Below are 114,803 nucleotides of genomic sequence, written 5' to 3'. Positions count from 1 at the left end.
CCACCGCTGCGGGCCCGGACGGACACCTCGCGCAGGGGCAGTGCCAGCACGGCGGTCTCGGCCAGCTCCCGTCGGCTGGGCGGGCGGGTGTCGGTGCTGCGTCCGGGGCCGACCTTCTCCACCAACGCGGTGAGCATGGCGAGCTTCTCCCGCTCGTCGGTGACCAGTCGGGCGGTGCCGTGCGCGACGACCGAGCGGTAGTTGGCGCTGTGGTGGAACTGGGAACGGGCGAAGACCAGCCCGTCCAGCACCGTCACCGCTACGCAGACCGGCAGCCCGTCGCCCCGAGCGGCCAGCAGCGGCCGGCTTCCGGTGGAGCCGTGCAGGTAGAGGGTGTCGCCGATGCGTACGTGCAGGGTGGGCAGCACCCGTGGCTGGCCGTCGACGGTGAACCCGAGCGCGCAGTCGTACGCCTCGTCGAGCACGGCGTGGGCGGCGGCCTCGTCGTAGCTCATCCTGTCGCGCGAGCGGTGGGGTGTGGTCCGGGCGGTGGGTGGATACATGCGCGCGCCCCTTTGTTCTAGTACAATCTCTTATTTGTGTCAGCACGCTATCAGCTCAGTGGTACGACGGCCGTCGAGATTTCGGCCGGCATCGAGTCGGGCATCCGTACCGGCGCGCTGTCTCCGGGGGCCGCGCTGCCACCGGTGCGGGCGCTCGCCGCCGACCTGGGTGTCAGCCCCGCCACCGTCGCCCGCGCCTACCAGGAGCTGCGCCAACGTGGCCTGCTCGTCACCGCCGGACGACACGGCACCCGGGTCCGCCCTCGCCCCCCGGTGGCCGCCCGCCGCTCCGCGCTACGCCCGCCACCACTGCCCGGGGCCCGGGATCTGTCCCGGGGCGAACCCGACCGTCGGCTGCTCCCGCCACTCGGCCCGCACCTGGCGGCGCTCGCCGCCGACACCGGCCCGTCGGTCAGCTACTCCGACGCCGGGGTGCTGCCCGAGTTGGCCGAGGCGGCCCGGGCCCGACTGGACGCCGACGGCGTGCCGGCCGGGGAGCTGACCATCACCGGCGGCGCGCTGGACGGCATCGAGCGGCTGCTCGGCGCCCACCTGCGCCCCGGCGACGCGGTCGCTGTGGAGGACCCGGGCTGGGCCAACCTGCTCGACCTGGTGGCCGCGCTGGGGCTGCGCCCGATCGGCGTACCGGTGGACGACGAGGGGCCGATGGTGGCCGGGGTGGCCGCCGCGCTCGCGGCCGGAGCGCGGGCGCTGGTGGTCACCAGCCGAGCCCAGAACCCGACCGGCTCGGCCGTCTCCGCGCAGCGCGCCGAGGCGCTGCGCGCGCTGCTCGCCGGCCGGCGGGACCTGCTGCTCATCGAGGACGACCACGCCGCCGAGCTGGCGCGCGTACCCCTGCATTCGCTGGCCGGGGCGACGGCGAGCTGGGCCTTCCTGCGGTCGGTGAGCAAACCCTTCGGCCCGGACCTTCGGCTCGCGGTGCTGGTCGGCGACGAGACGACGGTGGCCCGGGTGGCCGGTCGGACCCGGGTCGGCGCCGGCTGGGTCTCCACGGTGCTGCAACGGCTGGTCCTCGCCCTCTGGAGCGACCCGGCGGTCGACGAGTTGGTGCGGCGGGCGGCGCAGAGCTACGAGCAGCGACGCGACGGGCTGCTGACCGCGCTGGCCGAGCACGGTCTGCGGGCGCACGGCCGCAGCGGCATCAACGTCTGGTTGCCGGTCCCGGACGAGACGAGCGCGGTCACCGCGTTGCGCGACGCCGGCTGGGCGGTGGCCCCCGGCGCTCTCTACCGGATCGCCGCCGCGCCCGCCGTGCGCGTCACTGTCAGCTCGCTGCACGCCGACGACCTGGCTCCCCTGGCCGCCGCCCTGGCCCACGCCGCCAACCCCACCCCACCCCCGGGGTTCCCCACCTGACCGGCCGCGCTCCGCCGCCGTGCGCCCGGTGTCGGCGGGATCGACGGTTCGAGCAGAAAGTACGAGCTTGCGAGGATTCGCGGTGAACGGGACGGGTATGCGGGCCGCCGGAGGTGGGAACCATGGCTTCTCCCGGAGCACGCAAGGGAATCTGGATCGTGGTGGCGCTGGTGATCATCATCATCGTCATCGTGTTGATCGCTATCGCTTCCGGTGGTGACGGCGGCGGAAACGGTTACTGACGCGGTGCGACCGGCGGGCGTACCCGGCACCAGGCATCGAACGGGTATATAACAGTCGGCATGGCCGAGCAGACCGGGAACGCCCCGGGCGCCCAGCGGTTCATCCCGCCCGACGCCGACACCATCGACGCCCTGCGCACCGCCGCCAGCGGCTGTCGGGGCTGCGAGCTGTACCGGGACGCCTCGCAGACGGTCTTCGGCCGAGGCGACGAGAGCGCCCGGGTGGTGCTGGTCGGCGAACAGCCGGGCGACATGGAGGACCAGAAGGGGCTGCCCTTCGTCGGCCCCGCCGGTCGGCTGCTGCGTCGCGCCGTCGACGACGCCGGGCTGGACCCGCGTCACCTCTACCTGACGAACGCCGTGAAGCACTTCCGTTTCGAGCTGCGCGGCAAGCGGCGGATCCACCAGACCCCCGACCAGGTGCACATCACCGCCTGCCGACCCTGGTTGGTCGCCGAGTTCGCCCGGTTGCGCCCGGAGATCGTGGTGGTGCTCGGCGCGACCGCCGCCAAGGCGCTGCTCGGGCCGTCCTTCCGGGTCACCCGGCAGCGGGGCGAGCTGCTGCCCTGGCCCGCCTCGGCCAAGCACCCGGAGGACTTCCAACGCGTGCCGGTGGACAACGCCGGCAAGCGCGCAGACGCGCCGCAGGCTCGCCTGCTGGCCACCATCCACCCGTCCGCGGTGCTGCGCGCCGACGACCAGGACAAGGCGTACGAGGGCCTGGTCGCCGACCTCACCGTCGTCACCCGCGCCCTGCCCGAGTAGCCCGGCGGTCGCAGCCAACCAGATCGTGGACAGTTTCCGTCAGGCCCGAACGGAAACTGTCCACGATTGACGGTGCGCCCCGGGTCGCGGGGCTGGCGTGACTGGCGGCAAGGGTCGGCGCACGTCGACGCCGATGGGCGTCGCGCCGGTGCGCCTGCCGAGGCTGCGAGGGCTCAGCCGTCCGTTGTGATCTTGCTGAACACGTCCATCGCGGCGATCAGGCCGTCTCGGACCAGGTAGAGATCCAGCCCGCGCAGCACGGTGCCGTCGTCCGCCTGCGGCCAGCTCCACTCGCACAGGACCCGGTCGCCGGCCGATCGCACCGCCCCGAGGGTCGGGCCACCGCCGAGCTGGTCGGCGAAGGCGCGGCACACCGCGTCCCGCCCTCGGAGGGTGCGGGCCGGCCCGTCCCAGGCGCTCGGACGGTAGATCACGTCCTCGGCCAGGCACGCGGCCACCGTGGTCAGGTCGCCCCGATGCCAGGCGTCGTTGAAGCGCTCGACCACCCGCGTCTCGGCATCGCCCATTGCGGCACCATAGGCGCGGTCCACGCCGGAAGCGACCCCGTTCCCGCCGCCGGCGTGCCCGGCGGCGGACGAGCCGATACCTACCGGAAACGGCACCGCGCGATTCACGAAACAGCCTCTCTGCAGACTCATGCGAGTCGATCTTGTAGGGGAGGCGCGATGAGCGGTCAGACACAGTCGACGGTGAGCCGGCGTGGGTTCCTGCGGGCGGTGGGAGTCAGCGGTGGTGCCGGTGCGATGCTCGCCACGATGGGCGCGATGGGCCTCGCACCCAGCGCGGAAGCGGCGGTCACCCCGGCCTTCCGGCCGCCCGAGCGGTCCGACTTCACGCTGACCGGGCGGCCGGGTGCCAGCGTGGTCATCCTCGGGGGCGGCATCGCCGGTCTCACCGCCGCCTACGAGTTGGGCAAGGCGGGTTACCGCTGCACGATCCTCGAGGCGCGGCACCGCGTCGGCGGGCGGAACCTGACCATCCGCGGCGGCGACGTCGAAACCGACCTCGATGGACGGACGCAGCGTGCGGGCTTCTCCGACGGGGTCTACTTCAACGCCGGGCCGGGCCGGATCGCGCAGTGGATGGTGACCATGGACTACTGCCGGGAACTCGGAGTGCCCGTCGAGGTCTTCACCAACCAGAACGCCGACGCCTGGATCTACAACGAGTCCGCCGGCATGACCGAGCCGGTCCGGTACCGCACGGCCAAGGCCGACGTGTACGGCTACGTCTCGGAACTGCTGGCGAAGGCCACCGACCAGGGCGCGTTGGACGCCCAGCTCACCGCCGAGGACCGGACCCGGCTCCTGGCGTTCCTGCAGAGCTTCGGCGCGATCGGCGGACGCACCAACGGATGGGCGTACACCGGGACCAGCCGTCGGGGCTTCGCCGCCTATCCGGGCGCTGGCAACGACGTGGGCAGCCCTCTCGGTGCGCCCCCGGCGCTCTCCGACGTCTTCGCCAGCAACGTCGGCCGGTACTTCTCCTTCGAGTTCGGCTACGACCAGGCCATGCTGATGTTCCAGCCGGTCGGCGGCATGGACCAGATCCCCCGGGCCCTGGCGAAGGCGGTGGGCGCGCACCGGATCCGGCTCGACGCCGAGGTGACCGGGGTGACCGACCGGGGCGGCGCCGTCGAGGTGACCTATCGGCAGGGTTCCCGGCAGGCACAGCTCACCGCCGACTACTGCGTGGCCACGCTGCCACCGCACCTGATGGCCCGTGTACCGCACAATCTCGGCACGGCGGTGACCGCCGCCCTGGCCGACTTCCCGGTCACCGCCGCCGGCAAGATCGGTCTGGAGTACCGCAGCCGCTGGTGGGAGACCGACCAGCGGATCTACGGCGGCATCACCGAGACCGACCTGGACCTGTCGCACATCTGGTACCCGTCGCACGGCTTCCACGGCAAGCGCGGCCTGGTCGTCGGCTACTACAACACCGGTGCGAACGCCAGGACGTACAGCGGGCTCACCCCCGAGCAGCGCAGGGAGCGTGCGGTCGCCCAGGGTGTGAAGATCCACGGTGACAAGTACCGCAGCGAGCTGGTCACCTCGTACTCCCACGCCTGGGACCGGACGCCCTACATCGAGGGCGCCTGGACCTCACCTCGCTACGGCACGGCCGGCTACAACCTGTTGCTCCAGCCGGCCGGGCGGGTCTACTTCGCCGGGGACTGGCTGAGCCACGAGGTGGCCTGGCAGCACGGTGCGTTCGTGGCGGCCCGCTCGGCGGTGTCGTCGCTGCACCAGCGCGTGATGGCCGGCTGACCGACCAGGCCGACCGGGCGTATCCGTCCCGGTCAGCGCCCGGTTCAAGACCCGGCGCGACGGGGCGGGACGCGGTGGCGCGCGGTGCGGGGCGGCGGGCGGCGGGTTCGGTGCGCGAGGATGGGGCCACCCTCTTCGTAAGGAGCGTCGATGGCCACCGACCTGACCGCGCCGGGCACCGCCGCTCGCCCCGACATCGCGTCGATCCAACGCCGTACCCTGCGGCTGCTCTTCACCACCCAGATCGTCGGCGGTGTCGGCGTCACCATCGGCATCGCGGTGGGCGCGCTGCTCGCCGCGCGGATCGCCGGCACCGCGGTGGCCGGTGTGGCACAGAGCGCCGGGGTGGTCGGCGCGGCGTTGCTCGCCGTCCCGGTCACCCGGATCATGGCGCGGCACGGGCGCCGACCAGGGCTGGTGGTGGCGTACGCGATCGGTGCCGTCGGCGGCGTGCTCGTGGTGCTGTCCGCGATGACCCACTGGATCCCGCTGCTCTTCCTCGGCATGTTGCTCTTCGGTGGGGGCACCGCCGCGAACCTCCAGGCCCGCTACACGGCCGTGGACCTCGCCGAGCCGGCCCGACGGGGGCGGCAGCTCTCCCTGATCGTCTGGGCGACCACCATCGGTGCGGTGGCCGCGCCGAACTTCGCCGCCCTGGCCGACCGGGTCACCACCGGCTGGGGATTGCCCGCACTCGCCGGCCCGTTCGCGTTCAGCTCGGCAGCGTTCGTGCTGGCTGCCGTCGTACTCCTCGGGTTGCTCCGGCCCGACCCGCTGCTCACCGCGCGGCGGCTCGCGGCGGCCGACACGACCGTCGTGCCGCCGACCGACGCCGCACCGACGACCGCGGTGGTGAAGGCGCCGGCCGCCGCGCCGGTCGCGGTGCGTGCGCCGCGCGGCGCGGGGATGCGGGCGGCCTGGTCGGTGGTACGCGAACGGCCCGCCGCCCGGCTCGGCGTCGCCGCCGTGGCGGTCGGTCACCTGGTCATGGTGGCGGTGATGGCGATGACCCCGGTCCGGCTCGGCGAGTCGCACGCCGACGCCGACGTGCTGCGTCTGGTCGGCATCGTGCTGAGCCTGCACATCGCCGGCATGTACGCGTTCTCCCCGGTGGTGGGGTGGCTCACCGACCGGCTCGGCCGACGGGCCGTGATCCTCGGTGGGGTCGGGTTCCTACTGGCCGCCTGCGCGGTCGCCGGCACCGCCGGACACCACACCCCCCGGCTCTCGGTGGGCCTCGTCCTGCTCGGGCTGGGCTGGTCGGGGACCATGGTGGCCGGCTCGACGCTGCTGTCCGAGTCGGTGCCGGCCGGGGTGCGGCCGAGCGTCCAGGGGTTCTGCGACCTGGTCATGGGGTTGGCCGGGGCTGCCGCCGCCGTGGTCAGCGGGTTTGTCATGCAGTTCGCCGGTTATCCCGTGCTCACCCTGCTCGCGGCGGTCGCGGCGGCGCCCCTGGTGGCGCTAGCGTTGCGCCCGGTGCCGACCGGGGCACCGGACGAGGAGGGCTGATCACGTGCGGCTGACCGACTTCTGGGCGCGCCTGGAGGAGGCGTTCGGGCCCGGCTACGCGGCGAGCATCGCCCGCGACCAGGTGCTGTCCCAGCTCGACGGACGCACCATCGAGCAGGCGTTGGCGGCGGGGGAGCGGACGAACGTGGTGTGGCGGGCGGTCTGTGCCGCGTACCCCGACCGAGTGCCCGCCCGACTACGCTGAGCAGCCTTTTCGTCACTTCCGCGTGTCGCTTGTCGAGTCGTACACCTGTTCGGCTATTGTCCACAGCGGGGTGCTCGTCCACAGCTCGCGGCCCGTCGGCTGGTTTTCTGTCGGACCTAGCGCCTAGCGTGTCCGCGTGACGCGAAGCTCAGCAAAGACGCCGGCGAAGGCAGGGGTGGCAACCATGGCAGCAGGGCCTGACCGGGAGAAGGCACTCGACCTTGCTCTCGCTCAGATCGACAAGCAATTCGGCAAGGGCTCGGTGATGCGGCTGGGGGAGCGGCCCGTCGTCCAGACCGCCGTGATCCCGACCGGCTCCATCGCGCTCGACGTGGCGCTCGGTGTGGGTGGTCTGCCGCGGGGTCGGGTGATCGAGGTCTACGGCCCCGAGTCCAGCGGTAAGACCACGGTGGCCCTGCACGCGGTGGCCAACGCCCAGCGCAACGGCGGCATCGCCGCCTTCATCGACGCCGAGCACGCGCTCGACCCGGAGTACGCGAAGGCCCTCGGTGTCGACACCGACGCGATGCTGGTCTCCCAGCCGGACACCGGCGAGCAGGCGCTGGAGATCGCGGACATGCTGATCCGCTCCGGCGCGCTCGACATCATCGTGATCGACTCGGTGGCGGCCCTGGTGCCGCGCGCCGAGATCGAGGGCGAGATGGGCGACAGCCACGTGGGTCTCCAGGCCCGGCTGATGAGCCAGGCCCTCCGGAAGATCACGGGTGTGCTCAGCAACACCGGCACCACGGCGATCTTCATCAACCAGCTGCGGGAAAAGATCGGTGTCATGTTCGGCAGCCCGGAGACCACCACCGGTGGTCGGGCGCTGAAGTTCTACGCCTCGGTCCGGCTCGACGTGCGACGCATCGAGAGCCTCAAGGACGGCACCGACGTGGTCGGCAACCGCACCCGGGTCAAGGTCGTGAAGAACAAGGTCGCCGCGCCGTTCAAGCAGGCCGAGTTCGACATCATGTACGGCAAGGGCATCTCGCGTGAGGGCTCGCTGATCGACGTCGGCGTGGAGCAGGCGATCATCCGCAAGTCCGGAGCGTGGTACACGTACGACGGCGACCAGCTCGGTCAGGGCAAGGAGAAGGCCCGGGAGTTCCTGAAGGAAAACCCGGACGTGGCCGCCGAGATCGAGAAGAAGATCCTGGAGAAGCTCGGCGTCGGTGTCGGCGCGGGTGACGCCGCCGGTGGCCCGGAGCTGCCGCCGGTCGACTTCTGACCGGTCGCTGACCCATGGCAGGACGACGCGCCCGCACGGGGCGGGGCTGGGATGCCAGTCCGCCGCGTGCGGGCGACGCCGCTGACCCACCGCGTCCCCGTCGGGGACGTCGGGCCGAGTCGTCGGCGGACGAACCGGCGCCCCCACCGCGCGACGAGTCCGAGGTGGCGCGCGAGATCTGCCTGCGCCAGCTCGCCGTCCGGCCACGCACCCGGGCCGAGCTGGCCGGGGCGTTGGCCAAGCGGGGCATCTCCGAGCAGGTGTCGGCCGAGGTGCTCGACCGGTACGACGAGGTCGGCATCATCGACGACGCCGCGTTCGCCCGGGCGTGGGTGTCCAGTCGGCACACCGGTCGCGGGCTGGCTCGCCGTGCCCTCGCCAACGAGTTGCGCCGTAAGGGCGTCGACGGTGATGTGGCCACCGAGGCGTTGGGTGAGTTGGACGAGGAGACCGAGGCGGACACCGCCCGCGGTCTCGTGGAGCGCAAGCTGCGCACGGCCCGAGGCGAGCCCGATGCGGTCTTCCGCCGGCTGGTGGGCATGCTGGCCCGCAAGGGCTACCCGCCGGGGGTCGCGATCCGGGCGGTGAAGGATGCGCTGGCCGCGCAGAGCGCCGAGGCGGCCGAGTTCGCCGAGCAGATCGACGCCGACGCGCTGGCCGACGCCGAGGGTGATCTGGACCGCGACACCCGCGCGGTGGAGTGACCGGCCCGCGGGGCTGTCGGGCTCGACGGTGACGGCGGGCGGCGGCTCGGTGCCGACGTCATGGTTGTCACAAAGTCGGCTCTGCTCACCGGGTCGTCGTCCCTGAACAGGTACGACATGTCAATCGAGCCTGCCAGGTCGCCGTTTTTGTCACCCTGTGTCCGCAACGACATCAGCTTTGGGTGACGATTCAACTTCTCTCCGTTCGGGGGGTTTGATCATGAGTCCTTGACCAGAGCACCCCCGGAGACCTAGCCTCGCCATACAGGCTCACATTGCCCGACCATTGCAGGCTAAGCGCACAACATAGATCGCGTAACAAGACAGCATCACTTTGGCCGACTCCGCGGCCTTTGGCGGCAGCTCCGGACTGGCCGGTCCGGGACGCCGCGACAACTGCACCCGGTCGCCGACGTTGCCCGCGGGCACCGCCGGCGGAGAGAGCTACCCACGGCCAGCCGCTCCGGTCGGGCGTCCACAGCCGCAGGAGTGTGCCCCGGCACGGTCGCTGCGGTCTCGACGTTAGGGGAGGCGGCCATGGCGGGGCGGCGGCACAGGTTCACCGGTAGACCCGACGGGGCGCCGGCATGAACGCCTTCGATGTCGTGCTCCTCGCGGCCGTCCTCGTCCTCGCGGTGGTCGTGATCGGGGCCGTGCTGGTGGGCATCCGGACGATGCGCCGGATGGGTGCCGGGCCGGCTCCGGAGGATCCCGCCTTCATCGCCGAGAAGGATCGTCAGGAGCAGTCGCTCGCTGCCCTGCGAACGGCGGCCGACGAGGCGAACAGCACGATCGACGTGGCGAAGTCCGCCGCCGCGGCAGCCCGTACCGAGGCGGCGGCGGCGAAGGCGGAGGCGAAGGCGGCCCGCGCCGAGGCGCGTCGGGTGCTCGACGACGCCCGCGCCGAGGCGGACACCGTTCTGGAGCGCGCCCACAAGCAGGCCGAGGCGGACGCCGAGCAGCTGCGGACGGCAGCGCGGCGCAGCGGCGAGCGGGAGGTCGCGGTGCTGGCCGCCACCACCCGGGAGCAGGCCGCCGAGGTGGAACGCCGCGCTGCCCGGATGGACGAGCGGGAGCGGATGCACACCGAGGAGGTGGAGCGGTTCGCCGAGCGGGAGCGCCAGCTCACCGCCGCGAAGGCCGACCTCGCCGCCCGGGAGTCAGCGCTCGCCCAGCGGGAAGTCGAGCTGGCCGAGTCGGAGGAACTCCGGCGACGGGAGTTGGAGCGGGTCGCCGGGCTCACCGCCGAGTCGGCCCGACTGGAGCTGGTCGAGGCGATCGAGACGTCCGCCAAGCGGGAGGCGGCACTGCTCGTCCGGGACATCGAGTCCGACGCGCGCAACACCGCCGAGCAGCGGGCCCGACACATCGTGGTGGACGCGATCCAGCGGGTCGCCAGCGAGCAGACCGCGGAGAGCGTGGTCAGCGTCCTGCACCTCCCCGGTGACGAGATGAAGGGGCGGATCATCGGCCGGGAGGGGCGCAACATCCGCGCCTTCGAATCGGTGACCGGCGTCAACCTGATCATCGACGACACCCCCGAGGCGGTGTTGCTCTCCTGCTTCGACCCGGTCCGCCGGGAGGTGGGCCGGCTGACGTTGGAGAAGCTGGTGCTGGACGGGCGGATCCACCCGCACCGGATCGAGGAGGTCTACGACCTGGCCCGGCAGGAGGTGGAGGAGCTCTGTCTCCGCGCCGCCGAGGACGCCCTGGTCGAGGTCGGCATCACCGAGATCCACCCGGAGCTGGTGACCCTGCTCGGCCGCCTGCGCTACCGCACCTCGTACGGGCAGAACGTGCTCAAGCACCTGGTCGAGACCGCGCACATCGCCGGCATCATGGCCGCCGAGCTGCGGTTGGACGTGCCCATCATCAAGCGGTCGGCGTTCCTGCACGACATCGGCAAGGCGCTCACCCACGAGGTGGAGGGCAGTCACGCCATCATCGGCGCGGACCTGGCCCGCAAGTACGGCGAGCACGAGGACGTGGTGCACGCCATCGAGGCGCACCACAACGAGGTGCCCCCGCAGACCATCGAGGCCGTCCTCACCCAGGCGTCCGACGCCTGCTCCGGCGGTCGGCCGGGCGCGCGTCGGGAGAGCCTGGAGGCGTACGTCAAGCGCCTGGAGCGGATCGAGGAGATCGCGGCCGGCAAGCTCGGCGTGGACAAGGTCTTCGCCATGCAGGCCGGCCGGGAGATCCGGGTGATGGTCAAGCCGGACGACGTGGACGACATCGGGGCGGCTGTGCTGGCCCGCGACGTGGCCAAGCAGATCGAGGAGGAGCTGACCTACCCGGGTCAGATCCGGGTCACAGTGGTCCGCGAGTCCCGGGTCACCGAGATCGCCCGCTGAGGCCACTGCGGCCCCCGGTCGACCGACGTCGGCGGTCACGAGCCGAGCGAAACGAGAAGGGCCAGCCCGTAGCGCGGGCTGGCCCTTCTCGTACGAGCTGGTTCAGATGCCCGTACCGGAGCTTTCGGCCTGGGACATCAGCGCCGCGGGCGGTGGGTTCTGTGCCGGCGTGCCAGCGGTCTTGCGGCCCTTGGCGAGCCGGTGCTGGACGTACTGGGCGAGCTTCGACAGCGAGTAGTTCACCACGATGAAGAGCACGGCGATCACGACGTAGACCTGGATCGGGTTGCCCAGCACGCCGATGATCTGCTTGCCGATGTTCAGGGTCTCCTCGTAGCTGATGATGAATCCGAGCGACGTGTCCTTGAGCACCACGACCAGCTGGCTGATCAGTGCCGGCAGCATGATCCGGAAGGACTGCGGCAGCAGGATCATCCAGGTGGTCTGGATCGGGGAGAGCCCGATGGCGGAGGCGGCCTCCCGCTGACCGCCCGGCAGCCCTTCCATGCCGGAGCGGAGGATCTCGCCGATCACCACCGAGTTGTAGATGGTGAGGCCGATGACCAGATACCAGAGATTGTCGAAGTAGAGGCCGAACTCGGGGAAGCCGCGGGCCACGAAGAAGATGGTGATCACCACCGGCAGGCCGCGGAACACTTCGACGCAGACCCGGGTGAGGGCGGACAGCAGCGTGCTCAGCCCGCGCAGCAGGTACGCCAGCGGCGTGGCGAGGCCGGTGAACGTGCGACCGGTCAGGCTCTTGAGCTGGATCCGCAGCACCGCCAGGAGCGTGCCGACCACGAGCGACGCCACGATGGCCATCGCCGCCGCGATCAGGGTGTTCTTGAAGCCGAGGCCGATCCGTTCCCACACCAGGGAGAAGTTCTCGTTGGAGGGGTCGACGAGCGGACCCCACAACTCCATCGACAGCTGGCCCTTCTCGTCCAGCGGCCGGTAGATCAGGAGGTACGCCCCGACGAGCAGGACCACCCCGGCGACGATGCTGCTGATCAGCGTGATCCGCCGCTGCCGCGGCCCGGGAACGTCGTAGAGGACGCTGGTCTGCTGACTCATCGGGCCACCGCCTGTCGCTTCTCGATCCGGTCCAGCAGTGCGCCGAGCGGCACGGTCATGATCAGGTAGCCGATCGAGATGCCGATGGCGACCGGGATGAAGGCGTACCCCTCGGCGCCGGTGAGCTGATCGGCCGTGGCGGACAGGTCGCCGACGACTCCGAAGAAGCCGGCCAGCGCCGAATTCTTGATCATCGCGATGATCACCGACCCGAGTGGCACCACCGACGCCTGCCAGGACTGGGGCAGCACCACGTGGCGCAGGTTCTGGCCGAAGGTCAGGCCCAGTGAGCGCGCCGCCTCCGCCTGGCCGGCGGGCACCGCGTTGACGCCGGACCGCAGCGCCTCACAGACGAACGCGGCCGTGTAGAGCACGAGGGCGATCAGCGCGAACCGGAAGTATGGCAGGTCGGTGCCGAGCCGGGTGAACAGCGAGTCGAGCACCGGGATGCGGAGGAAGTCCGCGTTGGAACCGAGGGCCGGCAGGCCGAACGCGGCGAAGAACATCACCACGGTCAGCGGCATGTTGCGGAAGAGGTTCACGTACGTGGTGCCGAGCGCGCGCAGTGGTGGCACCGGTGAGATGCGGAGCACCGCCACGATGGCGCCCAGGATGAGGGCGCCGATCGCGGCGAGGACGCAGATCTGGAGGGTGAGCCAGAAACCACCCGCAAAGACGTCGAACTTGTCGATGAGCACGTTCACGGGTCGGTGTTCCTCCCCACCCTCCAGATCGAAGGATCAGATCAGTAGCGGTTGATGGTGGGCGCCGAGCCCAGTTCCGCGCCGAACTTGCCGGCGGTGTCGTCCCAGGCCTTCTTCCAGCTGCCGTCGGCGACCGCCTTGTCCAGCGTGTCGTTGATGAAGCTGCGGAAGTCCGCGTCCTCCTTCTTCACGCCGATGCCGTACGGCTCCTTGGTGAAGTTGCTGCCGGCCAGCTTGAAGGAGGCCTCGTCCTTGGCGATGTAGCCGAGCAGGATGACGTTGTCAGTGGTGACGGCGTTGACCTGGCCGCCCTTGAGGGCGTCCCGGCACTTGTCGTAGGTGTCGAAGAGCACCACCTGGGTGCCGACGTCCTTGACGTACTCCTTGATCTTCTCGGCCGGGGTGGAGCCGGTGACCGAGCAGACCTTCTTGGTGCCGTCCTTGAACGAGTCCGGGCCGGTGATGCTGGTGTCGTCCTTCTTGACCAGGATGTTCTGGCCGGCCTCGTAGTACGGGCCCGCGAAGGCGATCCGCTCCTTGCGCTTGTCGTTGATCGTGTAGGTCGCCGCGACGAGGTCGACGGTGCCGTTGACGATGACGTCCTCGCGGACCTTCGAGGGGGCCTCGACCCACTCGATCTTGTCCTCCGGGATGCCCAGCTCCTTGACGATGATCTTGGCGATCTCGACGTCGAAGCCCTCCGGCTTGCCGGTGAGGCCCTTCAGGCCGAAGCCGGGCTGGTCGAACTTGGTGCCGACCTTGATCTTCTGGGCCTTGTTCAGCTTCTCCATGGTGCTGCCGGCCGCGAAGGACTTGCTGCCAGCGCCGGTGCCCTCCCCGCCGTCGTCGCCACCGCAGGCGGTGAGGCCGAGCGCCAGAGCGGCGACCGCGGCGACTGCCGCAACGCGCGTGATACGCATACTCTTCTCCTTCTTCGACGGAGCCCACCGAGTGCGGCGCGCTCCACTACGGACGCCTAGTGCGTGAGGATCTTGGAGAGGAAGTCTCGGGCCCGCTCGCTGCGCGGGTTCGCGAAGAACTCCGTGGGCGGGGCGTCCTCGACCAGTTGCCCGTCGGCCATGAAGATGACCCGGTTGGCGGCGTGCCGCGCGAAGCCCATCTCGTGCGTGACCACGACCATCGTCATGCCGTCGCTGGCCAGTGAGGTCATCACGTCCAGCACCTCGCCGACCATCTCCGGGTCCAGGGCGCTGGTGGGCTCGTCGAAGAGCATCGCCTTGGGCTGCATGGCCAGCGCCCGGGCGATGGCCACCCGTTGCTGCTGCCCGCCGGAGAGTTGGGCCGGGAACTTGTCCGCCTGATTGGCGATGCCGACCCGGTCGAGCAGGGCCAGGCCGCGCTCGCGGGCGGCGGCCGGCTTCTCCTTGCGGACCTTGATCGGGCCGAGGGTGACGTTCTCCAGGATGGTCTTGTGCGCGAAGAGGTTGAAGGACTGGAAGACCATCCCCACCTCGCTGCGCAGCTTCGCGAGGGGCTTGCCCTCGGCCGGCAGCGGCTGGCCGTCGAAGGTGATGGTGCCGGAGTTGATCGGCTCCAGTCGGTTGATGGTGCGGCACAGCGTCGACTTGCCGGAGCCGGACGGGCCGATCACCACGACCACCTCGCCCCGACCCACCGACAGCGAGACGTCGTCCAGCACGTGCAGCGGCCCGAACCACTTGTTGACCGCGTCCAGCACGATGAGCGGTTCGCCCGTCGTCACGTCGTCCACCGTCCCCTGTCGTCTCCCGGATCGGGGTCGGTTGACCCCCGGTGCGGCCACTGTAGGCGGCCTGATGTGGCGGAACGCAACTCAGCGGGTCACGGAGCGGTAACACCGGTCACGATCGTCGTCGCGGGTCCGATTTCGGTCACCGTCTGGGCGTCAGCGGTAGCGATCGTGGCGCGTTGTCGAGATCATGAGGGAATGACCGAACCGGTACGGCTGACTCGTTACGCCCGCGGCGGCGGCTGCGCCTGCAAGATCCCTCCAGGCGAGCTGGAGATCATGGTGGCCGGCCTCGGTCCGGCGACCGGCACCGCCGAGTTGCTGGTCGGGCTGGACCACGGCGACGACGCGGCGGTGGTACGCCTCGACGAGCGGACCGGCCTGGTCAGCACCGCCGACTTCTTCACTCCGGTGGTCGACGACGCGTACGACTGGGGTCGGATCGCCGCGGCCAACGCGCTCTCCGACGTGTACGCGATGGGCGGCACCCCGTTGGTGGCGCTCAACCTGCTCTGCTGGCCGCGCGACGTGCTGCCGATGGAGTTGGCGGGCGAGGTTCTGCGCGGTGGGCAGGACGTGGCGCGGGAGGCCGGCTGCCACCTGGCGGGCGGGCACAGCGTGGACGACGACGGCCCGAAGTACGGGCTGGCGGTCACCGGGACGGTCCGGCCCGAAGAGATGATCACCCTGGACGCCGGGCGGGCCGGCCTGCCGTTGTCGCTGACGAAGCCGCTCGGGGTGGGTGTGTTGAACACCCGGCACAAGAACACCGGTGAGAGCTTCCCGCAGGCGGTCGCGTCGATGAGCGCGCTCAACCGGGACGCGGCCCGCGCGGCGGTAGCCGCCGGCATCCGGTGCGGCACCGACGTGACCGGGTTCGGTCTGCTCGGGCACGCCTCGAAGTTGGCGCGGGCCAGTCAGCTCACGGTGGCCATCGACACGGCGCGGGTGCCGTACCTGGAGGGCGCCCGGGAGGCGTTGCGCGACGGCTACGTCAGCGGCGGCAGCCAGCGCAACCTGGCGTGGGTGACGCCCTGGACGGATTTCGGCTCTGTCGGGGCGGACGAGCGGTTGCTGCTGGCCGACGCGCAGACCTCCGGCGGCCTGCTGGTAGCCGGTGAGGTGCCCGGCGCTCCGGTGGTGGGCGAGTTGCTGCCGCGTGGCGAGCACCTGGTCGTCCTGCGCTGACCGAGCCGTAACACCTGGCCGGAGCCCGCGAGGAACGTGAGGACACGCGGTGGCGGTGGTGCGGCTGGCGCACCGTACCCGATAAACTGTCACCTTCCCGCTACTCCGAGGAATGCCGCTCAGGGAAATTTTGCCCGGAATGGTCACAGACCGGTAACTTGCGCCCGGCTGGGGTCAAATGCCCTCCACCATCGTCAGTAAGGCCCGATCCGGAGGCCGGTGGGGACGAACGCAGCGAGGAGGCGAAATGACCGAGCTGTGGAACTGGAGAATCGACGGGGCTCAACCCGTCCAGGTCTACCCGGCGCTGGCCGAGGCCATTGGTCGGGTGGTGATGCCGTTGGCGGTGGCCGATCCGGCCCGGCTGCCGGCGTACGCGGTGGTGTGCGACGTCTGGGAGGCGCCGGGCGAGTTCGCGACGGTGGTGGACATCTACGGGGTGCCCGAGCGGCTCCCCGAGCACGCCAGCATCGCGGCGCTCGCTCGACTGCTGGGCCGCAACTGTCTGTTGCGCGACGACACTCTCGACGCGGGTCGGCACCTGCTGGTGGCCCCGGACGGCACGGTGCGCCCGGTGCACTTCGACGTGCGGGATACCGACGACGGTGAGGTGCTCACCCGGAAGCGGCTCTGCACGTTGGGCGACCCGGGTTGCCGGGGATGGTCGCAGTGTCACCGCTCGCGCTGGGCGCCCGACACGATCGCCCCGGCGCTCGCCGCGGCCTGACCTCGTAGAGAGGTCGGGCCGGGCGATCCGGCGGTCAGTGGGACGCGGCGGCCGGCCGGTCCGGGGTGCCCGAGCCGGCACCCCGCACCACCAGCTGGTCGAGCAGGGTGCGCGTCGCCTCGGCCACGGCGGCCACCGCGGCGTCGAACGCGGCGGCGTTGTGCGCGGCGGGCGCCCGGAAGCCAGAGATCTTCCGGACGTACTGCAACGCCGCCGCCTCGACGTCCGCGTCCGTCACCTGCGGGGTGAACGGCTCGCGCAGCGTCTTGATGCTCCGGCACATGTGCGCTCCTCCTCCGTCGGGCCCGGCGGTCTGCCACCCGTGGTGCCGACGACTGTACCGACGGTGACACTTGGTCGATATTTGTCTATCCTGGTCACGGACCAGAGCCTTTCGAGCCATTGTCGTCGCTCGCGCTTCCAGCGCCCCGGGCCCCCGGAGACTCATTGTGGACCACGCCCCCACCCGATCACCCCGTCCCGACCTGGATGACCTCACCCGCAGCCTGCACACTCCGCTGGAGCGGATCGCCGTCGAGCACGCCGATCTGGTCGAGGCGGTCCGCAGGCGCGTCGTCGCGGGCCAGTCCGCGGCATCCGGCAGTGTTGCCGTCGCCGCCTTCAACTCGTCCATCTGACAGATGACCTGCCGGTGCGGTGCACCCGGAGCGGATGGATCCTGCCGGCGGATCAGCCAGTTCGTGCTGAAGGTGCACAGCCGGTGCGACCTCAGCTGCGACCACTGCTACGTCTACCAGCACGCCGACCAGACCTGGCGGGACCGACCGGTGCGGATGTCTGCGGCCACGGCCCGTTCAGCCGCGGGGCGCATCGCCGACCACGCCCGCGAGCACGGGTTGCCGACCGTGCACGTGGTGCTGCACGGAGGTGAACCCCTGCTGCTCGGTGCCGCCGGGCTGCGGGAGGTGCTGGCCGAGCTGCGCACGGCGATCAGCCCGTGGACGCGACTCGACCTGCGCATGCAGACCAACGGCGTACTGCTCGACGAGGACCTGTGCCGGCTGTTCGTCGAGTACGGCGTACGGGTCGGCGTGTCGTTCGACGGTGATCGCACGGCGAACGACAGGCACCGGGTCTTCGCCCACGGCGGCAGCAGCCACGACCACGTTCGGCGGGCCCTGGCCCTGCTCCGGCAGCCGGAGTTCCGCGGCAGCTACGCCGGCATCCTGTGCACCGTCGACGTCCGCAACGACCCCGACCGGGTGTACGAGGCGTTGGTGGCCGAGAGCCCGCCCCGGGTCGACCTGTTGCTGCCACACGCCACCTGGGACGATCCGCCGCAGCGGCCCGGCCCGGGCGTCACCCCATACGCGGACTGGCTTCTCCGGATCCACAGCAGGTGGGTGGACGACGGGCGCCCCGGGTCCTTCCGGCTGTTCGAGGCGCTGCGGCCGGGCGGCGGGGGCACCGAGGCGTTCGGCCTCGCGCCGGCCGATGTGCTGGTGGTCGAGGCGGACGGCAGTTGGGAGCAGGTCGACTCGTTGAAGACGGCGTACCACGGCGCGGCCGACACCGGGTTCGACGTGTTCGCCCATTCGGTGGACGTGGCCGCTCGGCATCCCGGCGTCGCCGTCCGCCAGGAGGGCGTGCAGGGGCTCTGTGCGACGTGCCGAGCCTGTCCGGTGGTCGACCGGTGCGGTGGCGGTCTGTACGCCCACCGTTGGCGCACCGGCTCCGGCTTCGACAACCCCTCGGTCTACTGCGCCGACCTGCTCGGCCTGATTGAGGGCGTGGACGCGTACACGACGCCCGCCCACGAGTGGTCCGGTCCCTCACCGGTCGACGAGATGCTGGACGACCTGGCGACCGGGCACGGGTCGCCGCAGACCGTCAGGCGGCTCGCCGACGACCAGGTGGCCATCACCCGGATGTTGGTGACCGCCTGCCGGGAGATGTTCGGCCCCACGGCCGCCTGGGAGGTGCTCGCCGACCTCGAGGTGACGGCCCCGGCGGTGGTCCGAGCGGTCCTGGAACACCCGTTCATCCGTCCGCGGCTGGTGCGTCGTCTCGACCCGTCGACCCGATCCGATGTCCGCGAGGCCGTCGACCCGCTGCCGGCCATCGCGGTCGCCGCTGCCGTCCGGGCGGGCGTACCCGTCACAGTGGACGTTCCGGTACGGCCTGACGTGATCACGGTGCCCACGCTCGGCAGTCTGGTGCTGCCCGGTCTGGGGGAGAGCGCCGAGGTGACTGTCCAGCCCGGGGGTTTCCGGGTCCGGGGTGGTTCGGCGGACCGGACGGTCGACCTCGACTCGGGCGAGTCGTCGACCGGTTGGCGACCGACACGCGACGTGCTGGTGCCCGGTGGGCGGCTGCTCGTCGAGGACGACGACCCGTACCGGGACTGCTACGACCAGTCGGTCGCGCCCGGCCTCACGGCCGCGGCGGTGCGGGCGTTGGGGCGTACCCTCGCCGAGGCCTGGAAGGTCGTGCACCGCGACGTGCCGGCACACGGGGCGGTGCTCGACGGCGGCCTGCGGGCCGTCGTGCCGCTGATGCCCGATCCGGCGCGGCCCCTGCGGAGCGCGACCGCCCGGCACGCGTTCGGCGCGGTCGCCGTCACCCCCCACACCGACGCGGAGACGATGGCGGTGTTGCTCGTGCACGAGTGGCAGCACGCGAAGCTCGGCGCGGTGCTCGACCGGTACGACCTGGTCGCGCCGGGTCAGGGCGCAACGATCCGGGTGCCCTGGCGTCCCGATCCGCGGCCCCCCGAGGGCGTCCTCCAGGGGGTGTACGCCCACCTGGCCGTCACCCAGGTGTGGCGGTCCCGGACGGCGACCGAGGGCGGGGACGCGTCGGAGCACGCCGCCCGCTACCTCGCGTGGACCCGGGCCGGCGTCGACGCCCTGCTGGCCAGCCGATCGCTCACCGCCGCTGGCGAGCGGTTCGTCGAGCGGATGCGCCACGCGCTGGAGGAGACCCGTGTCGGGTCCCGATGAGCGGCACTGGCCCATTCTGGGGCGGCCCCGCCTGGCCGACGACCTGCGGGCGCTGGGGGTCCGACCGGGTGTGTGCCTGGTGGTGCACTGCGGCCTGCGCCGGGTGGGCCCGCTGGAGCACGGCCCGGCGACGCTCGCCGGGGCCCTGCGGGACGTCCTCGGCCCCGCCGGCACGCTGCTGGTGCCCACCCAGACCGACGGCAACTCGACGACCTCCCGGGCCCACCTGGCGGCCGTCGCCGGCATGGACGGGGCACAGCGTGACCGCTACGAGGCGGCGCTGCCGGGCTGGGACCGCCGAACCACCCCCTCGCAGCGGATGGGCGCGCTCGCCGAGTACGTCCGCTGCGCGCCGGGCGCGGTGCGCAGCGACCACCCGCAGACCTCGTTCGCCGCGCTCGGCCCTCGGGCCCGTCAGCTCACCGACGGCCACGACCTCACCTGCCACCTGGGAGAACGCTCACCGGTGGGCAACCTGTACGCGGCCGACGGGCAGATCCTGCTGCTCGGCGCGGGCTACGAGGCGTGCAGCGCCCTGCACCTGGCCGAATACCGGCTGCCGGTGCCGCCGCCCGAACGCGACTACCACTGCTTCCGGCTCGTCGACGGGCGTCGGGTCCGTCTCGACTTCCACGCGCTCGACCTGGACGACACCGACTTCCCCCAGGTCGGCGCCGCACTCGACGACACGCCCTTCGTCCAGCGCGGTCGGGTCGGCCGGGCCGAGGCTCGCCTACTGCCGGCACGAGCCGCTGTGGACTTCGCCGTCGGCTGGTTCGCCGCGAACCGCTTGGCGGTGCGGCGTTGACGCGGGGACTACGCTGATGGTCCGGCCGCGTGGGGAGGGCGGAGGGGCTGCGGTGAGCACAGTGGACGCACCCTCCAGGACGCGCGCCCCACTCTTCTTCATCAGCTACTCGCGGGCGCCCATCGGCCGGGCCACCGGCAAACCCGCCGAGTACGTCTCCCGCTTCTTCGAGGACGTCTCCGTCCACGTCAGTGAGCTGGTCGGCCCGGTGACCGGTGTGGACGCCGGCTTCCTGGACACCTCCATCGCCGGTGGCGAACGCTGGAGCCCCGAGCTGCTCCAGGCCGCCGGCACCTGCCAGGTCTTCGTCCCGCTGGTGTCCAGCGCGCTGCTCGGCAGTGAGTGGTGTGGTCGCGAGTGGGACGCGTTCTCCCGCCGACGGATCGTCCCCCGACACAGCTCCGCCTCGCCGCACGAGACGGCGATCGTGCCGGTCACCTGGTCACCGACGAACGGCACGGCACTGCCCCGGGTGCTGCGCGACATCCAACGATTCACCCCGACCGCCATGCCGGATCCCGACATCGCGGTGCACTACCAGCGGGATGGGGTCTACGGCTTGCTGACCATGCAGTGGGAGAACGCGTACCGGGCGGTGGTCTGGCGGCTCGCACAGCGGATCGTGGCCATCCACCGGTCGTACCTGGTGGAGCCCTGGGTGCCGACGAGCGTGGACGAGCTGTGCAACAGGTTCGCCGAGGAGCCGGGATGAGCCCGCCGGCGGACCGGCGTCGACAGGCGTCGCGAGGGACGTACTTCTTCCTGAGCTACGCGCACTCGGCGCCACCGCCGGGTGCCCGCGCCGACGCCGACGTCTGGGTCGGCAAGTTCTTCGCCGACCTGACCGCCGAGGTGCGTCGGCAGGCGCGACCGGTGGCGGGGATGCGCATTGGTTTCTTCGACCAGCAGATCCCGCTGGGTGCCGACTGGAAGGCAGCTCTCGCCGAGGCGCTCGGCGACGCCGAGGTCTTCGTCCCGCTCTACTCGCCCGGTTACTTCAGCCGCCCGTGGGCGTTGGGGGAGCAGGAGTCCTTCCGGGCCCGGCTGGCCGCCGCCGGGTCGACCCGGGTCAGCACCGGCCACCTCGTTCCGGTGCTGTGGATCCCGTTCCCCCCGTGGGAGGCGCATCCGGAGCTGGACGGCGCCCTGGACCTGGGTCGTGACGTCCCGGAGTACGCCGAGGACGGCCTGCGCGCGTTCTGCATGCTGGCCCCGTACCGGGAGCAGTACGAGCTTCTGCTGAGTCGGCTGGCCAGCCGGATCGTGCACACCGCCGAGCGGCGGCCGCTGGGCCCGTCCCGCGCCCCGGGTCTCGACGAGGTCGTCCGCCAGGGGACGACCGACCCGGACTTCGTCGTCGCCGTCCTGGCCCCGACCCGGGATCATCTGCCGTCCGACCGCGACCCCGCCGGCTACGCGGCCAGCGGCCGGCTCTGGCGGCCGTACGGGCGTCGCCAGGAGCTGCCCGCCGCCGAGTACGCGGCCAGCACCGCCGAGCGGCTCGGGCTGTCCGCCCGTACGGCCGACTTCGCGCAGGCCGCCGGGCTGCTCGGCCGCCGGCCCGCCGTGCTGCTGGTCGACCCGTGGATCGCGGCGGCGCCGGACGGGGCGGAGGTCCTCGCCCGCATGCTGCACGGTCTGCGCGAGTGGGTCGTTCCGTTGGTGGTCACTGACGACGACGACACCCAGGACGCCAGCCGGTGGGCGACCGAGGTCACCCAACTGCTGCACGACGCCGGTCTGCCCCAGGTCAAGCGCGCGTGCACAGTGCCGGAGTTCGTCGACCTGATGCCGGCGCTGGTCACCGAGGCCCGCCGTCAGTTCCTCAAGTACGGCCCGGTGGTCCCGTTCGAACCACCGCCGGAGCCGGTGCCCAGCCTGCGTGACGGCCTGTCCGCCACCGGCCCGGCCGCTCCCACCGACCCCGCGTCCCCGCCTGATGAACCGGCCCCATTGCGTCCCCACGGAGATAACCGATGAACAACGATCGCGAAGGCCAGGTCGTCACCTTCTACTCGTTCAAGGGTGGGACGGGCCGGACGATGGCGCTGGCCAACGTGGCCTGGATCCTGGCGGCCAGCGGCCGGCGGGTGCTGGTGGCCGACTGGGACCTGGAATCGCCCGGCCTGCACCGCTTCTTCCACCCGTTCCTCGACGCCGAGGCGATCCAGGGCACCAGCGGTGTGATCGACATGATCCGCGACTACGAGTGGGAGACCACCCGGGTCGACGACCGACCGGACCGCTGGATGGAGCAGTTCGCCCGGGTCGGTCGACACGCGTTCTCGCTGCGCTGGAACTTCCCGAACGGCGGTGGCCTCGACTTCCTCTCCGCGGGCCGGCAGAACAGCGACTACGCGGTCTCGGTGAGCGGGTTGGACTGGGACAACTTCTACAACCGGCTGGGCGGCGCGCAGTTCTTCGAGGCGTTGCGCGCGGACATGAAACGTCAGTACGACTTCACCCTGATCGACAGTCGGACGGGGTTGAGCGACGTCGCCGACATCTGCACCCTGCACCTGCCGGACACCCTGGTCGACTGCTTCACCCTCAGTGACCAGGGCATCGACGGCGCGGCGAGGGTGGCGCACTCGGTACGGGACCGGTATCGGCGGCGTGACATCCGGGTCCTGCCGGTCCCGATGCGGGTCGACCAGGCCGAGAAGGAGCGGGCCGAGGCGGGACGTCTGCTGGCCATGCGCCGGTTCGCCGGGTTGCCCGCCGGCATGACCGAGGCCGAACGGCGGCGGTACTGGGCGGCGGTCGAGGTCCCGTACCGGCCGTTCTACGCGTACGAGGAGACGCTTGCCACGTTCGGCGACCCGCCCGGCTCGCCGACGTCACTGCTGGCCGCGTTCGAGACGTTGACGGGGATCCTCACCGACGGCGCGGTGACCGCGCTGCCGGTGATGGACGAGTCGGTACGGGAGCGGGGCAAGGCCCGTTTCCGCCGGCGCACCGAGGCGATCGACGACCAGATCGTGCTCCGTTGCGCGCCGGAGGACGCCATCTGGGCCGAGTGGCTGGAACGGGTGCTCAGCTCGGCCGGGCTGCGGGTGGTGGACCCGACGACCGCCGTCGGGTCCGCCGGTACGCCGGCGCCGCGCACGCTGACGGTGGTCTCACCGGCCTACGTGGCGACGCCGTCCGGTGGTCTGCCCGATCGCGACACGAGCACCGGCTCCACGGCTCTCGCTGTGTACGTCGCCGACCTGCGTCCGCTGACGGAGTTCCCATCGCAGAGTTCCACCAACCTGGTCAACGTGAGTGCGGCGACCGCTGTGGAGCGGGTGTTGCGGCTGGTCGGCAGACCGGTGCCGTCGTCGGCGGACGGGCCGGCGGGCGGCAGCACCCGGTTCCCCGGGGCCGAGCCGCTGATCTTCAACGCGCCCAACCGGAACGCCCGGTTCACCGGCCGGGAGGACGACCTGGCCCGACTGCGCTCGCAACTGCAGAGCGGGGGGAGCGCTGTGGTGCTGCCGGTCGCCCTGCAGGGCATGGGCGGCGTCGGCAAGACACAGGTGGCGTTGGAGTACGTGCACCGGTTCAAGGCCGCGTACGACGTGGTGTGGTGGATCGTGGCGGACCCGCCGCAGTTCGTCGACACCGCCCTCGCCGACCTCGCCAGTCGCCTCGGGATCCTCGCCGGGCCCACCCTGCCGGACACGGTCCGGTCCGTGCTGCAGGTCCTCGGCCGGGGCGAGCCGTACGAGCGGTGGCTGGTCGTGCTCGACAACGCCGAGGAACTCGACCAGATCGAGCCCTTCCTGCCGCAGGGCCCCGGGCACGTCCTGCTGACCTCCCGCAACCGCGCCTGGGGTGACCGGGCGAACCCGATCCAGGTGGACGTCTTCGACCGCACCGAGAGCGTCGCGCACCTCGCCCAGCGGGTGCCCACGATCAGCGCCGAGGAGGCCGACCGGGTGGCCGAGGCGCTCGGCGACCTGCCGATCGCGGTGGCCGCGGCGGGCGCCTGGCTCGCCGACACGGGCACGTCGGTCGGCGACTACCTGCGGCAGATCGAGCGGCACGGCCCGAGCGCCCTCTCCGTCGAGGCCACCTGGGACCTGTCGCTGAACCGGCTGCTCGACCAGGCGCCCGCCGCGTACCGGCTGTTGCAGCTCTGCTCGGTGCTGGCCCCCGAAATCTCGCTGGAACTCATCTACAGCGACGAGATGGCGGCGGCCCTTGTGCCGTTCGACCCGTCGGTGTCGGAGCGGCTCGTGCGCGGTGCCCTGGTCCAGCAGATCAACCGGCTGGCGCTGCTCAAACTCGACGTCCAGGGTGGCCGGGTCCAGGTGCACCGGTTGTTGCAGGCGGTGGTCCGCGACCGGATGACCGAGGATGAGATCGACGCTGCCCGCCACCAGGTGCACCTGGTGCTTGCCGCGTCCCGGCCGCGCGGTGACGTGGACGACCCGACCACCTGGGCCCGGCTGCGCATGCTCTGGCCGCATCTGGAGGTGTCCGAGGCGCTGACCTGCCCGGACGAGTCGGTGTGCCAGCTGCTGATCGACCGGGTTCGTTATCTGTGGCAGCGCGGCGGTCTGGACCAGGCCGACGTGTTCAGCCAGGAGGTCGACGGCACCTGGGCGGCGCGGCTCGCCGACACGCCGGACGAGGCCGAGGCGTCGGCGTTGGGCCGGCAGTTGCTGCACCTGAGGTTCAACCGGGCGAACATCCTGCGCAGCCTGGGCCGGTTCGAGGAGGCCCGAGACCTGGACGAGGCGGTGCTGGCCGAGCAACGCCGGTTGCTGGGCGCTATGCACCCGCACAGTCTGATGACCGCCGGCAGCCTCGGCGGTGACCTGCGCGCGCTCGGCCGCTACGCCGAGGCGCTGGAACGGGACCGGTCCACCTACGCCTCCTGGCTCCAGGTGTTCGGCGAGGACCATCCGCGGACGTTGAGCGCCGCCAACAACCTGGCCGTCTCGTACCGCCTGGTCGGCGACTACCGGGCCGCCCGCCGGTGGGACGACGAGGTGCACCAGCGGCGGCGGCTGGTGCTCGGCCCCACCCACCCGTACACCCTCGTCTCCGCCGTGCGGTTGGGCAGCGACCTGCGGGAGGCCGGCGAGTACGAGAGGTCGGCGACCCTGCTGCGTACCGTCTACGAGACGTACTGCGAGGTGCTCGGGCCGGACGACGGCCAGAGTCTCGCCGCGCAGGTCAACCTGGCGGTGTCACTGCGCAGCGCGGGCCGGGGAGCGGAGGCCGCGCCGATGTTCGAGACGGCCTACCGGGAACTCGACGAACGGTTCGGCCCGGACAACCCGGACACCGTGGCGTGCCGTTCGAGCCGGGCGGCGAACCTGCTGGCCGTCGGCGACGGTGCCCGGGCGCTGACCGAGATGACAGCGGTCCGGCAGTCGTACGACGAGCAGCTGCACCTTGGTGCGGAGCACCCGCACACGTTGGCGACGTTGAGCAACATCTCCGCCGCCGAGCGTTCGGTCGGGCGCAGGTCGGACGCGCTCGCGTCGGCGGCCCTCGCGTCGGGTGAACTGCGCAAGGTGCTCGGCCCCGACCACCCGCACACCCTCGCGGCGGAGGTGAACCACGCGGTGTGCCTCGCCGAGGAGGGGGAGTGGGAGATGGCCCGCGACCGCCTGCGGGAGACCGCCGGTCGTCTGGCCGCGGTGATCGGCGCGGAGCACCCGGACACGCTGCGCTGCCTCGGTGATCTCGCCCTGGTGTCGAGGCGGGTCGGTGGCGAGGCGGCGGGCGAGGACGTCGGCGACGTGGCGGACCGGCTGGCGGAGGTGATCGGCCCGGAGCATCCGACCGTGCAGACCCTGCGGGAGCGGCGGTTCGTGGTCCGGGTGATCGACCCGCACACGATCTGACGGGCTGGTCGGCGGCCGGGCCGGGTTGTCGGCCCGGCCGGCCGATCAGAGTCGAGGGCTGGTCGCCAGGTCGGGTCGGGCCAGCCAGCTCAGGGTCTGCGGAAGGATCTCCACCGCCCCGAAGTGCGCGGCTCCGGGCTGCACCTGGACCTCGGCGCGGGAGATCCGCGAGGCGAGCCAGTGGGAGTGCTCCACCGGGGAGAAGCGGTCCTGCTCGCCGTGCCAGAGCCGGACCTCGGCACGGATGGCGCCCAGGTCGAACCCCCAGCCGCGGCGGATCGCCAGCACGTCGTCGATCCAGCCCTCGGGGCCGTGCCGCAGCGCCTCGGAGTACATGTCGGTCAGCAGCCGGCGGATCGCGACATCGTCGACGACCCGGATGTCCGCCTCCGGCAACTGGGGGCGGAGGAACTCCAGCAGTGTCATCGGGTCCCGTCGGGCCTCTTCGGCGCGCACCTTCAGGTTGAGGGTCAGCTCGGCCAGGTCCTCGTCGGCCTGCCCGTAGTCCTCCACGTTCGATTCCGCCATGCCGGCGTACCAGTCCAGGTCGGGTGCGCCGGCCGGGGCGAGCCCCACCAGCACGGCGGCCCGGGTGACCCGGTCGGGCAGCAGCGCCGCGCAGGCCAGGGCGTGTGGGCCGCCACCTGATCGACCTACCACCGCGAACCGTTCGATGCCGAGGTCGTCGGCGATCGCCGCCACGTCGGCCGCCGCGTCGGCCACCCGCCGGCCCTCGTGCCGGTCGGAGTCGCCGTAACCGGGCCGGTCGTAGCAGACGAGGTGCACGCCGAGGCGGTAGACGACGATGCCCCGCGGACGGGGGCCGCTGCGGCTGCCCGGTGTGCCGTGCAGCAGGAAGACCGCGGGCCCGTCCGGGGAGCCGGAGGTCTCCACCGCGAGGTGCCGCCCGTCCGGGGTGGTGACGGTGCGCTGTGCCGCATCTTGTCGCGTCACGGTTGGCCTCCCGCGGGTCGTCATGTGCTCCCCCGTGAACGGAGCCGCGCATCGTCGGCGCCGAGTGCAAAGCCCCCGAAATCGCCCAGAACACATTCTTGTTGTGCAGCGTACTGCCCGTCGTGGATGCCCGCTATGGGCCGCCGGGTCAATGCCGGTGGGTAGGGGCCGCCGAACGGGCCGCTACCCTGGTAGCCCGAGGGGAAGGGGCACCAAGAGGGTGGCTAGGACCTACAACGTCGTGACGTACGGCTGCCAGATGAACGTGCACGATTCTGAGCGCATCTCCGGGCTGCTTGAACAGGCCGGCTACGTGCGCGCGGTGCCCACCGACGACACCCCGGACATCGTCGTCTTCAACACCTGCGCGGTGCGGGAGAACGCGGACAACCGGCTCTACGGCAACCTTGGTCGCCTACGCCCGGTGAAGGACAAGCACCCCGGGATGCAGATCGCGGTCGGCGGCTGCCTGGCCCAGAAGGACCGGGGCGACATCGTCCGCAAGGCGCCCTGGGTCGACGTGGTCTTCGGCACCCACAACATTGGCGCGCTGCCGGTGCTGCTGGAGCGGGCCCGGCACAACGCCGCCGCCGAGGTGGAGATCCTCGAATCCCTCGACGTCTTCCCCTCCACGCTGCCCACCCGCCGCGAGTCCACGTACGCCGGTTGGGTGTCGATCTCGGTGGGGTGCAACAACACCTGTACCTTCTGCATCGTGCCGGCGCTGCGCGGCAAGGAGAAGGACCGGCGGCCCGGCGACATCCTCTCCGAGGTGCGCGCCCTGGTCGACGAGGGTGTGCTGGAGGTGACGCTGCTCGGCCAGAACGTCAACTCCTACGGCGTCGAGTTCGGTGACCGGTACGCGTTCGGCAAGTTGCTGCGTGCCTGCGGCGACATCGACGGGCTGGAGCGGGTGCGGTTCACCAGCCCCCACCCGAAGGACTTCACCGACGACGTGATCGCCGCGATGGCCGAGACGCCCAACGTCTGCCACTCGCTGCACATGCCGTTGCAGTCCGGCTCCGACGACGTGCTGAAGGCGATGCGCCGGTCCTACCGCTCCGAGCGCTACCTGGGGATCATCGAGAAGGTGCGGGCGGCGATGCCGGACGCGGCGATCACCACCGACATCATCGTCGGCTTCCCCGGCGAGACCGAGGCCGACTTCCAGCGCACGCTGGACGTGGTCCGCGAGGCGCGGTTCTCCTCGGCCTTCACCTTCCAGTACTCCAAGCGGCCCGGCACCCCGGCCGCGACGATGGACGACCAGTTGCCCAAGCAGGTCGTGCAGGAGCGCTACGAGCGGCTGGTCGCGACCGTCGAGGAGATCACCTGGGCGGAGAACAAGCGCCTGGTGGGCGAGACCGTCGAGGTGCTGGTCGCTGTCGGCGAGGGCCGCAAGGACGAGCGCACCGGCCGGATGTCCGGTCGGGCCCGCGACGGGCGGCTGGTGCACTTCGCGACCGAGGGCCCTGCCGGGGAGTCGCTCGCCGGCCAGATCCGCCCGGGCGACATCGTGCACACCACCGTCACGTACGCGGCACCGCACCATCTCAACGCCGACGGGGCGCTGGTGGCACACCGGCGTACCCGGGCCGGCGACGCGGCCGAGGCGGGGCGCTCTCCGCGTACCCCCGGTGTGTTGCTCGGTCTGCCGACGATCGGCGCGCCGCCGGTCGCGCCCGCGCCCACCGCGGGCTGCGCCGCGCACTGACCGCACGGAAGGGCCCCTCGTCGAGGGGCCCTTCCCCGGTCAGACGGTGATCTTGCCGGCGCCCGCGCCCGCCGTCACGATGGACTTGACGGTGCTCGCGGTGTCCAACTGGTACGAGTACGGGATGCTCGCCACGCTGCCGCCGGCCTGGCCGGTGGGCGAGTTGACGAAGTGGTTGTTGCGGGCAACCAGGCTGCCGGGCCCGGAGTCGCCCTCACCACGGTGGTACGGGTCGTCGACGTTCTCGAAGTAGTTGCCCTCGACCAGCACGCCGGCGTTCTCGGTGGACGCGACGCCGTAGCCGCCATTGGCCCGGTAGTAGTTGTTGTAGACGTGCACCGGGTTGCCGAAGCGCACCCGGGGGTTGCGCTGGTTGCTGCCGTCGAAGTAGTTGTGGTGGTAGCTCACCCGCAGGTGACCGACGTCCTGACCGGCGTTGTCGTCGCTGTGACCGAGCAGCATGGTCTTGTCGTGGCTGAAGACCCGGTTCCAGGAGACGGTGACGAAGTCCGAGCCGCGCTTGATGTCGACAGCGCCGTCGTACCCGTTGCTGAAGGTGTTGTGGTCGATCCAGATGTTGGTGGCCGACTCCTGCACGTTGATCGCGTCGTCGTCCCAGTTGCGGAACGTCAGGTTGCGGATGATCACGTTGCGGTCACCGTTGATGTTGAGACCGCAGCCGACGATCGTCGCCCCGTAGTTGCCGATGATGGTCTTGTTGGACCGGACCCGCAGCATGCCCGAGCAGGTGATGGTCCCGGTCACCCGGATCACCGCGGCGCCTGTCGCGTTCAGTGCGCTGGTCAGGCCCGAGGCGTTGCTGACGGTGGTGGTGCCGGCGTTGCCGCCGCCGGTGGTGCCGCCGTTCTGGGTGGCCCAGCCGACCAGGTTCGACGGCTGCTGGCCGGGCGGGGGAGTGCTCGACGGTGGCGGGGTGCTCGGCGGTGGGGTGCTGGGCGGCGGCGTGGTCGGCGTGGTGCTGCCGGTGCAGGCGACGTTGTTCAGGGTGAAGCTGGTCGGAGCCGGGTTGCTGGAGTTGTTCCAGCTCGCGTTGAAGCCGAACGAGGCGGTGCCGTTGGTCGCCAGGTTGCCGTTGTAGTCGACGTTCGTCGCGGAGACCTGGCTGCCGCTCTGTGTGACGGTGGCACCCCACGCCTGGCTGGTCTGCTGACCGGCCCCGTACGACCAGCGCAGCGTCCACCCGGAGACCGGGTCGCCGAGGTTGGTGACTGTGACGTTGCCGGTGAACCCGCCCGGCCACTGGCTGGCGACCGAGTAGGCCACCTGGCATCCGGCGGCGGCCTGCGCGGACACGGAGGTCAGCAGACCGGCGGTGACCAGGGTCGCGGTGGCTGCGGCGGTGGTGGCGATCAGCGTCGTTCGACGCCGTCCTGTGCGCATGCTGCTCCCTTTCGATGAGGCGGACGGACCGTCGCGTCGCCCATGCCCGTGGGCGGCGAGGTCGGCCGGGACCGGTGGTCCTCGGGCCCGCCAGTGCAGGTTCGTGAAGGAAAGCGGCTCCCGCGCTTACGCCCGCCGACAGTGCGAGGCAAGCGCTTTCCCGATGAAAGCATAGAAGTCCATGCATGTAAATGGTCGGGACGGCCGATGCGTCGCGCACCGGCCGTCCCGACAGCTCAGCAGCGTGCGCTGCCGAGCTCCACGGTGCCGGCTCGACTCAGCAGCTCGCGCCGCCGAGCTTCACGGCGCCCGGTGCGCTGGCGGTGCCGTTGGCGGTGAAGCCGACGGTGACCGACCCACCCGCCGGCAGGGACGGCGCGTGACTCGGAGCGGCGGCGGTGACCGTCGTGCCGGACTGCGTGACGGTGGCGTTCCAACCACTGCCCAGCGTCACCCCGGACGGCCACGTCCAGGTGACCGACCACGGGTTCACGGCGGCCGAGCCGGTGTTCTTCACCGTCAGCTCACCCTGGAAGCCACCCTGCCAGGCGTTCACCTGCCGGTAGGTGGCCGTGCAGGCACCGGGCGGCGGGTCCGTCGGCCCACCCGTCGTCGGTGGGGTGGTGCCGCCGCCGGTCGGCGGGATCAGGTACGGCTGGAGGATCGCCTGCTTGGTGGTGTTGACGTTCGTCCAGTCGTCAAGCGCGATGCCGCCGGTGTCACCCGAGTTGGGGTTCCACGACCAGTAGGTGAAGGACATGCCCGTCACCCCCGTGCCGGTGTACGCCATCAGCCTCTCCAACCACACCCGGTCCTTCGGGTCGGCCAGGGTGCTGCCGAACTCACCCATCATGATCGGCGCGATGTTCTGCTTGTACAGGTAACCCCAGTACTTGTCCCAGATGGCCGGCATGTTCGCCGGGTAGTCCGGGGCGTCGAACCAGCTCTGCCGGTACACCGACGTGGCGTACTCGTGCGGCGAGTAGACAAGCCGGTTCGGCACGCTCAGCCGTACCGGGAACTCGCCGGCCTTCGACAGGTTGCCACCCCACCAACCGCAGTCCTCGTCGTTGCTGGGGTCGTTGTCCCACACGTTGGAGAGGCCACCGCTGGGGCAGCTCACCCCCTCCACGAAGATCAACCAGTTGGGCTGGACACCGAGGATGGCGTTGCCGGCCCGCTCGGCGGCGAGCCGCCAGTCCCGGGTGGTGTCACCGCACCCCCAGCACGCGCCGGTGGCCGCCGGGTTGGTGCCCTCGGCGTGCGGCTCGTTGTGCAGGTCCGCGCCGATCACCGTGGGGTTGCCCGCGTACCGCTGGGCCAGCATCTTCCAGTCGTTGATCCAGGTCGCCTCGGAGACCGTCGACGTGTACCACAACGGTGACTGCCCGGCCGACGTCGGCCGGTGCCGGTCCAGGATGATCCGCATCCCCTTGCTGCCGGCGTAGTCGATCACCTTGTCCAGGATCTGCAACGGCGACAGCCCGACCAGATCCGGGTTGACGAAGTCGTTGACCCCGCTGGCGGTCGCACCCGCCTTCAGCGCGTCATTCGAGTACGGCACCCGCAACGTGTTGTAACCCAACCGCACCATCGTGTCGAGCTGCCCCCGCCACGGGTTGTTCGACCACAGCCCGTGGAAGGTCTTGTTGTCGGTCTCCATGCCGAACCAGTTGATGCCGGTCAACCGGACCGTGGCACCGGTGCTGTCCACGATCTGGTTGCCGTTGGTGTGCAGGTAACCCGTACCGGTGCCGGCGGCCACGGCCGGACTGCTACTGACGGCAGCGGCGAGGAACACGCCGGCCGCGACGGTGGCGAGCGCGGTGACCGCACCGCCGAAAGCTTTAGGACGGAACATTCGAGCTCCACTTCGGAGGCCAGGTGGCTGTCCGCACGTCACGCTCCCCAAGGGGTACGCGGACAGTGCGCGACGGCCCATGTCACGCGGACGTGTCACTCGCGAAAGCTCACCGGCGACCCACGACGGCGGTTGTTCCGCCTTCGTCGCCCTCGTCCGGTGGCCCTACCTGACTCCGTGGCTCATTCTGATCACCCCACGTCAATGCGTCAACCAGCACCGCCAGCCCAAGCCGACCACCGCCATCCCGGTAGCCATACCGCCGGGCCCCGCGTCACGCTTCTGGCCGCCTATCCGCATGCAAGTGCCTCAACCCCCTCTTGGCGGGTCCAGAACGCCTCGCCGTCGCCAAGATCCGCACAACATCAGGGATGTTGCTGCCTCCCGCGCCTCGGAGGCAGCAACATCCGGGAAGTTGCGCGGATCTTGGGGGCGGGGCGGGGCGGGCGGCGCTGGCGGCACGGCGCGGGGCGGGCGGTGCGGTGCGGGCGGGGCGGGCAGCGCGGGGCGGTGCGGGCGGTGCGGGGCGGGGGCGCGCGTCGCTGGGCGCGGCAGGGTGAACGCCGGGGTGCCGGGGCGCCTGGATACGCGGAGCCCCCGGTCCCCGTGAGGGGGCCGGGGGCTCCGGGAGACGTCAGCTCAGCCGGCCTGCTCGGCGAGCTGGAGGAACTGCCGCTTGGAGGCGAGCGCCTGCTCGGCCTCCTTGATCCGGCGTGCGTCCCCGGCGCTCTGCGCCCGGGCCAGCCGGTCCTCGGCTTCCGCCACCTGTGCCCGCATCTGGGCGAGCAGCGGGTTGTCCTCCTTGGTGGTGCGGCGCCACGCCGAGTCCATGACGTCGCGGACCTTGTCGTCGATGGCGCGCAGCCGGCGCTCCAGCCCAGCCGCCGCCTCGCGGGGGACCCGGCCGGCCTCGTGCCACTGCGCCTGGATCTCGCGCAACTTGGCCTGGGCGCCCTTCGGGTCGGCGTCGATGTCCAGCGCCTCGGCTTCGGCGAGCAGGGCCTGCTTGCGCTCCAGGTTGCCGCGCTGCTCGTTGTCCCGGGCGGAGAAGACCTCACTGCGCCGGCTGAAGAAGGCGTCCTGCGCACCCCGGAATCGTTCCCAGAGCTTCTGCTCGGCCTCCTTGGAGGCGCGCGGCGCGGCCTTCCACTGGGTCATCAGGTCCTTGAGCTGGTTGGCGGTGGCGGCCCAGTCGGTGGACTCCTGGAGCTTCTCCGCCTGGGCGACCAGCTCCTCCTTGGCGGTCTGCGCCTGCTTGCGCTGCGAGTCCAGGGAGGCGAAGTGGGCGCCACGACGTCGGGTGAAGCCGTCCCGGGCGGCGGCGAACCGCTTCCACAGCTCACCGTCGGCCTTCTTGTCGACCCCGCGGATGGTCTTCCACTCGTCGAGGATCTCCTTGAGCCGGTCGCCGGCGGTCTTCCAACCGGTGGACTCGGCGGCGAGCTTCTCGGCCTCCTCGACCAGTGCGGTCTTGCGGGCCAGGGCTTCGCCGCGAGCGGCGTCCCGGGCGGCCCGCGCCTCGCCGGCCTTCTCCTCGGCGAGGGTCGCCAGCTTGTCCAGACGAGCGGTCAGGGCGTCGATGTCGCCGACCACGTTGGCCTCGGGCAGCGTGGTGCGGATCCGCCGGATCGTGCTCAACGAGTGCCCGGCATCCGCCGCACCCGACTTGAGCCGAGCTTCGGTCAGGTCCACCTCGGTGACCAGATCGGCGAAGCGGCGCGCGAAGTGTGCCAGCCCTTCCTCCGGCGCACCCGCCTGCCAGGATCCGACCACCCGCTCGCCCTCGGTGGTCTTGACGTACACGGTGCCGTCCGCGTCCACCCGTCCGAAGGCAGTCCAGTCGCTCATGTGCCCATCCTCGTTCTCCCGGCGTCGAGGGAACGAACCCCCGTCGCCGCCACGGCGCAGCCAAGTTACTTCCGGCATTGTCACAGGTCTCACCCGGTCCGCGTCGAGCGCCTATCGCCGACCGTGACCATACGGTGTCCTAGGGGCCGAATGACCGGATCGGCGCGGAGACGCACCGGGGATTCCCGCTACGGTGAACGGGTGCCACTGGTCGCCGCCGCCGTCTGCCCGCATCCGCCCCTGCTCGTGCCGGAGGTGGCCGGCTCCGCGGCCCCGGAGTTGGACGACCTTCGGGCGGCCTGCGACACCGCCGTACGCCGATTGCTGGCCGTCGGTCCGGACAGCGTGGTGCTGCTCGGGACCGGCCCGGTGACCGGTCCGATCCGCACTCCGGCCACGGGCTCGCTACAGCCCTGGGGTGTGGACCTGGACGTGCCGCTGGTTCCGGGGCAGCCCGACCGGGGTGCGGTGCTGCCGTTGAGCCTGACCATCGGCGCGTGGCTGCTGACCCGTCACGAGACGCCGCCGCCGGCCAGCACGGTGCCGACCAGCACGCCGCCGGTCGGCACACCGTCGGCGAGCGCCACCTCGAGCAGCACGACCGTGAGCAGCGCACCGCCGACCGGCGCGACCTCGGCCGGCGCAACGCCGACGGGCGCGACCTCAGCCGGCGCGCCGACGGTCACCGCCATGCAGGTGGCCGCCGACGCGGGCCCGGCCGAGCTGTCGGTGCTCGCCGACGAGGTCGCCGCCACTGGTGACCGGGTGGCGTTGCTGGTCCTCGGGGACGGGTCGGCGTGCCGGGGAGTGACGTCACCCGGGTACGACGACCCGCGCGCCCTCGCGTACGACCAGAGGGTTGCGGCGGCGCTGGCCGACGCGGACCTGGACGTCCTGCTCGACCTGGACCCGGTGGTGTCGGCGGAGCTGAAGGCCGCTGGTCGTGCGCCCTGGCAGGTGCTGGCCGGCGCGGCCCGGAGGGCTGGCGGCGGGTGGCGCGGGGAGCTGTTGCACCATGCGGCCCCCTACGGTGTCGCCTACTTCGTGGCGTCCTGGGAGCGGGAGTGACCAGCGGTACGGTCGTCGCGGTGGTGGGCCCGACCGCAGCGGGTAAGTCGGCGCTGAGCATCGCGTTGGCGCACGCCCTGGGTGGGGAGGTGGTGAACGCCGACTCGATGCAGCTCTACCGGGGCATGGACGTCGGCACCGCCAAGCTGACCGTCGCCGAGCGGGACGGGGTGCCGCATCACCTGCTGGACATCTGGGATGTCACCGAGCCGGCGAGCGTCGCGGAGTACCAGCGGCTGGCCCGCGCGGCGGTGGACGACATCCTGTCCCGGGGGCGGGTGCCGCTGCTGGTCGGCGGGTCGGGGCTGTACGTGCGGGCGGTGTTGGAGCGCTTCGAGTTCCCGGGCACCGACGCGGCGCTGCGGGAGCGGCTGGAACGCGAGTTGGCGGAGGTCGGCCCGGCTCCGCTGTACGCGCGGCTGCGCGCCGCCGACCCGGTCGCCGCCGAGAGCATCCTGCCGGCCAACGGTCGGCGGATCGTCCGGGCCCTGGAGGTGATCGAGCTCACCGGATCGCCGTTCACGGCCTCGCTGCCGCAGCCCACCCCGTACTACCCGTCGGTGCAGCTCGGCGTCGACCTGGACACCGGCGTACTGGACGAGCGGATCGCGCTGCGGGTCGACCGGATGTGGGCCGACGGCCTGGTGGCCGAGACCCGCGAGTTGGTCGGGCGCGGGTTGCCGGAGGGGCGGACGGCGAGTCGGGCGCTCGGCTACCAGCAGGTGTTGCGGATGCTCGCCGGTGAGCTGACCGAGGCGCAGGCGCACGACGAGACGGTCCGGGCGACCCGCCGCTTCGTCCGCCGGCAGCGGTCCTGGTTCCGGCGGGACTCCCGGATCCACTGGCTGGACTCGGCGGAACCGGAGCTGATCGGGGCCGCCCTGCGTCTGGTGCCGGCCGAGACACGATAATGGGGGCGTGGAGTTCACCAAGGGCCACGGCACCGGCAACGACTTCGTCATCCTCCCCGACCCGGACGGTCAGCTCGACCTGACCCCGGAGCTGGTCGCGGCGCTCTGTGACCGGCGGAGGGGCATCGGCGCGGACGGCGTGCTGCGGGTGGTCCGCGCGGCCAAGCACCCGGACGGCGCGGGGTTGGCCGGCGAGGCCGAGTGGTTCATGGACTACTGGAACGCCGACGGTTCGTTCGCCGAGATGTGCGGCAACGGCGCCCGGGTCTTCGTGCGCTACCTGCTCGACACCGGCTTGGCGACGCCCGCTGGCGCGGCGTTGCCGGTGGCGACCCGGGCCGGCGTCGTGCGCGCGCTGGTCGAGGGCGACGCCGTGTCCGTCGAGATGCGCCGCCCCCGGGTGTACGACGAGTCGGCCGCCACCCTCGGCGACCTGACAGTGACAGGCGCGGCGGTGGACATCGGCAACCCGCACCTGGTCTGCGTCCTGCCCGCCGGTGTGGAGTTGTCCGCGCTGGATCTGACGAAGGCTCCCGGGTACGACCGGGAGGTCTTTCCGAGCGGGGTGAACGTCGAGTTCATCGTGGCCGGCGACCCGGTCGAGGGCACCGACGGGCACACCCTGATGCGGGTGTACGAGCGCGGCAGCGCCGAGACGCTGTCCTGCGGCACCGGCGCCTGCGCGGTGGGTGCGGTGGCCCTGCGCGACCTCGGCCGGGACACCGGTGTGGTGGCCGTGGACGTCCCTGGTGGTCGCCTGACGGTCACCGTGACGGCGGATTCGTGCTGGCTGTCCGGCCCGGCTGTCCTGGTGGCGACCGGCGAGGTCGACCCGGCTGCCCTGCTCCGCTGACGTGGGCCCGCCGCCCCACCCGTGATGATCAAGAGGTTCGCGTCAGGTTCCGCTGTCTTCCTGACGCGAACCTCTTGATCGACGAGGGCTTGGCGCGTTACGGGGTCGCGCTGGCGCTCGCCGCGATCTCGGGGAGGTCGGCCGGGCCGGGGTCGGCGGCCGGCCGCGGGCTCGGGTTGTGCGCGGCGGCGCGGACGGCGGCGGCGACGGCCGGTGCGACCCGGGAGTCGAAGACGCTCGGCACGATCACCGTAGGGTTGATCTTGTCTTCGCCCACCACGTCGGCGATGGCCTGAGCGGCCGCGATCGCCATCTCCTCGGTGAACTCCTCGGCGTGAGCGTCCAGCATGCCGCGGAACACCCCGGGGAAGGCGAGCACGTTGTTGATCTGGTTCGGCTGGTCCGAACGGCCGGTGGCGACCACCGCGGCGTGCTTGCGCGCCTCCCGCGGGTCGACCTCCGGGTCGGGGTTGGCGAGGGCGAAGACGATCGCGTCCTTCGCCATCTGGGCGATGTCGTCGCCGGTGAGCAGGTTCGGCGCGCTCACACCGATGAACACGTCGGCACCCCGGATCGCACCCGGCAGGTCACCCGAGTAGTTCTCCTTGTTGGTGTTCTCCGCCAGCCACTGCCACGCCGAGTTGAGCCCGGTCAGCCCGCGGTGCAGGGCGCCCTGCCGGTCGTACGCGATGATGTCGCCGACGCCCTGACGCAGCAGCAGCTTCATGATCGCGGTGCCGGCGGCGCCGGCGCCGGAGACGACCACCCGCACGTCCTTGAGTTCCTTGCCCACGACCCGCAGCGCGTTGGTCAGCGCGGCCAGCACGCAGATCGCGGTGCCGTGCTGGTCGTCGTGGAAGACCGGGATGTCCAGCGCCTCGCGCAGCCGGGCCTCGATCTCGAAGCAGCGCGGCGCGGCGATGTCCTCCAGGTTGATCCCGCCGTACGCGGGCGCGATCGCCTTGACGATCTGCACGATCTCGTCGGTGTCCTGGGTGTCCAGCACCACCGGCCAGGCGTCCACCCCGCCGAAGCGCTTGAACAGCGCCGCCTTGCCCTCCATCACCGGCAGCGACGCGGCCGGGCCCAGGTTGCCCAGCCCCAGCACCGCGGAACCGTCACTGACCACCGCGACGGTGTTCCGCTTGATGGTCAGCCGCCGGGCGTCCGCCGGGTTCTCGGCGATCGCCATGCAGACCCGGGCAACTCCCGGGGTGTACGCCCGGGACAGCTCGTCGCGGTTGCGCAGCGCGACCTTCGACGTCACCTCGATCTTGCCGCCCAGGTGCAGGAGGAACGTCCGGTCCGACACCTTGCGCACGTCCACGCCGTCCAGCGCGGTCAGCGCCTCGACGACCTGGTCGGCGTGACCGGCGTCGGCGGTGTCGCAGGTCAGGTCGACGATCACGTTGGTGGGGTCGGAGTCCACCACGTCCAGCGCCGTGACGATCGCCCCGGCCTCGCCGACGGAGGTGGTGAGCCGGCCGATCGAGGAGGCGTCCGCGGTTACCGCGATCCGGATGGTGATCGAAAATCCGGCGCTGGGCAGTCGGGTGATGGCCACGGGATCCCTCCGTAACGGCTGTGCGGCCGTTCGGCCGCCGCCCGCATTTCTACCGGGTTGTCGACCCCGACCAGCATTCGGCCCCACTTTTGGCGACCTTCACCATGGGCATATAGCAGGTGCGTTCGGCGTTGTGTCATGTCAGGATTACGTTCTACTTATCAAAACGGACAGGAGAACCGCTTGCGGAACCAGGAGAGCTTCGTCCCCGTCGAGGACGAGTTCGACGACGTCACCACCGGCGAGCTGGACCTGTCGGAGCGGCAGTCTCTCCGGCGCGTCCCAGGCCTCTCTACCGAGCTCAGCGACGTCACCGAGGTGGAATACCGCCAGCTGCGGCTGGAGCGGGTGGTCCTGGTGGGTGTCTGGACCGAGGGCACGGTGACCGACGCGGAAAACTCCCTGACCGAGCTTGCCGCGCTGGCCGAGACCGCCGGTTCGCAGGTGCTCGAAGGGCTCATCCAGCGCCGTACCCGACCCGACCCGGCCACCTACATCGGCCGCGGCAAGGTCGACGACCTCAGCTCGGTGGTGCTGGCCAGCGGTGCCGACACCGTCATCTGCGACGGTGAGCTGTCGCCGTCGCAGCTGCGCAACCTGGAGCAGCGCACCAAGGTCAAGGTTGTCGACCGGACGGCGCTGATCCTCGACATCTTCGCCCAGCACGCCAAGAGCAAGGAAGGTAAGGCGCAGGTCGAGCTGGCCCAGCTCGAATACCTGCTGCCCCGGCTGCGTGGTTGGGGTGAGACGCTCTCCCGGCAGACCGGTGGTTCCGGCCGGGGCGGCGGCGCCGGTGGCGGTGTGGGTGTTCGTGGTCCCGGTGAGACCAAGCTGGAGACCGACCGGCGGCGTATCCGCCACCGCATCTCCCGACTGCGGCGCGAGATCAAGAGCATGCGCACGGTACGCGTCACCAAGCGTGCCCGCCGCACACGCAACTCGGTCCCCGCCGTGGCCATCGCCGGTTACACCAACGCCGGCAAGTCCAGCCTGCTCAACCGGCTGACCGGTGCGGGTGTGCTGGTGGAGAACGCGCTGTTCGCGACGTTGGACCCGACCACCCGTAAGGCCACCGCCTCGGACGGGCGGCTCTACACCCTCTCCGACACCGTCGGCTTCGTCCGGCACCTGCCGCACCAGATCGTCGAGGCGTTCCGCTCGACGCTCGAGGAGGTCGCGGAGGCGGATCTGGTGGTGCACGTCGTCGACGGCACCCACCCGGATCCGGAGGAGCAGGTCCGGGCGGTCCACGCGGTGCTCGCCGAGGTCAGCGCCGACCGGCTCCCCGAGCTGTTGGTGGTCAACAAGACCGACGCGGCCGACGAGGACACCCTGCTGCGGCTCAAGCGGCTCTGGCCGGACGCGATCTTCGTGTCCGCGCACTCGGGTCGGGGCATCGACGGGCTGCGCGCGGCGATCGAGGAGCGGCTGCCGCGTCCGGCCGTGGAGGTCCGGGCCGTGCTTCCGTACGACCGGGGCGACCTGGTGGCACGGGTGCACCGCACGGGTGACGTGCTCAGCACGTCGCACCTGCCGGAGGGCACGCTGCTGCACGTCCGGGTCGGCGCGGAGCTGGCTGCGGAGCTGGCGCCCTTCGAGGTTCAGCGGGAGAGTCAGGTGGCCGGCGTCCGCTCCTGAGCGACCACGGCGTCATCCACCGGAAACGCGCGGCATGCGACACTGGCCGAATGCGCCGCGTTGTTTCCTCGGTCACGGTTGCCCTCGGCCTGCTCGGGGCAACCGTGGCGCTCTCCGGAGTCGCAGTGGCGGCTCCCGCCCCCGGGTTGTCCGCCGCCGCCCCCGGCCAGAAGCGGTGCACGATCACCGACGAGCGCCTGCGGGAGCTGTCCGGGCTGGTCGCGACCAAGAGCGGCTACATCGTCGTCAACGACGGCACCGAGAACGTGGCCCGTAAGCGGGTCTTCTTCCTCGACAGCAAATGCAAGATCTCGAAGGAGCCGGTCCGCTACTCGGGGCAGGGCCCGGCCGACACCGAGGACCTCGCTCTCTCCAAGGACGGCAACACCCTGTGGATCGCCGACATCGGCGACAACGCGGACTCGAAGACCCGCCGCACACGCGTCGCGCTGTGGTCGATGCCGGTCAGCGGCGGCAAGCAACCGACGCTGCACCGGCTCGCCTATCCCGAGGCGAAACCGCACGACGCCGAGGCCCTGCTCATCGACGACGACGGCAAGCCGCTGATCATCACGAAGGTGACCAGCGGCAAGGCCGAGATCTACACCCCCACGACGGCTCTGAAGAGCGGCGACACCGAGCCGGTGCCGATGCGCAAGGCCGGCGATATCGCCCTGCCGAAGACGCAGACGGAGAACCCGCTCAACACCTTCGGCCGGATCGCCATCACCGGCGCGGCCCGGTCGCCGGACGGTTCCCGGGTGGTTTTGCGCACGTACGCGGACGCGTTCGAGTTCGACGTGAGCGGCGGTGACATCGTCGGCGCGCTCACCACCGGCAAGCCCCGGGTGACGGCGTTGGCCGACCCGTTCGGCGAGGCCATCAGCTACACCCCGGACGGGAAGTCGTTCCTCACGGTCTCCGACGCCACCCGGTTCGGTGAGGACGAGCCCCTCGACATCCTCAGCTACACACCGTCCAGCTCGACCGCGGCGCCACAGGCAGCGGGGGGCGGGGCTGCTGCCAAGCCGGCCGCCTCGAAGTCGTGGACGGACGGGCTGAGCTTCGACGACATCACGTACCTGGTCGGCGCGGTCGGGCTGCTCGGTCTGCTGCTGGTCGCCGCCGGCATCGTCGGCATCGTCCGGGCCCGTAACCGGCCGCCGGCTGATGACTCCGACTCGTCGGATCCGGATGGTGAGCCGCTCGACCCGCGCGGCGGCCGTTCCGCCGATGATCCCCGAGCGTCCGCCGACCGTAAGGGCGGTGTCTACGGTGGCGGCGCAGCGGCGGGCGGTGCGGTCTATGGCGGTGCCCCTGGTCGCGGCGGTGCCCCTGGTCGCGGCGGTGCCCCGGGTCGTGGCGGCCCGGCGCCGGCAGGTGGTGCGCCGGGGCGCGGTGGCGTCGCCCCGGCAGGTGGTGCCGTGTACGGAGGTGCCCGCCCGGCAGCAACGGATGGCGGCTACGGCGGGCCACGGTCGGATGGCGGCAACGGCGTCTACGGGGGCGGACGGCCTCCGGCCGGTGGCGGCGGTCGACCACAGGGCACCGGTGGTCGCCCGCAGGGCGCTGGTGGCGGCGGTCGACCGCAGGGTGCCGGTGCAGGTGGTCGCCCGCAGGGCGCCGGTGGCGGTGGTCGACCCCAGGGTGCCGGCGGTCGTGCACAGGGTGGGAGCGGTCGCCCGCAGGGCGGTGGCGGTCGGCCTGGCGGCGGGGTGTACGGCGACGGTGGCGGGCAGCCTGGCACCGGCCGTGCGGAGCCGCCCCGGCGTGGCGGCCCGGAGTCCGACCAGCGGGGTCAGCGGCCCGGCCGTCGGCGGGACGACGACGCGCCTGTCGATCCGTACGGGCAGTATCCCGGGGGCGGTCGCGGCTATCGGGGCGACCGTTACTGAAGGCTCTGCTGGCGCCCGCCCGCCCCTGACGGACTGATGCGGGTGGGCACCAGGTGCGCCCACCCGCCGATCGGTCAGATCCGGCGGAGCACCGCCACGACCCGACCCATGATGGTGGCGTCGTCACCGGGGATGGGGTCGAAGGCCGGGTTCTGCGGCATCAGCCAGACATGCCCGTCGCGTCGACGGTACGTCTTCACTGTCGCCTCGCCGTCGAGCATGGCGGCCACGATCTCGCCGGAGTCGGCGGTCGGCTGTTGCCGGACGACGACCCAGTCGCCGTCGCAGATCGCCGCGTCGAGCATCGAGTCACCCTTGACCTGGAGCATGAAGACCTCGCCCTCGCCCACCAGCTCACGCGGGAGCGGGAAGATGTCCTCCACGGCCTGCTCGGCGAGGATGGGACCACCGGCGGCGATCCGGCCGAGCATCGGCACGTACGCCGGCGTCGGCCGCTGTGCCCGGGACAACTCGTCGTCGATGGCCTCGCTGGGAGCGCGAACGTCGACCGCGCGCGGCCGGTTGGGGTCGCGACGCAGGAAGCCCTTCTTCTCCAGCTCCTTGAGCTGGTAGGCGACGCTGGACGGCGACACCAGGCCGACGGCCTCGCCGATCTCACGGACGCTCGGCGGGTAGCCGTGCCGCTCGACCCAGGTGCGGATGAACTCCAGGATGCGACGCTGGCGGGCGGTCAGGTCGACAGTCGCCGGGTCGGGGAAGGCGCTGACCACCGGGGTGACCGGGCGCACGGCGGGCTGACCCGTCCGGCTGCGCGCGGCGCTGCGGCGTCGGGTGGCCGGCGGGCCCGCCTCGGTGATCTGCTGCGGGCTCTTCGGCCGGCTGGCCCGGTCCTCGGTCACGTCCGTCCTCCCTGGTCGGCGCTGGGTGCCTCGTCGGCTCGTGGTGCGTGCGGGGGTGCCACGTTGTTCATGACCGTATAGGTGAGATCAGTCATTTTCAAACATCTGTACGACCTCTCACCGGCGTGTCGGGGTGAAAAACCACTCCCGTCGTACGGATGTTCTGATAAATGGTACGTCAGGTAGCACTGGTGTTCGATCCTCGGCCGTTTTCCCGGTCGGTCCGGCCTGTCGGCCGGTAACTCGGGTGGGCGCTCGGCGTTGGGTCTTCGGGTGTGCTGATGGTCGCGGATGACCGGATGGTCCGTGACGCGCCGGACACGCGGGTCAACTTGACCCGGCCTCCCCAGCGGCATACGGTCGACCCCTAGATGTAGTAGTGACACGGGCGTAAGTTGCCCACAGGTTGGGTCCGACTACCGACCGCACTCCCGTAAGGTCGACCACGGCGGGCGTCGTCCGAGGGCGGCACCGTCGCGGTGAGTCGTGTCCGGGGGTGCCCGGTGTGGGCGCAGTTGATCATTTTTTGGAGGTAGGCGATGCGGTGTCCGTACTGCCGGCACGCTGACTCCCGAGTGGTCGACTCACGGGAGGCCGACGACGGCCAACTCATTCGGCGGCGGCGGTCCTGCCCGGAGTGCGGCAAGCGCTTCACCACCGTCGAGGAGGCGGTGCTCGCGGTCGTCAAGCGCAGCGGGGTGACCGAGCCGTTCAGCCGCACCAAGATCATCGGCGGGGTGCGCAAGGCGTGCCAGGGCCGGCCGGTCGACGACGACTCGCTCGCGTTGCTCGCGCAACGGGTGGAGGAGTCCGTCCGGGCCAAGGGGGCCGCCGAGATCCCCAGCCACGAGGTGGGCCTGGCGATCCTGGGCCCGTTGCGCGACCTGGACGAGATCGCCTACCTGCGGTTCGCCAGTGTCTACCGCTCCTTCGACTCGCTCGCCGACTTCGAGCGCGAGATCGAGACGTTGCGGGCCGCGGCGAGGGCCCGGGAGCAGGGCCGGGCCGACGCGGTCGAGGCCGCCGGCCGTACCAGCTGAATCTTCACTGTTTTTCGAGCGATTGGGACGCGCGGTGGGTGACCGCGCAGACGAGGGGGGCGACGGCGTGACAACTAGCCGTTCACGGAACAAGGCAGGCGCGGGGCTGAAGATCGAGCGGGTGTGGACGACCGAGGGGGTCCACCCGTACGACGAGGTCAGCTGGGAGCGCCGCGACGTCGTGATGACGAACTGGCGGGACGGCTCGATCAACTTCGAGCAGCGGGGGGTCGAGTTCCCCCAGGCGTGGAGCGTCAACGCGGCCAACATCGTGACCACCAAGTACTTCCGGGGTGCGGTGGGGACCCCGGAGCGGGAGTGGTCGCTCAAGCAGTTGATCGACCGGGTGGTCACCACCTACCGCACCGCGGGTGAGGAGTACGGCTACTTCGCCAGTCCGGCCGACGCCGAGATCTTCGCCCACGAGCTGACCTGGATGCTGCTGCACCAGGTGTTCAGCTTCAACTCGCCGGTCTGGTTCAACGTCGGTACGCCGTCGCCGCAGCAGGTCAGCGCCTGCTTCATCCTGAGCGTCGACGACTCGATGGACTCCATCCTCGACTGGTACAAGGAGGAGGGTCGGATCTTCCAGGGCGGCTCGGGGGCCGGGGTCAACCTGTCCCGGATCCGTTCGTCGAAGGAGCTGCTCTCCTCCGGCGGCACCGCCTCCGGCCCGGTCAGCTTCATGCGCGGCGCGGACGCCTCGGCCGGCACCATCAAGTCCGGCGGCGCGACCCGCCGGGCGGCCAAGATGGTCATCCTCGACGTGGACCACCCGGACATCGAGGAGTTCGTGGCGACCAAGGCGCGCGAGGAGGACAAGATCCGCGCGCTGCGGGACGCCGGCTTCGACATGGACCTCGGTGGCTCCGACATCGTCAGCGTGCAGTACCAGAACGCCAACAACTCGGTCCGGGTCTCCGACGAGTTCATGTCGGCGGTGGAGGACGGCGGCAGCTTCAACCTGCGCGGCCGGCTGGACGGCTCGGTGATCGACACCGTCGACGCCAAGAAGCTGTTCCGGACGATCTCGCAGGCCGCCTGGGAGTGCGCCGACCCGGGCCTGCAGTACGACGACACGATCAACGACTGGCACACCTGCCCGGAGACCGGCCGGATTACCGCGTCGAACCCGTGCTCGGAGTACCTGCACCTGGACAACTCCTCGTGCAACCTGGCCTCGCTCAACCTGATGAAGTTCATCCGCGCCGACGGTGGCTTCGAGGTGGAGAAGTTCGTCAAGTCCGTCGAGTTCGTCATCACCGCGATGGACATCTCGATCTGCTTCGCCGACTTCCCGACCGAGAAGATCGGCGACACCACCCGCGCCTTCCGGCAGCTCGGCATCGGCTACGCCAACCTGGGCGCCCTGCTGATGGCCTCCGGCCTGCCCTACGACTCGGAGCAGGGCCGCTCGGTCGCCGCGGCGATCACGTCCCTGATGACCGGCACCGCGTACCGCCGCTCGGCCGAGCTGGCCGGCGTCGTCGGCCCGTACGACGGCTACGCCCGTAACGCGGAGCCGCACAAGCGGGTCATGCGCAAGCACGCCGCCGCCAACGACGAGATCAAGCCGACCAGCCCGGTGGCCACCGCGATCGTCCGCGAGGCGACCAAGCAGTGGACGCAGGGCAACAAGATCGGTGACAAGTTCGGGTGGCGTAACGCGCAGGCGAGCGTCCTCGCGCCGACCGGCACCATCGGCTTCATGATGGACTGCGACACGACCGGCGTGGAGCCGGACCTGGCGCTGGTCAAGTTCAAGAAGCTGGTCGGCGGCGGCTCGATGCAGATCGTCAACCAGACTGTGCCGCGCGCCCTGCGCAGCCTCGGTTACCCCGAGGAGCAGGTCGAGGCGATCGTCGAGCACATCGCCGACCACGGTCACGTGGTGGACGCCCCGGGCCTCAAGCCGGAGCACTACGCGGTGTTCGACTGCGCGATGGGGGAGCGGACGATCGCCCCGATGGGTCACGTGCGGATGATGGCGGCCATCCAGCCGTTCGTCTCCGGCGCCATCTCCAAGACGGTCAACATGCCGGAGGCGGCCACCGTCGAGGACGTCGAGAAGATCTACTTCGAGGGCTGGAAGCTCGGCCTCAAGGCACTGGCGATCTACCGGGACAACTGCAAGGTCGGCCAGCCGCTCTCGGTGGCGAAGTCCAACAAGGCCACCGAGTCGGCCGCCGCCACCGTGGCCGCCGAGCCGGCCGCAGTGGAGAAGGTCATCGAGTACCGGCCGGTGCGTAAGCGCCTGCCGAAGAAGCGCCCGTCCGAGACGGTCAGCTTCTCCGTCGGCGGTGCCGAGGGCTACCTCACCGCGTCGTCCTACCCCGACGACGGCCTCGGCGAGGTCTTCCTGAAGATGTCCAAGCAGGGTTCGACCCTGGCCGGCGTGATGGACGCCTTCTCGGTGGCCATCAGCATCGGCCTCCAGTACGGCGTGCCGCTGGAGACGTTCGTCAGCAAGTTCACCAACATGCGCTTCGAGCCGGCCGGTATGACCGACGACCCGGACGTGCGGATGGCCGCCTCGGTGATGGACTACATCTTCCGTCGCCTGGCACTGGACTTCCTGCCGTACGAGCGCCGCGCCGAGCTGGGCATCTTCACCGCCGGTGAGCGGGCCGCCCAGCTGCGGGCCGAGGCCGACGCGGAGGCCGCCGCGGCGGTGGGCGCAGAGCTCACCGTGATGGCGTCCTCGGCGCCGGTGGAGACCCCGGCCAAGCCGGAGGCCGTCGCGCAGCCGGCGCAGGAGATGGCCGACGTGGCCGCCGCCAAGCCGGCACCGAGCGTGGGCTCCAGCACCGAGCTGCTGGAGGCCGTGATCGGCAAGGCCGCCGACGCACCGCTCTGCTTCACCTGCGGTACGAAGATGCGCCCCGCCGGTAGCTGCTACGTCTGCGAGGGCTGCGGCTCCACCAGCGGCTGCAGCTGACGTACGCGCAACACGGCGCTGCCCCGGCCTCCTTCGTGGAGGTCGGGGCAGCGCCATTTGTTAGAGCCCCGAGGCGGCTTGTCCGGCACGACCGGCCGGTCCCGGCGCCTGGGCAAGATCAAGTGATGAGAAGTAGCTCAGAGATGGCTCTGGGGCCTACTTCTCATCACTTGATCATGGAAGTTCGTCGGTTCCCGACTCAGGTATGCGACCACGGGAGCTCGCCGTAGGAGTAAAGCCGGGTCGGCGGGTGATCTGGAGTACCCGCTGGCGCGACACGTTGAACAGGGCAGCCAACTCGCCCGGCCCGTACAAGCGTTGTCGCTTCATCTGCTCGGCATCGGGTGAGAGCGGCGCATCCGGTTCCTATTGCCTCTACGAGTGCTCTGCGTCAGTGCGGGTCGATGGCGCTTTTGCTGCCCTGCGAGGCTGCGAGCTTGAGCTGGCGGACACTCCAAACGAATCCGATCCATGTGCCTCTCGTGAAGCGAAGAGTCGACCCGCGCGGATTCTTGCTGTCACGCACCGCGATGTCCTCGTCCATCTCAGCTACCTCGACGCAGGCTCCACCGTTGTTGTCGCTGTAGCTCGACTTGCGCCAGACCAGGCGATCCGAGGTCTCCATGATCACTCTCTCAGGTCTGTTGCCGCTCCACGTCGTCAGCCATCCTCAGGATGAGCTTGCGCGACTCTACCGGCCCGAGAGCGGCTGCCCGGAGTCGGTCCCATAGCCGAGTGTAGGCCCGTACGGCGTCTGACCGGTCCAGGTAGTCGGCGTCGGTGAAGGTCTCGACGTAGATCACGTCCGATGCCGCGTCATCCCCGAAGCGCAGGATGATGAAGCTGAACGACGCCGTCTCGTAGGTCTGCGCGTTGAACGGGAACACCTGAAGCGCGACGTTGGGCTGCTCGCTGACCTTCGCCAGGTGCAGGAGTTGGTTGCGCATCGTCGCTCCGTCGCCGATGCTGCGCCGCAGCGCCGACTCGCTGAGGATGAAGCTCAGGTCGGGCCCATCGTCCTGCCGCAGGATCGACTGCCGTTCCATGCGGACAGCAACCTGCCGGTCAACCTCATCGCTGGACGGCCGTGGTTGGGCGATCGCGTTCATGGCGCGGATGTACGGCTCGATCTGAAGGACTCCGGGGATGACCTCCGGCTGGTACCAGCGGATCTCGGACGCGTCACCTTCGAGGTCCAGGTACTGGCGGAACCAGTCCGGCACGGCGTTTCGGTAGGTGCTCCAGCGCCCGCGTTGTCGCCCTGCTCGTGCGAGGTCGCGTAGCGGCTCGGCTTCATCGCCTCGGACCTCGTAGAGATCGAGTAGCAGGTTCAGGTCGGTGAGCTTGATTCCCGACTGTCCAAGTTCGACTCTGCTGATCTTGCTCGCTGCCGCGTCGATGACGGCAGCCGCTTCGTCCTGCGTCTTGCCCGCACCCTCGCGAGCCCGTTTGAGAGCAAGGCCGAGGCGCCGTCGCTGGATCGTCGGGTTCACCACCGGCTGATTATGGCGCGACCGGAGCTGGTTGCCGCGACACGCCGCGAAGAGGTTCCCAAAATAGGAGTCCAACTTTAGCTTGATTGTACTTCCAAAATAGGAGTCCAAGCTTGGGGACGCATGGGATCACACGTGCCGTACGACGACTACGTGCTGGCGGTGGCGCTGACCTTGGCTCGGCGGCATCGGCCCGTCTGGTCATGGCGACGGTGGCGGTGGGTCTGCCGTTGCGGAGCTGACCTGCCGTGCCGGGCCAGGCATCGCATCCCGATCCGGCGAGGTCACTGGCCAGGGGAGGAGCAGGAGTGACCGAGGATCAGGTCGGACGAGTCTTGTCCGTGCACCTGCCCGGCGTCGACGGGCTTTGCGCGGGCTGTCGCTGGTGGTGGGCGCGGCTGTCCCCGTACCCCTGTTATCAGGCCGAACGGGCCGCCCGCTGGCACGCCCGGGCCGCCACCCGGCGTTTCCTGGACGGCCTGCGGTGACCACGCACGGTCCGGTCCTACCGGTGTGGACCTGCGGCGGCTGCAATGCGCCCTGGCCCTGCCGGACCCGCCGGACCGAACTGCGCGCCGAGTTCGAGGGCACACCTGTGTCGCTGGCCCTCTACATGGGGTCCTACCTCGTCTGGGCGGCGGAGGACCTGACCTGGGTGCCAGCCGGGCTGCTGCACCGACGCTTCCTGGGCTGGGTCCGGTGAGCCTGATCCGGCGGGGCGACGATCGGTTTCACTACAGCGACAACTCGCACAAGTGGATCCCGCCCTACCCGGACTACGACCAGGAGGTCTGGGACGAGATGGTTCGGCAGCACCAACGCCAGCACTTGGAGGAGACCTCCCGGCGCAGGAAGCCGCGCGAATGAATCCCTGTGTGGTCGAGGGCGGTGGGAGTAACGGAACTGCCTTGTCCTTGGGTGGCGGGCCGTGCAGGATGTCGACATGATCGAGAGAATCGAACCCCCCATCACCCGGTGAGGCATCCTGAGGTGCGCGTGCTGGGTGCCGGGCCGTTCCGCGAGATCGGCGAACCCCGCGTCACCGCCAACTCGCCCGACGGCAAGTTGATCGCGGTCGGTGGTTTCCTGGGCCGATCGCAGTGGCACGGCCGTGACGTCTCTCACGGCTCGAGGTCGCATCGGTTGGCGGTGTACCGGACCGACGACCTCACCTGCGTCCACCAGGTGACCGCCCGCTGGCGTGCCCAGAGCATCGCCTTCCACCCGACCCTCCCCCTCGTGGCGTTCGGCACCGGCTCGTATGACGGTGGGTGGTCCTACGAGGGCGAGTTGCTCCTGCTGGACCTGACGACCGGCGTCGCCGTCTCGTTGCTGGAATATCCCCGCGAGGTACGGCGGATCACGTGGCGCAGCCCGGAGACGCTCGACCTGGTGTTGGCCATTCCATGTGACGAGGACGAGCAGCGGTTCGGCACGACCTCCCTGGCGTGCTCGATCAGCCGCGACGACTGGGGCCGAGCCGTCGCAGGCATGCTGCGGATGCCCTACGGCGAACAACCGGTCCCGGCGGAACCTCCGACTGATACGGGGGAGGCAATCGCCACCGTCTCGCACCTCTGCCGCGAGCGCGGCCAGGTCTGGTCAACCCGACGGGGTGTGTGGGCGGTCGAGGCGCTCGCGGACGGTCGGATCCTCGCCGCACTGGAGGGGATCGGTCTGGAATGTTGGTCCGGGACGTCTGGGGAGTTGCTCTGGCAGGTACCGACCGATGGCACGGGCTGTCAGATCCGGGTGCTGCCAGGCGAACGATCGGCGCTCGTGTTGACGCATCTGCCGCGACGGAGACGGAATGGTCGGTGGACCCGAGAACCGAGCGTCGTGCTGGAGGTCGAACTGGATAACGGCCTGGTCCGAGCGAGCCACCAGGCGCCCGGCCCGGCAATCATGGTGTCCAGGGCCGATGGCGCGTGGGCGCTTCGCGACACCGACTACGACAGGCGCAGCGGAACAGCCGGAGAAGTCACGCTCGGGCCGCCCGCTGACGCTGACGACACCATCCAGCTCGGCCGATACGACCTCTTCAATCACTTCTTCGACATCAGGTACGCGCCGGAGCTGCTGTTTCTTCGGGGCCGGAGGGGCAAGCCCTGGCGCGACAAGTGGGTGGTCGCCGTCGACCCGTCCTCGGCACGGGCCCGCCAGCTCTTCCCGCTGGAATGGGACGCGTCGGGGGGCCGTCACCTGTTCGGCGGCAGCGGTGCGTATCTGGAAGACGCGGCCGGGCCGACGCTCATTCACGGCGGGGCGGTTCACGACAGCGCGGGACTGTTGGTGGGAAACGCCTTCGTGGTCCGTCGCCGGTATCCGACCGGTGAGCCGCAGTGGATCTTCACCGCCGATCGGGAGGTCACTGCTCTGGACGCCGACGGCACCTTCGTCTACGTCGTGTTCACCTCAGGAGAGCTGGTCGTCCTGCGGGCCGAGGACGGCGCCGTGCACGTTCGGCAGGACCTACGGATCGCCGGTCACCCTGTCGTACCGCTCTCGTTGGCGCGGGTAGGTCCCGGTCGCCTGGCGGTCGGCACCCTCGATGGCCGGATGCTCGTGGTCTCCGTCCCTGCGACAGCGTGAGAGGCCGCGCGGCAACGACCGGGATCTGGTGGTACGCGCCGCCGTCAGTGCCGGGCGATCCTGCGCCGGGCGGCATGCTGCCGTTGGTCGATATACCTCAGAGTCATAGTTATGACTCTGAGGTATATCGCTCATTGGGAATGATGGCCCCGATGCAACCGGGTGGGCGGGCACGCCTGTCGCGTCGGCCCAGGTGCCTCCGCCGGCCAGCGGCACGAGGACTCAATCGGTCGGCAGGAGCGGGCGCATGAACGTCCGCTCGTACCGCACGACACAACCCGAGTCGTCGCGGATGCGGTCGGCCGCGACGAACTCCGGGTCGGTGCCGAACCGTGCGCGGTAACGCTCGTAGGCTGCCAGGCTCTCGAAGCTGAACAGCGCCTCGGCCTTGTCGCTGGCACCCTCGGCGGGCAGGAAGTAGCCGTGGTGCACCCCGCCGTGCTCGGCCACCAGCCGCATCCATGCTCGGGCGAAGTCCTCGAACGCCGCGATCTGCGCGGGATCGATCGTGTAGTGCACGACGCACGTGATCATGACGCCACCCTACGGACCGGTCAGGGGTGAAGCGGACCGGTCAGGGCTGGGCGAACAGCGGCCCGTAGTTCGACCGGAACATCTGTTCGCCGAGGCGGCGCATCACCAGGTCGCGCAGCGCGGGCGGAAGCCCGGTGGCCTTGTCCCGGCGGTGCGTCTGGCTGAGCACCCAGTCGGTACGCGGGCGTCGCCGCGCCTCGTAAGCCCGCAGCGCCTCGGCGACGGAGTCGGCGGCGGTCAACGACGACGCGAGCACGACAGCGTCCTCCAGGGCCATGGCCGCGCCCTGGGCCATGTTCGGTGAGGTGGCGTGGGCGGCGTCCCCGATCAGCAGCACCGGCCCTCGGGACCAGGAGTCGAGCACGACCTCCTGGTTCGGGCCGGCGTGCAGGGAGCTGTCGTCGTGGTCGAGGGCCTTGAGCATGATGGTCGCCGGCTCGGTGAACGACGCGGCCACGTCGTCGCGCCAGCCCGGCCGGTCGACCACGGGGCCGTCGTTGTAGTAGCAGTACGTCTGGTCGGCGCTGATCGGAATCGTCAGGAACTGCCGTCCGCGCCCCAACTGCACCGACCAGAACGGCTCGTCGTCGATGCGGGGAGCAACCCAGCGGTACGCGTACTGGCCCAGGTCGCGGGCTGCCTGACCGTCGAAGGCGAGCCGGCGCACCGTCGAGTTCACCCCGTCCGCGCCGATCACCAGGTCGTACCGTTCGGTGCTGCCGTCGTCGAATTCGACGGCGGCCCGGTCGCCCTCCTGGGAGAGGACGACCGGGTGGTGTCCCCAACGGATCGGGGCTTCTCCGACGCCGGCCAACAGGGCCCGGTGCAGCTGTGCCCGGGGCAGCGACACGCACGGGCCGACGCCCTGCCACAGCGCGGTCACGTCGATGTCGAAGAGGCGGCGCCCGCGCTGGTTCGCGCTGCGCTGCCGGGTGATCTCCACGGCGACGTCGGCGACCGGCTCCCGCAGACCGAGGACGTCGAGCATGCGGGTCGCGTTGCCGGTGAGGTAGATGCCGGTGCCGGAGTCGGTCGGCCCGGGCGCCCGCTCGGCCACGTCGACAGTGGCGCCCCACTCGCGTAGCGCGGCGACAGTCGCCAGTCCGGCGACACCTCCGCCGACGATGAGTACCCGGACATTGTTACCCCGCACGACAGGTTCCTCCCCGTTGCTCAGGCCGGCTGAGCTGCTGCTCAACGGTCCGGCCGCCGCAGAACTCTAGAAGGCGGGTGAGCCAGCCCACGGGTACGGGGGCTGAAATACCGAGGATTGGGCTGCGACGATGACCGCATGACGACCGCCGAGGCGTACGTCGAGTTCGGCAGCCGTGAGGCGCGCGGGGTGTCACCCACCTACGAGCGTCTGTCGGCTGCCGTCGCCCACGACGAGTCCCTGCTCGATCTGCTGGACGGGCTTCCGCCGGCCAAGCGGCAGCCGAACCTGTTGTTCAGCGTCGTCCGCTGGCTCGGTGGCCCGGTCGGCGACCCGGCCGCGTTCCACGACTACGTGCTGACGCACTGGCCCGCCGTCAAGGCGGAGCTGCTCACCCGGGCCACCCAGACGAACGAGACCGGCCGGTGCGCGGTGCTGCTACCGGTGCTCGCCGCGCTGCCACAGCCCCTCGCCCTGCTGGAGGTCGGCGCGTCCGCCGGGCTCTGCCTCTACCCCGACCGGTACGCGTACCGCTACGGGGAGCACCAGGTCGGTGCCGGTGAGCCGGTCCTGGAGTGCGCGGCCAGCGGGTTGGTGCCGCCGGCAGGCGTACCCCGGGTGGTGTGGCGGGCCGGCCTCGACCTGAACCCGCTCGACGTGACCGACCCCGGCGACGTGTCGTGGCTCGATGCGTTGATCTGGCCGGAGCACGCGCACCGGCGGGCCCGGCTGCGTGCGGCGGCTGCGGTCGCCGCGGCCGATCCGCCGTTGCTGGTCCGTGGCGATCTGGTGGACGACCTGCCGGCGCTGGCGGCCCGCGCTCCCGCCGACGCGACGCTCGTGGTCTTCCACACGTCAGTGCTGTACCAGGTGCCGCCACCACGCCGGGACGCGTTCGTCCGGCTGGTCGGTGAGCTGCCCGGCCACTGGATCGCGAACGAGGCGCCGGAGGTGCTGCGGTACGACGGGTTGCCCGACCCGCCGACCGACGCGCTGCACAACGTCCTCGCCCTGGACGGCCGCCCGCTGGCCTGGACGAGAGGCCACGGCCAGGCGATGACCTGGTTCGGCTGAGCGGCTCAACCGATCGGCTCGGGTATGCGTGCGCGCAGGGCCCTGATGAACCAGTCCACCGCCGGTGCCGTCGCGTCGCCGGTCGACCAGCCGTTGAGCACCGCCAGCAGGTCGAGGTAGCGGTCCCGGCGGGGGTCGTTGGCCGGAACCAGCCGGTCGAGCAACCGCCGACGCAGGTCGGCCTCGTCGGAGTGACCGTGCAGGCTCGCGTACCGGCTGGTGACGGCCGCGATCACCGGCTCGGCATCCGGGCTGGTCGGGTCGAGACCCGCAGCGAGGGCGGGGGCCACCGCGTCCCGGACCACCGCGACGGCGTCCGGGCGGGGCAGCCCCGGGACGTCGTGGTCGGCGGCGTATTGCCGCACCAGCCGCCGCATCCGGGCCCGGAACTCCGGTTCCCGGCACAACTCGGCCAGCTCCAGCCACGCCTCGACCTGCTCGGTGCCGGGGTCGTCGGGCAGTTCCGGTGTCATCGAGACGATCACACCCGGTACCCGGGCTGGTCGCCGATGCCGGCGAAGACGCTGCCCAGGAAGTCGTCCACCAACTGCCCGCGTTCACGCGTGGTGAGCTGGGCCAACCGGTGCAGCTCGTCCACCTCGGACGGGCCCGCCCCGCGCCTCGCCGCGACGGTGAGCCCCGCCTGGCGCAGCCGCAGCACCCTGATCTGCACGGCCAACGCGTCGGCGTGCGCGGCGGCCACCTCGTGCAGGGTCACCTCGTGGTCCACCACCCGCCGGATGGTGGCCAGGTCCAAGCCCAGGTCACGCAACGTCCGGACCAGCTCCAACCGGGCAACCGCCTCGGTGCCGAACAGGCGGTAGCCGGCCGGACTCCGGTCGGTCGGCGGGACGATCCCGCTGTCGGCGTAGTACCTGATGGTCTTGACGCTCAGGCCGGTCCGCCGGGCCAGGTCGCCGATCGTGTGCCGCGTTTCCCCGCTCATGCCCCCACCCTGCTGTCTCCCGCCGCTGGAGACTCAACCCCACCCCAGCGGCAGGTGGATATCGAAGGCGGGTCGCGCCACCCGTCCCGGACCGGGCATAGTGGCCCGCGGCGTCATCGAACGGCGTTGCCTGCGCTTGCCGAAGGTGGTGGGAAGTGACGACGCGCTTACGTGCCCGGTGGACCCGACCGGCCGCATTGATCACGCTGACCGCGGGGACGATCGCGGTGGCGGCGGCACCCGCGGTGGCCGCCCCGGAGACCGTCCGCATCCTGAGCGTGTCGGCGGAGAACGTCAAACCCAACGAGACGGTACGCGTGCGCTACACCGTCACCAACAACGGAAGTAGGGCCGAAACAGCCATCGTGGTGGTCGGCGGCGGCTTGCGCTGCACCTCCGGATGTCGGGTGGAGCCGAAGCTCGGGCCGGGCCGGAGCCAGACCTTCGACACGACGCTCGTCGCCCCCGACGCTCGCCCGGGTGAGATCACCGGCCTCAACATCTCGGTCGGCGTGCGGCTCGCCGGGCAGAACAGCTATGACCACAAGATGGTCTACGTCCACGGCCCGGGTGCCCCCTCTCCCGGCGGGGACAAGCCGGCTGCCGGGGTCAAGGGGGTCTCCGGTCGGGTCCGCGACGCGGGCGGAAAGGCAATCAGCGGCGTCGCCCTGACCATCCAGGACAGCGCCGGCCACGAATACCGGACGACCAGTGGCCGCACCGGCCAGTTCTCGATCACGGCGAGCGCCGCTAAGACGATCGCGGCGGGTCCCATCACCGTCCGCGCATCCAAGGACGGCTACGGCACCGCCCGCACGACCGTACGAGGTGCCGCCGGTGACGTCGCGACAGTGGGGCTGACCCTGACCGCGGTGGCAGCGCCCACCACGGCGTCGGCGTCACCCGCCGAGGAGGCAGAACCTGTCGCCGTGGCGGACGAGGGCACCGCCGAGGCAGCGCCGCCCAGCCTCAAGGCCGTCAGCGACGAGGGAGGCAGCTCGGTGCCGTTCCTCCTGGGCGGCTTGCTGGTCGTCGTCGGCCTGGGCGCGCTCGCACTGGTGCTGATGCGCCTGAGGAACACACCGGAGGCGGCTGGTCCCTCGACGCCCCAACTGTTGGCGCCGGCCGGCGGGAGCTTGGCCGACGCTCCGACCGCGATACTGCGCGCCGTGCCGGAGGGCGGGTTCCCGGGCTCGTACGGCGCGCCTCCGCAGGGTGGTGTCGACCAGAACAGCTAGCGAGGTTGACCGACGCCTCACCCGCCGTGCTCGCCCCGGTGCTGGCCCGTCCCTAGACTGCTCCGGTGACCGGAGAGCGGAAACCCCTGGCCGGTCGGCCGCTCACCGAGCCGCACCCGTCCCGGCTGTCGCCCGAGCACCCCGACCGGGCCCGGATCCTCGCCGCGCACGACTCCGCGCTCGCCGCCGACGAGGCCGGCTACCTCGACCCGGCGAGCGGGTTGTTCGTGCTCAGCGCCGGCTTCCTGGCCCGTCGGGGCACGTGCTGCGGGCGGGGTTGCCGACACTGCCCGTACGTGGACGATCCACCGTCCGGATAGGCGTGAACGAGGACTTCCGCCCGACCCGGACACCCCGTACGGTTTCCGACGGACATCCGGCGGGGCGCCTTCCGCCGTCGGTCGGCGAGAGGGTGGAACGTGCGCGGGCTGATCGTGGTCGCCGGGATGGCGGGGCTGCTGGTGAGCGGGTGCGCCGCCGAGGCCGAGCCGGTGGCGGTGCCGCCGCCGGTGCCGATCGCGGTCGACGTGGCGGCTGCCTCTTCGGGTGGGGCCTGCCGACTGCTGGACTTCGCGGTGATCGAACAGCTGTTCAAGGTGCGCTTCGACGTGGCCGCGGCCAGCCAACAGGGCGACACGCACACCTGTGTGGTCCGGGCGGCGGGCGCGGCCCTGCCGGATCTGACGTTGAGTGTGTCCAAGACCACGGTCGACAAGACCACCTTCGGCGCGGAGGTGGTGCCCGACAAGGCAGCGAAGGTCACCGGGCTGGGTCAGCAGGCGTACCGGCGTACCCTCGCTGCCGCGAGCGGACGCGGACCGGTCGCCGAGGTGGGCTGGCTGGCCGCCGACGGGCGCTTGGCCACGGTGAGCTGGACCTCCGCCCGGGGCAGCGAACGCGCCGCGGTGGAGAAGCTGACCGGCGACCTCACCACACTGGCGAAGAAGGTGGACACCCGGGCGTTGTGACGCCCGGGCGCCTGCTCGGTCAGTTGGCGGCGACGAAGACCCGCGAGGCGACCTCGCGGGGCAGCCGTACCCGGTCCCCGGAGCGGTCGATGGACACTCCGTCGCGCTCCTGCGCCACTGTCACCGTCGCGCCCGGGTCGACACCGGCGGCGTGCAGTTGGCGCAGCACGTCACCGTCGGTCTGCACGCTCTCACAGATCCGCCGGACCACGACCGGCCCGGAGAGGCCCGGGAAGGCCAGGTTGCGCTCACTCTCGGCGACCTCGGTTGCCTCGGCCTCCGGTGAGCCCAGCTCTTCCAGACCCGGGATCGGGTTGCCGTACGGGGAGCGGGTCGGCCGGTTCAGCAGGTCGTAGACCCGCTTCTCCACGGCGTCGCTCATCACGTGCTCCCAGCGGCAGGCCTCCTCGTGGGCCTCCTCGTAGGGCATCCCGATGACGTTGACCAGCAGCAGCTCGGCGAGGCGGTGCTTGCGCATCACGGACACCGCCGTGCCGCGACCCAGCGGGGTTAGGGTGAGGTGTCGGTCACCTTCGACGGTGAGCAGGCCGTCGCGCTCCATCCGGGCGACGGTCTGGCTCACTGTGGGACCGCTCTGCCGTAGCCGCTCGGCGATACGGGCACGCAGCGGCGGCACCCCCTCCTCTTCGAGTTCGAGGATGGTGCGCAGGTACATTTCGGTCGTGTCGACCAGGTCGTGAGACTTCATAACGTCAGCGGCCCTCCGGTGCACGATGTTACCTCGGTGAACGACTGACGACCGCCGCCGAACCGCGTGCCGTCGACACGGATGGTGTTTGATGGTCGCCATGTCCGGTCCCCAGGAGCCGTTGGTCGAGGTCGACCGGCTCGCCGTCGCGCTCGACGACGTCGACCCGCCCACCGTGCTCGACGTTCGCTGGCGGCTCGTCGGCGCGCCCGGTCGTGACGACTACCTTGCCGGCCACCTGCCCGGCGCGGTCTTCGTCGACCTTGACACCGCGCTCTGCGGCGCGCCGGGTGCCGGAGGTCGACACCCGCTGCCCGACCCGGCGGCGTTGCAGGCCGCGCTCCGGGCTGCCGGCGTCCGCGCCGATCACCCCGTGGTGGTGTACGACGGCGGCGACGGCATGGCCGCAGCGCGGGCCTGGTGGACGTTGCGCTGGGCGGGACACCGGTCGGTGCGTGTGCTGCACGGCGGTTACCCGGCCTGGGTCGCCGCCGGTCTGCCCGTCTCCACCGACGCGCAGTCCCCGACCACCGGCGACGTCGTGGTGCGGCCCGGTGGGCTTCCGGTCCTCGACGCCGGGCAGGCCGCCACCCTCGCCGCCATGGACGACGCCGTGCTGCTCGACGTACGGACTGCTCCCCGCTACCGGGGCGAGGTGGAGCCGATCGACGCTGTCGCCGGGCACGTGCCGGGCGCTGTCAACCTGCCCGCCGGCGAGTACGTCGGCCCGGACGGGCGCTTCCCGGCCGCCGACGTGTTGAGCGAGCGGTTCGCCGCCGCCGGGGTGACCGGAGCGCGGACCGTCGGGGCGTACTGCGGCTCCGGGGTGACCGCCGCGCAGGCGGTGCTGGCGCTGCACCTGGCCGGCCGCACCGACGCGGCGCTCTACGTGGGATCGTGGAGCAACTGGGTGGCCGATCCGGCGCGTCCGGTCGCCGTCGGGGAGACACCCGGCCGTTGACCAGCGCGTGCGGTGGGCCGGCGGCGGTCCCCGTGCGACGATGGGCTCATGTCCGACGACACGGTGGTGGTGTGGGACGAGTCGCTGCTCGCCTACGACATGGGTGACCATCCGCTCGACCCGATCCGGGTGGAGTTGACGGTCGCGCTCGCCCGCGAGCTGGGCGTCCTGGATCGTCAGGGGGTGCGCGTGGTCAAGCCGGAAATCGCCGACGACTCGCTGCTCACCCGGGTGCACGACAGCGCCTACCTGGCCGCGGTGCGGGCCGCGCCGCGTGACCCGCTCTTCGCCGGTTACGGGCTCGGCACCTCGGACAACCCGGTGTTCGACGGGATGCACGAGTCCAGCGCCTTGATTGCCGGGGCGACGGTGGCCGCCGCCGAGGCGGTCTGGCGCGGGGAGGCGCGGCGGGCGGTGAACGTGGCCGGCGGCCTGCACCACGCGATGCCCGCCCGGGCCTCCGGCTTCTGTGTCTACAACGACCCCGCGGTGGCCATCGCCCGCCTGCTCGACCTCGGTGCCGAGCGGATCGCGTACGTGGATGTCGACGTGCACCACGGCGACGGGGTGCAGCAGATCTTCTGGGACGACCCCAGGGTGCTGACGGTCAGCCTGCACGAGACCCCGCTGGCGCTCTTCCCGGGCACCGGTTTCCCCGACGAGACGGGTGGGCCGGGCGCGCAGGGCACCGCCGTCAACATGCCGCTGCCCCCGGGTGTCGACGACCCCGCCTGGCAGCGGGCCTTCCACGCGATCGTGCCGTCGGTGTTGCGTGCGTTCCGACCGCAGGTGCTGGTCAGCCAGTGCGGCGCGGACGGGCACCGACTGGACCCGCTCGCCGACCTGAACCTGACGGTGGACGGGCAGCGGGCCACCTACCTGGCGATGCGGGCGCTCGCCGACGAGCTGTGCGACGGCCGTTGGGTGGCCACCGGCGGCGGCGGGTACGCGCTGGTCGAGGTGGTGCCCCGGGCCTGGAGCCACCTGCTGGCCGTGGCCACCGGTGACCCGATCGACCCCGCCACGCTGACCCCGCTCGCCTGGCGTGAGTTGGTCGCCTCCCGCCGTCTGGGCCGGGAGGTGCCGTTGCGGATGACCGACGACGCCGACCCGTCGTACGAGCCGTGGCAGCCGACCGGCGAGCCCAGCGCGGTGGACCGGGCGATCGCGGCCACCCGCAAGACGGTCTTCCCGTTGCTCGGGCTCGACCCGCACGATCCGCGGGACTGAGCCGGCCGTTCCGGTGACGACAGTGGACCACCCGGTGGACGTGTTGCTCAGCGACGGCAGCACCGTCCAGTTGCGACCGATCGACCCGGCCGACGCGCCGGGCATCGTGGCGATGCACAGCCGATTCTCCGAGCGCACCCGCTACCTGCGCTACTTCTCGCCGTACCCGCGCATCCCGGAAAGGGATCTGATCCGTTTCGTCACCGTCGACCACCGCGACCGGGAGGCGTTCGTGGTGCTGGCCGCCGGGCAGATCGTCGCGGTCGGCCGGTACGAGCGGCTGGGCCCGCAGGCCCCGGAGGCGGAGGTGGCCTTCGTGGTGGAGGACGCCTACCAGGGCCGGGGCATCGGCTCGGTGCTGATGGAGCACCTGGCGGACGCGGCCCGCCGCAACGACATCATGAGCTTCGTCGCCGAGGTGTTGCCCGCCAACGGGACGATGCTGCGCGTCTTCGCCGACTTCGGCTACCAGGTCCAGCGCGAGTACGCCGACGGCGTGGTGCACCTGAGCTTCCCGATCGCGCCCACCGAGGCGACCCTGGAGGTGCAACGCGGCCGGGAACACCGCACCGAGGCCCGCTCGATCGCCCGGCTGCTCGCCCCTCGGGGCATCGCCGTCTACGGTGCCAGCGCCACCGGCCAGGGCGTCGGCGCGGCGGTCCTCGGGCACCTGCGCGACGGCGGTTTCACCGGCTCGGTGGTGCCCGTGCACCCGAGCGCGTCGACGGTGGCGGGCCTGCCCGCGTACCCCTCGGCTGGCGACGCCGGCACGCCTGTTGACCTGGCGGTGGTGGCGGTGCCCCCGGAGGCGGCGACCGCTGTGGTCGCCGACGCGGCCGCGGCGGGGGCGCACGGCCTGGTGGTCATCTCGGCCGGCTTCGCCGAGGCCGGGGCGGAGGGCGCCGCCACGCAACGGGCGCTGGTCCGCGCGGCGCACGCCGCGGGCATGCGGGTGATCGGCCCGAACTGCCTGGGCGTGGCCAACACCGACCCGACGGTACGCCTCAACGCCACCCTCTCCCCGGCACTGCCGCCGGCCGGCCGGGTGGGCATCTTCAGCCAGTCCGGCGCGTTCGGGGTGGCGTTGCTCGCTGAGGCGGACCGGCGTGGCCTCGGGCTGTCGAGTTTCGTGTCGGCCGGCAACCGGGCCGACGTCTCCGGCAACGACCTCCTGCAGTACTGGCAGGACGACAGCGGCACCGACGTGATCATGTTGTACCTGGAGACGTTCGGTAACCCGCGCAAGTTCGCCCGGCTGGCCCGGCGGATCGGTCGCGCCAAACCGGTTGTCGCGCTCGCCTCGCCGGCCCGCCCGGTCGGGGTCGGTGACACCGCCGGGCCGGACGAGGTGGCGGTGGCCGCCCTCTTCGCCCAGTCCGGGGTGATCCGGGTGGACACCGTGCCGGAGCTGCTCGACGTGGGTGTGCTGCTGGCCAACCAGCCGCTGCCGGCGGGCGGACGGGTCGGTGTGGTCGGCAACTCCTCGGCCCTGACCGGCCTCGCCGCCACCGCTTGCGTCGGGCAGGGCCTCACCGTGGCCGATGGTTATCCCCGCGACGTCGGGCCGAGCGCCGGTGCCGCCGAGTTCGCCGCCGCTCTCGCCGAGACGGCCGGTGACGAGGGGGTGGACGCCCTGGTGGTGGTCTTCGCCCCGCCGCTGCCCGGGCAACTGACCGCTGTGGACGCCGACGTGACCGCCGCGCTACCGGCCGCTCTGGCACTGGGCAAGCCGACAGTGGCGACGTTCCTGGTCGGACGACTGCCACCGGGCGTGCCCGCGTACGGCGGCGTGGAGGAGGCGGTGCGTGCCCTCGCCCGGGTGCACCGGTACGCCGAGTGGTTACGCCGTCCGCCCGGGATCGCGCCCGAGCTGCCCGCCGTCGACCGGGCCGCCGCGCAGGCCGCGCTCCGCGCCGACGGCACCGACCCGGGTGCGCTGCTGGCCGCGTACGGCATCGACGTGGTGGCCTCGGCGACCGTCGACTCGGTCGACGCGGCTGTCGACGCGGCGGCGCGGCTGGGTTTCCCGGTGGTGCTCAAGGCAGCCGCCCCCGGGCTGCGGCACCGACTCGACCTCGGCGCGGTCCGGCTCGACCTGCCCGACGAGCCGGCAGTGCGCCGCGCGTACGCCGAGCTGGCGGCGACCTTCGGCGCGGGGGCGCTGGTCCAGCCGATGGTGCCGCCCGGCGTGGCCTGCGTGGTGGAGTTGGTGGAGGATCCGGCGTTCGGGCCGGTGGTCGGCTTCGGCCTCGGCGGGGTCGCCACCGAGTTGCTGGGCGATCGGGCCTGGCGGGCGGTTCCACTGACCGACACCGACGCGTCCGAACTGGTCGACGAGCCTCGGGCGGCGCCGTTGCTACGCGGGCATCGGGGTGCCGCACCGGTCGACCGGGCCGCCCTGGCGGACCTGCTGTTGCGGGTGGGGCAGCTCGCCGACGAGCAGCCCCGGGTGCGCTCGTTGACCCTCAATCCAGTGCTGGCCCGCCCGGGAGGCATCTCCGTTCTGCACGCCCAGGTGCGGGTGGGCGGCGTCGCCGCGCGCCCCGACACCGGCCCCCGCCGCCTCTGAACGCGGCCGGTCAGGCCCGGCTGGAGATTTGCTGGACGGCCCAGGAGTTGCCGTCCGGGTCACTGAAGAAGACGAAGCCGACGTTGTCCAGCGGGTGCGGAACGGGTCGCGGGTTGACGCCCAACACCTGGACGTCGCTGACCTGGACGCCACGGTCGACCAACTCCGCGTGGGCCTGCTCGATGTCGGGCACCACCAGTTGCAGGCCCTTGAGCGAGCCCGGCGGCATCTCCGGTACGGCACCCTTGCCGATCACGATCGAGCAGCCGGAGCCGGGCGGAGTGAACTGGACGATGCGCGCCTCGTCGCTGATCACGGTGTCGTGGTCGACGGTGAAGCCGAGCTGGTCGGCGTAGAACGCCTTGGCCCGGTCCAGGTCGGTGACCGGCACGATCACCACTTCCAGCGTCCAGTTCATCGTCGTTCCCCTCACGTCGCCTAACGGTTCCCCAGTCAAACACCCCGGCAGCATGGAAGGCCCCGGCGAACCGCCAGGGCCTTCCATGGGAACCGGGTGCGTCAGCAGGCGTACGCCTCCAGGCGCTGGGCCCGCTCCGGTGCGCGCAGCTTCAGCAGCGTCACCTTCTCGATCTGCCGGATCCGCTCCCGGGACAACCCGAACTCCCGGCCGACCTCGTCCAGGGTGCGCTGCCGGCCGTCGTCCAGACCGAACCGGAGCCGGATGACCGCCTGCTCCCGCTGGGACAGGGTGGCCAGCACGACGCTGACCTCGTTGCGCAGCTCACCCTGGGCGGCGGCGTCGCCCGGCTCGGTACGCGGGTCCACCGAGGCCACGAAGTCACCGAGGGCGCTCTCGCCGTCGTCGCCGACGGCCTGGTCCAGGCTGACCGGCTCCCGGTCGTAGGAGATCAGCTCGATGACCTGGATCTCGGGGATCTCCAGGGCCCGGGCGACCTCGGCGACAGTAGGCTCGCGACCCAGCGTCACCGCCAGCTCGCGGCGGGCACGGACCATCCGGTTGACCTGCTCGACCATGTGCACCGGGATGCGGATGGTGCGGGCCTGGTCGGCCATCGCGCGGGTGATCGCCTGCCGGATCCACCAGGTCGCGTACGTGGAGAACTTGTAGCCCTTGGCGTAGTCGAACTTCTCCACCGCGCGGATCAGACCGAGGTTGCCCTCCTGGATGAGGTCCAGGAACGCCATACCGCGACCGGTGTAGCGCTTCGCGATGCTCACCACCAGCCGCAGGTTCGCCTCAAGCAGGTGGTCCTTCGCGGCCCGGCCCTCCGCGACGATCAGCTCCAGGTCGGCCCGCAGCTCGGCGGAGACCGGGGTGCAGGTCGCGAGCTTCTCGTCGGCGAACAACCCGGCCTCGATACGCCGGGCCAGGTCGACCTCCTGCGCGGCGGTCAGCAGCTTCGTCCGACCGATCCCGTTGAGGTACGCCCGGACCAGGTCGGTGGAGATGCCACGCTCGTCGGTGGCGTCCAGGTCGGTGAGGACCTCGGGGGTCCCGTCGGTGTCGGTCGTGGTGGCCGGACGCGTCCGGTGTTCCGTCATCTGCAGGACCATCTCTGTCTCTCCCCGTTTCCACGTCTGTGCCGTGTCTCCGGCCCAGCGGTGCCGGTGTGAGACACAGCTTGGCGGGCGGGGCGTAAAACGGGAGTGAGGCGATCGGGCACCCGACAGGAATCAGGTCGGGTCGCTGGTGCGGTGTGTCGTCCGGGTGTGCGGTTGCCCGCCACGGTTACGTTGCGGACGGATGGTTGGACGGACGGACGGCCGGCTCGGGTCGGCGCGGACGACAAGTGGAGGACGGCGTGGTCTTCAAGCGGCTCATGCAGGCGATGGGCGTCGGCGGTCCGTCGGTGGAGACGGTGTTGGCGGACCCGAACTGCCGCCCGGGCGGCCAGTTGGAGGGGCGCATCCAGGTGGTCGGCGGCGACCACCAGGTCGACATCGACCAGGTGAGCCTCGGCCTGGTCACCCGGGTCGAGGTGGAGAGCGGCGACGACGACTACGACACCACCCAGGAGTTCCACCGCCAGCAGATCACCGGCGCGTTCCGGCTGGAGCCGGGGCAACGCCACGACATCCCGTTCCGCTTCGCCGTGCCGTGGGAGACACCGGTCACCGAGCTGTACGGGCAGCACCTGCACGGCATGACGATGGGTCTGCGTACCGAGTTAGAGGTCGCCCGCGCGGTCGACAAGGGTGATCTGGACGCCGTGTCGGTGCACCCACTGCCGGCGCAGGAGCGACTGCTCGACGCGTTGCTGCGACTGGGCTTCCGGTTCGCCCGCGCTGATGTGGAACGTGGGCACATCTACGGAGTACGGCAGACGTTGCCGTTCTACCAGGAGATCGAGTTCAACCCGGCGCCGCAGTACGCCCGGTCGATCAACCAGTTGGAGGTCACCTTCGTCGCCGACGCGCAGCAGATGCAGGTGGTCCTGGAGGTCGACAAGCGCGGCGGCGTCTTCAGTGAGGGCCGGGACGCCTTCGGCCGCTTCACTGTGGACCACGCCACCGCCGACCGCACCGACTGGACCGCCGAACTAGACAACTGGCTCCGCCAGTCCCTGTCCCGCCGAGGCCTCTTCTCCTAATCCACCCCACCCCCACCCCTCCCACCCCCACAACCCCACTTCGCCCCGGTGATCAAGAGGTTTGCGTCAAACTCCGGGCGAGATCTGACGCAAACCTCTTGATCACCGCACCGGGCAGGGGGGCGGTGGGGGTGGGGAAGGGGTGGGGTTAGAGGTCTAGGAGGAGGGTTTGGGGGCCTACGTTGACGCTGTCCACGAGCATGTGGGCGCGGAAGCGGCCCGTCTCCACCTTCGCTCCTCGTTCGCGCAGGGCGTCCACCACAGCGGTCACCAGTGGTTCGGCCACCTCGGCGGCGGCGGCCGCCGTCCAACTAGGACGGCGGCCCTTGCGGGCGTCGCCGTAGAGGGTGAACTGACTGACCACCAGGATCGGCGCGCCGGTGTCGGCGGCGGACCGCTCCCCGTCCAGGATGCGCAACTCGTGCACCTTGCGGGCCATCGTCTGAGCGGTCCGGCCGGTGTCGGTGTGGGTCACCCCGAGCAGCACGAGCAGGCCGTTCTCGATCGCGCCGACCACCTCGTCGTCCACTGTCACACTGGCCCGCCCGACGGTCTGCACCACGGCCCGCATCAGGCGGGCACCCGCTCGATGAAGCCACGCTCCACCAGGTGCGCCACGATCGGGCCGGCGGCCTCGGCCATCTCGTCGGGCTCGACGTCGTGCGCGGCGGCGAGCAGGGCGAGCTGGTCACGCAGGGGCAACCGGCCGTCGGCGCCACCGACCAGCGCCAGCACCAGCGGGTCGATCTCCTCGGTCCAGCGCAGGCCGTTCGGCATCGCGAGGACCTGCCGGTCCACGCCCCAACCCTCATCGCCCATGGTGGCCTCCTGCCGCAGCTGGAGGCCCTCGGCGGCCCGGTAGCGCTCGGCGAGCAGCGCCTCCGTGTCGCGTACCCGGAGAAAGTCCTGGCGGTCGAACCACGCCGCGATCTGGTCGCCCAGCGGTGGCTGCGCCCGCTGGCGCAGCTCCTCCACGCGGACCACCGGGTCGGCGTGACCGCCCCGGCGCAGCGACACGATGCCGAAGCCGATCCCCTCCACCTTGTGCGCGTCGAACCAGTCCAGCCAGGCGGCCATCCGCTGCGGGTCGGCGGTCTCGCCCACGTCGGTGAGCCACAGGTCGACGTACGCCATGGGGTCGGCCACCTCCCGCTGGATGACCCAGGCGTCCAGGCCGGTACCGGCGAACCAGCCGGCCACCCGCTCGTCCCACTCCTCGCCGGCGACGTGCACCCAGTTCGCCAGGTACTGCATCGTGCCGCCCTCGGTGAGCAGACCCGGGGCGGCTGCGGCCAGCTCCGCGCCGATCGCGTCACCGACCCGGCCGGAGTCGCGGTAGACGTGCGTGGTGGTGCCCGGGCCGACCACGAACGGCGGGTTGCTCACCACGAGGTCGAAGCGCCGGCCCGCAACCGGGGCGACCAGGTCACCGCGCAGCAACTCCCAGTCCTGACCGTTGAGGGCGGCGGTGGTCGCGGCGAAGCGCAGGGCCCGCTCGGAGAGGTCGGTGGCGGTCACCGAGTCGGCGTGGGTGGCCAGGTGCAGGGCCTGGACGCCGGACCCGGTCCCCAGGTCCAGTGCGGTGCCGACCGGCCGGCGCATGGTGGCGCCGATCAGGGTGTGGGTCGCCCCGCCGATGCCGAGCACGTGTTCGGCGTGCAACGGGCGACCCGGGCGGGCGCTGGACGGCACGTCGGCGAGCACCCACCAGTCGTCCCCGTACGGTTCCAGGTCCACGCCGGCACGCAGACCGCCGCCGTACCGCTCGACCAGCCCGCCGGCCAGTGCCTCCTCCAGGCTCAGCGGCGTCAGCGCGGCGGCCACCGCGGCCTCCGACTCGGTCTGGTCGCAGATGAACACCCGGATCAGGGTGCCGAGCGGGTCGCCGTCCTCGGTGGCGCGCAACGCGGCCCGGTAGTCGTTGCGGGCGACCGCGGCGGTTGCCTGCGCACCCAGTCTCTCGGCGATGCCGTGGCTGGTGAACCCGGTCCGGGTCAGCGCGGTCCGCAGCGCGTCGACACCGGCGGGGGAGAGCAGCATGTCGTGTTCGTCCACGCAGCCATCCTGCCTTCCGCCGCGACGCCCGGCGCGGCCACCCGCCGGATCGAACCCGGAGCGTCGGTGGTCGTCCGTAACAGGCGGCCGGGCAGGATGGTGCCATGACGCTCGTACTTCCCATCGACCCCGAGGCCAACCGGCTGCTGGAGCGCAGCCCGCTGGCCCTGCTCCTCGGCATGGTCCTCGACCAGCAGGTGCCGATGGAGAAAGCGTTCTCCTCGCCGTACGTGCTGACCCAGCGGCTCGGTCATGACCTGGACGCGGCGGAGCTGGCCGGGTACGACCCGGAGGCGCTCGTCGCGCTCTTCGCCCAGCCGCCCGCGTTGCACCGGTTCCCGAAGGCGATGGCGGCGCGGGTGCAGGAGGTCTGCCGGGTGCTGGTGGAGCGCTACGACGGTGACGCGGCGTTGCTCTGGTCCGACGTCGCCGACGGGCCGGAGCTGCTGCGCCGGGTGTCCGGGCTGCCCGGCTTCGGCAAGCAGAAGGCGCAGATCTTCGTGGCCCTGCTCGGCAAGCGGTTCGGGGTGACCCCGCAGGACTGGCGGCAGGCTGCCGGCGGCTACGGCGACCCGGGCGCGTACCGGTCCGTGGCCGACGTCACCGACGTCGATTCGCTGCGGCAGGTGCGGGAGTACAAGCAGCAGATGAAGGCGGCGGCCAAGGCTGCGGGGGGCTGACGTTCAGGCGGCGGTGGGGTGCGCCAGGGAGGCCAGCGCGCGTCGGACGTCGGCGAGTGAGACGGTCGCCGAGTCGTCCAGGTCGGCCAGGCCGGCCTCGATCCACTGGCGCATCAGGGTGGTGACCCCGATGCCGCGGGCGTCGGCGGCGGAGCGCACCCGCTCGTAGGTCTCCAGCGGCAGCCGGACCGACCTGCTGACCATCGGCACGTCGGTGTCGGGGGTGGGGAGGTCCACCGCCGGGCTCTCGTCGATCAGCTCGGCGATCCGGTCGTCGCCGCTGTGGAACTGCTTGGTCGCGTCGTTCCGGTGCATCGTCACGGCCTCCTCATCGGCGAGATCTCCGCACGGCCTCGTCGTAGCGCTTGGACTCGGCGTCGCTCAGCTCACGAGCGGAGAGGATGTCCCAGTCGTTGTCGGTGCCATCGGCCTCGGCGAGCAGCACCGCCAGTCGGCGGCCCCGACGGGCGGCGGCGTAGACCACCATCACGTCGTCGCCCAGATGGCGGATGACCCGTCGGGCGCTGTGTAGCGCCTCCCAGACTTCCCCGGGCGTGACGTCGTAGACCCTCAGGTTGGCCAACGCCTCGTCGGTGAAGCTGAACCTGCTGCCCACGCTCGGAGCGTACCACGCACGTAACACGTGCCGGGTTGACTCGAAGTTCGCTGATCACGCCCTCGCGGTGACAGGATGAGGGGTAATCCCCTCGTAGGAGGTCCATGGTGAAGCGTCAGGCGTACCAGCCGATTCTCATCACCGACGCCTCGCGCAGCCAGGACGATCAGCTCAACAGTCGCCAGCGCCGCTATGTCCTGATGATGGGCATCCGGGTGCTGTGCATCGTCGTCGGCGCGATCCTGGTCGGTGCGAACGCCCCACTGCTCTGGCTCTGGCTGCCGCTGTGCGGCCTCGGCATGGTGCTCATCCCCTGGCTGGCCGTGCTGCTGGCCAATGACCGGCCGCCCAAGGAAGAGCACCGGCTCGCCAACCGGTTCCACCCCCGCCGGCAGGACGACACGCCGCCGATGAGCCTCACCGCCGAGGAACGCCCGCACAAGGTCATCGACGCCGAACCCTGACCCGCGAACGGGCCAGGGTTCGTACCGTCACGGCTGCGGACGCGCGCCGGCGGTGGAGACGGCCATCGCCCCCAGGTCGGTGGCGCGGCCCAGCGCCGCGGCCGGGGTGGCGCCCGCGAGCCACGCGGTGAGCAGGCCGGCCGCGAAGGCATCGCCGGCCCCCGTGACATCCACCACCGCCGTCCGGCGGGCTGAGGCCACGTGGACCGCCCCGGTGCGGTCCACCCAGACCGCGCCGGCCGCCCCGCGCTTGACCACCACCCGCCGCGCCGTCGCCGACAACACCCGCCCCTGCGCCGCCGGGTCCAGCCCGCCGGCCAGCGCCGTCGCCTCGTCCGCGTTGACCAGCAGCAGGTCGATGTCGCGTATCCAACTCAGGAACACCGCCGCGCCGACCCGCCGCAGCGGCGCCGCGGACGCCGCGTCGACGCTGATGGTGAGCCCACGCTCGCGCGCGGCGGCCAACGCCCGCAGCCCCGCGCCGCGCGACGCGGCGTCCAGCAGGGTGTACGCGGACAGGTGCAGATGCCCGGCGTCGGGCGCCGCCGCGACGGCCCCCTCGACGTGCGCGCCGCTCAGCCGCAGGTTCGCGCCCCGCTGGCTGACCATGGTCCGCTCGTCGTCGGCCGCCAACACGATCACCGTGCCGGTGGGTACGCCCTCGATCCGCTCGACCGCGCAGTCGACGCCCGCCCGGGTCAGTTCGGCAACCCGGTCCCGCCCCTCGTCGTCGTCACCGACCGCGCCGACGAGCGTGACGTCCACCCGTTGTGCGGCGACCCAGGCAGCGGTGTTGGCCGCCTGACCACCACCGCCGAGACTGATCTCCGCCCCGGTGTCCGAGCCGGCCGCGAGGGGCCCGGACAGCACGGCGACCACGTCGGTGATCACGTCGCCGACGACGACCACCCGGGCCGGTCGCGTCACGCCGGGGCGGTGGTGCTTCGGGCCGCCGCGGCGACCGCGATCCGCGCGGCCAGGTCGGCGTTGCGCAGGATGATCCGGACGTTCACCGCCAGGCTCGCGCCCTCGGTGGCCGAGTGGAAGTGCGCCAGCAGGTACGGCGTGACGGCCTTCCCGGTGATGCCGTCCCGATCCAGCAGCGCCAGGCCCTCGGCGAGGGTCCGGTCGTGCAGCTCCGGGTCGAGCTGTTCGTCGACCGGCAGCGGGTTGGCAACGAGCAGCCCGCCGGTGTGCACGGCGTGCTCGTCCCGGGCGGCGAGCACGGCGGCGACCTGCTCCGGCGAGTCCACGGACCAGTCCAGGTCGAAACCGGCGTCGGTGAGGTAGAAACCGGGGAACCGGCGGGTGCGGTAACCGACCACGGCGACGCCGAGGGTCTCCAGGCGCTCCAGCGTCGCGCCCACGTCGAGGATCGACTTGACCCCGGCGCAGACCACAGCGATCGGGGTCTGGGCCAGGGTGGTCAGGTCCGCCGACTCGTCGAAGGTGTGCGCCGCCTCCCGGTGCACCCCACCCAACCCGCCGGTGGCGAACACCCCGATCCCGGCCGCGGCGGCCACCGCGCTGGTCGCGGCCACTGTCGTCGCGCCGTCGGCGCCCGTGGCCGCCGCCACCGCGAGGTCGCGGACCGAGAGCTTTGTCACTCCGTCGACGGTGGCGAGACGGGTCAGCTGGGCGTCGTCGAGGCCGACCACCACCTCGCCGCGGATCATCCCGATCGTGGCCGGAACGGCCCCGGCGTCCCGAACCGCCTGCTCGATCTCCCTGGCCACCCGCAGGTTCTCCGGCCGGGGCAGGCCGTGCGAGACGATGGTGCTCTCCAGGGCGACGACGGGCCGGCCGTCGCGCAGGGCTTCGGCGACCTCGGTCCCGTAGCTGATGCGAAAGTCAGTCACATTGGCACCGTACGGGGTCGGGTGTCCGCTGGCCTCAAGTGGACCCGGCCGTGATGACCTGCCAAACTTGACGGTTGGAGGTGCAGACGTGAGCACAGAGGTTCTCGAGCGTCCGGAGCTGAAGGACGCCGACACCGGTCCCGAGATGTTCCACTACGTCCGCAAGGAGAAGATCGCCGAGAGTGCCGTCATGGGCACCTTCGTCGTCGCGCTCTGCGGTGAGACGTTCCCGGTCACCAAGGCGGCCAAGCCGGGTTCGCCGGTCTGCCCCAAGTGCAAGGAGATCTACGACTCGTACCGCGAGTGAACGTGGGCCGGCATCCCGGCCGGCGACGTAGCCTGCGGCGGTGACCACCTCCACCGCCCTGCTCCTCGCCGACCTGGCCGGGGTGGCGGTCTTCGCCGCATCCGGGGCCTCGGCGGCGGTGGCGAAGCGACTGGACCTGTTCGGCGTTGCCTTCGTCGGTTTCGTCGCCGCCCTCGGCGGCGGGATCCTCCGGGACCTGGTCATCGACGAGGTTCCACCGCTGGCCTTCGCCGACTGGCGGTACGCGGCCACCGCCGCGATCACCGCGCTCGCCGTCTTCTGGCTGCACCCCCAACTGGCCCGACTGCGCACCACCGTCCTGGTGCTGGACGCGGCCGGTCTGGCGCTGTTCACCGTCACCGGCACGCTCAAGGCGCTCGACGCCCAGGTGCCGGCAGTCGGCGCCTGCCTGATCGGCATGCTCACCGCGATCGGCGGCGGGCTCGGCCGCGACCTGCTCACCGCCGAGATCCCGGTGGTGCTGCGCCGGGAGATCTACGCGGTGGCCGCGCTGGCCGGCTCGATCCTGGTGGTGGTCCTGTACGCCAGCGACCAGACCGGGCCGGTGCCGCTTACCGCCGCCGCCGTCCTGGTGTTCGGTCTACGCCTGATCGCACTGCGACGACGGTGGTCCGCCCCGGTGGCGACACTGCGCCCGCCACGCACCGGTGACCCTGAGTGGTGAGGCCCCTTCCGCCGGGGTGACAGATGTGACCAGCGTGGCGTCGCCTGGGACGTCGGGCCGACGCTGGTTATGCTGAGTCGGCCTTCGCGGCAGCTTCTGCGCGGAGGCGTTTTCATGGGCGGCGGTCACCGTGGCCCTCGCCCCGGATCCGCCGTCGTGCGGTCGGAGAGGAGCTTCGCGTGGCAGCCCGGACGCCGGTGCTCGAGACGTTCCCGGCGCTACGCGCCTGGCAGCGTAAAGCCCTGGTCGAATACCTGCGCCGGCGTACCGAGGACTTCACCGCGGTCGCCACCCCCGGCGCCGGCAAGACCACCTTCGCCCTGCGGATCGCCGCCGAACTGCTCGCCGACGGCACCGTCGAGGCGGTCACCGTCGTCGCACCGACCGAACACCTGAAGAGCCAGTGGGCCGAAGCGGCGGCCCGGGTGGGCATCCAACTCGACGCGGCGTTCCGCAACGCGGACGTGCACTCCGCGGCCGACTTCCACGGCGCGGTGATCACCTACGCCCAGGTGGGAATGGCCCCGCAGGTGCACCGACGGCGCACCATGACCCGGCGCACCCTGGTCATCCTCGACGAGATCCACCACGCGGGCGACTCCCGGTCCTGGGGAGACGGGGTGAAGGCGGCCTTCGAACCCGCCGTACGCCGGCTGATGCTCACCGGGACCCCGTTCCGCTCCGACGACAACCCGATCCCGTTCGTCAGCTACGAGCGGGGCGGGGACGGGCTGCTGCGCTCCCGCGCCGACTCGGTGTACGGCTACTCCGACGCCCTCCGCGACGGCGTGGTCCGGCCGGTGCTCTTCCTGGCGTACTCCGGCGAGACCCGCTGGCGGACCAACGCGGGGGAGGAGTTGGCCGCCCGCCTCGGTGAACCCATGACGCAGGATCTGGTGGCGCAGGCCTGGCGTACCGCCCTGGACCCCGCCGGCGACTGGATGCCGCAGGTCCTGCGGGCCGCCGACGCCCGACTCACAGTGCTGCGCAACGCCGGCATGGCCGACGCCGGCGGGCTGATCATCGCCACCGACCAACAGACCGCCCGCTCGTACGCCAAGCTGATCGAGCAGGTCACGGGCGAGAAGGCCGCCGTGGTGCTCTCCGACGACCAGGGCGCATCCGCGCGGATCGCGACGTTCGCGGCGTCCGACCAGCGGTGGCTGGTCGCGGTGCGGATGGTGTCCGAAGGGGTCGACATCCCGCGACTCGCGGTCGGGGTCTACGCCACAAGTGCCAGCACGCCGCTCTACTTCGCCCAGGCGATCGGCCGGTTCGTCCGGGCCCGCCGGCCCGGGGAGACCGCGTCGGTGTTCCTGCCCAGCGTGCCGCACCTGCTCGGGCTGGCCAGCGAGATGGAGACCGAGCGGGACCACGTACTCGGCAAACCCAAGGAATCCGACGGCTTCGACGACGACCTGCTGGAACGAGCGCAGCGCGACGACCAGGCAAGCGGCGAGTTGGAGAAGCGCTTCGCCGCGCTCTCGGCCACCGCCGAACTGGACCAGGTGATCTTCGACGGCGCGTCGTTCGGCACCGCGGCGCAGGCCGGCACCCCCGAGGAAGAGGAATACCTCGGCCTGCCCGGTCTGCTCACCGCCGATCAGGTGTCGCTGCTGCTGACCAAACGGCAAGCCGCACAACTCGCCGCCCAACGCCGCCGTACCGCCGACGGGCCCGCTCAGACGGCCGCTGCGCCCACCGCGGCGCCGCCGGCACCCATGAGCGCCGCCCAGCGCCGTGTGGCGCTACGGCGCCAACTGAACGCTCTGGTGGCGGCACGACACCACCGCACCGGCCAACCGCACGGCAAGATCCATGCCGAGTTGCGCCGACTATGCGGCGGCCCGCCCAGCGCCCAGGCCACCATCGAGCAGCTCGAGGAACGCATCGCCACCGTCCAGACCCTCTAGGCCCACCAACCACACCGACACCATCCGCCCCGGGCCCAAGATCGTGCTCGAACATGGTTGTAGTGGTGTCGGCGCGCCTGTGAGGCCACCACTTCCTGGTTCAAGCGCGATCTTGGGCGCGGAGCACTCAAGATCCGCACAACTTCGGGGATGTTGCTGCCTCGGAGGCCCGGGAGGCAGCAACATCCGGGAAAATGCGTGGATCTTGACGGACGTTCCGACCGTCTGGCCCGGGATTGTGCGGAGCGCCCTCGCCGACACCGCGCACGCCGGGGCTGAGGCAGCGGCACGGCGCAGGGGCGAAGGGCGTGGATCTGGGTACGAAGAAGCCGGCCGGAGACACCCTCGGGGTGCCTCCGGCCGGCTATGTCGGTTTGCGGATCTAGTTCGCCATCAGATCGGCGCCACGCCAGCTGAAATCGGGCTCCGTCGCGAACCGCTCGGTGATCTTCACGAGATCCTCCGCGTACTTGTTCGCATGGTGCCCGCAGAACACCAGCTCGCTCCCACCCGCCAGAGTGATCCGGAGCTTCCCGGCAGCATTGCAGCGGTCGCACCGTTCATCGGCGGCTGGGGGCGCCACCGTCTCGGGCGGCGGCGTGAGGGTCGGGGTCATCGCCTTCCTCCTCTGGTCGTCACCGATGAACAATCTCTTCGGTCGTTGCTCACCTATGGTGCAACACCCTTACTAGGCACTGCCTTCCCTGTGTGCCCGCGGGGGACCGAGGTCACACCTGGCAGGGACAGTGTGCCGTGCACCCAGGGTGCCACGTCAACGATCACATTCGTGCATCCGGACGATCACCATCTGGTGTTGCACACCAGGTGGTCAAAACGACACGTTCGGTTGACGAAACCCGGTCAGTCCAGGTAATCCCTGAGGACCTGCGAGCGCGACGGGTGGCGCAGCTTGGACATCGTCTTGGACTCGATCTGCCGGATCCGTTCCCGGGTCACCCCGTAGACCTGGCCGATCTCGTCCAACGTCCGTGGCTGGCCGTCGGTCAGGCCGAAGCGCAGCCGTACCACACCCGCCTCACGCTCGGAGAGCGTCTGCAGCACCTGCTGGAGCTGGTCCTGCAGGAGCGAGAACGAGACCGCGTCCACCGCGACCACGGCCTCGGAGTCCTCGATGAAGTCACCGAGCTGGCTGTCGCCCTCGTCGCCGATGGTCTGGTCCAGCGAGATGGGCTCCCGGGCGTACTGCTGGATCTCCAGCACCTTCTCGGGTGTGATGTCCATCTCCTTGGCCAGCTCCTCCGGGGTGGGCTCACGGCCCAGGTCCTGGAGCAGCTCGCGCTGTATGCGGCCGAGCTTGTTGATGACCTCGACCATGTGCACCGGGATGCGGATGGTGCGGGCCTGGTCGGCCATCGCGCGGGTGATCGCCTGCCGGATCCACCAGGTCGCGTACGTGGAGAACTTGTAGCCCTTGGTGTAGTCGAACTTCTCCACCGCGCGGATCAGACCGAGGTTGCCCTCCTGGATGAGGTCCAGGAACGCCATGCCACGACCCGTGTACCTCTTCGCGAGGGACACCACCAGTCGGAGGTTCGCCTCCAGGAGGTGGTTCTTGGCCCGCTCGCCGTCGCGGGAGATCCAGCCCAGGTCACGGACCATCTCCCGGACGAGCTTCTCCTCGCCCTCGTCGGCGGCCCGCAGTCGCTCGGCGGCGTAGAGCCCGGCCTCGATGCGCTTGGCCAGCTCCACCTCCTGCTCGGCGTTGAGCAGCGGAACCTTACCGATCTGCTTCAGGTACGCACGGACCGAGTCGGCGGAGGCGGTGAGCTCGGCGTCCCGTCGGGCCTGCTTGAGGGCCTCGGACTCCTCGTCGTCCCACTCGAAGTCGTTGTCGGTCGCCGAGGCGGCCGCGTCGGTCTCGGCGGCCTGGGTCAGCTCGGCCGGCTCCTCGACCACCACGTCCTCGATGGCCGCGGCCAGCTCCTCCGGGTCGATCTCGCCCTCGGCGCCCTCACCCTTGGCCTTGGTGCCGGCCTTGGCGCCGGCGGCGGCGACCGTCGCCTTGGTGGCCCGGGTCGACTTGGTGGCCTTCGCCGGTGCGGCAGCGCCCTCGGCGGAGGTGCCGGTGGCCTTGCGCGCGGCGACCTTGCGGGGGGCCGGCGCGGACGGCGTGTCGTCGGAGGCGGGCGCCTGCTTCGGGGCGGGCGCGGCGGCCTTCTTGGTGGTCTTGGCGGTGGTGGCCCGGGACGCCGGCGTGGTCGAGCGGGCCGCGGCGACGCGGCGGCGGGTGCTCGCCGAGCCGTCCACCACCACCGTCACTCCCGCCTCGGAGAGTGCCCGCAGAATCTTCTTGGCCTGGGCCGGAGTCACCTCGGCGGACTCGACGGTGCGCGCGAGCTGGGCCGACGTGAGCTGACCGCCGGCGCTCTGCGCGTGGGCGATCAGGGTGTCGGTGAGCGAGCGAACGTCGGCGCCGGTCTGGCGGGGTTCTGTCACGAATGACCTTCCGGAGGCGAAGAGCGGGCACGGCCGGGTCGTCCGGCACAGCGAGGGGCAACCGGGCCGGGCGATGTGGTTGAGGGACCCTCGTGTCTCGGATCGGCCGGTGGTCGGCGGTCCGTGGCGCGTGGGCAGGGTGAATTGTAACGCCGTCTGCGGCGATCATCCTGCGCCGCACTGCGTAACGGCGTGGGACCGCCGATTCGGCGCTGATGTGGACTTTGTAAGGATGATACTCGCGCGGGGCCCCGAACGCCCCGGTCGTGCGGGAAGGGGACGTGGGGATGCACCGTTCGGCGCCGTCACCTCGGGAACTTCTGGCGGTCGCGCTCGGCGTCGCCCGGGACGCGGCGGCCACCGCGTACCGGATGCGGGTCGAGGGTGTTTCCGTGGCGGCGACCAAGAGCACTGTCACCGACGTGGTCACCGCGGCCGACCGGGCGGTCGAGCGGCAGGTGCTGGACGCGTTGCGGGAGTTGCGACCCGACGACGCGGTGCTCGGCGAGGAATACGGTACCCGCGACACCGGGCCGGTCGCCCCGGACGGGGTGCGGTGGATCGTCGACCCGATCGACGGGACCGTCAACTACCTCTACGGGCTGGCGCACAGCGCGGTGTCGCTGGCGGCCGAGGTGGACGGGGTGGTGGTCGCCGGGGTGGTGCGCAACGTGCACACCGGCGAGGAGTGGACCGCCACGGTCGGGGGTGGGGCCTGGCGCGACGGCGTCCGGTTGCGGTGCTCCGGCGAGGTCGACCTGGGGCAGGCGCTGGTCGGCACCGGTTTCGGTTACGACGCGGCTCGTCGCGCGCACCAGGGCCAGGTGGTTGCCGGACTGATCGCTCATGTACGGGACATCCGCCGCCTGGGTGCCGCCGCCCTGGACCTGTGTCTGGTCGCGGAGGGCCGGCTCGACGCGTACTTCGAGAAGGGTCTCGCGGCCTGGGACCTGGCGGCGGGCGGGCTGGTGGCCGCGGAGGCGGGGGTGCGGGTGGGCGGCCTGGCCGGTGCGCCGCCGGGGCCGGACCTGGTGGTCGCGGCCCCGCCGGCGCTCTTCGGGCCGCTGCACGACCGGCTCGCGAAGCTGGACGCCGCGGGTGGCCCCTGACCGGCCGGTCAGACCGACCCGGCCGTCACTTGGCGACCGGGGAGGGGCAGGAGCCCTTGGGAGCTTGGGGCGCGCCGATGTCGCCCAGGGACTGGTTGACCTCGGTGGTGGTGGCAAGCTGCTGGAAGCCGCTGCCCAGCACCACGTCCACGGTGTCGTCGGTGCGCTTCGGGTCGTAGCCCGGCTCGGCGTTGTTCAGGAAGTACGCCTGGAGCAGGTGTGCGGAGCCGACCCCCTTCGGGCCGTACCGCAGCACCGCGACGTCGTCGATCCCCTTGCGCTCGTTGCCGACCTTCTGCACCTGGAACTTGCGGTTGCGGAAGTCGTCGGCGACGCTGCCGGCCCGGCCGGGCTCGTCGGTCGCGTTGAACACGTTGATCTTGACGTCCTTGGGCTCGTGCAGAGTCACGTCGGCCAGCGGCCAACCCTCCGGGCAGCCCTCGGCAGTGCCGGCCTTCCCCTGGGTGTCCCGGATGATCGCGGTCACCACGAACGCCAGGGCCAGCACCCCCAGCAGGCCGACGACGACGAGTGCTCGCACCCGCGCAAAACTCATCTGAGCACTCCCGGGACCTCAGGTGGATGACGGCGGCCGGCAGCGATCGGACTGGCCGCCGGCCGTCGAATACGCCGCTGAGGTTAACGGTTGTCCGGCCGTCGCGTGGAAACAGCCCGACATGCCGGCGCGCCGACCGCGAACCGGGTACTACTACCCCTATCTTCGTGTCGCCTGAATCACATTGGGAACAACTTCGCGTGCGGGGGCGTACATCTCAGCCGCAAGGGCGGTATACATGCCTCGCCCAAGGGGGGGTAAGGTTCCGCGCTCGCAGGGGAGTCGCCCCGGCGAGCTCGACCCGTTCGGTCCTCGGGTCGGGTGCCCGACACAAGTGGTGGCCGGCCAGCGGAACCGAAACAGCGTCGTCCGGCGTTACAACCGGAAGCGACAACATCGATATGGGAGAGTGAAACCGATGGCCACCGACTACGACGCCCCGCGTCGCGACGAGGTCGACCTCGGCGAGGACAGCCTGGAAGAGCTCAAGGCACGGCGCGTCGACTCACAGTCGGGCGCGGTGGACGTCGACGAGGCCGAGGTCGCCGAGAGCTTCGAGCTGCCCGGTGCCGATCTGGCCGACGAGGAGCTCACGGTCAAGGTGCTTCCGATGCAGCAGGACGAGTTCCGGTGCGCCCGCTGCTTCCTGGTCCACCACCGTAGCCAGCTGGCAGTCGAGCGAAACGGCGAGTTGATCTGCCGCGAGTGCGTCTGACAATCACGACATCGGCGGCGGCCTCCTGAACGGGGCCGCCGCTGCCGGTGTAGGCATGCGCCACGGGTGGGTACCTGCTTGACTCGTAACGGGTAGCCACAGCACCGGGAGGTCCGATGAGCGATCGAGGCGGCACCACCGACGGCGGCGCGGGTGACCTCGGCGCGGCGAGTGGCGTGGGCGATCCCGACGGCGCTGGCGACCCCGCTGCCGCCAGCGCGAACGACCCTGCTGCCGCCAGCGCGGACGACCTCGGTGCCACCGTCGCGGCGTTGACCGCTGACGACATCGCGCCGGCCCGACGCCGTCAACTGCTGACCCGGATGGTCGGGCAGGCCCGCGCGCGGGGCATCTCCGACCTGTTCAAGCCGCGTGCCGCCGTGCGCTGGATGGTCGACACCGTCGCCGAGATCGCCCCACACGTCCCGGTACGCGACCTGGACACCCTGCGTCGGCACTTTCCCGGTCTGGACGATGCGGCCCTGGCCGACCGACTCGTCCGTAACGCGTCCCGGACCACCGCCGCGATCGGCGCGGCCGGAGGGGGAGTCGCCGCCGTCGAGTGGACTGTCGCACCGACCCTGCTCTCCGCGCCGGTGCTGCTCGCCGCCGAGACCGTCGCCGTGGTGGCGGTGGAGCTGAAACTGGTCGGCGAGCTGCACGAGATCCACGGGGTCGCGTTGCCGGCCGCCGGCAGTCAGCGGGCGGTCGCCCTGGTGCACTCCTGGGCCACCCAGCGGGGGGTCAACCCGATGGTGCCCGGCGTCGGAGTGGGCGCGGTGCTCGGCACCGCGGCGCGCAAGGAGCTGCGCGAGATGCTGCTGCGGCGGTTCGGTCGCAACCTCACCACACTCGGTCCGTTCCTGACCGGCGCGGCGGTGGCCAGCTTCCTCAACCGGCGAGCGACCCAGCAGATGGCCGAGCAGCTTCAGGTGGACCTGCGGCGGCGGGGCATCGCCCGGCCCGCGCCACCGACCGCCCTGCCGGGCCCGCCGACGGGCACCTGAGCGGGGTCGGGTCAGCCCTGCTCGTCGACGGGGCCGGAGAGCGCCAACGCGTCCCGCGCGGCCAGCACGGCCTCGGCCAACTCGACGGGGTGCCGCGTGCTCACCACCCAGAACGGGGTCGGGTCGGCCGGATCGTCGAGCACCACCTGCACGGCACCGCCGACCCACGGGCGCTGCACCACGAACGCGAGCGGGTCCGCGCCGACCCCGAGCACCTCACGGCGGCCGGCCACGTCCAGCGGCACCACGTCGGCCACGAAGCGGACCGGCAGGCGTGCGTCGTCCACCCGCAGCTCGGAGCCGACCACACCCACCCGGATCCGGCCCAGCCACCACAACCCGACGGCGGTGAGCGGCAGCAGCACGGCGAACGGCAGCCAGGAGCGGACGCCGGGGGCGCCCATCCAGATCTCGACGGCCAGCAGCGCGGCGGCCACCAGCCCGGCCAGCCACAGCCACCAGGGCAGGTCCAGCCGTTCGGTGTACGCCGTGCGGGCGTCGACCGGCGGCTGATCGGCGGACGGAGAGGGCGACATGCTCACTCCTGCGAGGGTACGGCGCACGGCGGCTCGACGAACCGGCAGGATGGCAGGGTCACCCCGAGAACCGGACGGAAGAGGGGACCAGTGACCGACGTCGTACCCGTGCCCGTGCAGCTGCTCGACTCCGAGCTGCCGCTGCCCACGTACGCCCATCCCGGCGACGCCGGGGCCGACCTGGTGGCGGCCGCGGACGTGGAGCTGCCACCCGGCGGACGCGCCCTGGTGCCCACCGGTGTGGCCATCGCGTTGCCGGAGGGGTACGTGGGCCTGGTCCACCCCCGTTCCGGTTTGGCGGCCAGGCTCGGCGTGACGGTGCTCAACGCGCCCGGTACGGTCGACGCCGGCTACCGGGGTGAGATCATGGTCAACCTGATCAACCATGATCGGGATGTGCCGGCGAAGATCTCCCGCGGCGACCGGATCGCACAGCTCGTGGTCCAACAGGTCGCGCGGGCGCGGTTCGAGCCGGTGGTCGAGCTGCCCGCGTCCCGGCGTGGCACCGGCGGGCACGGTTCCACCGGCGGGCACGCCGGGCTGGTGCCGTCGCCGACGGGCCAGGACCGGGCCGATCGACGGCCGGACGAGCAGGGCCGCGGGCAGACGGAAGAGATGGCAGGGTGAGTGTGAACAGCGGAGGGTGGGCGCAGTGATCTTCTCCCGAAAGCGGGCCGATGCCGAGCGGCAGACCCGTGACGAGCGGGCCACCCAGGTCCCGGACCAGGGCGACGCGGCGCCGTCGTTGGAGCGCGGCCCATACGACATCTCCGAGAGCTACGACGACGTGCAGCGGCTCGATCTGGGCAGCCTGCACATCCCGGCGATCGCCGACGTCGAGGTGCGGGTGCAGGCCGACCCGCAGGGTGTGATCCAGCAGGTCGTGCTGGTGCACGGCGACAACGCCCTCCAGTTGGGCGTGTTCGCCGCCCCCCGGTCCGAGGGGATCTGGGACGAGGTGCGCGAGGAGATCCGCCAGTCGCTGCTGCGCGACGGCGCGACCGCGCAGGAGGTCGACGGCGAGTACGGGCCGGAGCTGCACGCCCAGGTGCGTACCCCGGACGGCCCGACGAACCTGCGGTTCGTCGGCGTCGACGGACCGCGCTGGATGGTCCGCGGTGTGTTCCAGGGTCCGGTGGCCACCGACCCGGCCCTGGCCGGGCCGCTCGTGGAGTGCCTCGACGGCCTGGTGGTCGACCGTGGCCAGGAGGCGAAGCCGGTCCGCGAGCCGCTGCCGCTGCGCCTGCCCCGGGAGGTCGCCGACCAGGCCGCCGACCAGGCGGGCGACGCTGCCGTCGAGCCGCGCCAGGTCTGACCCGCGCCCACCGGCCCGCCGGAACCGGCCCCGTCGGCGTACGCTGGCGGCACGGTTCCGGCGCCGCCGGTGCCGGCCGGGGACGGCGAGCGTGGAGAGGGTGACGCGGAGGTCATGATGACCGACGAGGGCAGGGTGTCGCTGCGGCGACTTCTGCAACGGTTCACCGCCAGCGAGGCCGAGATCGACGCGCAGGAGCTGCGTCGGGAGAGCGCCGAGTGCGGCGGCATCCCGGCCCAGATGTGCTCCCGGGGCCAGTTGGTGTCGGTCGCCGGCCGGCTGCGCACCGTGGTCTACACGCCGCGCACCAATCTGCCCACCCTCGAAGCCGACCTGTACGACGGCAGCGACGTGGTGACCCTGGTCTGGTTGGGTCGACGGCACATCGCCGGGATCGAGCCGGGTCGGCACCTGACCGCCCGTGGTCGGGTGGCCGTCCGCGACGACCGCAAGGTCATCTACAACCCCTACTACGAGCTGGACTCGCCGAAGTGACGGCGCTGCGGACGGAAGGCCGGCGATGACGACGGGACAGGACCGGGCGGCGCAGCCGGAGATCGACCCGCAGGACGACGAGCCGCTGCCGACGATCGCCGAGCAGATGGCCGACCAGCTCGGCGGCTGGCGGGGCCTGGTCGAGTCCAGCATCCCGGTCGTGGTCTTCGTCCTCGCCAACATCATCGGCGAGTTGCGGCCGGCGGTGATCGCCTCGGTCTCCGTCGCGCTGCTGATCGCCGGGGTGCGGCTGGCCCAGCGTCGGCCGATCCGGCACGCCGTCAACGGCCTGTTCGGCGTCGGTGTGGGCGCGGCCATCGCGTGGCGCACCGGCGACGAGCGTGACTTCTACCTTCCCGGCATCCTGTACGGCATCGGGTACGGCGTCGCCCTGTTGATCTCGGCGGCGATCCGGCAGCCCCTGGTCGGCTGGATCTGGTCGGTGCTGGTCGCGAAGGGCCGCTCGGAGTGGCGCGACGACCCGAAGCTGGTGCGCACCTTCACCCAGCTCACCGTGCTGTGGGGGGTGGTCTGGCTGGCCAAGGTGGGCGTGCAGGCCGGGCTCTACCTGGCCCACCAGGACACCGCGCTGGGCGTGGCCCGGCTGGTGCTGGGCTACCCGCCGTACGCGCTGTTGCTGCTGATCACGGTCTGGACGGTGCGCCGGGTCACCCGGGAGGTTCCGCCGACCCCGGTACCCGGCAGCTGAGCGCGGCGGCAGCCGGGGGCGGCTGCCTGTCGGGTCAGTGGGAGCTGCGGGTCCGTTCGACGCTGTCCGGCCCGAGGATCACCACACGGACCTGGTCCTCGACCTCGGCGGTGCAGACGAAGATCAGTTCGTCGCCGGCCTCGATCGGGTCGTCCGGGCTGGGCACCAGGACCCGCTTGCCGCGCAGGATCGCCACCAGGGCGGCGTCGCGGGGCAGTGGCACGGCGTGGATGGGCTGACCGACGTACGGCGCGGTCGGCGGCAGGGTGATCTCGACCAGGTTGGCCTCACCCTGGCGGAAGGTCATCAGCCGGACCAGGTCGCCGACGGTCACCGCCTCCTCGACCAGCGCAGCCATCACCCGTGGCTTGCTCACCGCGACGTCGACGCCCCACTGCTCGGTGAACAGCCACTCGTTCTCGGCCCGGTTGACCCGGGCGACCACGCGGGGCACCGCGAACTCGGTCTTGGCCAACAACGACAGCACCAGGTTGGTCTTGTCGTCGCCGGTCGCCGCGACCACCACGTCGCAGCCGGCGACGTTGGCCTCTTCCAGGCTCGCCACCTCGCACGCGTCGGCGAGGACCCACTCGGCGGCCGGCACCCGGTCCGGGCGCAGCATCTTGGGTTGGCGTTCGATCAGCATCACCTGGTGGCCGTTGTCGATCAGCTCCTGGGCGATCGAGCGGCCCACGTTGCCCGCGCCCGCGATGGCGACCCGCATGGCTCAGTGCCCCCCTTCCGGCGGCGCCGCCGCCACCGACGTGACAGTCGCCACGATGTCATCGCTGACCAGCATGAAAACCTGGTCGCCCTCCTGCACGACGGTGGAGCCGGTGGGCAGCGTGCCGATGCCGAAGCGGATCAGGTAGGCCACCCGGGCACCGGCCGCGTCCTCCAGGTTGCGCACCGACCGGCCGATCCAGTCCTTGTGCACCGGCACCTCGACGATCGACACGGTGCTGGTGGGGTCGCGGAAGATCTCCACGTTGCCCTCCGGCACCAGGTGCCGGAGCATCCGGTCGGCCGTCCAGCGCACTGTCGCGACGGTGGGGATGCCCAGCCGCTCGTAGACCTGCGCCCGGCGCTGGTCGTAGATGCGGGCGGCGACCCGGGACACGCCGAACGTCTCGCGCGCCAACCGGGCCGAGATGATGTTGGAGTTGTCGCCGCTGGACACGGCAGCGAAGGCGTCCGCGCGCTCGATGCCGGCCTGTCGGAGCACCTCGCCGTCGAAGCCCGCCCCGGTCACCGTGATCCCGGCGAAGTCGGGGCCGAGCCGGCGGAAGGCGTCGGCGTCCTGGTCGATCACCGCCACCGAGTGCCCTCGGGACTCCAGGCTGTGGGCGAGGGTCGACCCGACCCGGCCACATCCCATGATCACGACGTGCACGCTGTCCCTCCCAAGGTGCGTACCGCCCCCGCTGCCGGTGGCCTTCCGAGTGCGAGCCTGCCACGTTCCGGTGGGGAGCGGGGACCGACCGTACCCCGTCGTCGCGGGCAGCGGTGATCGCCCACCCCCGCGTTCCCGCCGTGGTGGTCGTACTCTTGGCGTTCGTGGCCAGTCCCACCTCGCTGGTGAAGCGACTTCTCCTCGGTCGACCGTTCCGGTCCGACCGGCTGCAGCACACCCTCCTGCCGAAGCGCATCGCGCTGCCCGTGTTCGCCTCCGACGCGCTGTCCAGCGTCGCGTACGCGCCCGACGAGATCCTGCTGACCCTCTCCATCGCCGGGGCCTCCGCGTACGTGTTCTCCCCGTGGATCGCCCTCGCGGTGGTCGTGGTGATGCTCACCGTGGTGGCGAGCTACCGGCAGAACGTCTACGCCTACCCCTCCGGTGGCGGCGACTACGAGGTGGCCACCGTCAACCTGGGTCCGAAGTTCGGCGTCGGGGTGGCCAGCGCGCTGCTTGTCGACTACGTGCTCACGGTGGCGGTGTCGGTCTCCTCCGGGGTGGCCAACCTCGGCTCGGTGGTGCCGTTCGTGGCCACCCACAAGGTCCTGATCGCGGTGAGCGCTGTGGTGCTGTTGACCGCCGTCAACCTGCGCGGTCTGCGCGAGTCGGGGACCGCGTTCGCCATCCCCACCTACGGCTTCGTGATCGTGATGGGTGGGATGCTGTTCACCGGGCTGTTCCGGGTGTTCGTGCTGGGCGACGAGCTCCGCGCGCCGAGCGCCGACCTGGTGATCCAGGCCGAGCACAGCGTGACCGGTTTCGCGCTCGTCTTCCTGCTGCTGCGGACGTTCAGTTCGGGTGCCGCCGCGCTCACCGGTGTGGAGGCGATCTCCAACGGAGTGCCGGCGTTCAAGGCGCCGAAGAGCCGCAACGCCGCCACCACCCTGCTGCTGCTCGGCACCATCTCGGTGAGCATGCTGGTCGGGATCATCTGGCTGGCCCGGCTGACCCACCTGCAGTTCGTCGAGGACCCGGGTCTCCAGATCATCTCCGGCCCCGACGGGTACGTGCAGAAGACGGTCACCACCCAGCTCGGCGAGACGGTCTTCGGCTCCGGCTCGATCCTGCTCTACGTGGTGGCCGGAATGACCGCCCTGATCCTCTTCCTGGCCGCGAACACCGCGTTCAACGGTTTCCCGGTGCTCGGCTCGATCCTCGCCCAGGACCGTTACCTGCCCCGCCAGTTCCACACCCGGGGTGACCGGCTGGCCTTCTCCAACGGCATCAGCTTCCTCGCCCTCTTCGCGATCGTGCTGATCGTCGGCTTCCAGGCCGAGGTGACGAAGCTGATCCAGCTCTACATCGTCGGGGTCTTCGTCTCGTTCACCGTCTCCCAGGCCGGCATGATCCGGCACTGGAACCGGCGTCTGCGTACCGAGCGGGACCCGGAGGCGCGCCGCCGGATGTTCCGCTCCCGGGCGATCAACACCTTCGGGGCGGGTCTGACCGGTGCGGTGCTGGTGATCGTCCTGATCACGAAGTTCCTGCTCGGCGCGTGGATCGCGATCGCCGCGATGGCGGTGATCTACGTGCTGATGCTCGCCATCCGCCGGCACTACGACCGGATCGCCGTCGAGTTGACCCCGCCGGACGAGGGCCGGGCCGTGCTGCCCGCCCGTAACCACGCGATCGTGCTGGTCAGCAAGCTGCACCAGCCGACGCTGCGGGCCATCGCCTACGCCCGGGCCACCCGGCCGGACACGCTGACCGCCGTCACCGTGAACGTGGACGAGAACGACACCCGGGACCTGCAGGCCGACTGGGAGCGGCGGGAGATGGCCATCCCGCTCACCGTGATCGACTCGCCGTACCGGGAGATCACCCGGCCGATCCTGGACTTCGTGGCCTCCACCCGCCGCAAGTCACCCCGGGACGTGGTCACCGTCTTCATCCCCGAGTACGTGGTCGGTCGCTGGTGGGAGAACCTGCTGCACAACCAGAGCGCCCTGCGCCTCAAGGGCCGGCTGCTCTTCGAGCCGGGGGTGATGGTGGTCAGCGTGCCGTGGCAGCTCGCGTCGACGGCGAGCAAGAACCTGGACCGGCTCGACGCCACGCTGTCGCGTACCCCGGCACGCGGGCCACGCGGCACGGTGCCGCCGGTCTCCGACCCGCCGACGGTCTCGGCGGCGCCGGTCTCCGCACCGTCCGGCGAGGGCGGCCCGGCGGGCGGCGGGACGGGAGACGGTGGCCGTGACTGAGCCCAGCGAGCGTGGACTGGCCGAGGCGGAGCGGGTCGAGCTGACCGTCGACGCGGTCGCCCCCGGCGGGCACTGCGTGGCCCGGGTGGACGGGCAGGTGGTCTTCGTCCGGCACGCGCTGCCCGGTGAACGGGTGATCGCCGAGGTGACCGAGGTGCACCGCGGGTTCGTCCGGGCCGACGCGGTGACGGTGCTGGACCCCTCACCCGATCGGGTCGAGCCGCCCTGCCCGTACGCGAAACCCGGTGCCTGTGGTGGCTGCGACCTGCAACACGTCGCCCCGGACGCGCAACTGGCCTGGAAGACCGCCGTGGTGCGTGAACAGCTGGTCCGCCTCGGCGGGCTTACCGACGTCGAGCTGGACCGGCTCGACGTCCGGGTCCAGGCGTTGCCCGGCGGGCTGCTCGGCTGGCGCTCCCGGGTCCGCTACGCCGTGGACGCCGCGGACCGCGCCGGTCTGCTCAAGCACCGTTCGCACGAGGTGGTGCCCATCGACCGCTGCCGCATCGCCCACCCGGCCATCCAGCAGTTGCCGGTGCTCACCCCGACCGGCGCGCGCTGGTCGGCAGCCGAGGCGGTGGAGACCGTCGCCAGCACCGGCGGCGACGTGACCGTCACGGAGATCCGTGCGGGCGTACCCGCCCCGGTGAGCGGGCCGGCCGAGGTCCGCGAGGTGGCCGCCGGACGGGACTGGACGCTACCCGCGTCCGCGTTCTGGCAGGTGCACCCGGCCGCGGCGAGCACCCTCTCCACCGCGGTGCTGGAGCTGCTGGACCCGCAGCCGGGCGAGATCGCGTGGGACCTGTACGGCGGCGCGGGGCTGTTCGCCGCCGGGTTGGCCGAGCGGGTCGGTGCGACCGGCCGGGTGACACTGGTCGAGGCGGCGGGGCAGGGCGTCGCCGCGGCCCGGGAGAACCTCGCCGACCTGCCCAGCGTCGAGGTCGTGTCGGCCCGGGTGGAGACCGCGCTGGCCCGTCGACGGATCACCGGCCCGGTCGACGTGGTGGTGCTCGACCCGCCGCGCTCCGGTGCCGGTGCCCCGGTGGTGCGCGCGCTGGCCGCCGCCGGCCCGCGGGCGGTCGCGTACGTGGCCTGCGACCCGGCGGCCTTCGCCCGGGACGTCCGCACCTTCACCGACCTGGGGTGGCGGTTGGCCGCGTTGCGGGGCTTCGACCTGTTCCCGATGACGCAGCACGTCGAGCAGGTGGGGCTGCTGCTTCCGCCGGCCTCCTGACTAACCTGTCCCGATGAAGATCGTCGGGTTGATGTCCGGGACGTCGTACGACGGGGTGGACGTCGTCGCGGCGGAGTTCGAGGTCGAGGGGGACACCCTCTGGCTGCGGCCGTTGGGGCACCGTGGCCTGGACTACGACGAGGAGCTGCGCGCCGAGATCGCGGCGCTGCTGCCTCCGGCGGCCACGACCGTCGAGGCCGTCTGCCGGCTCGACAACCGTCTCGGCGAGGTGTTCGCCGACGCGGCGGCGGTCGGCCTGGAGCTGGCCGGTGGGCAGGCCGACGTGGTGGTCTCGCCCGGTCAGACGGTGTTCCACTGGGTCGCCGACGGGGTGGCCCTGGGCACCCTGCAACTGGGCGCGGTGGCCCGGGTCGCCGCGCGGGTCGGCGTACCCGTGCTCAGTGACCTGCGTTCGGCGGACATCGCCGTCGGCGGGCAGGGCGCGCCGCTGGTGCCGGCCTTCGACGCGTTGCTGCTCGACGCGGCTGCCGGGCCGCGCGCGGCGCTGAACCTCGGCGGCATCGCCAACCTCACGGTGGTCGCCCCGGGGGCGCCGGTCCTCGGGTACGACGTGGGCCCCGCCAACGCCCTGCTGGACGCCGCCGCCCGCCGCTTCCTGGACCAGCCGTGCGACGTCGACGGCGCGCGGGCGGCGGCCGGTCGGGTGCACAGCGGGCTGCTCGCCGCGCTGCTGACCGAGCCGTACTACGCGGCAGCCCCGCCCAAGTCCACCGGCAAGGAGCTGTTCCACGCCGGTTACCTGGACCGGCACCTGGCCGCGCTGGGTACGCCGGTGCCGGTGGACGACCTGCTGGCCACGCTGACCGAGCTGACCGCACGGGTGGTGGCCGCCGAGTGCGACAGGCACGGCGTGGCCGAGGTGATCGCCGCCGGCGGTGGTGTGCGCAACCCCACCCTGCTGCGGCGGCTCGCCGCCCTGGGCGAGGGCCGGTGGCGGCTGCGCGGCACCGACGAGCTGGGCGTGCCGGCGCAGGCCAAGGAGGCGTACGCCTTCGCGCTGCTGGGTTGGCTGTCCTGGCACGGACTGCCCGGGTCGATTCCGTCGGTGACCGGTGCCAGCCGGGGCGCGGTGCTCGGGTCGTGGACACCCGCCGGACCGGCGCACCCGGGCCACCCGGCCGAGCCGCCCCGCCGGCTACGGATCCGGCCCTGATCAGGCACTCAACTCGCGGGCGTGGGTCTGCCGGGCTCGGCCCGGGCTGCGGAGTACCACAGGGCCGATAGACTCTCCGGTCATGAGTGTTGAAGAGGACACGGCCAACCACGGCCGGCTGCTCGGGACGGTACGCGGTCCGCAGGACGTCAAGCGGATGTCCGGCGAGGAGCTGGACGTCCTCGCCGCCGAGATCCGGGACTTCCTGATCGCCAAGGTCTCCCGCACCGGTGGGCACGTCGGGCCCAACCTCGGTGTGGTCGAGCTGACGCTGGCCATGCACCGCGTCTTCGACTCGCCCCGGGACCGGCTCCTGTTCGACACCGGCCACCAGGCGTACGTGCACAAGATCCTCACCGGGCGTCAGGCCGGCTTCGACAAGCTCCGCCAGCGCGGTGGCCTCTCCGGCTACCCCAGCCAGGCCGAGAGCGAGCACGACCTCATCGAGAACTCGCACGCCTCCACCGCGCTCTCCTACGCCGACGGCCTGGCCAAGGCGTACGCCCTGCGCGGTGAGCAGCGCAGCGTCGTGGCCGTGGTCGGTGACGGCGCGCTCACCGGCGGTATGTGCTGGGAGGCGCTGAACAACATCGCCACCGCCGGCAACTCGCTGGTGATCGTGGTCAACGACAACGGCCGTTCCTACTCGCCCACCATCGGCGGGCTGGCCGACCACCTCTCCTCGCTGCGGCTCAACCCGGGCTACGAGAAGGTGCTCGACACGGTCAAGGACGCGCTCGGCTCCACCCCGCTCGTCGGCAAGCCGATGTACGAGGTGCTGCACGCGGTCAAGAAGGGCATCAAGGACGCCGTCGCCCCGCAGGCGATGTTCGAGGACCTCGGCATCAAGTACGTCGGCCCGGTGGACGGGCACGACGTGGCGGCGGTCGAGGCGGCGCTGCGCGCGGCGAAGAACTTCGGCGGCCCGGTGATCGTGCACGCGGTCACCCGCAAGGGCTACGGCTACCGTCCCGCCGAGGAGGACGAGGCCGACTGCCTGCACGGCCCCGGCGGCGCCTTCGACGTGGAGACCGGCGCGCTGTTGGCCGCCCCGGCCGTGAAGTGGACGCACGTCTTCGCCGACGAGCTGCTGGCCGTCGCCGACGAGCGCCCGGACGTGGTGGGCATCACCGCCGCCATGGCCGAGCCGACCGGCATCGCGAAGCTGGCCCGCAAGTACCCCGAGCGGGTGTACGACGTGGGCATCGCCGAGCAGCACGCCGCCACCTCGGCGGCCGGGTTGGCGCTCGGCGGCCTGCACCCGGTGGTCGCTGTCTACGCCACCTTCCTCAATCGCGCCTTCGACCAGGTCCTGCTGGACGTCGCGATGCACAAGCTGCCGGTGACCTTCGTGCTGGACCGCGCCGGCATCACCGGCCCGGACGGCCCCAGCCACTACGGCATCTGGGACATGTCGGTCTTCGGCGTGGTGCCCGGCCTGCGGATCGCCGCGCCCCGCGACGCCGCCACGCTGCGCGAGGAGCTGCGCGAGGCGCTCGCCGTCGACGACGGCCCGACCGTCGTGCGCTTCCCGACCGGCACCGTCGCCGCGGACCTGCCGGCGCTGCGCCGGGTCGGCACCGTCGACGTGCTGGCCGAGTCGGCGCGTACCGACGTGCTGCTGGTCGCCGTCGGCTCGTTCGGCCAACTCGGCATGGAGGTCGCCGCGCGGGTCGCCGAGCAGGGCTACGGAGTCACCGTCGTCGACCCGCGCTGGGTGCGTCCGGTCCCGGCGGAGCTGGTCGACCTGGCCGCCCGGCACCGGCTCGTGGTCAGCGTGGAGGACGGCGTGCGGGTCGGCGGAGTGGGCGACGCGCTCGCCCAGGCGATGCGCGACGCCGACGTCCGGGTGCCGCTCAAGGACCTGGGCGTACCGGCCGACTGGCACCCGCACGGAACGCGGGCGCAGATCCTCGCCGACCTGGGCCTGACCGCGCAGGACGTGGCCCGCGACGTCACCGGTTGGATCTCCGGCCTGGATGCCACGCCGGACCGCCTCACGCCGAGCGACGCGGCCGCGCAGAACTGACCCGACGACGAACGGCGGGCGCCCCTCCCGGGGGGACGCCCGCCGTCGCGTCTGCCGCCCCGGCGCCACCACCCCGCGCCGCGCCCCCACCCCGTGCCATCGATCATGGACTTGTGGTGGGTGGGGACCGGGCTCGGTGGGGTGGAGGGGGTCAGTCGGCTGGTTGCACCGAGCGGTAGTGGGTCTTGTCGGTGTTGGCGAGGCTGTAGGTCTGGGAACGGGACGGGCTGGGGACGACCGCCAGACCGGGTCGTTCGACCAGCAGGGGAGTGCCCGGTGGCACGGACAGGGAGCTGTCCCGGGTGGGCCGCCAACTGAGCACCACAAGCGGTTGACCGGGCACCGGCAGTTGGTACGCCTGCAACGGGGTGGCCCGGTCGGCGGGCGAGACGACGGGCGCGCTCCCGTCGGCGGGCCGGTAGACCACAGCGGTCATCGCGCCGGCGTCGGTGTCCCAGCTGAGCTGCTGCAACTCGGCCGCCTCGCCGCCTCCGAGGGCGACCTCGCCGAGCGAGCGGACGGTGAGCTTCGCCATCGGCCAGGACGTCGGCACCGAACGCGGTGCGTCCCGGTCACCGATCCGGCGGGGGATGCTGCCGAACGGACCCCGGTCGCCGGCCAGCACGCAGGTGTCCAGGCCGGTGAGTGCCCGCCGTCCCGTGCCCGACTCGTCGCGGACCAGCGGGTAGCGGGGATCGACAGTGCCGGTGCCCAGGTCGAGCAGCCGGTCCGCGGCCCGCCCCCGGGGCAGCGACTCGGTGGTGCGCAGGGTCGCCGTCACCCCGACCGCCGTGCACGACGGCACGTCCACCGGCGCGCTGAGGCCGTCCGCGACGGCCAACGTCCGATCCTTTGGCCCGACCAGCGTCTGCACCCGGGCGGAGACCAGGTACCGCCGACCGGCGGCGGTCTGCACGGGCAGCACGTCGGAGTAGACGAGGTAGCCCGGGTCGGTGTACTCGGCGGCGCGGGTCACCGCGTACCGGTCGCCGTCGCGGGTGAGTTGCAGCAGCCAGGAGGCGCTCTCGCCGGGCACGTCGGCGGCGACGAGAGCCACCGGGGCACCGTCGACCCGACCGGAGAAGAGGATGCCGGACGAGGGCAGGTGCGCCCGGTCGTCGTCCGGTGAGCGCCAGTCACGGACGGCCCGGGTGACAGCTGCCGTCGCCGTGGCGTCAGCCGACAGGTCACCCCGGGGCGGCCACACGGCCAACGACCCGTCCAGACTGTCGTACCCGACCCGCAGGTCCTGCCACTTCCTCTCGGCCACCGGACCGCAGGCCGTGCTGGCCAGCAGTGCGCTGAGCAGGACGGGGAGCGCCCTGCCGTACCGACGGCCTGGAGTCACCTGGCCCGCCCCCGATCGCCTCACCGTCGCTGTCGGAAAGCGCCATAGTACGAGATGTCCGACGCGAGGCCCCAGTTGCCCGCCGCTGAACTCACCACATTGGACCACACCGGGGCTTTAGTGCGTTTTCGTTGCTCCGGTAGACTCCGCCGACTGTGACGCCTGCCGAGTCCCGCGCCCTGCCCGCGCCGCGCCCGGAGGCCGCAGCCGGCCCCGACGAACTGGTGAGCTACCGCACACCGGTCGGCATCCTCGCCGGCCCCGCCGCAGTGACCGGCACGTCGACCGCCCCGGCCGACGCCCGGGGCACCGCCGGCGGCGCACCCGCCGCCCCAGCCGAGGCCACCGCACCGGCCCCCACCAAGACGCCAACCGGGCCGGACGCGCCAACCGAGCCGGACGTGCCGGTCGAACCCGTTGGGCCGGACGCACCGGACGCGCCGGTTCAGGACGCGGCGCCGGTCGAGCCCGAGACGGCTGTCGACGACGCGGAGGCGGCACCGACCAAGCGGTGGTGGCATCGTCTGCCCCGGCGGAGGCAGCACCTCGCGGTGGGCGGGTTGTTCCTGCTCGCCGCGCTCTGGGTCACCAGCCGGATCTGGCTGGACCCGTCCGGCCGGGTGGCCTCCCTCTACACCGGTGACCCGGCCCAGGTGCAGTTCTTCCTCGCCCACTCGGTACGCGTGGTGCTGCACGGGGAGTACCCGTTCTACACCGAGCAGTTCAACTACCCGGACGGCGTCAACCTGATGGCCAACACGGCCGTGCTGGCGCTGGGCATTCCGATGGTCCCGGTGACGCTGCTCTTCGGGCCGGCGGTCTCCTTTGTGGTGCTGGTGACCCTCGGCCTCGCCGGCACCGCGATGGCCTGGTACCTCATGCTCTCCCGCCATCTGGTGCGTACCCCGCTCGCGGCGGCGGTGGGCGGCTGGTTCTGCGGTTTCTCGCCCGCGATGCTGTCGCACGCGAGTTGGCACCCGAACATCATCAGCCAGTTCCTGCTGCCGTTCATCGTGTGGCGCGTCCTGGTCCTCACCCGGTCCCGTCGGCCGATCCGGGACGGGGCGTTGCTCGCCCTGCTGGTCACCGCGCAGGCGTTCATCAACGAGGAGATCCTGCTCTTCACGGCCCTGGCGTGCGGGGTGTTCCTGCTGGCGGTGCTCGCCCAGGAGCCGTCCCGCTGGCGGGCGGCGTGGCGACCGCTCGGCGCCGGCGTGCTGACCTGCGCGCTGCTGGCCGGGGCGCTGCTGGCGTACCCCCTGTACGTGCAGTTCGCCGGGCCGATGGCGTACCACGGCCTCAGCGACGCGGTGCGGGACTACGGCAACGACATCGCGGCCTTCTTCGCCCAGGGTTCGCCCACCCTCGGCGGCAACCAGCGGGCCAACATCAACCTGGCGCCGAACTACTCCGAGGAGAACGCCTTCTTCGGCTGGAGCCTGTCGCTGATCGCCATCGGCATCGTGGTCTGGCTGCGCCGGGAGTTGATCGTGCGGGCGCTCGCGGCGACCGGCGTCTTCTTCGCCGTGCTCTCCCTCGGCGAGCGGGTCTCCTGGTGGGACCGGGAGTTGTTCACCGGGCCGTGGCAGTGGCTGGTCCACCTGCCTCTGCTGGACGCGGTGGTGCCCACCCGGTTCGGTCTCATCACCAGCGTGGTGATCGGGCTGCTGCTCGCGCTCGCCGTCGAGCGGGCCTGGGCGCTGCGCCCGGCCGACCGGCGCACCGTACGGACGCTCACCGCCGCGGGAGTGGCGTTCGCGCTGCTGCCGATCGCTCCGATGCCGCTGCGGATGGTCTCTCGACCGCCGGTGCCGGACTTCATCACTGCCGACCGCTGGCGGGCGTACGTCGGGCCGGACCAGACGCTGGTGCCGATCCCGGTGCCCAGCATGGGCAACACGCACGGCATGCGCTGGGCGGCGGCCACGAACCTCGACTTCAAGATCCCCGGTGGTTACTTCCTCGCCCCGCGCAACGGCAACACGGGCGACGCGGGCCGGTTCGGCGGCCGCCCCAGCGGTGTGGGTCAGATGCTGGAGGAGGTGGCGACCACCGGGCGTACGCCGAAGCTCGACGACCGGCAGCGCCGCCGCTTCAGCGACGAACTGCGCCACTGGCGGGCCGCGATCCTGGTGCTCCCGGTCCGTCAGCAGAACTCCGAACCGCTGCGACGTGCCGTCGAGGACCTGGTCGGCCCCGGCCGGCAGGAGTTGGACGTCTGGGTGTGGGACGTGCGGGCGCTGACCGACCGTTCGGTCTGATGACCGTCGGGACGACGTCCCCGACCACGTCGCCCCCGGCGACGGTCCGCCCATCCCGTTCGGGCCGGCTCCGGGACCTGCTGGTGGTGGCCGGTTACCTGGCCCTGGCGGTCGTGCTGACCAGCGCCCAGTGGGGGCACCCGTGGCGGCTGTTCCACCAGGCGGGCGACCAGATCCTCTTCGAGTGGATGCTGGCCCACGCGGCGCACGCCGTCGTCGACGGGGAGAACCCGCTCTTCAGCGCCGGGTTGAACGCCCCCGACGGGGTGAACCTGATGGCGAACACCTCGGTGCTCGGCCTGGGCGTCCCGTTGACCCCGGTGACTCTGCTCCTCGGCTCGCAGGTCGCGTTCTGCGTGGCGGTCGTGTGCTGCCTCGCCGGCACGGCCACGGCCTGGTACGCGTTGCTGCGCCGCCGCTTGGTCGCCACCCGGTCGGCAGCCGCTGTCGGTGGTTTGATCTGCGGTTTCGCCCCGGGCATGATCGCCCAGGCGGGCGCGCACCTGCACATCGCCGCGCAGTTCCTGGTGCCCGCGATCCTCGCCCTGGTGTTCCGGCCCGCCCCGGAGGCGGCGCACCGACTCGCCGGAGTGTGGCGACCCGGCGTCGTCCTCGGGCTGCTGCTCGTCTGGCAGGTCTTCATCGGCGAGGAGGTGCTGGTCTTCCTGGCGCTCGCGGCCGGCGTGTTCGCGCTCGGCTACGCGCTCGCCGACCGGGTGGCCGCCCGGCGGCTCGCGCCGGCCCTGTTCGGCCGTCTGGCGGTGGCAGCCGGGGTGGCGGGCGTGCTGCTGGCGTACCCCCTGTGGTTCCAGTTCTTCGGTCCGCAGCGCTACTCCGGGATGGCGTTCGCCGCGCACGCGTTCCAGTTGGACGCCGCGTCGTTCACCGCGTCGGCGCGGCAGACCATTCTCGGCGACGACTGGCTCCCGGGACTGCTCTCGCCGAACCCGACCGAGGAGAACTCGTTCTTCGGCCCGGGGTTGCTGGTGCTCGCCGTGGTGATCGTGGTCTGGCTGTGGCGGCGGCCGTTGGTCCGCGCGCTGGCCGGCTGTGGGCTGGTGTTCGCGTTGCTCTCCCTCGGCACCGAGCTGCGGGTCGACGGCACCGCCACCGGTATCCCCGGGCCGTACCGGCTGGTCGCCGGGCTGCCCCTGCTCGACCTCGCGGTGCCGGCCCGGTTCGCGCTGGTCTGCGTACCGGTGCTGGGGGTGCTGGTGGCGCTCTCCGTGGACCGGGTGTGGGCGGCGCGCACGCTGTCGGCCGTCGCCGGGGTGCCGGTGCGGTTGCTGTGGGCCGGAGCGGTGGCCGCCGCGTTGCTGCCGCTGGTGCCGACGCCGATCCGGGTGGTGCCGGTCATGCCGGTGCCGGGGTTCGTCGCGGACGGCGGGTGGCGGTCACTGGTGCCGCCGGGCCGGACCGTGGTCGCCGTACCCCCGGTCACCGGCGCGGCGCGGAGCCCGGTGATGCTCTGGTCCGCCCGCACCGGCCTGGCGTTCACCGCGCCGGGCGGCTACTTCATCGGTCCGAGCGGCCCGGACGACCCGGCGGCGCGCTGGGGCGCGCCGGACCGCCCCACGTCCGTGCTGCTGCGGCGGGTGGCGGAGACCGGTGCGGTGCCGGTGCTCACCGACGCGGACCGCCGTAGCGCGGTCGAGGACCTGCGGCACTGGCGGGCCGCCGTGGTGGTGCTCGGCCCGCTGACCAACGGCGACCCGGTCCGTCGGACGGTCGACGACCTACTCGGTCCGGGCCGCCCGGTGGACGGCGGTTGGGTGTGGGACGTCCGGGACCAGGTCGGCTGATCAGCCCACCAGGGCGCGGACGTCCCAGACCCAGACGTCGTCGACCCGCTGCGGCGGCCCGATCAGGCCGGTGACCAGCTCGCGCAGCACCGCCTCGTCGGGGTTCGCACCGAGCACCACCACCGACGCCCGCCAGAACCGCAGGTCCTCGACGGCTTGACGGCGGTTCTCGTCGGTGAGCGCCGGGACGGCGTCCTTGTCCATCGTGGAGTAGATGAGCGTGCTGGTGGGCCGGTTCGGCGCGCCGAAGACGCCCTCGCCGACCTCGTTCGGGCCGATGAAGTAGCCGCCCGGGATGGGGAACTCCTGCCCGGTCAGCGCGCTCCAGCGCAACGTCGGCAGGCCGTGCACGTTGCTCGGGATCGGCACCGGCACCAGGGTCCGGCCCGCCGGCACGTACGGCCGCCAGCCACCGGCGGTGATGAAGTGCGGTGGCGGGTCGATCTGCTGGGCGGGCAGCGGCCGGGGGAAGAGCGGCAGCACGGCGAGGGCGACCGCCGCGTACCCCACCGGGCGCAGCCACCGACGACGCGCCGCGACGGGCGTGGGCTCGTCCGTCGCCGCCGGCTCGTCGGCGACCGCCGGGCCCGCGTCGCCGGTGCGCTGCGCCGGCACCCGCGGCTGGTCGACCACCGGCCGTCCCTGACGGTGCGCGGCGTCCCAGGCGAGCGCGAGGAGTACGCCCACCGCGGCGCCCACCACCAGCGTCAACCGGGTCGGCATCATCATCTCGACCAGCGGCAGGTCGTCCGGCACGTACGACCACGGGCCGCGCACGCCCGTCTCCACGCCGTCGAAGCGGACCCGTGGCCCGATCGACGCCACGGTGAAGACGACGATCAGCACCGCGGCGATCCGGGCGGGAAGCGAGCGCCGGACGAGCAGCACCAGGGCGACCAGCGAGAGCAGCACCAGCGGCCAGCCGAACCAGGTGTTCTGCTCGGTCAGCCCGATCGTCTTCTCCACCGCCGGGTCACCGGCCCAGGTGTCGCGGGCGAAGGTGACGAAGGCGACCAGGTCCTCGCCCCAGTTGTGGAAGACGCCACCCTGTAGGCCCCGGTAGGACTGCGGACCGTTGAACTGGAACCAGATCGGGTACGCCGCGAGCGCCAGGGCCAGCCCGCCGGCGACGCCGAGCCCGGCCAGGAACGTGCCGGCGGCGGCCCGGGTGGCGGCCGGGCGCTGTACGGCGTACGCCAGCACGACGACCAGGCAGGCCAGGGCGGTGAGGAGCAGCATCTCCTCGTTGATGAAGATCTGGTACGTCACCAGCGCGCCGAGCACCAACCCGTTGCGCCGCCACCGGCCCGGCTCACCGAGGCGCAGCACCCGCACCACGATCAGCGGCAGCAGGAAGTTGGACACGAAGTTCGGTTGACCGTTGGCGTGGTGGATGATTCCCGGCGCGAAGCCGAGGAACGCGCCGCCGACGAAGGCCGCCGCGCGGGACCGCACCAGGTGGCGGGAGAGCATCCAGTAGCCGGTGCCGGCGGTCGCGGCCAGCGCTCCACCCAGGTAGAGCGCGTACATCACCTGGGGGCCGAGCACCATGGTCAGCGGGGCCAGCGGCAGGGTCACCCCGAGTAGCGAGGTGTTGGCGATCATGTTCACCCCGTCCGGGGCGTTCTGCCGGGCCGTGAACAGCGGGTTCTCCAGGTGCCGCACCGAGTACGCGCCGTGCGCGAACAGCCATTCGAACCAGCTGTGGTCGGTGGGCAGGTGTGAGGAGACCCGGCCGGTGACGTCACCCCAGTAGTTGAGGCAGACGAATACGCCCAGCAGCACATAGGCTCCGAGAGCCAACAGGTCGGCTCGGGCCGGGCGGCGTCGAGGCCGTCGAGTCGACTCGGCCTCGGCCGGGTCGGCGTCGGTCAGGGAATTCAGCGAGGGGTCTACCACCGGCACGGCCACGACGGGCCATCGTACAGGCGCGGTTCCGTCGCTTTTGCCGGCCCGGTGCACACACGGCCGGTTTGCCGGACGGTGACCAGCGGTGACGGAAGGACGATCGTTGTCGATCATCGAGCTGGGCGAGGTTCGGGACGAGCCTGCGTCGACGCCTGCGGCTCGCCGACCGAGCGTCGCCGGCCGACCCCTGCGCAGCGCGGCGGTGCTGGTCCTCGCCCTGGTGGTGCTGAGCGCTGCGGCACCGCAGCCGCAGCGGGCGGTGAGCCTGGTGCCGGCGTTACGGACGTCAACCGCCTACCTCGGCGGGGACAGCGTCTTCGTGGTCGACCCGCCGGCACCCGAGGGGGACCGGTTCCTCACCGCGTACGCCCAGCCGTCCCCGACCGGCGCCGGAGTGCGCCGACGGTGGCAGGTCCCACTGGCCCGCCTCGGTGACTACCTCGACGTCCGGGTCGAGCGAGGGCTGGTGATGGCGATGACTGTCGACGCTCCGGGCCGGGTGTTCCAGACCATCGCCTTCGACATCGGTTCGGGCGACCGACGGTGGCAGCTTCCCGGCGCGCCCCAACCGACCGCCGACGACGGTCTGCTGCTCACCGACGTCCGGGACGACGGCTCGGGCACGCTGAACCGGATCGAGCCCGACACCGGCCGGGTGCTCTGGTCGGTGCCGATTCCCTCGGCCGCCAATCCCTCCTACCACCTTCGGGAAGGCCGGGTCGACGGGTTCGTGCTTCTCCTGCCGACCGGCGAGGTGCAGGTGTACGACGTCGGCACGGGCCGCCTGCTGCGCAGCGTCGACACGCTGCCCGGTGATCGGGAGGCGTACCAGCGGGTGCAGGTCGTCGACGACCTGCTGCTGGTCGTCCCACCCGGCAGCACCCGGCTGGTGGGCTACGGGCTGACCGAGTTGAAGCCACTGTGGACGGCGGAGGTGCCGTTGATCTCCTACGTGGTCAGCTGCGCCGGCCTGCTCTGCGCGGTGCCGCAGACCGGTGGCCTCCAGGTGCTCGACCCGGCCACCGGCGTCGTACGGTGGTCGGACTCCGGTCCGGACAACCTGGCGGACGTCCGGCATGGTCAGTTGTTGATGGCCAAGCCCGGCCGAGGGTACGAGGTGTGGGATGCGGCGACCGGTCAGGTGCGTACCGAGTTGGGTGGGTGGGCCCTGATGCAGGTGGTCGAGCCGGGCAACCCCCTGGTCGGGACGCGGTCGGGTGACGACGGCCGGAGGGTCGTCGCCGAGCTGGATCTCGTCGCCCGCCGGACGCGGATCGTTGACGTGTTGCCGGGCATCGCCGGCAGCTGTCAGGCGTCCCTGCCGATGCTGCTGTGTCAGCGCCTCGACGGCACCACCGCGCTGTGGCGGTTGACCCGGTGAGCGACCCGGTGATCGACCTCGGTGTGCTGCGGCACGGCCCGGACCCGGACCCGTTGCCCCGCCCATCCCGCGCGAACGGTCGGCAGTTGCGCGCCGCGTTGGTCGCGCTGCTCGCGTTGCTCACCCTCGCCGCGGCCGCTCCACCGCCGCCCCCACGGGCCGTGGTGACGCTGCCGGCGCGGCCCGGCGCCGACGTGCTCGTCGACGGCGACCTCGCCCTGGTCATCGAGCCGACCAGTACGTCCAGGTTGCAGGAGCGTCGACTGGCGGCGTACCGGCTGCCCGGTGGCGAGCCGGCCTGGCAGATGCCGCTGTCGGCGGAGGCCCGGTACTGGAGGATTTCCCCGGTGGGCAAGCTGCTGATCCTCAGCGGGTACGAGATCGGTCCGCAGGGCCAGTCCACCACGACGATCGTGCTGGACCGGGCGACCGGCGCGTACCGGTGGCAGCAACCGGGCAGCGCCGACAAACTGGTCGACGGCAACCTGCTGCTGCGTACCGGCGGCGAGAGCGAGCCGAGCGTCCTGCGGGTGGTCGACAGCTGCTGCGGCACGGTCCGCTGGCAGTTGCCCGCCACCACCGCCGGAATCAGCCCGCGCGAGACCGAGCGCGGGGTGGATCGGCTGGTCCTCAACCCGCCGGACGGGCCGGTCGAGGTACGCGACGCGACCACCGGAGCGGTGCTGGCGCGCGCCGACCTGCTGCCGGATGACGGTGGGCGATTCGGGCTGGAGGTGCTGGACGACCTCCTGCTGGTCATCGACCGAGGCTCGGGCACCGTCACCGCGTACGGGCTGGACCAGCTCGACCGGCGCTGGATCCGCCCCAACGTGACAGTCGACTTCGTGATGACCTGTGGCCCCGTCCTGTGTCTGCGCACCGGTGCCAACCAACTGCAGGCGCTCGACCCGGCCACCGGCGAGGTGCGCTGGAGCAGCAATCGTTGGGGGTGGGCGTGGGGGGTCGAGGACCGGCTGCTGGCCAACGTGTTGGGCGGCGGAACCTCGCCGGACCGCTTCGTCGTGCTGGACGCTCTCACCGGGCAGGAGGTGGCCGTCCTGGGCCAGTGGGACCTGTACCGACGGGATCAGGGCGATCAGCTGACGGCCGTCCGCAAGCACCCCGACGGCGGGGTGGTCGTCGGTGAGGTGGACATGCGAGCCGGGACGGTACGCATACTCGACGTGCTGCGCGATGCCCGCGGGGAGTGTCAGGTGATCGACTACCGTCTTCTGTGCGCGAGCCCGAGCGGCAGCTACCGGCTGTGGCAGTTGGGCCGCTGACTACCAGTTCGCCTGGGCCGGTGGCGGGGGCAGCGGCACCGACGGGGGTCGCAGCACGTACGCCACACCGCCGCTGCCGCGCTGCCAGACCGCCTCGAACGGCTGCCGGGGCACGGTACGGCGGACCGCGTCGTCGTCCGGGGCGTACGGGTCGTTGAGCACCGGGTCGCCGTCGGCAGTGAAGCCGACCAGCACCATCAGGTGCCCTCTGGTGTCGTAGGCGAGCCCCGGCACCTCGTCGGCGCGGAACGCGGCGGACACGATCAGCGGGATGCCGGCCGCGACGAACGCTTCCGCCTCGGCCAGCGACCGGAGCCGGGTGACGAACGCGTCCACCCCGAACCGACCGGCGTACGCGGTGTTGAACGACCAGTTGCCGGCCCCGGCGTACGCGTGGTCGTAGCAGTGCCGGGCGGCGTGCACCACCACCGGGCGCGGGCCGGGCGGCTCCACCCACGCGTAGTGCTCCTCCGTCGGCCCGACGCCCCAGTAGGCGAGCACCATCGAGGTACAGGTGGGGCTGCACCAGGAGTCGCCGCCCCCGCCCCACTGCGGATACTCGCCGGCGTGCAGCCGCTGCGAGTAACGGGGGACGTCCAGCACCCGCCCACGGGCAGCGGACGAGGCGGGCGCCGGCGCGTCGGTCGGGCCGGTCAGCGCGGGGCCGGTGGCGACAGCGCCGAAGCTGCGCAGCACCGGGCCGGTCGGGGTGCCGACCGGTCGGCACACTGTCACCCGCGCCTGCCAGCCGGTGACCGTCGCCCCGTTCACGATCAGGGTGTCGGTGTCGACGGCTGCGTCGCCGTCGCGCTGCCCGGGTACCGAGGTGCGTCGTACCGCCCGATCGTCGGCCGCCCAGCGGGCCAGCCGGTACCAGCCGGTGGCGGGAGCGTCGTCGTGCCAGCCGCGCAGCTCGACCTCGATCCAGGTGCCGTCGGGGGTGTCGGCGGTCCAGGACGGCACCACCTCGGCGACGGTGAAGCCCACCGGCACCGGAGGTGACGTCCAGGTGCTCCGCCCGTCGACACCGGCCCCGTCGCTGTCGAACGCGCCGTCGGCCGGCAGGCGGAAACCCCGGTAGGCGATGTCCCGCCGGGTGGGTGGTGCCGCGATGGTCATTGCAGGTCCGTCCGTCGCTCGGTGCCGCCGGACAGCATCGCGTACGCCGGCCGGGCCCGCAACGCCGACCGGCGCGGGCGGCGAGGGACGATGGTTGCCGGCCGGCACTAGGTTGTCGGTGGTCAGCAGCGAGGAGGCCGGGATGCGGGTACTGGTGGTCGAGGACGAGCGCAACCTCGCCGACGCGATCGCGCGCGGGTTGCGCAAGCGGGGGATGGCCGTCGACGTGGCGTACGACGGCGACGCCGGCCACGAGGCGGCGTTCGTCACGCGGTACGACGTGGTGGTGCTCGACCGCGACCTGCCGGGCGTGCACGGTGACCAGATCTGCGCCGACCTGGCCGCCTCCGGCGCGTTGACCCGGGTGCTGATGCTCACCGCGAGTGGCACGGTGGCGGACCGGGTGGAGGGGTTGCAGCTCGGCGCGGACGACTACCTGCCCAAACCGTTCGCCTTCGACGAGTTGGTCGCCCGGGTGCAGGCGTTGGGCCGGCGGGCCACCCCGGCCGCGCCGCCGGTGCTCGAACTGGCCGACCTGGTGCTCGACCCGGCCCGTCGGGTGGCCACCCGCGCCGGCGTGCCTGTCGACCTCACCAACAAGGAGTTCGGGGTGCTCAGCGAGCTGCTCAAGGCTCGCGGCGCGGTGGTCTCCAGCGAGGAGCTGCTGGAACGGGTGTGGGACGCCAACACCGACCCGTTCACCACGATCGTCCGGGTGACCGTGATGACGCTGCGCAAGAAACTCGGGGACCCACCGCTGATCGAGACGGTGGTCGGCGCGGGTTACCGCACCGCCGAGGTGAGCGCATGAGCCGCCGGTTGCGGCCCACCCTGCGACTGCGGCTGACACTGCTCAACGGGGTGCTGCTGGTCGGCGCGGGGGCGATCCTGGTGCTGCTGGCGTGGCTGCTGGTCCGGGACGCGCTGCGCCCCACCGACGAGTTGCTGCCCGGCACGACAGTGGTGCTCGCCGACGGAAAGTCGATGGACGCCGCACAGTGGCAGCGGCAACTCGTCGACGCCGCCTCCGGGGAGCTGCTGGCGAAGGGCCTGGTCGCGCTGCTGGCGGTGAGCGTCGTCGGGGTGGCCGGAGCGTACGCCGTGGCCGGTCGGGCGCTGCGTCCGTTGCACCAGGTCACCGCGACCGCGCAGCGGCTCGGTGAGGCGACGCTGGACCAGCGGATCGGCTACTCGGGCGCCGACGACGAGGTGGCCGAGCTGGCCAAGACGTTCGACGCCATGTTGGACCGGATCGCGTCCGCCTTCGAGGCGCAGAAACGTTTCGTGGCGAACGCCTCGCACGAGCTGCGTACCCCGCTCGCCGTGATGCGGACCGAGATCGACGTGACGCTCAGCGACGACGACGCGGACGCCGCCGAGTACCGTCGGATGGCGACAGTGGTCCGGGACGCCTCGGAACGCGCCAACGGCCTGGTGGACGCGCTGCTGGTGCTGGCCCGCAGCGAGGCGCAGGCCGGGCGGCAACTGGGTCGGCGGACCGAGTGTGATCTCGCCGCCGGCACCGTCAACGCGTTGTCGGCGATGCGCCGCGAGGTGGAACGGATCGGCCTGCGGGTGCAGACGTCACTGGAGTCCGCGCCGGTCGTCGGTGATCCGGGGTTGCTCGACCGGCTGGCCGGGAACCTCATCGAGAACGCGGTCCGCTACAACCACCTGCACGGCCGGCTCTGGGTACGTACCGGCACCGACGGCGTCCGGTCCTGGTTGGTGGTGGGCAACACGGGCTTCGAGGTGGACCAGGCCGACGTGCCGGGGCTGTTCGAGCCGTTCCGGCGTGGTGGCCGGGAACGCACCGGCGCCCGCGGCTCCGGGCTGGGTCTGTCGATCGTGCGGGCGGTCTGCACGGCGCACGGCGGGACGGTACGGGTGATCGCGCAGCCCGGGGGTGGTCTGGAGGTGACCGTCACCCTGCCGTCGGCGGACGCCCCGGCGGTGTCCGGGTCGGTGTCGACAGCAGGCTGAACGGGGTTGCGTGCGGCGTCCGGCCGATGGCAAGATCGCGCCGTCAGTCCGAGATCGAAGGGGGGTGCGTCGATGTCCTCAGTTGTTGGCTCCGCACCCCGGGTTTTCGCAGGCTGACCCCCGGCAGCGGAGCGTCCTCATCCAGCACCACGGAGGGAACACCCGTGAGTTCGATCATTCACAACATCAGCATCGACTGCCACGACACGTACGCCCTCGCTGGCTTCTGGGCGCAGGTCTTCGACTGCCCCCGACAGCCCGACGACTTCCCCGGCGACCCGGAGGCGATGCTCCTGCCGCCGGGTGGCCCGGAGGTGCTGTTCATCGCGGTGCCCGAGGGTAAGACGGTGAAGAATCGGCTGCACCTCGACCTGCAACCCGCCGACCGTACCCGGGCCGAGGAGGTCGAGCGGCTGCTCGGCATCGGCGCGACCCTCGTGGACGACCGGGTCAGCCCGACCGGTAGCGGGTGGGTGGTGCTCGCCGACCCGGAGGGCAACGAGTTCTGCGTCCTCGGCAACAAGGCCGAGCGGGCCGCGGCAGCGGCGGCACGGGCCGCGGCGCAGGAGCACGACCCGGCCTGATCGTCGGCACGAGGCCCCGGCCACCCTCGGGTGGTCGGGGCCTCGGTCGTGGACGGTCAGGAACGCTGCTCGATCTGGCCCCGGATCGTGACGAACTCGGCCTTCGTCTGCTCGGCGGTCTTGAAGTAGATGACCACCATGCCCAGGCTGCCCCGGTCGGCCCACACGCAGACGCCCAGCGGAACGCTCTCGGCCTTGCCGTCGCCGCACTTCGCGTCACCGCCGAGCGGACCAGGATCGACGGTGGCCAGGTTGGTCAGCGTCAGCTCGGTGGAGAGCCCGTTGATGGCGTCGTCCAACTCCTTCTTCGGGTCCGTCAACAGGCCGGAAGCCCCAACGATCATCACGAGGTCCTGCTTGGCCGGGTCGCCGTAGAAGGCGCCGACGGTGCTGGTCTCGTTCTGCACCTCCGCCTTCATCTCGGTGACCATCTGGTCGGCGGCCGCCTGCAACTCCGGCTCCGTGATCTTCGGCCGACCGGCGAGGGTGGCCGGCGCGACGAGCCGGGTCTTGGTGGCGTCGATGATGTCGCCCGCGTCGTCCTTGACCGTGAACCAGATGGCCGCCGCGCCGCCGAGGCAGCACACCAGCAGCACGGCCAGCACGATCAGGACGATCTTCCCGACGTTCGACTTCTTCTTAGCCGGCGGCGGGCCCGCGAACTGGTGGGGGTCGCCGTACGGCTGACCCGGCTGTGCGGGCGGGAACCCCTGCTGCTGCGGGGGCGGCCAACCACCGGGCTGTTGCTGGCCCGGCTGGCCGGGCTGCTGCGGCGGGTGGGAGGAATCGTGCGGCGGGCCGTAGGGACTGGCCGGCGGCTGGGACATTCAGTCAGCTCCAAGATGGGGGTGCAAAAGCGCGTGATCGTAACCCGCTGAGGAACACGGCGTTGTCCCTGCTTGAGGACCCTCCGACGGTGAGCTGATCACAAACGGTCGCGGTGGCCGGGCCGCCCACGAGGGACGGTCCGACCACCGCGACCGGTGGTACGGCGATCGGTCAGGCGGGCAGGCTCGCCGCCCCGCGCGGCAGGAACCGCTGACCGGTGACCCGCTCGGACGTGCCGGTGCGGTCCAGGTACGGTGTGACACCACCCAGGTGGAACGGCCAACCAGCGCCCAGGATCATGCACAGGTCGATGTCCTGCGCCTCGGCGACCACACCCTCGTCCAGCATCAGTCGGATCTCCTGGGCGAGCGCGTCCAGCGCGTTCTGTCGTACCTGCTCGGCGGTCAGCGGCTGGTCACCGACGACGAGCAGCTTGGCCACCTCGTCGTTGACCTGGTCGTCGACCACGATCGGCTGCCCCGAGTCGGCGATCCGCTTGAGGTTCTCGCTGACCCCGAACCGGTCCGGGTACGCGGCGTGAAGGGTGCCGCCCACGTGGTACGCGACGGCCGGCCCGACCAGTTGGAGCAGGGCGAGCGGGCGCATCGGCAGACCCAGCGGGTCCAGTGCGCTGTTCGCCACGTCCAGCGGGGTGCCCTGGTCGACGGCGGCGAAGACGGTGCCCAGGAACCGGGTGAGCAGGCGGTTCACCACGAACGCCGGAGCGTCCTTCACCAGCACGCTCGACTTCTTGAGCTGCTTGCCCACCGCGAACGCGGTCGCGAGGGTGACGTCGTCGGTGCGCTCACCCCGGACGATCTCCAACAGCGGCAGCACCGCCACCGGGTTGAAGAAGTGGAAGCCAACCACCCGCTCCGGGTGCTCCAGCTCGGCGGCCATCTCGGTGATCGACAGCGAACTGGTGTTGGTGGCCAGCACCGCCTCCGGGGAGACGATCTTCTCCAACTCGGCCCAGACCTGCTTCTTGACGCCCAGGTCCTCGAAGACCGCCTCGATGACGAAATCGGCGTCCGCGAAGGCGCTCTTGTCGACCGAGCCGCTGACCAGGCCGTACAGCTTGGCGGCGGTGTTCTTGTCCATCCGGCCCTTGGTGACGGCCTTCTCGATCTGGGTGTGCACGTAGCCGACGCCCTTGTCCACCCGGGACTGGTCGAGGTCGGTCATCACCACCGGCACCTGGAGGCGGCGGGCGAACAGCAGCGCCAACTGGCTGGCCATCAGGCCGGCGCCGACGATGCCGACCTTGGTGATCGTGCGGGCGAGGCCCTTGTCCGGCGCGCCGGCCGGCCGCTTGGCCCGCCGCTGCACCAGGTCGAACGCGTACAGGCAGCTGCGTAGCTCCTCGGAGAAGACCAGGTCCGCGAGGGCCTCGTCCTCGGCGGCGGTGCCGGCGGCGAAGTCGCCGTCCTTGGCCGTCTCCAGCAGGTCCAGAGCCTTGTACGCGGCCGGAACCGCGCCGTGTAGCCGCTGGTTGAGGGTCTCCCGGGCGAAGTAGAGCACGCCCGCCCACATGTCCTTGTCGACCTCGGGCCGGGTCACCGTGACCTGACCCCGGACCACCCCTGCGGCCCATTCGAGGGACCGCTCCAGGAAGTCGGCCGGCTCCAACAGGATGTCCGCGATGCCCAGCTCGGCGGCCTGCTTCGGCTTGAGCATCTTGTTCTGCATCAGCGGGTTCTGGATGATCACCTGGGTGGCGGCGGGGATGCCGATCAGGTTCGGCAGCAGCTGCGTGCCGCCCCAGCCCGGCACCAGGCCGAGGGAGACCTCGGGCAGGGCCAGCGCCGCAGCCCCACCGGACAGCGTGCGGTAGTGGCAGTGCAGGGCCAACTCCAGGCCGCCGCCCATCGCCGCGCCGTTGACGAACGCGAACGTGGGCACGGTGCTGTCCTTGAGTCGGGCGAAGACCCGGTGACCGAGCCGGCCGATCTCCAGCGCCTGCTCCCGGTCGGCCAGCTGCGGCAGGCCGACGATGTCCGCGCCCACACAGAAGATGTACGGCTTGCCGGTCACCGCGATGAACGCCGGGTCGGCGGCGAGCGCGGCGGTGATCGCCTCGTCGAGGCTGGCCAACCCGCCGGGGCCGAAGGTGTTCGGCTTCGTGTGGTCGAAGCCGTTGTCCAGGGTGATCAGGGCGGCGGGCCGGTCCAGGCCGGGCACGTTCACCTGACGCAGCAGCGCCCGGGTGACGACCTCGTTCGGTGCCTTCACTGTGCCACCTTCGGTTCGCGACTGCGGGGCTCGCAGGCCCGACTCACTCCTCGCGCTCACTTGTCGCCGCCCTCCCAGGCCGGGTTCTCCCAGATGACAGTGCCGCCCATGCCGATGCCGATGCACATCGCGGTGAGGCCGTAGCGGACCTCGGGGTGCTCGGCGAACTGGCGGGCCAACTGCGTCATCAGCCGCACGCCGGACGAGGCGAGGGGGTGACCGATGGCGATCGCGCCGCCCCACGGGTTGACCCGCGCGTCGTCGTCGGCGATGCCGAAGTGGTCGAGGAACGCGAGCACCTGCACGGCGAACGCCTCGTTCAGCTCGAACAGGCCGATGTCGTCGATGGTGAGCCCGGCGAGGCGGAGCGCCTTCTCGGTGGACGGGATCGGGCCGACACCCATCACCTCCGGCTCCACTCCGACGAACCCGAACGACACCAGCCGCATGGCGATCGGCAGACCCAGCTCGCGGGCGGTGGCCTCGTCGGCGAGCAGGCTCGCGGTCGCGCCGTCGTTCAGGCCCGCCGCGTTGCCTGCGGTGACCTTGCCGTGCGGGCGGAACGGGGTCTTGAGGGTGCCGAGCTTCTCCAGCGAGGTGTCCCGTGGGGCCTCGTCCACGGTGGCCAGGCCCCAGCCGCCCTCCGCGTCGCGGATCGACATCGGCACCAGGTCGTCCTGGAGCTTGCCGTTGGCGTACGCCTTGGCGGTCTTCTGCTGCGAGGCGAGCGCGAACGCGTCGGTGCGTGCCTTGGTGATGTGCGGGACCAGGTCGTGCAGGTTCTCCGCGGTGGCGCCCATGACCAGCGCGGACGGGTCGACCAGTTTCTCCGCGATGATGCGCGGGTTGGGGTCGACACCCTCACCCATCGGGTGACGGCCCATGTGCTCGACGCCCCCGGCGATGGCGACGTCGTACGCGCCCATCGCGATGCCGCTGGCCACGGTGGTCACCGCCGTCATCGCGCCGGCGCACATCCGGTCGATGGCGAAGCCGGGAACGGTCTTGGGCAGGCCGGCCAGTAGCGCTGCGGTGCGGCCGATGGTGAGGCCCTGGTCGCCGATCTGGGTGGTGGCCGCGACGGCGACCTCCTCGACGCGCTCCGGGGGCAGCTGCGGGTTGCGTCGCAACAGCTCACGGATGCAGCGGATCACCAGGTCGTCGGCGCGGGTGTTGGCGTACATGCCACCCGCCTTGCCGAACGGGGTACGGACGCCGTCGACGAAGACGACATCCCGAACTTCACGGGGCACTTGAGCCTCCTTCTCGACCACCATTCGGCCCCCGCGCCGCTGGGGCGGCGCTGCGGACTGAGCGAGGGTCGGCCAACACGGGCACGTTCCCCCGAATGCTACTCGCCAGTAACCAGCCCGTCCCGACCCCCCGCTGTGGCCCACCCCACACCGTGACCCCAGGGAGTCCCCACCCCCTAGGGGGTGGGGTCCAGGGCTTCGGTCAGGTCATGGATGAGTAGACCGATCTGCCACTCCCGGGCGTTGAGACCGCGCAGGGTTTCCGCTACCGACTCCTCGGTCACCACCTCGGGTGGGGTCCAGGCCAACCGGCGAATCGAATCCGGCGTGATCAGGTTTTCCGGCGGCAGGTTGTGCTCGCCGGCGATGCGGATGACCACCTCCCGGCACCGGGCCAGCCGGCCGGCCGCCACCGGGTCCCGTTCGGCCCACCGGTGCGGTGGAGGCGGCCCCTCGACGGTGGGGGAGACCGGCAGCGAATCCTCCGCGAGCTGCCGGGCGTCGTCGAGAGCGGCGAGCCAGGTGCGGGCCAAGCGACGCACCGACCGCCCGCCGAAACCGGGCAGGGTCAGCAGAGTCTTCTCGTCCTTCGGGTCCAACTCGGCGGCGGCGATGATCGCCGAGTCGGGCAACACCCGACCGGGGGCGGCATCCCGCCGGGCCGCGATCTGGTCCCGGGCGTACCACATCGAGCGCACCCGGGCCTGGGCCCGCGCCCCGCGCAGCCGGTGGATGCCGGAGGTGCGCCGCCACGGCTCCGCGCGTACCCGCGGCGGGCGCGCCCCGGTGCGGACCAACGCGGCGAACTCCTCCGCGGCCCAGGCCGACTTGCCCTGCCGGGTCAACTCGGCGTCGAGCGCGTCGCGCAGGTCGGTGAGCAGCTCCACGTCGAGAGCGGCGTACGTCAACCACGACTCGGGCAGCGGCCGGCTCGACCAGTCGGCGGCCGAATGGTGCTTCTCCAGCGTGAACCCGAGCAACTGCTCGGTGAGCGCGGCCAGCCCGACCCGCTCGAACCCGGCCAGCCGGGCGGCCAGCTCGGTGTCGAACAGTCGGCGTGGGCGCAACCCCACCTCGGCCAGGCAGGGCAGGTCCTGGCTGGCCGCGTGGAGCACCCACTCGGCCTCGCCGATCGCGGCGTCCAGCGTGCTGAGGTCCGGCAGCGGCAGCGGGTCGATCAGTGCGGTGCCCGCACCGGCGCGGCGGAGCTGCACCAGGTACGCGCGTTGGCTGTAGCGGTAACCGGAGGCACGCTCGGCGTCCAGGGCGACCGGGCCGGTGCCGGCCGCGAAGCGGGCCACCACCTCGGCGAGCTCGGCCGGGGTGGCCACCGGTTCGGGAGTGCCGTCACGCGGGGCGGTCAGCGGAACGGGCCCACCGTCGGCCGGGTCGGCGCCCTCGCCCACCAGCTGCGGCGGGGCCGACGGCGGGTGCTCGGGTGCGTTTCCCGGAAGGTCTTCGGCGGGCCGACGGCGCAGGGGTGGTTCGTCGGTCACCTGCCAACCCTAGTGCGCGTGGAGATCGAGCGGGTGCAGCCGGTCCGGCGTGTGTCGATCACGTGTCCAAAGGATGTCCGCGCGCGCCCGTCTCGACACGGTCGATGATGGAGTTGTGCTGCCTCACAAAAGCCGCTTCGACGGGTAAACCGCCCACCCCAACTCCATGATCGACCCGCAGGAGGGTGGGGGAGGGGCTAGGCGGCGCCGGCGGGGCGCCGGTCGGACAGGGCTGTCACACCGGGTGGGGGGAGGCCGGCGGTGTCGGCGAGGAGGGCGCACCAGCCGAGCAGGTGCGCGGTGAGGTCGTCGTCGACCGGCGTCCAGGAGGCGCGGATCTCGATGTCACCGACGGTCGGCGGGCCGGCGAGGTCACCGAACCGGGTCGACATGGTCTGCGTGACGGTGCCACCGATAGCCCGGTGGCCGGCGTCCTGGGCGTCCAACGCGTCGGTCAGCCACGTCCAGCCGACCCCGGGCAGCAACGGGTCGGCGGCCAGGTCGACCTCCAACTCGGCGGTCACGTAGGTGACCAACCGCAGGGTGCCCTGCCACGCCTCGTGCCCAGCCGGGTCGTGCAGCAGGATCAGCCGCCCGGTCGCCACCTCGTCGCCGTCGCGCAGCACCGTCGCGGCGAGCGCGAACGCGTACGGAGCGAGTCGTTGGGGCGCCCCGACCTCCTCAAGAGTGATCTCCGGGCGGGGCGTCGCCGATCGCAGCCCGGCGACCGCGCGGGCGAACGCTTCCGGGAGCGCGATCGGGGGGGCCATGTCGGCAGCCTATGCCGCCGTCCGTCGCCCGCTTCGACGGCGCGCCGACGCTCATGAAGGGCACCGGGGGTAAGGAACGGTGCCCTTCCTCTCACCCCCACCCGGTTTGCGGTGGTGGGCGTGGCACGATTGCGGCGATGACCACGGACACCACGGGCACTGTCGCCCGAGACGGAGAATCCCGCCCCGGCGGACCGGCCGACTCGCCCTTCATCAGGGCCTGCCGACGTCGGCCCGGGCCGCACACCCCGGTCTGGTTCATGCGCCAGGCCGGCCGCTCCCTGCCGGAGTACCGGGAGATCCGGGCGACCGTGCCGATGCTGGAGTCGTGCCGCCGTCCGGACCTGGTCACCGAGATCACCCTCCAGCCGGTGCGTCGGCACGGCGTGGACGCGGCGATCCTGTTCAGCGACATCGTGGTGCCGGTGGCCGCGGCCGGCGTCGACCTGGACATCGTGCCGGGCACCGGCCCGGTCGTCGCCGAGCCGATCCGCAGCGCCGCCGACGTGCAGCGGATCCGCCTGATCACCCGCGAGGACGTGTCGTACGTCGACGAGGCCGTCCGGCAGTTGGTGGTCGAGCTGGGCGACACCCCGCTGATCGGTTTCGCCGGCGCGCCGTTCACCCTGGCCAGCTACCTGGTCGAGGGCGGTCCGTCGCGGACCCACGCGAAGACCAAGGCCCTGATGTACGGCGACCCGGACCTGTGGCACGCGCTCTGCGGCCGGCTGGCCGAGGTGACACTGGCCTTCCTGCGGGTGCAGATCGACGCGGGCGTGTCGGCCGTGCAGCTCTTCGACTCGTGGGCGGGTGCCCTCTCCGAGGCCGACTACCGCCGTTTCGTGCTACCGCACTCGACGGCGGTGCTGAGCGGTTTGGAGGACGCCGGGGTGCCGCGCATCCACTTCGGGGTGGGCACCGCCGAGCTGCTCGGCGCGATGGGCGAGGCCGGCGCGGACGTGGTCGGCGTCGACTGGCGTACCCCGCTGGACGTGGCCACCGGCCGGATCGGCCCGGACAAGGCGGTGCAGGGCAACCTGGACCCGACAGTGCTGCTCGCGCCGTGGCCGGTGGTCGAGGCCGAGGTGCGCCGGATCCTGGAGCAGGGCAAGGCGGCCCCCGGGCACGTGTTCAACCTCGGCCACGGGGTGCTGCCGGAGACCGACCCGGAGGTGCTGACCCGGGTGGTCGCGCTGGTGCACGAGGTGTCCAGCCGCCGGGCCGACCAGGGCTGAGAAGGCGATGCGGCGGCCCTGGCGGGTGGCGGTGGTCGGCGGCGGGATCGCCGGGCTGGCCGCCGCGGTCCGCCTGCGCGACGGCGCGCCGGCCGACACCGAGATCACTGTGTACGAGCAGTCCGGCGCGTTGGGCGGCAAGCTGCGCACCGGTGCGTTGGCCGGCCAGCCGGTGGAGTTCGGCGCCGAGTCGTTCCTGATGCGCGACCCGACGGGCGCCGAGAGCGCGGCGGTGGCCCTGGTCCGCCGGCTCGGGCTGGCCGAGAAGATCGTGCACCCCACCGTGGGGCAGGCGGCGCTCGTGGTCGACGGGGGGCTGCGCCCCATCCCGGGCGGCACGCTGGTGGGCGTACCCGGGGATCTGGATCGGGTGACGACTGTCGCCCGCCCGCTCGCGGACGCCGACACCGACGGTGGCCGGCCGCTGATCGGTCCCGACGTGGACGTGTCGGTGGGTGCGCTGGTCCGGTCCCGCTTCGGCGACGAGGTGGTCGAGCGGCTGGTCGACCCGATGCTCGGCGGTGTGTACGCGGGCCGCGCCGACGACCTGTCCCTGGTCACCACGATGCCGGCGCTGGCTCGCACGGCCCGGGTGGAGCACACCCTGACCGGCGCCGTCCGGGCCGCCCAGGCCGCTGCGCCACGGGCACCCGGCGCTCCCGTCTTCGGCACCCTGGTCGGTGGGCTGAGCACCCTCGTCGAGGCGGCGGTGGCGGCCAGCGGCGCGACGATCCGGCGCGACGCGGCGGTGCGCGAGGTGACCCCGGCCGGCTCCGGCTGGCGGCTCACCGTCGGCCCGACCCGCGCCCCCGAGTTCGTGGACGTGGACGCCGTGGTGTTGGCGGTGCCGGCCCGGCCGGCGGCGCGGCTGCTCGCCGGCCCGGCCCCGGAGGCCGCCGCGGCCGTCGGGAAACTCGACTACGCGAGCGTCGCGTTGGTGACCCTGGCGGTGCCGCAACCCCGACTGCCCGAGCTGTCCGGCTTCCTGGTGCCCAGCACCGAGGGTCTGCTGACCAAGGCCGCGACGTTCTTCACCACCAAGTGGGGGCACCTGCGCCGGCCGGACGGTGTGGCGTTGCTGCGCGCCTCGGTCGGCCGGTACGGCGAGGAGGCGCACCTGCAACGCCCCGACGCGGACCTCGCGGCCACCGTGCACCGGGAGTTGTCGGCGGTGCTCGGCACCCCGCTGCCCGCCCCGGTCGACGGGCACGTGCAGCGGTGGGGCGGTGCGCTGCCCCAGTACGCCCCGGGGCACGCCGGTAGGGTCGGCGCCGCACGCGCGGCGTTGCGGGCCGCGTACCCCACAGTGACCCTCGCGGGCGCCGGCTACGACGGCGTCGGCATCCCGGTCTGCGTCCGCTCCGGCGAGACCGCGGCCGAGGAGATCATCACAGCACTGGGAGGATCGGCGAGATGACCGAGCAGACCAACGCGGCCCGGTTGCGGGAGCTGAACGACAGCATCCGCTACACCATGTGGTCGGTGTTCCGGGCCAGCAGCCCGCTGCCGTCGCTGCGGGACAACGTCACCGGCGAGGTCGTCGCCCTCTTCGACGAGCTGGCCGGCAAGGACGTGGTGGTCCGGGGCGTGTACGACCTCTCCGGTCTACGCGCCGACGCGGACGTGATGATCTGGTGGCACTCGGCGTCCAGCGACGCGTTGCAGGACGCGTACCTGCGGTTCCGTCGCACCACGCTGGGTCGGGCGATGACCCCGGTCTGGTCGCAGATGGCGTTGCACCGGCCGGCGGAGTTCAACAAGAGCCACATCCCGGCGTTCCTGGCCGGCGAGGAGGCCCGCCCCTACATCTGCGTGTACCCGTTCGTCCGCTCGTACGAGTGGTACCTGCTGCCCGACGCCGAGCGGCGCGAGATGCTCGCCGAGCACGGGAAGATGGCCCGGGGCTACCCCGACGTACGGGCCAACACGGTGGCCTCGTTCGCGCTGGGCGACTACGAGTGGATGCTCGCCTTCGAGGCCGACGAGCTGCACCGGATCGTGGACCTGATGCGGGACCTGCGCGCGTCCGGCGCACGCCGGCACGTCCGCGAAGAGGTCCCGTTCTACACGGGCCGCCGCCGCTCGGTGGCGGAGATCGTCAACTGCCTGGTCTGAGTCGACCGTCTCGTCCGAGTCCCGCCGTCCGGCGCCGCACCCCCGCCCGGGTGCGGCGCCGGCCGGGGATCAACTGGTCGTCGTGCAGGTGACCAGCGGAACCGGGTTGCTGCCGTTCCACGAGCCGAGGAACCCGAAGGTGGTGCTCGCTCCGGCGGCAAGACTGCCGTTGTGGTTGGCGTTACGTGCCGTGACCTGCGTGCCGCTGGTGCTGACGGTGGCGTTCCAGGACGAGGTGACCTGTTGGCCGTTGCCGTAGTTCCAGTTCACCGACCAGCCTCGGGTCGGTGAATCACCAGCGGTCACCTTCACCTCACCCTGGAAGCCGCCGGACCACTGGCCGGTGACCTGGTAGGTAGCCGTGCACGCCCCGGCCGGGGGCGGCGTCGTCGGGGGCGGGGTGGTGGGCGGGGGAGTCGTGGGCGGTGGGGTGGTCGGCGGGGGCGTGGTCGGCGGCGGCGTGCTCGTTCCCCCGCCGAAGTCGACGTCGCTGCACAGGTAGTACGACTGGTCGAAGTGGCTGGCCTGCCAGACGGTGTAGACGATGTGCCGTCCGGTGCGTCCGGGCGCGCTGACCGGGATCTGGATCGAGACGCCGCCGGTGTCCTTGTCCCACTGCGAGGCCGGGGTGTTGCCGATCTGGCCGGCCAGCTCCAGGTTGCCCCAGCCGAGCGGTTGGGTGGCCGCGTTGAAGCCCTGCTTGGTCACGTACACCCGGATGTAGTCGGCGCCGTGACTGGCCTGGTCGAAGAAGCGGAGCCGGAAGTTGTTCGACACCGCCGTGGTCTTCCAGGCGCCGACGGTGTCCAGAGAGTTGTAGCGGGGGCTCTG

105 protein-coding genes (2 of these 105 only partly in view) are annotated in these 114,803 nt (G+C 71.8%); 62 read left to right on the top strand and 43 right to left on the bottom strand.

Translation table 11 applies throughout. The features are described 5' to 3' along the window. Window positions 1-503 carry the beginning of a bifunctional pyridoxamine 5'-phosphate oxidase family protein/GNAT family N-acetyltransferase gene (locus O3438_RS14855; RefSeq protein WP_269680530.1) on the bottom strand. 739 nt of this gene lie to the left of the window's left edge, so the window shows 503 of its 1,242 coding nt (coding positions 1-503); it begins with the start codon at window positions 501-503; its stop codon lies off the left edge, out of view. 36 nt (window positions 504-539) lie between these two features. On the opposite strand from O3438_RS14855, the gene O3438_RS14850 reads away from it, so the two are divergent. Both O3438_RS14850 and O3438_RS14845 read left to right on the top strand, forming a co-directional pair. Next, window positions 540-1,880: an aminotransferase class I/II-fold pyridoxal phosphate-dependent enzyme gene (locus O3438_RS14850; protein WP_269680529.1), complete on the top strand. Its 1,341-nt coding sequence runs from the start codon at window positions 540-542 to the stop codon at window positions 1,878-1,880. 302 nt (window positions 1,881-2,182) lie between these two features. Continuing rightward, window positions 2,183-2,887 (top strand): UdgX family uracil-DNA binding protein, encoded by a 705-nt coding sequence (locus O3438_RS14845; protein WP_269680528.1) that lies wholly within the window; start codon window positions 2,183-2,185, stop codon window positions 2,885-2,887. Window positions 2,888-3,060: 173 nt separating this feature from the next. On the opposite strand, the gene O3438_RS14840 is transcribed toward O3438_RS14845, so the two are convergent. Beyond that, a complete protein-coding gene (locus O3438_RS14840) occupies window positions 3,061-3,414 on the bottom strand; it encodes a nuclear transport factor 2 family protein (protein WP_269680527.1) in 354 nt (117 codons plus the stop codon). A 159-nt stretch (window positions 3,415-3,573) separates the two neighbouring features. Between O3438_RS14840 and O3438_RS14835 the strand changes: the two genes are divergently transcribed. The 6 genes from O3438_RS14835 to rny all read left to right on the top strand — a co-directional run bounded on the left by O3438_RS14835 (window position 3,574) and on the right by rny (window position 11,181). Continuing rightward, a complete protein-coding gene (locus O3438_RS14835; protein ID WP_269680526.1) occupies window positions 3,574-5,178 on the top strand; it encodes a flavin monoamine oxidase family protein in 1,605 nt (534 codons plus the stop codon). A gap of 150 nt (window positions 5,179-5,328) precedes the next feature. Further along, entirely contained in the window at window positions 5,329-6,687 is a 1,359-nt protein-coding gene (locus O3438_RS14830) for an MFS transporter (RefSeq protein ID WP_269680525.1), read from the top strand. A gap of 4 nt (window positions 6,688-6,691) precedes the next feature. Beyond that, window positions 6,692-6,892 (top strand): DUF3046 domain-containing protein, encoded by a 201-nt coding sequence (locus O3438_RS14825; protein WP_088990915.1) that lies wholly within the window; start codon window positions 6,692-6,694, stop codon window positions 6,890-6,892. Window positions 6,893-7,076: 184 nt separating this feature from the next. Continuing rightward, window positions 7,077-8,123, top strand: a complete 1,047-nt coding sequence (recA, locus tag O3438_RS14820) for a recombinase RecA (RefSeq protein WP_088990914.1) — start codon at window positions 7,077-7,079, stop codon at window positions 8,121-8,123. Between the two features lie 14 nt (window positions 8,124-8,137). Further along, complete coding sequence (locus tag O3438_RS14815) at window positions 8,138-8,827, top strand: regulatory protein RecX (protein ID WP_145784950.1); 690 nt, start codon at window positions 8,138-8,140, stop codon at window positions 8,825-8,827. A gap of 587 nt (window positions 8,828-9,414) precedes the next feature. Continuing rightward, a complete protein-coding gene (gene rny / locus O3438_RS14810; RefSeq protein ID WP_269680524.1) occupies window positions 9,415-11,181 on the top strand; it encodes a ribonuclease Y in 1,767 nt (588 codons plus the stop codon). Window positions 11,182-11,283: 102 nt separating this feature from the next. Here rny and O3438_RS14805 read toward each other — a convergent pair whose 3' ends face one another. From O3438_RS14805 to O3438_RS14790, 4 genes are read right to left on the bottom strand one after another with little or no spacing between them, the layout of a single operon-like run. Then, window positions 11,284-12,255 (bottom strand): amino acid ABC transporter permease, encoded by a 972-nt coding sequence (locus tag O3438_RS14805; RefSeq protein ID WP_269680523.1) that lies wholly within the window; start codon window positions 12,253-12,255, stop codon window positions 11,284-11,286. Further along, window positions 12,252-12,959, bottom strand: a complete 708-nt coding sequence (locus O3438_RS14800) for an amino acid ABC transporter permease (RefSeq protein WP_269680522.1) — start codon at window positions 12,957-12,959, stop codon at window positions 12,252-12,254. The genes O3438_RS14805 and O3438_RS14800 overlap by 4 nt, the downstream gene beginning before the upstream one ends. Window positions 12,960-13,000: 41 nt before the next feature. Continuing rightward, window positions 13,001-13,879: a glutamate ABC transporter substrate-binding protein gene (locus O3438_RS14795; protein ID WP_269680521.1), complete on the bottom strand. Its 879-nt coding sequence runs from the start codon at window positions 13,877-13,879 to the stop codon at window positions 13,001-13,003. 56 nt (window positions 13,880-13,935) lie between these two features. Next, window positions 13,936-14,691, bottom strand: coding sequence for an amino acid ABC transporter ATP-binding protein (locus O3438_RS14790; protein WP_269680520.1), 756 nt, complete (start codon window positions 14,689-14,691; stop codon window positions 13,936-13,938). Window positions 14,692-14,886: 195 nt separating this feature from the next. Between O3438_RS14790 and selD the strand changes: the two genes are divergently transcribed. Continuing rightward, window positions 14,887-15,876, top strand: coding sequence for a selenide, water dikinase SelD (gene selD, locus O3438_RS14785; RefSeq protein WP_269680519.1), 990 nt, complete (start codon window positions 14,887-14,889; stop codon window positions 15,874-15,876). Window positions 15,877-16,123: 247 nt separating this feature from the next. Beyond that, window positions 16,124-16,603: a hypothetical protein gene (locus O3438_RS14780; protein ID WP_088990907.1), complete on the top strand. Its 480-nt coding sequence runs from the start codon at window positions 16,124-16,126 to the stop codon at window positions 16,601-16,603. 34 nt (window positions 16,604-16,637) lie between these two features. Here O3438_RS14780 and O3438_RS14775 read toward each other — a convergent pair whose 3' ends face one another. Beyond that, window positions 16,638-16,886, bottom strand: a complete 249-nt coding sequence (locus tag O3438_RS14775) for a DUF2277 family protein (RefSeq protein WP_269680518.1) — start codon at window positions 16,884-16,886, stop codon at window positions 16,638-16,640. 166 nt (window positions 16,887-17,052) lie between these two features. Between O3438_RS14775 and O3438_RS14770 the strand changes: the two genes are divergently transcribed. The 6 genes from O3438_RS14770 to fxsT all read left to right on the top strand — a co-directional run bounded on the left by O3438_RS14770 (window position 17,053) and on the right by fxsT (window position 26,220). Further along, complete coding sequence (locus tag O3438_RS14770; RefSeq protein ID WP_088990905.1) at window positions 17,053-17,241, top strand: hypothetical protein; 189 nt, start codon at window positions 17,053-17,055, stop codon at window positions 17,239-17,241. A 63-nt stretch (window positions 17,242-17,304) separates the two neighbouring features. Next, a complete protein-coding gene (locus tag O3438_RS14765; protein WP_269680517.1) occupies window positions 17,305-19,566 on the top strand; it encodes an FxsB family cyclophane-forming radical SAM/SPASM peptide maturase in 2,262 nt (753 codons plus the stop codon). Then, entirely contained in the window at window positions 19,550-20,374 is an 825-nt protein-coding gene (locus tag O3438_RS14760; protein ID WP_269680516.1) for an aminoglycoside N(3)-acetyltransferase, read from the top strand. Before O3438_RS14765 ends, O3438_RS14760 begins: the two co-directional genes overlap by 17 nt. A 52-nt stretch (window positions 20,375-20,426) precedes the next feature. After that, window positions 20,427-21,086, top strand: a complete 660-nt coding sequence (locus O3438_RS14755; protein ID WP_269680515.1) for a TIR-like protein FxsC — start codon at window positions 20,427-20,429, stop codon at window positions 21,084-21,086. Next, window positions 21,083-22,354: a TIR-like protein FxsC gene (locus tag O3438_RS14750; protein WP_269680514.1), complete on the top strand. Its 1,272-nt coding sequence runs from the start codon at window positions 21,083-21,085 to the stop codon at window positions 22,352-22,354. The genes O3438_RS14755 and O3438_RS14750 overlap by 4 nt, the downstream gene beginning before the upstream one ends. After that, the gene (gene fxsT / locus O3438_RS14745) at window positions 22,351-26,220 is read left to right on the top strand and encodes an FxSxx-COOH system tetratricopeptide repeat protein (protein ID WP_269680513.1); all 3,870 of its coding nucleotides are present in this window, start codon (window positions 22,351-22,353) and stop codon (window positions 26,218-26,220) included. The genes O3438_RS14750 and fxsT overlap by 4 nt, the downstream gene beginning before the upstream one ends. A gap of 45 nt (window positions 26,221-26,265) precedes the next feature. On the opposite strand, the gene O3438_RS14740 is transcribed toward fxsT, so the two are convergent. Next, complete coding sequence (locus O3438_RS14740; protein ID WP_269680512.1) at window positions 26,266-27,174, bottom strand: alpha/beta fold hydrolase; 909 nt, start codon at window positions 27,172-27,174, stop codon at window positions 26,266-26,268. Between the two features lie 220 nt (window positions 27,175-27,394). Here O3438_RS14740 and miaB point away from each other — a divergent pair, with 220 nt between their 5' ends. Next, complete coding sequence (gene miaB, locus O3438_RS14735; protein WP_269680511.1) at window positions 27,395-28,888, top strand: tRNA (N6-isopentenyl adenosine(37)-C2)-methylthiotransferase MiaB; 1,494 nt, start codon at window positions 27,395-27,397, stop codon at window positions 28,886-28,888. A 39-nt stretch (window positions 28,889-28,927) separates the two neighbouring features. On the opposite strand, the gene O3438_RS14730 is transcribed toward miaB, so the two are convergent. From O3438_RS14730 to O3438_RS14720, 3 genes are all read right to left on the bottom strand, one after another. After that, window positions 28,928-30,289, bottom strand: a complete 1,362-nt coding sequence (locus tag O3438_RS14730; protein ID WP_269680510.1) for a pectate lyase family protein — start codon at window positions 30,287-30,289, stop codon at window positions 28,928-28,930. Between the two features lie 277 nt (window positions 30,290-30,566). Beyond that, window positions 30,567-32,150: a cellulase family glycosylhydrolase gene (locus O3438_RS14725; protein WP_269680509.1), complete on the bottom strand. Its 1,584-nt coding sequence runs from the start codon at window positions 32,148-32,150 to the stop codon at window positions 30,567-30,569. 639 nt (window positions 32,151-32,789) lie between these two features. Continuing rightward, complete coding sequence (locus tag O3438_RS14720; RefSeq protein ID WP_269680508.1) at window positions 32,790-33,998, bottom strand: DUF349 domain-containing protein; 1,209 nt, start codon at window positions 33,996-33,998, stop codon at window positions 32,790-32,792. A gap of 201 nt (window positions 33,999-34,199) precedes the next feature. On the opposite strand from O3438_RS14720, the gene O3438_RS14715 reads away from it, so the two are divergent. The 3 genes from O3438_RS14715 to dapF are packed head-to-tail and all read left to right on the top strand — an operon-like array spanning window position 34,200 to window position 36,830. Then, entirely contained in the window at window positions 34,200-35,066 is an 867-nt protein-coding gene (locus O3438_RS14715) for a hypothetical protein (protein ID WP_269680507.1), read from the top strand. Next, complete coding sequence (gene miaA, locus O3438_RS14710; RefSeq protein WP_442929724.1) at window positions 34,949-35,977, top strand: tRNA (adenosine(37)-N6)-dimethylallyltransferase MiaA; 1,029 nt, start codon at window positions 34,949-34,951, stop codon at window positions 35,975-35,977. Before O3438_RS14715 ends, miaA begins: the two co-directional genes overlap by 118 nt. A 7-nt stretch (window positions 35,978-35,984) precedes the next feature. Then, complete coding sequence (gene dapF, locus O3438_RS14705) at window positions 35,985-36,830, top strand: diaminopimelate epimerase (protein WP_269680505.1); 846 nt, start codon at window positions 35,985-35,987, stop codon at window positions 36,828-36,830. A 97-nt stretch (window positions 36,831-36,927) separates the two neighbouring features. On the opposite strand, the gene O3438_RS14700 is transcribed toward dapF, so the two are convergent. Continuing rightward, window positions 36,928-38,394 carry an NAD-dependent malic enzyme gene (locus O3438_RS14700; protein ID WP_269680504.1) on the bottom strand — a complete coding sequence of 489 codons (1,467 nt, stop codon included), beginning with the start codon at window positions 38,392-38,394 and terminating at the stop codon, window positions 36,928-36,930. Window positions 38,395-38,577: 183 nt separating this feature from the next. Here O3438_RS14700 and hflX point away from each other — a divergent pair, with 183 nt between their 5' ends. Together hflX and O3438_RS14690 are read left to right on the top strand one after the other, a co-directional pair. Continuing rightward, window positions 38,578-40,032 carry a GTPase HflX gene (hflX, locus tag O3438_RS14695; protein WP_269680503.1) on the top strand — a complete coding sequence of 485 codons (1,455 nt, stop codon included), beginning with the start codon at window positions 38,578-38,580 and terminating at the stop codon, window positions 40,030-40,032. 50 nt (window positions 40,033-40,082) lie between these two features. After that, entirely contained in the window at window positions 40,083-41,927 is a 1,845-nt protein-coding gene (locus O3438_RS14690) for a hypothetical protein (RefSeq protein WP_269680502.1), read from the top strand. 74 nt (window positions 41,928-42,001) lie between these two features. Here O3438_RS14690 and lexA read toward each other — a convergent pair whose 3' ends face one another. Next, window positions 42,002-42,787 (bottom strand): transcriptional repressor LexA, encoded by a 786-nt coding sequence (gene lexA / locus O3438_RS14685; RefSeq protein WP_091400540.1) that lies wholly within the window; start codon window positions 42,785-42,787, stop codon window positions 42,002-42,004. Between the two features lie 539 nt (window positions 42,788-43,326). Between lexA and nrdR the strand changes: the two genes are divergently transcribed. Next, window positions 43,327-43,827: a transcriptional regulator NrdR gene (gene nrdR, locus O3438_RS14680; protein ID WP_145784926.1), complete on the top strand. Its 501-nt coding sequence runs from the start codon at window positions 43,327-43,329 to the stop codon at window positions 43,825-43,827. 34 nt (window positions 43,828-43,861) lie between these two features. Beyond that, a complete protein-coding gene (locus tag O3438_RS14675) occupies window positions 43,862-46,765 on the top strand; it encodes a vitamin B12-dependent ribonucleotide reductase (RefSeq protein ID WP_269680501.1) in 2,904 nt (967 codons plus the stop codon). 391 nt (window positions 46,766-47,156) lie between these two features. Here the strand turns inward: O3438_RS14675 and O3438_RS14670 are convergent, their stop codons facing one another. Continuing rightward, entirely contained in the window at window positions 47,157-47,390 is a 234-nt protein-coding gene (locus O3438_RS14670) for a DUF397 domain-containing protein (RefSeq protein ID WP_269680500.1), read from the bottom strand. A 10-nt stretch (window positions 47,391-47,400) separates the two neighbouring features. After that, window positions 47,401-48,369 carry a DUF5753 domain-containing protein gene (locus O3438_RS14665; protein ID WP_269680499.1) on the bottom strand — a complete coding sequence of 323 codons (969 nt, stop codon included), beginning with the start codon at window positions 48,367-48,369 and terminating at the stop codon, window positions 47,401-47,403. 197 nt (window positions 48,370-48,566) lie between these two features. On the opposite strand from O3438_RS14665, the gene O3438_RS14660 reads away from it, so the two are divergent. From O3438_RS14660 to O3438_RS14645, 4 genes are all read left to right on the top strand, one after another. Continuing rightward, on the top strand, window positions 48,567-48,746 hold the full coding sequence (locus O3438_RS14660; protein ID WP_269680498.1) for a hypothetical protein: 180 nt from the start codon (window positions 48,567-48,569) through the stop codon (window positions 48,744-48,746). Then, the gene (locus tag O3438_RS14655) at window positions 48,743-48,961 is read left to right on the top strand and encodes a hypothetical protein (protein WP_269680497.1); all 219 of its coding nucleotides are present in this window, start codon (window positions 48,743-48,745) and stop codon (window positions 48,959-48,961) included. Before O3438_RS14660 ends, O3438_RS14655 begins: the two co-directional genes overlap by 4 nt. After that, entirely contained in the window at window positions 48,958-49,125 is a 168-nt protein-coding gene (locus tag O3438_RS14650; RefSeq protein WP_269680496.1) for a hypothetical protein, read from the top strand. Before O3438_RS14655 ends, O3438_RS14650 begins: the two co-directional genes overlap by 4 nt. A gap of 108 nt (window positions 49,126-49,233) precedes the next feature. Further along, entirely contained in the window at window positions 49,234-50,850 is a 1,617-nt protein-coding gene (locus O3438_RS14645) for a hypothetical protein (RefSeq protein ID WP_269680495.1), read from the top strand. A 222-nt stretch (window positions 50,851-51,072) separates the two neighbouring features. On the opposite strand, the gene O3438_RS14640 is transcribed toward O3438_RS14645, so the two are convergent. Both O3438_RS14640 and O3438_RS14635 read right to left on the bottom strand, forming a co-directional pair. Further along, entirely contained in the window at window positions 51,073-51,384 is a 312-nt protein-coding gene (locus tag O3438_RS14640; RefSeq protein ID WP_269680494.1) for an NIPSNAP family protein, read from the bottom strand. A 40-nt stretch (window positions 51,385-51,424) separates the two neighbouring features. Then, window positions 51,425-52,537, bottom strand: coding sequence for an FAD-dependent monooxygenase (locus O3438_RS14635; RefSeq protein WP_269680493.1), 1,113 nt, complete (start codon window positions 52,535-52,537; stop codon window positions 51,425-51,427). A 138-nt stretch (window positions 52,538-52,675) separates the two neighbouring features. Between O3438_RS14635 and O3438_RS14630 the strand changes: the two genes are divergently transcribed. Further along, entirely contained in the window at window positions 52,676-53,611 is a 936-nt protein-coding gene (locus tag O3438_RS14630) for a DUF2332 domain-containing protein (RefSeq protein WP_269680492.1), read from the top strand. Between the two features lie 5 nt (window positions 53,612-53,616). On the opposite strand, the gene O3438_RS14625 is transcribed toward O3438_RS14630, so the two are convergent. Next, on the bottom strand, window positions 53,617-54,084 hold the full coding sequence (locus O3438_RS14625; RefSeq protein WP_269680491.1) for a hypothetical protein: 468 nt from the start codon (window positions 54,082-54,084) through the stop codon (window positions 53,617-53,619). An 8-nt stretch (window positions 54,085-54,092) separates the two neighbouring features. Then, window positions 54,093-54,557, bottom strand: a complete 465-nt coding sequence (locus tag O3438_RS14620; RefSeq protein ID WP_269680490.1) for a MerR family transcriptional regulator — start codon at window positions 54,555-54,557, stop codon at window positions 54,093-54,095. 155 nt (window positions 54,558-54,712) lie between these two features. Between O3438_RS14620 and O3438_RS14615 the strand changes: the two genes are divergently transcribed. The 3 genes from O3438_RS14615 (at window position 54,713) to O3438_RS14605 (ending at window position 56,763) form a co-directional block, all read left to right on the top strand. Continuing rightward, the gene (locus O3438_RS14615) at window positions 54,713-55,795 is read left to right on the top strand and encodes a carboxypeptidase-like regulatory domain-containing protein (protein WP_269680489.1); all 1,083 of its coding nucleotides are present in this window, start codon (window positions 54,713-54,715) and stop codon (window positions 55,793-55,795) included. Window positions 55,796-55,860: 65 nt separating this feature from the next. After that, window positions 55,861-56,115, top strand: coding sequence for a DUF5522 domain-containing protein (locus O3438_RS14610; protein WP_269680488.1), 255 nt, complete (start codon window positions 55,861-55,863; stop codon window positions 56,113-56,115). Between the two features lie 99 nt (window positions 56,116-56,214). Beyond that, a complete protein-coding gene (locus tag O3438_RS14605; protein ID WP_269680487.1) occupies window positions 56,215-56,763 on the top strand; it encodes a hypothetical protein in 549 nt (182 codons plus the stop codon). 19 nt (window positions 56,764-56,782) lie between these two features. On the opposite strand, the gene O3438_RS14600 is transcribed toward O3438_RS14605, so the two are convergent. After that, window positions 56,783-57,472: a metal-dependent transcriptional regulator gene (locus O3438_RS14600; RefSeq protein WP_269680486.1), complete on the bottom strand. Its 690-nt coding sequence runs from the start codon at window positions 57,470-57,472 to the stop codon at window positions 56,783-56,785. A gap of 100 nt (window positions 57,473-57,572) precedes the next feature. On the opposite strand from O3438_RS14600, the gene O3438_RS14595 reads away from it, so the two are divergent. From O3438_RS14595 to O3438_RS14585, 3 genes are read left to right on the top strand one after another with little or no spacing between them, the layout of a single operon-like run. Beyond that, a complete protein-coding gene (locus O3438_RS14595) occupies window positions 57,573-58,433 on the top strand; it encodes a sulfurtransferase (protein WP_269680485.1) in 861 nt (286 codons plus the stop codon). 48 nt (window positions 58,434-58,481) lie between these two features. Beyond that, complete coding sequence (locus O3438_RS14590) at window positions 58,482-59,663, top strand: acetoin utilization protein AcuC (RefSeq protein ID WP_269680484.1); 1,182 nt, start codon at window positions 58,482-58,484, stop codon at window positions 59,661-59,663. Window positions 59,664-59,676: 13 nt separating this feature from the next. Next, the gene (locus O3438_RS14585; protein WP_269680483.1) at window positions 59,677-62,232 is read left to right on the top strand and encodes a bifunctional acetate--CoA ligase family protein/GNAT family N-acetyltransferase; all 2,556 of its coding nucleotides are present in this window, start codon (window positions 59,677-59,679) and stop codon (window positions 62,230-62,232) included. Window positions 62,233-62,242: 10 nt separating this feature from the next. Here O3438_RS14585 and O3438_RS14580 read toward each other — a convergent pair whose 3' ends face one another. Together O3438_RS14580 and sigB are read right to left on the bottom strand one after the other, a co-directional pair. Then, window positions 62,243-62,650, bottom strand: coding sequence for a VOC family protein (locus O3438_RS14580; protein WP_145784911.1), 408 nt, complete (start codon window positions 62,648-62,650; stop codon window positions 62,243-62,245). Window positions 62,651-62,751: 101 nt separating this feature from the next. After that, complete coding sequence (sigB, locus tag O3438_RS14575) at window positions 62,752-63,768, bottom strand: RNA polymerase sigma factor SigB (RefSeq protein ID WP_442929603.1); 1,017 nt, start codon at window positions 63,766-63,768, stop codon at window positions 62,752-62,754. 248 nt (window positions 63,769-64,016) lie between these two features. Here sigB and O3438_RS14570 point away from each other — a divergent pair, with 248 nt between their 5' ends. Next, window positions 64,017-64,805 (top strand): sporulation protein, encoded by a 789-nt coding sequence (locus O3438_RS14570; RefSeq protein WP_269683649.1) that lies wholly within the window; start codon window positions 64,017-64,019, stop codon window positions 64,803-64,805. A gap of 148 nt (window positions 64,806-64,953) precedes the next feature. Here the strand turns inward: O3438_RS14570 and dtd are convergent, their stop codons facing one another. Beyond that, window positions 64,954-65,376, bottom strand: a complete 423-nt coding sequence (gene dtd / locus O3438_RS14565; protein ID WP_269680481.1) for a D-aminoacyl-tRNA deacylase — start codon at window positions 65,374-65,376, stop codon at window positions 64,954-64,956. Next, window positions 65,376-66,860 carry a DUF7782 domain-containing protein gene (locus tag O3438_RS14560; RefSeq protein WP_269680480.1) on the bottom strand — a complete coding sequence of 495 codons (1,485 nt, stop codon included), beginning with the start codon at window positions 66,858-66,860 and terminating at the stop codon, window positions 65,376-65,378. The genes dtd and O3438_RS14560 overlap by 1 nt, the downstream gene beginning before the upstream one ends. Before the next feature lie 104 nt (window positions 66,861-66,964). Between O3438_RS14560 and O3438_RS14555 the strand changes: the two genes are divergently transcribed. Further along, window positions 66,965-67,540: an HhH-GPD-type base excision DNA repair protein gene (locus O3438_RS14555; protein WP_145784907.1), complete on the top strand. Its 576-nt coding sequence runs from the start codon at window positions 66,965-66,967 to the stop codon at window positions 67,538-67,540. 3 nt (window positions 67,541-67,543) lie between these two features. On the opposite strand, the gene O3438_RS14550 is transcribed toward O3438_RS14555, so the two are convergent. Next, window positions 67,544-67,855 carry a hypothetical protein gene (locus O3438_RS14550; RefSeq protein WP_145785813.1) on the bottom strand — a complete coding sequence of 104 codons (312 nt, stop codon included), beginning with the start codon at window positions 67,853-67,855 and terminating at the stop codon, window positions 67,544-67,546. Between the two features lie 13 nt (window positions 67,856-67,868). Further along, complete coding sequence (locus O3438_RS14545) at window positions 67,869-68,156, bottom strand: hypothetical protein (RefSeq protein WP_088946797.1); 288 nt, start codon at window positions 68,154-68,156, stop codon at window positions 67,869-67,871. A 104-nt stretch (window positions 68,157-68,260) separates the two neighbouring features. Here O3438_RS14545 and O3438_RS14540 point away from each other — a divergent pair, with 104 nt between their 5' ends. Next, on the top strand, window positions 68,261-68,620 hold the full coding sequence (locus tag O3438_RS14540) for a DUF3099 domain-containing protein (protein WP_269680479.1): 360 nt from the start codon (window positions 68,261-68,263) through the stop codon (window positions 68,618-68,620). Between the two features lie 27 nt (window positions 68,621-68,647). Here O3438_RS14540 and O3438_RS14535 read toward each other — a convergent pair whose 3' ends face one another. Together O3438_RS14535 and O3438_RS14530 are read right to left on the bottom strand one after the other, a co-directional pair. Then, entirely contained in the window at window positions 68,648-69,547 is a 900-nt protein-coding gene (locus O3438_RS14535) for a carbohydrate kinase family protein (protein WP_269680478.1), read from the bottom strand. Next, on the bottom strand, window positions 69,544-70,479 hold the full coding sequence (locus tag O3438_RS14530; protein ID WP_269680477.1) for a pseudouridine-5'-phosphate glycosidase: 936 nt from the start codon (window positions 70,477-70,479) through the stop codon (window positions 69,544-69,546). Before O3438_RS14530 ends, O3438_RS14535 begins: the two co-directional genes overlap by 4 nt. A gap of 88 nt (window positions 70,480-70,567) precedes the next feature. Here O3438_RS14530 and O3438_RS14525 point away from each other — a divergent pair, with 88 nt between their 5' ends. From O3438_RS14525 to O3438_RS14515, 3 genes are all read left to right on the top strand, one after another. Then, window positions 70,568-70,786: a DUF3039 domain-containing protein gene (locus O3438_RS14525; protein WP_007456912.1), complete on the top strand. Its 219-nt coding sequence runs from the start codon at window positions 70,568-70,570 to the stop codon at window positions 70,784-70,786. A 40-nt stretch (window positions 70,787-70,826) separates the two neighbouring features. After that, a complete protein-coding gene (locus O3438_RS14520) occupies window positions 70,827-71,471 on the top strand; it encodes a trimeric intracellular cation channel family protein (protein ID WP_269680476.1) in 645 nt (214 codons plus the stop codon). Between the two features lie 179 nt (window positions 71,472-71,650). Beyond that, window positions 71,651-73,384: a DEAD/DEAH box helicase gene (locus O3438_RS14515; protein WP_269680475.1), complete on the top strand. Its 1,734-nt coding sequence runs from the start codon at window positions 71,651-71,653 to the stop codon at window positions 73,382-73,384. A gap of 382 nt (window positions 73,385-73,766) precedes the next feature. On the opposite strand, the gene O3438_RS14510 is transcribed toward O3438_RS14515, so the two are convergent. Next, a complete protein-coding gene (locus O3438_RS14510) occupies window positions 73,767-74,000 on the bottom strand; it encodes a DUF7455 domain-containing protein (protein WP_030337431.1) in 234 nt (77 codons plus the stop codon). 245 nt (window positions 74,001-74,245) lie between these two features. Beyond that, the gene (locus tag O3438_RS14505) at window positions 74,246-75,841 is read right to left on the bottom strand and encodes an RNA polymerase sigma factor (RefSeq protein WP_269680474.1); all 1,596 of its coding nucleotides are present in this window, start codon (window positions 75,839-75,841) and stop codon (window positions 74,246-74,248) included. A gap of 287 nt (window positions 75,842-76,128) precedes the next feature. Here O3438_RS14505 and O3438_RS14500 point away from each other — a divergent pair, with 287 nt between their 5' ends. Next, window positions 76,129-76,950, top strand: a complete 822-nt coding sequence (locus tag O3438_RS14500) for an inositol monophosphatase family protein (RefSeq protein WP_269680473.1) — start codon at window positions 76,129-76,131, stop codon at window positions 76,948-76,950. A gap of 25 nt (window positions 76,951-76,975) precedes the next feature. On the opposite strand, the gene O3438_RS14495 is transcribed toward O3438_RS14500, so the two are convergent. Then, window positions 76,976-77,491 carry a LytR C-terminal domain-containing protein gene (locus tag O3438_RS14495; RefSeq protein ID WP_269683648.1) on the bottom strand — a complete coding sequence of 172 codons (516 nt, stop codon included), beginning with the start codon at window positions 77,489-77,491 and terminating at the stop codon, window positions 76,976-76,978. Window positions 77,492-77,924: 433 nt separating this feature from the next. Here O3438_RS14495 and O3438_RS14490 point away from each other — a divergent pair, with 433 nt between their 5' ends. Both O3438_RS14490 and O3438_RS14485 read left to right on the top strand, forming a co-directional pair. After that, window positions 77,925-78,221, top strand: coding sequence for a DUF4193 domain-containing protein (locus O3438_RS14490; protein WP_007075406.1), 297 nt, complete (start codon window positions 77,925-77,927; stop codon window positions 78,219-78,221). Between the two features lie 116 nt (window positions 78,222-78,337). After that, the gene (locus tag O3438_RS14485; RefSeq protein ID WP_269680472.1) at window positions 78,338-79,228 is read left to right on the top strand and encodes a hypothetical protein; all 891 of its coding nucleotides are present in this window, start codon (window positions 78,338-78,340) and stop codon (window positions 79,226-79,228) included. Between the two features lie 11 nt (window positions 79,229-79,239). Here O3438_RS14485 and O3438_RS14480 read toward each other — a convergent pair whose 3' ends face one another. After that, a complete protein-coding gene (locus O3438_RS14480; RefSeq protein WP_442929602.1) occupies window positions 79,240-79,770 on the bottom strand; it encodes a DUF3093 domain-containing protein in 531 nt (176 codons plus the stop codon). Between the two features lie 84 nt (window positions 79,771-79,854). On the opposite strand from O3438_RS14480, the gene dut reads away from it, so the two are divergent. From dut to O3438_RS14460, 4 genes are all read left to right on the top strand, one after another. After that, the gene (gene dut, locus O3438_RS14475; RefSeq protein WP_269680470.1) at window positions 79,855-80,391 is read left to right on the top strand and encodes a dUTP diphosphatase; all 537 of its coding nucleotides are present in this window, start codon (window positions 79,855-79,857) and stop codon (window positions 80,389-80,391) included. A 25-nt stretch (window positions 80,392-80,416) separates the two neighbouring features. Then, complete coding sequence (locus O3438_RS14470) at window positions 80,417-81,079, top strand: DUF3710 domain-containing protein (RefSeq protein WP_269680469.1); 663 nt, start codon at window positions 80,417-80,419, stop codon at window positions 81,077-81,079. A 114-nt stretch (window positions 81,080-81,193) separates the two neighbouring features. After that, on the top strand, window positions 81,194-81,574 hold the full coding sequence (locus tag O3438_RS14465) for an OB-fold nucleic acid binding domain-containing protein (protein ID WP_269680468.1): 381 nt from the start codon (window positions 81,194-81,196) through the stop codon (window positions 81,572-81,574). A gap of 25 nt (window positions 81,575-81,599) precedes the next feature. After that, window positions 81,600-82,283: a DUF3159 domain-containing protein gene (locus O3438_RS14460; protein WP_269680467.1), complete on the top strand. Its 684-nt coding sequence runs from the start codon at window positions 81,600-81,602 to the stop codon at window positions 82,281-82,283. A 34-nt stretch (window positions 82,284-82,317) separates the two neighbouring features. Here the strand turns inward: O3438_RS14460 and O3438_RS14455 are convergent, their stop codons facing one another. Continuing rightward, a complete protein-coding gene (locus O3438_RS14455) occupies window positions 82,318-83,007 on the bottom strand; it encodes a potassium channel family protein (protein WP_269680466.1) in 690 nt (229 codons plus the stop codon). Between the two features lie 3 nt (window positions 83,008-83,010). Further along, window positions 83,011-83,676 carry a potassium channel family protein gene (locus O3438_RS14450; RefSeq protein ID WP_145784891.1) on the bottom strand — a complete coding sequence of 222 codons (666 nt, stop codon included), beginning with the start codon at window positions 83,674-83,676 and terminating at the stop codon, window positions 83,011-83,013. Window positions 83,677-83,840: 164 nt separating this feature from the next. Between O3438_RS14450 and O3438_RS14445 the strand changes: the two genes are divergently transcribed. The 4 genes from O3438_RS14445 (at window position 83,841) to dxs (ending at window position 90,374) form a co-directional block, all read left to right on the top strand. Further along, on the top strand, window positions 83,841-85,937 hold the full coding sequence (locus O3438_RS14445) for an APC family permease (protein ID WP_269680465.1): 2,097 nt from the start codon (window positions 83,841-83,843) through the stop codon (window positions 85,935-85,937). Next, entirely contained in the window at window positions 85,930-87,171 is a 1,242-nt protein-coding gene (locus tag O3438_RS14440) for a class I SAM-dependent RNA methyltransferase (RefSeq protein ID WP_269680464.1), read from the top strand. The genes O3438_RS14445 and O3438_RS14440 overlap by 8 nt, the downstream gene beginning before the upstream one ends. 13 nt (window positions 87,172-87,184) lie before the next feature. Continuing rightward, on the top strand, window positions 87,185-88,345 hold the full coding sequence (locus tag O3438_RS14435; protein WP_269680463.1) for an anhydro-N-acetylmuramic acid kinase: 1,161 nt from the start codon (window positions 87,185-87,187) through the stop codon (window positions 88,343-88,345). An 82-nt stretch (window positions 88,346-88,427) separates the two neighbouring features. Continuing rightward, complete coding sequence (gene dxs / locus O3438_RS14430; RefSeq protein WP_269680462.1) at window positions 88,428-90,374, top strand: 1-deoxy-D-xylulose-5-phosphate synthase; 1,947 nt, start codon at window positions 88,428-88,430, stop codon at window positions 90,372-90,374. Between the two features lie 151 nt (window positions 90,375-90,525). Here the strand turns inward: dxs and O3438_RS14425 are convergent, their stop codons facing one another. Next, window positions 90,526-91,722 carry a hypothetical protein gene (locus O3438_RS14425; protein ID WP_442929601.1) on the bottom strand — a complete coding sequence of 399 codons (1,197 nt, stop codon included), beginning with the start codon at window positions 91,720-91,722 and terminating at the stop codon, window positions 90,526-90,528. 524 nt (window positions 91,723-92,246) lie between these two features. Here O3438_RS14425 and O3438_RS14420 point away from each other — a divergent pair. Together O3438_RS14420 and O3438_RS14415 are read left to right on the top strand one after the other, a co-directional pair. After that, window positions 92,247-93,983 carry a hypothetical protein gene (locus O3438_RS14420; RefSeq protein ID WP_269683646.1) on the top strand — a complete coding sequence of 579 codons (1,737 nt, stop codon included), beginning with the start codon at window positions 92,247-92,249 and terminating at the stop codon, window positions 93,981-93,983. Continuing rightward, window positions 93,983-95,785 (top strand): hypothetical protein, encoded by a 1,803-nt coding sequence (locus O3438_RS14415; RefSeq protein WP_269680461.1) that lies wholly within the window; start codon window positions 93,983-93,985, stop codon window positions 95,783-95,785. The genes O3438_RS14420 and O3438_RS14415 overlap by 1 nt, the downstream gene beginning before the upstream one ends. Here O3438_RS14415 and O3438_RS14410 read toward each other — a convergent pair whose 3' ends face one another. After that, window positions 95,786-97,696: a hypothetical protein gene (locus O3438_RS14410; RefSeq protein ID WP_269680460.1), complete on the bottom strand. Its 1,911-nt coding sequence runs from the start codon at window positions 97,694-97,696 to the stop codon at window positions 95,786-95,788. 82 nt (window positions 97,697-97,778) lie between these two features. On the opposite strand from O3438_RS14410, the gene O3438_RS14405 reads away from it, so the two are divergent. Then, complete coding sequence (locus tag O3438_RS14405) at window positions 97,779-99,074, top strand: outer membrane protein assembly factor BamB family protein (protein ID WP_269680459.1); 1,296 nt, start codon at window positions 97,779-97,781, stop codon at window positions 99,072-99,074. Next, window positions 99,071-100,357 (top strand): outer membrane protein assembly factor BamB family protein, encoded by a 1,287-nt coding sequence (locus tag O3438_RS14400; RefSeq protein ID WP_269680458.1) that lies wholly within the window; start codon window positions 99,071-99,073, stop codon window positions 100,355-100,357. Before O3438_RS14405 ends, O3438_RS14400 begins: the two co-directional genes overlap by 4 nt. Here the strand turns inward: O3438_RS14400 and O3438_RS14395 are convergent, their stop codons facing one another. Beyond that, complete coding sequence (locus O3438_RS14395) at window positions 100,358-101,476, bottom strand: peptidase C39 family protein (protein ID WP_269680457.1); 1,119 nt, start codon at window positions 101,474-101,476, stop codon at window positions 100,358-100,360. A gap of 142 nt (window positions 101,477-101,618) precedes the next feature. Here O3438_RS14395 and O3438_RS14390 point away from each other — a divergent pair, with 142 nt between their 5' ends. From O3438_RS14390 to O3438_RS14380, 3 genes are all read left to right on the top strand, one after another. After that, window positions 101,619-102,287 carry a response regulator transcription factor gene (locus O3438_RS14390; protein ID WP_139586209.1) on the top strand — a complete coding sequence of 223 codons (669 nt, stop codon included), beginning with the start codon at window positions 101,619-101,621 and terminating at the stop codon, window positions 102,285-102,287. After that, window positions 102,284-103,459, top strand: a complete 1,176-nt coding sequence (locus tag O3438_RS14385) for a sensor histidine kinase (RefSeq protein ID WP_269680456.1) — start codon at window positions 102,284-102,286, stop codon at window positions 103,457-103,459. The genes O3438_RS14390 and O3438_RS14385 overlap by 4 nt, the downstream gene beginning before the upstream one ends. 164 nt (window positions 103,460-103,623) lie before the next feature. Then, window positions 103,624-104,043, top strand: coding sequence for a VOC family protein (locus O3438_RS14380; protein WP_269680455.1), 420 nt, complete (start codon window positions 103,624-103,626; stop codon window positions 104,041-104,043). Window positions 104,044-104,099: 56 nt separating this feature from the next. Here the strand turns inward: O3438_RS14380 and O3438_RS14375 are convergent, their stop codons facing one another. The 5 genes from O3438_RS14375 to O3438_RS14355 form a co-directional block, all read right to left on the bottom strand. Then, window positions 104,100-104,870, bottom strand: a complete 771-nt coding sequence (locus tag O3438_RS14375) for a hypothetical protein (RefSeq protein WP_269680454.1) — start codon at window positions 104,868-104,870, stop codon at window positions 104,100-104,102. A 172-nt stretch (window positions 104,871-105,042) separates the two neighbouring features. Continuing rightward, window positions 105,043-107,139 (bottom strand): 3-hydroxyacyl-CoA dehydrogenase NAD-binding domain-containing protein, encoded by a 2,097-nt coding sequence (locus O3438_RS14370; RefSeq protein WP_269683645.1) that lies wholly within the window; start codon window positions 107,137-107,139, stop codon window positions 105,043-105,045. 20 nt (window positions 107,140-107,159) lie between these two features. Further along, entirely contained in the window at window positions 107,160-108,356 is a 1,197-nt protein-coding gene (locus tag O3438_RS14365; protein ID WP_269680453.1) for a thiolase family protein, read from the bottom strand. A 176-nt stretch (window positions 108,357-108,532) separates the two neighbouring features. Further along, window positions 108,533-109,852, bottom strand: a complete 1,320-nt coding sequence (locus O3438_RS14360; protein ID WP_269680452.1) for a ribonuclease D — start codon at window positions 109,850-109,852, stop codon at window positions 108,533-108,535. 197 nt (window positions 109,853-110,049) lie between these two features. Continuing rightward, complete coding sequence (locus O3438_RS14355; RefSeq protein ID WP_088990845.1) at window positions 110,050-110,622, bottom strand: DUF3000 domain-containing protein; 573 nt, start codon at window positions 110,620-110,622, stop codon at window positions 110,050-110,052. A gap of 137 nt (window positions 110,623-110,759) precedes the next feature. Here O3438_RS14355 and hemE point away from each other — a divergent pair, with 137 nt between their 5' ends. The 3 genes from hemE to hemQ are packed head-to-tail and all read left to right on the top strand — an operon-like array spanning window position 110,760 to window position 113,972. After that, window positions 110,760-111,857, top strand: coding sequence for a uroporphyrinogen decarboxylase (gene hemE / locus O3438_RS14350; RefSeq protein ID WP_269680451.1), 1,098 nt, complete (start codon window positions 110,760-110,762; stop codon window positions 111,855-111,857). 7 nt (window positions 111,858-111,864) lie between these two features. Then, entirely contained in the window at window positions 111,865-113,274 is a 1,410-nt protein-coding gene (gene hemG, locus O3438_RS14345; protein ID WP_269680450.1) for a protoporphyrinogen oxidase, read from the top strand. After that, window positions 113,271-113,972 carry a hydrogen peroxide-dependent heme synthase gene (hemQ, locus tag O3438_RS14340; RefSeq protein WP_088990842.1) on the top strand — a complete coding sequence of 234 codons (702 nt, stop codon included), beginning with the start codon at window positions 113,271-113,273 and terminating at the stop codon, window positions 113,970-113,972. Before hemG ends, hemQ begins: the two co-directional genes overlap by 4 nt. 69 nt (window positions 113,973-114,041) lie before the next feature. Here hemQ and O3438_RS14335 read toward each other — a convergent pair whose 3' ends face one another. Next, a protein-coding gene (locus O3438_RS14335) for a lytic polysaccharide monooxygenase auxiliary activity family 9 protein (protein ID WP_269680449.1) crosses the window boundary here: on the bottom strand, window positions 114,042-114,803 show its 3' portion. It continues 339 nt past the right edge of the window; 762 of the gene's 1,101 nt are visible here — the last part of the coding sequence; its start codon lies beyond the right edge, outside the window; it ends in the stop codon at window positions 114,042-114,044.

The organism is Micromonospora sp. WMMC250 (genome assembly GCF_027460215.1).
Taxonomy (GTDB): Bacteria; Actinomycetota; Actinomycetes; order Mycobacteriales; family Micromonosporaceae; genus Micromonospora; species Micromonospora taraxaci.
This window is presented reverse-complemented; position numbering and strand designations above follow the sequence as displayed.

Excerpts from the sequence above, each read along its gene's own strand:
- O3438_RS14845 (WP_269680528.1), top strand. The coding sequence starts at position 2,183 with ATGGCCGAGCAGACCGGGAACGCCCCGGGCGCCCAGCGGTTCATCCCG.
- O3438_RS14840 (WP_269680527.1), bottom strand. The coding sequence starts at position 3,414 with ATGGGCGATGCCGAGACGCGGGTGGTCGAGCGCTTCAACGACGCCTGG.
- O3438_RS14835 (WP_269680526.1), top strand. The coding sequence starts at position 3,574 with ATGAGCGGTCAGACACAGTCGACGGTGAGCCGGCGTGGGTTCCTGCGG.
- O3438_RS14830 (WP_269680525.1), top strand. The coding sequence starts at position 5,329 with ATGGCCACCGACCTGACCGCGCCGGGCACCGCCGCTCGCCCCGACATC.
- recA (WP_088990914.1), top strand. The coding sequence starts at position 7,077 with ATGGCAGCAGGGCCTGACCGGGAGAAGGCACTCGACCTTGCTCTCGCT.
- O3438_RS14815 (WP_145784950.1), top strand. The coding sequence starts at position 8,138 with ATGGCAGGACGACGCGCCCGCACGGGGCGGGGCTGGGATGCCAGTCCG.
- rny (WP_269680524.1), top strand. The coding sequence starts at position 9,415 with ATGAACGCCTTCGATGTCGTGCTCCTCGCGGCCGTCCTCGTCCTCGCG.
- O3438_RS14805 (WP_269680523.1), bottom strand. The coding sequence starts at position 12,255 with ATGAGTCAGCAGACCAGCGTCCTCTACGACGTTCCCGGGCCGCGGCAG.
- O3438_RS14795 (WP_269680521.1), bottom strand. The coding sequence starts at position 13,879 with ATGCGTATCACGCGCGTTGCGGCAGTCGCCGCGGTCGCCGCTCTGGCG.
- selD (WP_269680519.1), top strand. The coding sequence starts at position 14,887 with ATGACCGAACCGGTACGGCTGACTCGTTACGCCCGCGGCGGCGGCTGC.
- O3438_RS14780 (WP_088990907.1), top strand. The coding sequence starts at position 16,124 with ATGACCGAGCTGTGGAACTGGAGAATCGACGGGGCTCAACCCGTCCAG.
- O3438_RS14775 (WP_269680518.1), bottom strand. The coding sequence starts at position 16,886 with ATGTGCCGGAGCATCAAGACGCTGCGCGAGCCGTTCACCCCGCAGGTG.
- O3438_RS14750 (WP_269680514.1), top strand. The coding sequence starts at position 21,083 with ATGAGCCCGCCGGCGGACCGGCGTCGACAGGCGTCGCGAGGGACGTAC.
- fxsT (WP_269680513.1), top strand. The coding sequence starts at position 22,351 with ATGAACAACGATCGCGAAGGCCAGGTCGTCACCTTCTACTCGTTCAAG.
- O3438_RS14730 (WP_269680510.1), bottom strand. The coding sequence starts at position 30,289 with ATGCGCACAGGACGGCGTCGAACGACGCTGATCGCCACCACCGCCGCA.
- O3438_RS14725 (WP_269680509.1), bottom strand. The coding sequence starts at position 32,150 with ATGTTCCGTCCTAAAGCTTTCGGCGGTGCGGTCACCGCGCTCGCCACC.
- O3438_RS14720 (WP_269680508.1), bottom strand. The coding sequence starts at position 33,998 with ATGAGCGACTGGACTGCCTTCGGACGGGTGGACGCGGACGGCACCGTG.
- O3438_RS14690 (WP_269680502.1), top strand. The coding sequence starts at position 40,083 with ATGCGCCGCGTTGTTTCCTCGGTCACGGTTGCCCTCGGCCTGCTCGGG.
- nrdR (WP_145784926.1), top strand. The coding sequence starts at position 43,327 with ATGCGGTGTCCGTACTGCCGGCACGCTGACTCCCGAGTGGTCGACTCA.
- O3438_RS14670 (WP_269680500.1), bottom strand. The coding sequence starts at position 47,390 with ATGGAGACCTCGGATCGCCTGGTCTGGCGCAAGTCGAGCTACAGCGAC.
- O3438_RS14640 (WP_269680494.1), bottom strand. The coding sequence starts at position 51,384 with ATGATCACGTGCGTCGTGCACTACACGATCGATCCCGCGCAGATCGCG.
- O3438_RS14630 (WP_269680492.1), top strand. The coding sequence starts at position 52,676 with ATGACGACCGCCGAGGCGTACGTCGAGTTCGGCAGCCGTGAGGCGCGC.
- O3438_RS14625 (WP_269680491.1), bottom strand. The coding sequence starts at position 54,084 with ATGACACCGGAACTGCCCGACGACCCCGGCACCGAGCAGGTCGAGGCG.
- O3438_RS14620 (WP_269680490.1), bottom strand. The coding sequence starts at position 54,557 with ATGAGCGGGGAAACGCGGCACACGATCGGCGACCTGGCCCGGCGGACC.
- O3438_RS14600 (WP_269680486.1), bottom strand. The coding sequence starts at position 57,472 with ATGAAGTCTCACGACCTGGTCGACACGACCGAAATGTACCTGCGCACC.
- O3438_RS14595 (WP_269680485.1), top strand. The coding sequence starts at position 57,573 with ATGTCCGGTCCCCAGGAGCCGTTGGTCGAGGTCGACCGGCTCGCCGTC.
- O3438_RS14590 (WP_269680484.1), top strand. The coding sequence starts at position 58,482 with ATGTCCGACGACACGGTGGTGGTGTGGGACGAGTCGCTGCTCGCCTAC.
- O3438_RS14580 (WP_145784911.1), bottom strand. The coding sequence starts at position 62,650 with ATGAACTGGACGCTGGAAGTGGTGATCGTGCCGGTCACCGACCTGGAC.
- sigB (WP_442929603.1), bottom strand. The coding sequence starts at position 63,768 with ATGGTCCTGCAGATGACGGAACACCGGACGCGTCCGGCCACCACGACC.
- dtd (WP_269680481.1), bottom strand. The coding sequence starts at position 65,376 with ATGCGGGCCGTGGTGCAGACCGTCGGGCGGGCCAGTGTGACAGTGGAC.
- O3438_RS14555 (WP_145784907.1), top strand. The coding sequence starts at position 66,965 with ATGACGCTCGTACTTCCCATCGACCCCGAGGCCAACCGGCTGCTGGAG.
- O3438_RS14550 (WP_145785813.1), bottom strand. The coding sequence starts at position 67,855 with ATGCACCGGAACGACGCGACCAAGCAGTTCCACAGCGGCGACGACCGG.
- O3438_RS14540 (WP_269680479.1), top strand. The coding sequence starts at position 68,261 with ATGGTGAAGCGTCAGGCGTACCAGCCGATTCTCATCACCGACGCCTCG.
- O3438_RS14510 (WP_030337431.1), bottom strand. The coding sequence starts at position 74,000 with ATGACCCCGACCCTCACGCCGCCGCCCGAGACGGTGGCGCCCCCAGCC.
- O3438_RS14500 (WP_269680473.1), top strand. The coding sequence starts at position 76,129 with ATGCACCGTTCGGCGCCGTCACCTCGGGAACTTCTGGCGGTCGCGCTC.
- O3438_RS14490 (WP_007075406.1), top strand. The coding sequence starts at position 77,925 with ATGGCCACCGACTACGACGCCCCGCGTCGCGACGAGGTCGACCTCGGC.
- O3438_RS14485 (WP_269680472.1), top strand. The coding sequence starts at position 78,338 with ATGAGCGATCGAGGCGGCACCACCGACGGCGGCGCGGGTGACCTCGGC.
- O3438_RS14465 (WP_269680468.1), top strand. The coding sequence starts at position 81,194 with ATGATGACCGACGAGGGCAGGGTGTCGCTGCGGCGACTTCTGCAACGG.
- O3438_RS14460 (WP_269680467.1), top strand. The coding sequence starts at position 81,600 with ATGACGACGGGACAGGACCGGGCGGCGCAGCCGGAGATCGACCCGCAG.
- O3438_RS14455 (WP_269680466.1), bottom strand. The coding sequence starts at position 83,007 with ATGCGGGTCGCCATCGCGGGCGCGGGCAACGTGGGCCGCTCGATCGCC.
- O3438_RS14435 (WP_269680463.1), top strand. The coding sequence starts at position 87,185 with ATGAAGATCGTCGGGTTGATGTCCGGGACGTCGTACGACGGGGTGGAC.
- dxs (WP_269680462.1), top strand. The coding sequence starts at position 88,428 with ATGAGTGTTGAAGAGGACACGGCCAACCACGGCCGGCTGCTCGGGACG.
- O3438_RS14415 (WP_269680461.1), top strand. The coding sequence starts at position 93,983 with ATGACCGTCGGGACGACGTCCCCGACCACGTCGCCCCCGGCGACGGTC.
- O3438_RS14395 (WP_269680457.1), bottom strand. The coding sequence starts at position 101,476 with ATGACCATCGCGGCACCACCCACCCGGCGGGACATCGCCTACCGGGGT.
- O3438_RS14390 (WP_139586209.1), top strand. The coding sequence starts at position 101,619 with ATGCGGGTACTGGTGGTCGAGGACGAGCGCAACCTCGCCGACGCGATC.
- O3438_RS14385 (WP_269680456.1), top strand. The coding sequence starts at position 102,284 with ATGAGCCGCCGGTTGCGGCCCACCCTGCGACTGCGGCTGACACTGCTC.
- O3438_RS14375 (WP_269680454.1), bottom strand. The coding sequence starts at position 104,870 with ATGTCCCAGCCGCCGGCCAGTCCCTACGGCCCGCCGCACGATTCCTCC.
- O3438_RS14355 (WP_088990845.1), bottom strand. The coding sequence starts at position 110,622 with ATGGCCCCCCCGATCGCGCTCCCGGAAGCGTTCGCCCGCGCGGTCGCC.
- hemE (WP_269680451.1), top strand. The coding sequence starts at position 110,760 with ATGACCACGGACACCACGGGCACTGTCGCCCGAGACGGAGAATCCCGC.
- hemG (WP_269680450.1), top strand. The coding sequence starts at position 111,865 with ATGCGGCGGCCCTGGCGGGTGGCGGTGGTCGGCGGCGGGATCGCCGGG.
- hemQ (WP_088990842.1), top strand. The coding sequence starts at position 113,271 with ATGACCGAGCAGACCAACGCGGCCCGGTTGCGGGAGCTGAACGACAGC.